99 protein-coding genes and 1 pseudogene (2 of these 100 running past the window's edge) are annotated in these 113,456 nt (G+C 72.8%); 51 read left to right on the forward strand and 49 right to left on the reverse strand.

Annotated features, from left to right (window positions below):
* From ACLJQF_RS03120 to ACLJQF_RS03130, 3 genes are all read left to right on the forward strand, one after another.
* On the forward strand, positions 1-535 hold the final stretch of the coding sequence (locus ACLJQF_RS03120; protein WP_410606663.1) for an HAD-IIIC family phosphatase. It extends 542 nt beyond the left edge of the window; only the last 535 of its 1,077 coding nucleotides appear in the window; the start codon falls outside the window, past its left edge; its stop codon occupies positions 533-535.
* Positions 532-1,278 (forward strand): thioesterase II family protein, encoded by a 747-nt coding sequence (locus ACLJQF_RS03125; protein ID WP_410606664.1) that lies wholly within the window; start codon positions 532-534, stop codon positions 1,276-1,278. Before ACLJQF_RS03120 ends, ACLJQF_RS03125 begins: the two co-directional genes overlap by 4 nt.
* Positions 1,279-1,489: 211 nt before the next feature.
* Positions 1,490-2,581 carry a hypothetical protein gene (locus ACLJQF_RS03130; protein WP_410606665.1) on the forward strand — a complete coding sequence of 364 codons (1,092 nt, stop codon included), beginning with the start codon at positions 1,490-1,492 and terminating at the stop codon, positions 2,579-2,581.
* Between the two features lie 7 nt (positions 2,582-2,588).
* Here the strand turns inward: ACLJQF_RS03130 and ACLJQF_RS03135 are convergent, their stop codons facing one another.
* The 5 genes from ACLJQF_RS03135 to ACLJQF_RS03155 form a co-directional block, all read right to left on the reverse strand.
* On the reverse strand, positions 2,589-5,591 hold the full coding sequence (locus ACLJQF_RS03135; RefSeq protein ID WP_410606666.1) for a beta-ketoacyl synthase N-terminal-like domain-containing protein: 3,003 nt from the start codon (positions 5,589-5,591) through the stop codon (positions 2,589-2,591).
* A 25-nt stretch (positions 5,592-5,616) separates the two neighbouring features.
* Positions 5,617-6,378 (reverse strand): ABC transporter permease, encoded by a 762-nt coding sequence (locus ACLJQF_RS03140; protein WP_285991033.1) that lies wholly within the window; start codon positions 6,376-6,378, stop codon positions 5,617-5,619.
* On the reverse strand, positions 6,362-7,201 hold the full coding sequence (locus tag ACLJQF_RS03145) for an ABC transporter ATP-binding protein (RefSeq protein ID WP_410606667.1): 840 nt from the start codon (positions 7,199-7,201) through the stop codon (positions 6,362-6,364). Before ACLJQF_RS03145 ends, ACLJQF_RS03140 begins: the two co-directional genes overlap by 17 nt.
* An 86-nt stretch (positions 7,202-7,287) precedes the next feature.
* The gene (locus ACLJQF_RS03150; protein ID WP_410606668.1) at positions 7,288-8,820 is read right to left on the reverse strand and encodes an acyl-CoA ligase (AMP-forming), exosortase A system-associated; all 1,533 of its coding nucleotides are present in this window, start codon (positions 8,818-8,820) and stop codon (positions 7,288-7,290) included.
* A complete protein-coding gene (locus ACLJQF_RS03155) occupies positions 8,813-9,082 on the reverse strand; it encodes a phosphopantetheine-binding protein (protein WP_410606669.1) in 270 nt (89 codons plus the stop codon). The genes ACLJQF_RS03150 and ACLJQF_RS03155 overlap by 8 nt, the downstream gene beginning before the upstream one ends.
* Positions 9,083-9,262: 180 nt before the next feature.
* Between ACLJQF_RS03155 and ACLJQF_RS03160 the strand changes: the two genes are divergently transcribed.
* Entirely contained in the window at positions 9,263-10,252 is a 990-nt protein-coding gene (locus ACLJQF_RS03160; RefSeq protein WP_410606670.1) for a hypothetical protein, read from the forward strand.
* Positions 10,253-10,381: 129 nt separating this feature from the next.
* On the opposite strand, the gene acpS is transcribed toward ACLJQF_RS03160, so the two are convergent.
* From acpS to ACLJQF_RS03215, 11 genes are all read right to left on the reverse strand, one after another.
* Complete coding sequence (acpS, locus tag ACLJQF_RS03165; RefSeq protein ID WP_410606671.1) at positions 10,382-11,041, reverse strand: holo-ACP synthase; 660 nt, start codon at positions 11,039-11,041, stop codon at positions 10,382-10,384.
* A complete protein-coding gene (locus ACLJQF_RS03170) occupies positions 11,038-11,799 on the reverse strand; it encodes a hypothetical protein (protein ID WP_410606672.1) in 762 nt (253 codons plus the stop codon). Before ACLJQF_RS03170 ends, acpS begins: the two co-directional genes overlap by 4 nt.
* On the reverse strand, positions 11,792-12,931 hold the full coding sequence (locus ACLJQF_RS03175) for an acyl-CoA dehydrogenase family protein (RefSeq protein ID WP_410606673.1): 1,140 nt from the start codon (positions 12,929-12,931) through the stop codon (positions 11,792-11,794). Before ACLJQF_RS03175 ends, ACLJQF_RS03170 begins: the two co-directional genes overlap by 8 nt.
* Positions 12,928-13,536, reverse strand: a complete 609-nt coding sequence (locus ACLJQF_RS03180) for an acyl-CoA dehydrogenase family protein (RefSeq protein ID WP_410606674.1) — start codon at positions 13,534-13,536, stop codon at positions 12,928-12,930. Before ACLJQF_RS03180 ends, ACLJQF_RS03175 begins: the two co-directional genes overlap by 4 nt.
* Positions 13,533-14,480 carry a 3-oxoacyl-[acyl-carrier-protein] synthase III C-terminal domain-containing protein gene (locus ACLJQF_RS03185; RefSeq protein ID WP_410606675.1) on the reverse strand — a complete coding sequence of 316 codons (948 nt, stop codon included), beginning with the start codon at positions 14,478-14,480 and terminating at the stop codon, positions 13,533-13,535. Before ACLJQF_RS03185 ends, ACLJQF_RS03180 begins: the two co-directional genes overlap by 4 nt.
* Positions 14,481-14,586: 106 nt before the next feature.
* Entirely contained in the window at positions 14,587-15,450 is an 864-nt protein-coding gene (locus ACLJQF_RS03190) for a hypothetical protein (RefSeq protein WP_410606676.1), read from the reverse strand.
* Positions 15,451-15,452: 2 nt separating this feature from the next.
* Complete coding sequence (locus ACLJQF_RS03195; RefSeq protein WP_086848245.1) at positions 15,453-15,719, reverse strand: acyl carrier protein; 267 nt, start codon at positions 15,717-15,719, stop codon at positions 15,453-15,455.
* On the reverse strand, positions 15,716-17,014 hold the full coding sequence (locus ACLJQF_RS03200; protein WP_410606677.1) for a type III PLP-dependent enzyme: 1,299 nt from the start codon (positions 17,012-17,014) through the stop codon (positions 15,716-15,718). Before ACLJQF_RS03200 ends, ACLJQF_RS03195 begins: the two co-directional genes overlap by 4 nt.
* Positions 17,011-18,354 carry an ATP-grasp domain-containing protein gene (locus ACLJQF_RS03205; RefSeq protein WP_410606678.1) on the reverse strand — a complete coding sequence of 448 codons (1,344 nt, stop codon included), beginning with the start codon at positions 18,352-18,354 and terminating at the stop codon, positions 17,011-17,013. Before ACLJQF_RS03205 ends, ACLJQF_RS03200 begins: the two co-directional genes overlap by 4 nt.
* Complete coding sequence (locus ACLJQF_RS03210; RefSeq protein ID WP_410606679.1) at positions 18,351-19,310, reverse strand: 3-oxoacyl-ACP synthase III family protein; 960 nt, start codon at positions 19,308-19,310, stop codon at positions 18,351-18,353. Before ACLJQF_RS03210 ends, ACLJQF_RS03205 begins: the two co-directional genes overlap by 4 nt.
* A gap of 23 nt (positions 19,311-19,333) precedes the next feature.
* On the reverse strand, positions 19,334-20,908 hold the full coding sequence (locus ACLJQF_RS03215; RefSeq protein WP_410606680.1) for a condensation domain-containing protein: 1,575 nt from the start codon (positions 20,906-20,908) through the stop codon (positions 19,334-19,336).
* A gap of 226 nt (positions 20,909-21,134) precedes the next feature.
* On the opposite strand from ACLJQF_RS03215, the gene ACLJQF_RS03220 reads away from it, so the two are divergent.
* The 13 genes and pseudogenes from ACLJQF_RS03220 (at position 21,135) to ACLJQF_RS03280 (ending at position 35,381) form a co-directional block, all read left to right on the forward strand.
* The gene (locus ACLJQF_RS03220; protein WP_310969766.1) at positions 21,135-21,260 is read left to right on the forward strand and encodes a hypothetical protein; all 126 of its coding nucleotides are present in this window, start codon (positions 21,135-21,137) and stop codon (positions 21,258-21,260) included.
* A 268-nt stretch (positions 21,261-21,528) separates the two neighbouring features.
* Complete coding sequence (locus ACLJQF_RS03225) at positions 21,529-22,062, forward strand: hypothetical protein (RefSeq protein ID WP_410606681.1); 534 nt, start codon at positions 21,529-21,531, stop codon at positions 22,060-22,062.
* Positions 22,059-22,514 carry a GNAT family N-acetyltransferase gene (locus ACLJQF_RS03230; protein WP_410606682.1) on the forward strand — a complete coding sequence of 152 codons (456 nt, stop codon included), beginning with the start codon at positions 22,059-22,061 and terminating at the stop codon, positions 22,512-22,514. Before ACLJQF_RS03225 ends, ACLJQF_RS03230 begins: the two co-directional genes overlap by 4 nt.
* Positions 22,507-22,944: a hypothetical protein gene (locus ACLJQF_RS03235; RefSeq protein WP_410606683.1), complete on the forward strand. Its 438-nt coding sequence runs from the start codon at positions 22,507-22,509 to the stop codon at positions 22,942-22,944. The genes ACLJQF_RS03230 and ACLJQF_RS03235 overlap by 8 nt, the downstream gene beginning before the upstream one ends.
* Entirely contained in the window at positions 22,932-23,513 is a 582-nt protein-coding gene (locus tag ACLJQF_RS03240; RefSeq protein ID WP_410606684.1) for a GNAT family N-acetyltransferase, read from the forward strand. Before ACLJQF_RS03235 ends, ACLJQF_RS03240 begins: the two co-directional genes overlap by 13 nt.
* The gene (locus ACLJQF_RS03245; RefSeq protein ID WP_410606685.1) at positions 23,510-26,677 is read left to right on the forward strand and encodes a S41 family peptidase; all 3,168 of its coding nucleotides are present in this window, start codon (positions 23,510-23,512) and stop codon (positions 26,675-26,677) included. The genes ACLJQF_RS03240 and ACLJQF_RS03245 overlap by 4 nt, the downstream gene beginning before the upstream one ends.
* Positions 26,674-27,429: a 4'-phosphopantetheinyl transferase family protein gene (locus ACLJQF_RS03250; RefSeq protein ID WP_410606686.1), complete on the forward strand. Its 756-nt coding sequence runs from the start codon at positions 26,674-26,676 to the stop codon at positions 27,427-27,429. The genes ACLJQF_RS03245 and ACLJQF_RS03250 overlap by 4 nt, the downstream gene beginning before the upstream one ends.
* A 262-nt stretch (positions 27,430-27,691) precedes the next feature.
* Positions 27,692-30,550, forward strand: a complete 2,859-nt coding sequence (locus tag ACLJQF_RS03255) for a type 2 lanthipeptide synthetase LanM family protein (RefSeq protein ID WP_410606687.1) — start codon at positions 27,692-27,694, stop codon at positions 30,548-30,550.
* 34 nt (positions 30,551-30,584) lie between these two features.
* The gene (locus tag ACLJQF_RS03260) at positions 30,585-30,791 is read left to right on the forward strand and encodes a hypothetical protein (RefSeq protein WP_410606688.1); all 207 of its coding nucleotides are present in this window, start codon (positions 30,585-30,587) and stop codon (positions 30,789-30,791) included.
* 111 nt (positions 30,792-30,902) lie between these two features.
* Positions 30,903-33,839: an ATP-binding protein gene (locus ACLJQF_RS03265; RefSeq protein ID WP_410606689.1), complete on the forward strand. Its 2,937-nt coding sequence runs from the start codon at positions 30,903-30,905 to the stop codon at positions 33,837-33,839.
* 211 nt (positions 33,840-34,050) lie between these two features.
* A pseudogene (locus ACLJQF_RS03270) lies at positions 34,051-34,161 on the forward strand (LacI family DNA-binding transcriptional regulator); the annotation flags it as partial.
* Positions 34,162-34,272: 111 nt separating this feature from the next.
* A complete protein-coding gene (locus tag ACLJQF_RS03275; protein ID WP_410606822.1) occupies positions 34,273-35,184 on the forward strand; it encodes a substrate-binding domain-containing protein in 912 nt (303 codons plus the stop codon).
* Between the two features lie 53 nt (positions 35,185-35,237).
* Positions 35,238-35,381: an alpha-L-rhamnosidase C-terminal domain-containing protein gene (locus ACLJQF_RS03280; protein ID WP_410606690.1), complete on the forward strand. Its 144-nt coding sequence runs from the start codon at positions 35,238-35,240 to the stop codon at positions 35,379-35,381.
* Positions 35,382-35,473: 92 nt separating this feature from the next.
* Here the strand turns inward: ACLJQF_RS03280 and ACLJQF_RS03285 are convergent, their stop codons facing one another.
* The 12 genes from ACLJQF_RS03285 to ACLJQF_RS03340 form a co-directional block, all read right to left on the reverse strand.
* Positions 35,474-37,300 (reverse strand): OmpL47-type beta-barrel domain-containing protein, encoded by a 1,827-nt coding sequence (locus ACLJQF_RS03285; protein ID WP_410606691.1) that lies wholly within the window; start codon positions 37,298-37,300, stop codon positions 35,474-35,476.
* Between the two features lie 87 nt (positions 37,301-37,387).
* On the reverse strand, positions 37,388-41,251 hold the full coding sequence (locus ACLJQF_RS03290; protein ID WP_410606823.1) for a ThuA domain-containing protein: 3,864 nt from the start codon (positions 41,249-41,251) through the stop codon (positions 37,388-37,390).
* Positions 41,252-41,325: 74 nt separating this feature from the next.
* On the reverse strand, positions 41,326-42,294 hold the full coding sequence (locus tag ACLJQF_RS03295) for a multicopper oxidase domain-containing protein (protein ID WP_410606692.1): 969 nt from the start codon (positions 42,292-42,294) through the stop codon (positions 41,326-41,328).
* A gap of 40 nt (positions 42,295-42,334) precedes the next feature.
* Positions 42,335-43,177 (reverse strand): sugar phosphate isomerase/epimerase family protein, encoded by an 843-nt coding sequence (locus ACLJQF_RS03300; RefSeq protein ID WP_410606693.1) that lies wholly within the window; start codon positions 43,175-43,177, stop codon positions 42,335-42,337.
* 9 nt (positions 43,178-43,186) lie between these two features.
* Complete coding sequence (locus ACLJQF_RS03305; protein ID WP_410606694.1) at positions 43,187-44,191, reverse strand: sugar phosphate isomerase/epimerase family protein; 1,005 nt, start codon at positions 44,189-44,191, stop codon at positions 43,187-43,189.
* On the reverse strand, positions 44,188-45,336 hold the full coding sequence (locus tag ACLJQF_RS03310) for a Gfo/Idh/MocA family protein (protein WP_410606695.1): 1,149 nt from the start codon (positions 45,334-45,336) through the stop codon (positions 44,188-44,190). Before ACLJQF_RS03310 ends, ACLJQF_RS03305 begins: the two co-directional genes overlap by 4 nt.
* Before the next feature lie 112 nt (positions 45,337-45,448).
* The gene (locus ACLJQF_RS03315) at positions 45,449-46,504 is read right to left on the reverse strand and encodes a substrate-binding domain-containing protein (protein WP_410606696.1); all 1,056 of its coding nucleotides are present in this window, start codon (positions 46,502-46,504) and stop codon (positions 45,449-45,451) included.
* Positions 46,505-46,525: 21 nt separating this feature from the next.
* Positions 46,526-47,524 carry an ABC transporter permease gene (locus tag ACLJQF_RS03320; protein WP_410606697.1) on the reverse strand — a complete coding sequence of 333 codons (999 nt, stop codon included), beginning with the start codon at positions 47,522-47,524 and terminating at the stop codon, positions 46,526-46,528.
* Positions 47,521-49,047, reverse strand: coding sequence for a sugar ABC transporter ATP-binding protein (locus tag ACLJQF_RS03325; RefSeq protein WP_410606698.1), 1,527 nt, complete (start codon positions 49,045-49,047; stop codon positions 47,521-47,523). Before ACLJQF_RS03325 ends, ACLJQF_RS03320 begins: the two co-directional genes overlap by 4 nt.
* Entirely contained in the window at positions 49,044-50,231 is a 1,188-nt protein-coding gene (locus ACLJQF_RS03330; protein ID WP_410606699.1) for an ROK family protein, read from the reverse strand. Before ACLJQF_RS03330 ends, ACLJQF_RS03325 begins: the two co-directional genes overlap by 4 nt.
* Positions 50,232-50,546: 315 nt before the next feature.
* Positions 50,547-51,719, reverse strand: coding sequence for an ROK family protein (locus ACLJQF_RS03335; RefSeq protein WP_410606824.1), 1,173 nt, complete (start codon positions 51,717-51,719; stop codon positions 50,547-50,549).
* Positions 51,720-51,857: 138 nt separating this feature from the next.
* Positions 51,858-53,057: an FAD-dependent monooxygenase gene (locus ACLJQF_RS03340; protein ID WP_410606700.1), complete on the reverse strand. Its 1,200-nt coding sequence runs from the start codon at positions 53,055-53,057 to the stop codon at positions 51,858-51,860.
* 109 nt (positions 53,058-53,166) lie between these two features.
* On the opposite strand from ACLJQF_RS03340, the gene ACLJQF_RS03345 reads away from it, so the two are divergent.
* Complete coding sequence (locus tag ACLJQF_RS03345) at positions 53,167-53,646, forward strand: MarR family winged helix-turn-helix transcriptional regulator (protein ID WP_410606701.1); 480 nt, start codon at positions 53,167-53,169, stop codon at positions 53,644-53,646.
* Positions 53,647-53,665: 19 nt separating this feature from the next.
* On the opposite strand, the gene ACLJQF_RS03350 is transcribed toward ACLJQF_RS03345, so the two are convergent.
* The 3 genes from ACLJQF_RS03350 to ACLJQF_RS03360 form a co-directional block, all read right to left on the reverse strand.
* On the reverse strand, positions 53,666-54,550 hold the full coding sequence (locus ACLJQF_RS03350) for an expansin EXLX1 family cellulose-binding protein (protein ID WP_410606702.1): 885 nt from the start codon (positions 54,548-54,550) through the stop codon (positions 53,666-53,668).
* Between the two features lie 61 nt (positions 54,551-54,611).
* Positions 54,612-55,634 carry a glycoside hydrolase family 43 protein gene (locus ACLJQF_RS03355; RefSeq protein ID WP_410606703.1) on the reverse strand — a complete coding sequence of 341 codons (1,023 nt, stop codon included), beginning with the start codon at positions 55,632-55,634 and terminating at the stop codon, positions 54,612-54,614.
* 75 nt (positions 55,635-55,709) lie between these two features.
* The gene (locus tag ACLJQF_RS03360) at positions 55,710-57,173 is read right to left on the reverse strand and encodes an RICIN domain-containing protein (protein WP_410606704.1); all 1,464 of its coding nucleotides are present in this window, start codon (positions 57,171-57,173) and stop codon (positions 55,710-55,712) included.
* A gap of 576 nt (positions 57,174-57,749) precedes the next feature.
* On the opposite strand from ACLJQF_RS03360, the gene ACLJQF_RS03365 reads away from it, so the two are divergent.
* From ACLJQF_RS03365 to ACLJQF_RS03420, 12 genes are all read left to right on the forward strand, one after another.
* Positions 57,750-59,075 carry an ATP-binding protein gene (locus tag ACLJQF_RS03365; RefSeq protein WP_410606705.1) on the forward strand — a complete coding sequence of 442 codons (1,326 nt, stop codon included), beginning with the start codon at positions 57,750-57,752 and terminating at the stop codon, positions 59,073-59,075.
* Positions 59,072-59,506 (forward strand): roadblock/LC7 domain-containing protein, encoded by a 435-nt coding sequence (locus ACLJQF_RS03370; RefSeq protein ID WP_410606706.1) that lies wholly within the window; start codon positions 59,072-59,074, stop codon positions 59,504-59,506. Before ACLJQF_RS03365 ends, ACLJQF_RS03370 begins: the two co-directional genes overlap by 4 nt.
* A 1-nt stretch (position 59,507) precedes the next feature.
* The gene (locus ACLJQF_RS03375) at positions 59,508-59,867 is read left to right on the forward strand and encodes a DUF742 domain-containing protein (RefSeq protein WP_410606707.1); all 360 of its coding nucleotides are present in this window, start codon (positions 59,508-59,510) and stop codon (positions 59,865-59,867) included.
* Positions 59,868-59,919: 52 nt separating this feature from the next.
* On the forward strand, positions 59,920-60,453 hold the full coding sequence (locus tag ACLJQF_RS03380) for a GTP-binding protein (RefSeq protein WP_410606825.1): 534 nt from the start codon (positions 59,920-59,922) through the stop codon (positions 60,451-60,453).
* The gene (locus tag ACLJQF_RS03385) at positions 60,450-61,658 is read left to right on the forward strand and encodes a cytochrome P450 (RefSeq protein ID WP_410606708.1); all 1,209 of its coding nucleotides are present in this window, start codon (positions 60,450-60,452) and stop codon (positions 61,656-61,658) included. The genes ACLJQF_RS03380 and ACLJQF_RS03385 overlap by 4 nt, the downstream gene beginning before the upstream one ends.
* A gap of 264 nt (positions 61,659-61,922) precedes the next feature.
* Positions 61,923-65,783, forward strand: coding sequence for a non-ribosomal peptide synthetase (locus ACLJQF_RS03390; RefSeq protein ID WP_410606709.1), 3,861 nt, complete (start codon positions 61,923-61,925; stop codon positions 65,781-65,783).
* Positions 65,780-74,212, forward strand: coding sequence for an AMP-binding protein (locus tag ACLJQF_RS03395; RefSeq protein ID WP_410606710.1), 8,433 nt, complete (start codon positions 65,780-65,782; stop codon positions 74,210-74,212). Before ACLJQF_RS03390 ends, ACLJQF_RS03395 begins: the two co-directional genes overlap by 4 nt.
* 23 nt (positions 74,213-74,235) lie before the next feature.
* Positions 74,236-75,108, forward strand: a complete 873-nt coding sequence (locus ACLJQF_RS03400) for a TauD/TfdA dioxygenase family protein (RefSeq protein ID WP_410606711.1) — start codon at positions 74,236-74,238, stop codon at positions 75,106-75,108.
* Positions 75,109-75,231: 123 nt separating this feature from the next.
* On the forward strand, positions 75,232-76,440 hold the full coding sequence (locus ACLJQF_RS03405) for a cytochrome P450 (protein ID WP_410606712.1): 1,209 nt from the start codon (positions 75,232-75,234) through the stop codon (positions 76,438-76,440).
* Positions 76,437-77,117: a hypothetical protein gene (locus tag ACLJQF_RS03410; RefSeq protein ID WP_410606713.1), complete on the forward strand. Its 681-nt coding sequence runs from the start codon at positions 76,437-76,439 to the stop codon at positions 77,115-77,117. The genes ACLJQF_RS03405 and ACLJQF_RS03410 overlap by 4 nt, the downstream gene beginning before the upstream one ends.
* A 2-nt stretch (positions 77,118-77,119) precedes the next feature.
* A complete protein-coding gene (locus ACLJQF_RS03415; protein ID WP_410606826.1) occupies positions 77,120-78,583 on the forward strand; it encodes a serine hydrolase domain-containing protein in 1,464 nt (487 codons plus the stop codon).
* A complete protein-coding gene (locus ACLJQF_RS03420) occupies positions 78,580-79,770 on the forward strand; it encodes a glycosyltransferase (protein WP_410606714.1) in 1,191 nt (396 codons plus the stop codon). The genes ACLJQF_RS03415 and ACLJQF_RS03420 overlap by 4 nt, the downstream gene beginning before the upstream one ends.
* An 82-nt stretch (positions 79,771-79,852) precedes the next feature.
* Here ACLJQF_RS03420 and ACLJQF_RS03425 read toward each other — a convergent pair whose 3' ends face one another.
* Together ACLJQF_RS03425 and ACLJQF_RS03430 are read right to left on the reverse strand one after the other, a co-directional pair.
* On the reverse strand, positions 79,853-80,206 hold the full coding sequence (locus ACLJQF_RS03425) for an L-rhamnose mutarotase (protein WP_410606715.1): 354 nt from the start codon (positions 80,204-80,206) through the stop codon (positions 79,853-79,855).
* Between the two features lie 26 nt (positions 80,207-80,232).
* On the reverse strand, positions 80,233-80,991 hold the full coding sequence (locus ACLJQF_RS03430) for a FadR/GntR family transcriptional regulator (RefSeq protein WP_410606716.1): 759 nt from the start codon (positions 80,989-80,991) through the stop codon (positions 80,233-80,235).
* Between the two features lie 152 nt (positions 80,992-81,143).
* On the opposite strand from ACLJQF_RS03430, the gene ACLJQF_RS03435 reads away from it, so the two are divergent.
* The 4 genes from ACLJQF_RS03435 to ACLJQF_RS03450 are packed head-to-tail and all read left to right on the forward strand — an operon-like array spanning position 81,144 to position 85,368.
* Complete coding sequence (locus tag ACLJQF_RS03435) at positions 81,144-82,412, forward strand: ABC transporter substrate-binding protein (RefSeq protein ID WP_410606717.1); 1,269 nt, start codon at positions 81,144-81,146, stop codon at positions 82,410-82,412.
* A 4-nt stretch (positions 82,413-82,416) separates the two neighbouring features.
* Positions 82,417-83,364, forward strand: coding sequence for a carbohydrate ABC transporter permease (locus ACLJQF_RS03440; protein ID WP_410606718.1), 948 nt, complete (start codon positions 82,417-82,419; stop codon positions 83,362-83,364).
* Complete coding sequence (locus ACLJQF_RS03445) at positions 83,364-84,191, forward strand: carbohydrate ABC transporter permease (protein ID WP_410606719.1); 828 nt, start codon at positions 83,364-83,366, stop codon at positions 84,189-84,191. The genes ACLJQF_RS03440 and ACLJQF_RS03445 overlap by 1 nt, the downstream gene beginning before the upstream one ends.
* A gap of 1 nt (position 84,192) precedes the next feature.
* The gene (locus ACLJQF_RS03450; protein WP_410606720.1) at positions 84,193-85,368 is read left to right on the forward strand and encodes a mandelate racemase/muconate lactonizing enzyme family protein; all 1,176 of its coding nucleotides are present in this window, start codon (positions 84,193-84,195) and stop codon (positions 85,366-85,368) included.
* Positions 85,369-85,515: 147 nt separating this feature from the next.
* Here the strand turns inward: ACLJQF_RS03450 and ACLJQF_RS03455 are convergent, their stop codons facing one another.
* Positions 85,516-86,424 carry an SDR family NAD(P)-dependent oxidoreductase gene (locus ACLJQF_RS03455; protein WP_410606721.1) on the reverse strand — a complete coding sequence of 303 codons (909 nt, stop codon included), beginning with the start codon at positions 86,422-86,424 and terminating at the stop codon, positions 85,516-85,518.
* 129 nt (positions 86,425-86,553) lie between these two features.
* On the opposite strand from ACLJQF_RS03455, the gene ACLJQF_RS03460 reads away from it, so the two are divergent.
* Complete coding sequence (locus ACLJQF_RS03460; RefSeq protein WP_410606722.1) at positions 86,554-87,222, forward strand: TetR/AcrR family transcriptional regulator; 669 nt, start codon at positions 86,554-86,556, stop codon at positions 87,220-87,222.
* Positions 87,223-87,226: 4 nt separating this feature from the next.
* Here ACLJQF_RS03460 and ACLJQF_RS03465 read toward each other — a convergent pair whose 3' ends face one another.
* Positions 87,227-88,129, reverse strand: a complete 903-nt coding sequence (locus ACLJQF_RS03465; RefSeq protein ID WP_410606723.1) for a LysR family transcriptional regulator — start codon at positions 88,127-88,129, stop codon at positions 87,227-87,229.
* 84 nt (positions 88,130-88,213) lie between these two features.
* Between ACLJQF_RS03465 and ACLJQF_RS03470 the strand changes: the two genes are divergently transcribed.
* Entirely contained in the window at positions 88,214-89,422 is a 1,209-nt protein-coding gene (locus ACLJQF_RS03470) for an MFS transporter (RefSeq protein WP_410606724.1), read from the forward strand.
* A gap of 28 nt (positions 89,423-89,450) precedes the next feature.
* Complete coding sequence (locus ACLJQF_RS03475) at positions 89,451-90,128, forward strand: alpha/beta fold hydrolase (protein WP_410606725.1); 678 nt, start codon at positions 89,451-89,453, stop codon at positions 90,126-90,128.
* A gap of 338 nt (positions 90,129-90,466) precedes the next feature.
* Here the strand turns inward: ACLJQF_RS03475 and ACLJQF_RS03480 are convergent, their stop codons facing one another.
* The gene (locus tag ACLJQF_RS03480) at positions 90,467-91,240 is read right to left on the reverse strand and encodes a maleylpyruvate isomerase family mycothiol-dependent enzyme (protein WP_410606726.1); all 774 of its coding nucleotides are present in this window, start codon (positions 91,238-91,240) and stop codon (positions 90,467-90,469) included.
* A gap of 65 nt (positions 91,241-91,305) precedes the next feature.
* Between ACLJQF_RS03480 and ACLJQF_RS03485 the strand changes: the two genes are divergently transcribed.
* Together ACLJQF_RS03485 and ACLJQF_RS03490 are read left to right on the forward strand one after the other, a co-directional pair.
* Positions 91,306-91,746 (forward strand): hypothetical protein, encoded by a 441-nt coding sequence (locus ACLJQF_RS03485; protein WP_410606727.1) that lies wholly within the window; start codon positions 91,306-91,308, stop codon positions 91,744-91,746.
* An 83-nt stretch (positions 91,747-91,829) separates the two neighbouring features.
* Positions 91,830-93,413, forward strand: a complete 1,584-nt coding sequence (locus ACLJQF_RS03490) for a long-chain-fatty-acid--CoA ligase (RefSeq protein WP_410606728.1) — start codon at positions 91,830-91,832, stop codon at positions 93,411-93,413.
* 13 nt (positions 93,414-93,426) lie between these two features.
* Here the strand turns inward: ACLJQF_RS03490 and ACLJQF_RS03495 are convergent, their stop codons facing one another.
* From ACLJQF_RS03495 to ACLJQF_RS03515, 5 genes are all read right to left on the reverse strand, one after another.
* Positions 93,427-93,858: a peptidase inhibitor family I36 protein gene (locus ACLJQF_RS03495; protein WP_410606729.1), complete on the reverse strand. Its 432-nt coding sequence runs from the start codon at positions 93,856-93,858 to the stop codon at positions 93,427-93,429.
* Between the two features lie 124 nt (positions 93,859-93,982).
* Positions 93,983-95,152, reverse strand: a complete 1,170-nt coding sequence (locus ACLJQF_RS03500; protein WP_410606730.1) for a PucR family transcriptional regulator — start codon at positions 95,150-95,152, stop codon at positions 93,983-93,985.
* A gap of 127 nt (positions 95,153-95,279) precedes the next feature.
* Complete coding sequence (locus tag ACLJQF_RS03505) at positions 95,280-96,527, reverse strand: cellulose binding domain-containing protein (RefSeq protein WP_410606731.1); 1,248 nt, start codon at positions 96,525-96,527, stop codon at positions 95,280-95,282.
* Between the two features lie 116 nt (positions 96,528-96,643).
* Entirely contained in the window at positions 96,644-97,414 is a 771-nt protein-coding gene (locus ACLJQF_RS03510) for an SDR family oxidoreductase (RefSeq protein ID WP_410606732.1), read from the reverse strand.
* Positions 97,411-98,163 carry an SDR family oxidoreductase gene (locus ACLJQF_RS03515; RefSeq protein WP_410606733.1) on the reverse strand — a complete coding sequence of 251 codons (753 nt, stop codon included), beginning with the start codon at positions 98,161-98,163 and terminating at the stop codon, positions 97,411-97,413. Before ACLJQF_RS03515 ends, ACLJQF_RS03510 begins: the two co-directional genes overlap by 4 nt.
* A gap of 169 nt (positions 98,164-98,332) precedes the next feature.
* Here ACLJQF_RS03515 and ACLJQF_RS03520 point away from each other — a divergent pair, with 169 nt between their 5' ends.
* Complete coding sequence (locus ACLJQF_RS03520) at positions 98,333-99,139, forward strand: hypothetical protein (RefSeq protein ID WP_410606734.1); 807 nt, start codon at positions 98,333-98,335, stop codon at positions 99,137-99,139.
* A gap of 6 nt (positions 99,140-99,145) precedes the next feature.
* Here ACLJQF_RS03520 and ACLJQF_RS03525 read toward each other — a convergent pair whose 3' ends face one another.
* Positions 99,146-100,108: a quinone oxidoreductase family protein gene (locus ACLJQF_RS03525; RefSeq protein ID WP_410606735.1), complete on the reverse strand. Its 963-nt coding sequence runs from the start codon at positions 100,106-100,108 to the stop codon at positions 99,146-99,148.
* A 70-nt stretch (positions 100,109-100,178) separates the two neighbouring features.
* Positions 100,179-100,982 carry an alpha/beta hydrolase gene (locus ACLJQF_RS03530; RefSeq protein ID WP_410606736.1) on the reverse strand — a complete coding sequence of 268 codons (804 nt, stop codon included), beginning with the start codon at positions 100,980-100,982 and terminating at the stop codon, positions 100,179-100,181.
* A 55-nt stretch (positions 100,983-101,037) separates the two neighbouring features.
* On the opposite strand from ACLJQF_RS03530, the gene ACLJQF_RS03535 reads away from it, so the two are divergent.
* The 3 genes from ACLJQF_RS03535 to ACLJQF_RS03545 all read left to right on the forward strand — a co-directional run bounded on the left by ACLJQF_RS03535 (position 101,038) and on the right by ACLJQF_RS03545 (position 102,204).
* Entirely contained in the window at positions 101,038-101,646 is a 609-nt protein-coding gene (locus ACLJQF_RS03535) for an SGNH/GDSL hydrolase family protein (protein ID WP_410606737.1), read from the forward strand.
* Between the two features lie 229 nt (positions 101,647-101,875).
* The gene (locus ACLJQF_RS03540; protein ID WP_410606738.1) at positions 101,876-102,091 is read left to right on the forward strand and encodes a hypothetical protein; all 216 of its coding nucleotides are present in this window, start codon (positions 101,876-101,878) and stop codon (positions 102,089-102,091) included.
* The gene (locus ACLJQF_RS03545; protein ID WP_410606739.1) at positions 102,070-102,204 is read left to right on the forward strand and encodes a hypothetical protein; all 135 of its coding nucleotides are present in this window, start codon (positions 102,070-102,072) and stop codon (positions 102,202-102,204) included. Before ACLJQF_RS03540 ends, ACLJQF_RS03545 begins: the two co-directional genes overlap by 22 nt.
* Positions 102,205-102,316: 112 nt before the next feature.
* On the opposite strand, the gene ACLJQF_RS03550 is transcribed toward ACLJQF_RS03545, so the two are convergent.
* The 3 genes from ACLJQF_RS03550 to ACLJQF_RS03560 are packed head-to-tail and all read right to left on the reverse strand — an operon-like array spanning position 102,317 to position 104,265.
* Positions 102,317-103,048, reverse strand: coding sequence for a metallophosphoesterase family protein (locus tag ACLJQF_RS03550; protein WP_410606740.1), 732 nt, complete (start codon positions 103,046-103,048; stop codon positions 102,317-102,319).
* Positions 103,045-103,854, reverse strand: a complete 810-nt coding sequence (locus ACLJQF_RS03555) for a nucleotidyltransferase (RefSeq protein WP_410606741.1) — start codon at positions 103,852-103,854, stop codon at positions 103,045-103,047. Before ACLJQF_RS03555 ends, ACLJQF_RS03550 begins: the two co-directional genes overlap by 4 nt.
* A gap of 30 nt (positions 103,855-103,884) precedes the next feature.
* Positions 103,885-104,265 (reverse strand): STAS domain-containing protein, encoded by a 381-nt coding sequence (locus tag ACLJQF_RS03560; RefSeq protein WP_410606742.1) that lies wholly within the window; start codon positions 104,263-104,265, stop codon positions 103,885-103,887.
* Positions 104,266-104,375: 110 nt separating this feature from the next.
* On the opposite strand from ACLJQF_RS03560, the gene ACLJQF_RS03565 reads away from it, so the two are divergent.
* The 8 genes from ACLJQF_RS03565 to ACLJQF_RS03600 all read left to right on the forward strand — a co-directional run bounded on the left by ACLJQF_RS03565 (position 104,376) and on the right by ACLJQF_RS03600 (position 110,360).
* Entirely contained in the window at positions 104,376-104,840 is a 465-nt protein-coding gene (locus ACLJQF_RS03565; RefSeq protein ID WP_410606743.1) for an SRPBCC family protein, read from the forward strand.
* Between the two features lie 6 nt (positions 104,841-104,846).
* Positions 104,847-105,650 carry a MerR family transcriptional regulator gene (locus ACLJQF_RS03570; protein ID WP_410606744.1) on the forward strand — a complete coding sequence of 268 codons (804 nt, stop codon included), beginning with the start codon at positions 104,847-104,849 and terminating at the stop codon, positions 105,648-105,650.
* Between the two features lie 77 nt (positions 105,651-105,727).
* A complete protein-coding gene (locus ACLJQF_RS03575) occupies positions 105,728-106,573 on the forward strand; it encodes a hypothetical protein (RefSeq protein ID WP_410606745.1) in 846 nt (281 codons plus the stop codon).
* Positions 106,573-106,995 (forward strand): phage holin family protein, encoded by a 423-nt coding sequence (locus ACLJQF_RS03580; protein ID WP_410606746.1) that lies wholly within the window; start codon positions 106,573-106,575, stop codon positions 106,993-106,995. Before ACLJQF_RS03575 ends, ACLJQF_RS03580 begins: the two co-directional genes overlap by 1 nt.
* On the forward strand, positions 106,992-107,603 hold the full coding sequence (locus ACLJQF_RS03585; RefSeq protein WP_410606747.1) for a DUF3618 domain-containing protein: 612 nt from the start codon (positions 106,992-106,994) through the stop codon (positions 107,601-107,603). The genes ACLJQF_RS03580 and ACLJQF_RS03585 overlap by 4 nt, the downstream gene beginning before the upstream one ends.
* 540 nt (positions 107,604-108,143) lie before the next feature.
* Positions 108,144-108,803: a lytic polysaccharide monooxygenase gene (locus ACLJQF_RS03590; RefSeq protein ID WP_410606748.1), complete on the forward strand. Its 660-nt coding sequence runs from the start codon at positions 108,144-108,146 to the stop codon at positions 108,801-108,803.
* 92 nt (positions 108,804-108,895) lie between these two features.
* Positions 108,896-109,486, forward strand: a complete 591-nt coding sequence (locus tag ACLJQF_RS03595) for an HD domain-containing protein (protein ID WP_410606749.1) — start codon at positions 108,896-108,898, stop codon at positions 109,484-109,486.
* Position 109,487: 1 nt separating this feature from the next.
* On the forward strand, positions 109,488-110,360 hold the full coding sequence (locus tag ACLJQF_RS03600; RefSeq protein ID WP_410606750.1) for an NADP-dependent oxidoreductase: 873 nt from the start codon (positions 109,488-109,490) through the stop codon (positions 110,358-110,360).
* On the opposite strand, the gene ACLJQF_RS03605 is transcribed toward ACLJQF_RS03600, so the two are convergent.
* From ACLJQF_RS03605 to ACLJQF_RS03615, 3 genes are all read right to left on the reverse strand, one after another.
* Positions 110,344-111,147, reverse strand: a complete 804-nt coding sequence (locus ACLJQF_RS03605; RefSeq protein ID WP_410606751.1) for a sugar phosphate isomerase/epimerase family protein — start codon at positions 111,145-111,147, stop codon at positions 110,344-110,346. The two genes, ACLJQF_RS03600 and ACLJQF_RS03605, sit on opposite strands and share 17 nt — an antisense overlap.
* 411 nt (positions 111,148-111,558) lie before the next feature.
* Positions 111,559-112,404, reverse strand: coding sequence for a hypothetical protein (locus tag ACLJQF_RS03610; RefSeq protein WP_410606752.1), 846 nt, complete (start codon positions 112,402-112,404; stop codon positions 111,559-111,561).
* A gap of 89 nt (positions 112,405-112,493) precedes the next feature.
* Positions 112,494-113,456: the 3' portion of a cytochrome P450 gene (locus ACLJQF_RS03615; RefSeq protein WP_410606753.1), read on the reverse strand. 237 nt of this gene lie beyond the right edge of the window; only the last 963 of its 1,200 coding nucleotides appear in the window; its start codon lies off the right edge, out of view; its stop codon occupies positions 112,494-112,496.

The raw sequence follows: 113,456 nt of genomic DNA on the forward strand, positions 1-113,456 counted from the left end.
CTCCGGTACCGGAGAGGACTTCCTGGCGAGCCTGGACCTGCGGTTCAGCATCGCGCCGGCGCGGCGGGAGGACCTGCAGCGGGCGGAGGAGCTGACGGTCCGCACCAACCAGCTCAACTCGACCGGGCGGACGTACTCCTACGACGAGCTGGACGCGTTGCGCTCGTCTCCGGACCACGTGCTGCTCGTCGCGTCGCTGACCGACAAGTTCGGCTCCTACGGCAAGATCGGCCTGGCGCTGCTGGAGAAGGGGTCGCCGGACTGGCGGCTGAACATGATGCTGATGTCGTGCCGGGTGATGTCGCGCGGGGTCGGCACGGTGCTGCTGGGGCACGTGATGGGCCTGGCGCGAGCGGCGGGTGCCGGGCTGCGCGCGGACTTCGTCGAGACCGGCCGCAACCGGATGATGCAGATCACGTACGCGTTCAGCGGGTTCCGCGAGATTTCGCGCGAGGGCTCGCACGTGGTGCTGGCGGCGGACCTCTCGGCGGTCCAGGAGCCGCCGGCGTACGTGACGCTCGAGGTGGAGTCGTGACGACGGCCGTGGCGAGCCGCTGGCTGCCGTTCCCCGCGACCGCGGGGAACGTGCGGCTGTACTGCCTGCCGCACGCGGGCGGCTCGGCGTCGGCGTTCCGCTCGTGGATCGGCCGGCTGCCCGGGGTGACGGTGTGCCCGGTCCAGCCACCCGGCCGCGAGACACGGCAGAAGGACACCCCGCACACGTCGATGTCCTCGTACGTCGCCGACCTGGCGGACTTTGTGCTGTCGGCCGACTCCCCTTACGCGGTCTACGGCCACAGTTTGGGTGCGCTGGTCGGGTTCGAGCTGGTGCGGGAGATCGCTCGCCGGGGCGGTGTCCTGCCGGTGCACCTGGTGGTGTCGGGCTGCCCGGCCCCGCAGTGGCTGACCCCGGACGACCCGATCGTGGCGGGCATGGGCGACGCGGAGATCGTGGCGCTGCTGCGCACTTTGGGCGGGACACCGGAGGTGTTCCTGAACGACCCCCGCGTCCTGCGGCTCATCCTGCCGCCGATCCGGGCGGACCTGACGGTGAAGAACACGTACGGCTACGTCGCCGGGCCCCCGCTGGCGCTCCCGGTGACGGCCCTGGCGAGCACCTCGGACGTGCGAGCCGGTGTCGAGTCGGTGCTGGCGTGGCGGGAGCAGACGGTCCGCCCGTTCCGCGGGCACGTCCTGGAGGGCGGGCACTTCGCGGTGCTGGAGCAGGAAGACGTCACCCTGGCCCACCTGGCCGCTGCGCTGCGCCCCTGGTCCTGAGCGCCCCAATGTGGCCTTGGGTGCGTCTGACGCACCCAAGGTGGCCTTCGGTGCGTCTGACGCACCGAAGGCCACATTGGGGCGCTTGAGACCGGCCCCCTGAACGTGGTGGGTCCGCCGCCAATACCCCTGGCGGCGGGCCCATCACCCATGCCGAAACCGCACCTTCGCGCGGCTGGAACGTGACCTTGCGCTGGCAAGGTGCCCGCTCATGAGGAAACTCGGGGGAATCCTGACGCTCTCGCTGGCCGCGCTCGTGGCCTGCGACCCGGCAGGTCTGCCGCCCGGCGATCCGGTCGGTGCGCTGGGTTTCGTCGTGCACCCCGGCGCGATCCAGGATCCGGGCCCGGAGGGCTCGGGTACCGGAGGGCTGATGACGCTGGTGCCGGCCGGCGACTGCGTGCTCGGCTTCGTCACCTCTTTCGAGCGCACCGACGGCCGCGTGCGGGCGACCTGGCTGGGGACGGACGGCTGCACACGGCTCCGGCTCGACCAGGTACCGGACGGCGTGCCGGAGCAGGCCGCCTTCACCGCCACCGCCGCCGTACCGGGACCGGACGGGTCCGTGATCGGGCTCGGCCAATGGTTCTCCCGGCGGGACCGCTCCGGTGCGGTCACCCCGCTCTTCCGGCTGGAGCCCGACCGGCGGGCGGCGGCGCTGGTGCGCGCGGGGCGGAATCTGGTCGGCGTCGGTGTCCGGGAGAATCCCGGCAGGACCGAACCGGTCGCGTGGGTGTCCGGGGACGAGGGTCGCACCGCGCACGAGGTCGAGTTGCCACGGGACCGGCCGGGCTACTGGCAGCCGAGGGCGATCGCGGCCGAAGGTGATCGGGTCCTCGTGGCCGGCTCCGTCGGCTCGGGCGTACGGGTGTGGGCTTCCGGGGACGCGGGTGAAACGTGGACGGTGTCGGACGTCCCGGTGCGGGCGAGTGACCTCTCCGTCACCACAGTGCTGCGTGCCGGCGGCAAGTGGCTGCTGGCCGGGGTGTCCACGGCCGGCCCGATGGTCCTGACCGGCGAACCCGGCGACTGGAAGCTCGAAGGTCCCGCAGCGCTGGGTGACGGCAGGATCAACGGTGGGACCCTCGACCAAGCGGGCAAGCCGGTGCTCGTCGGGGAACGCTCCGAGCAGGACCGGACCGGCTCGGGCCGGTCCTGCTCGGTCGTCTGGACGTTCGAGGCCGGTGGCTGGCAGCGGGGCGAACTCGGGTGCCCGGGCAGCCGGATCGGCGCCGCGGTGCGCCTCCCGGACGGCCGGGTACTGCTGGCGAGCAACCACGACCTCTGGATCCGCCCCTCCTGAAACCGGGTCAGGAACGCAGCTCGGCGATCCGGCCGGCGAGCAGCCGGACCGTGGGGAGCTCCACCACCGCGGTGGCCGGGAGGTTCCAGTACGCCGCGATGCGGACCGCGCCGGCGGAACGGCCGCCCAGCTCGAAGAAGTTGTCGTCCGCGCCGATCTCGTCGTAGCCCAGTGCATCGGCCCAGCGGTCGGCCACTTCCCGCTCGAGGCCGGGCTCCGGCTCGACGAACGGCGTGCCCAGCGCGGGCCGCGGCCGGTTCGAAGCCGCCCGCTGAACCGTTTCGCCGTCCTGGACCGGCCGGACGAGCGGCACCCCGGAGAGCACGACCTCGGTCAGGTGGTCGGCCGCGGCCACCGCGGCGAGGACCTCCGGCTCGGGGTCCGCCGTGGACACGACGGTGGTCCACCGGCCCCGGCCGGCGAGCCGGGCGACCCGCGCCCGGGCGGCGAGGACGCGGCCGGCGGGGTCGGGCCGGACGAGGAGGACGCCCCGCCGCCCGCCCAGGTCCGGGAGGTCGGGACCGCCGTGCACCACCGCCTCGGCCTGGCCGGTCGGCGAGTACGGCTCGTGGGCCGGCCGCCACGACTGGTCGCCCCGCACCGCGAGCGGGGTCTCCCGATGCAGCACCGCGGCGAGCACCTGGTCGGCAGCAGCGCCTTCGCCCACGTCGACGTGCCGTGCGGTCAGCGCGGTCAGCCCCGCCTGCGACGGGGTGGTCAGGTCGGGCCCGAGCACCCCCACCGCGCCGGAGGTCAAGGTCACCATGCCGGGCCACAGCTCGGCTGCCGCCTCGATCTCCCCCGGCGAGCCACCCAGGGCGAAGGCGTGGACGACCGTCCGCGGGACCACCACCAGCGAGCGCAGCAGCTCCGGCAGGTCGCCCGGGCCGACGACGAAGTCGCCGGTGTCGAGGAACCCGAACCCGCTGCCCGGCCGCACCGTGGTCACTTCACCACCTGCCAGGGTGATGCGTGCGGCCAGCGCCTCCCCGACCTCGCCGGCGGCGAACACCAGCCACGGCCCCGCCGCCCGCAGCCGGCCCTCCAGTCCGGCCAGGGGCTGCGGGTCCAGGCGCCACGAAGGCACGTGCGCGGCCGGCCGCGGCTCCTGGCTCTCGTCGACCCAGAACCGCTTGCGCCGGAACGGATACGCCGGCAGCTCCACCCGGCGGCCCTCGCCGCGGTGCAGGGCAGGCCAGTCGACCGCACAGCCCGCGATCCACAGCCGTCCCAAGGTGGCCAGCACCCACTCTTCGCCCGAACCGCCGTCGACGGGAAGCGTGTCGGGCGCGCTCTCGTCCAGCCGCACACCCAGCCGGATCAGACCGGCGGTCAACGCCGAGATCGCCCCGGCACGGGTGGCAGCCGGCGAGGGCACCTCGGCGCCGGCCAGCAGGCGGTGGGCGGCCGAAGCCGTCGCAGCCCAGTCCGCGCCGCTGCCCGCGACCAACCGGAACCGCGGGTCACGACGGCGAGTCTCGCCGTCGATCCAGCGCCCGGGGTCGGCCAACGCGGCCAAGGCATCGGGAAGATCCCGGACCACAACGGCCCGCCGCAGCGCGAAGTGGCCGCGCGAGACCTGCAGCGTGAAAGCGACGTCACCGAGGTCCAGGTCCGGGTGCGAGGCCAGGTGGGCACGCAGCCGCGAGGTCACCTCGTCGAGGGCACCGGCGTCACCGGCGGAGAAGGTCAGCAGGAACGGGCCACCGGAACGCCGGGGCTCCCGCACCGGCGGCTGTTCCAGCACCACGTGCGCGTTCGTCCCGCCGACCCCGAACGAGCTGACGCCCGCCCGGCGCGGCGAGCCGTCCGCGGGCCAGGGAACGTCCGCGGGCAGCACGGTGAACCGGTCGTCCATTGCCGGATTGGGCGTGCGGAACCCCGCGGTCCCGGGCAGGACGCCGTCCCGCAGGTTCAGCGCCGCCCGGATCAGGGACGTGACGCCGGATGCGCGGTCGAGGTGCCCGATGCTCGGCTTGACCGAGCTGAGCACGCACGGCGCCGCCCGCCCCGGCCCGAAGACCCGGTTCAGCGCGGCCAGCTCGATCGAGTCGCCCAGCGGCGTGCCGACGGCGTGACACTCGACGTATCCCACCGTCTCGGGCTTCACCCCGGCCACGGCCAGCGCGGTGTCGACCACCGCGGCCTGGCCGGCGACGCCGGGGGCGGGGTAGCCGGCCCGGTCGCGGCCGTCGTTGTTGACCGCCGAGCCGAGGATCACCGCGTGCACGACGTCGCCATCGGCGAGGGCGTCCTCCAGGCGCTTCAGGGCGACGACGGCGGCGCCGGAGCCCATCACCGTGCCGTTCGCGGCGGCGTCGAGGGCGCGCACCCGGCCGTCGGGCGAGAGGATGCTGCCCTCTTCCGCAACGTGCCCGGCGGTCTGCGGCAGCGGCAGGGCGGCGCCGCCGGCCAGGGCCAGGTCGCACTCGTAGGTCAGCAGGCTCTGGCACGCCAGGTGCACCGCGACCAGCGAGGTCGAGCAGTACGTCTGCACGGTGATCGCCGGGCCGCGCAGGCCCAGCTTGTACGACACGAGCGACGTCAGCGAGTCGCGCTCCACGCCCGCCGACAACAACGGCTTGCCGCCCGGTTCGGCGGCGAGGCCGGCGAGGTTGCGGGTCAGGTAGTCGGGGAACGCGCAGCCGGCGAACAGCCCGACGGGCAGGCCGGGGTCGGTCGGCCGGTACCCGGCCCGTTCCAGGGCCTCCCACGAGCATTCGAGCAGCAGCCGGTGGTGCGGCTCCAGGGTTTCCGCCTCGCGCGCGGAAAGCCCGAAGGCGGCGGCGTCGAACGTCTCGACGCCGCCGGCCACCGGCCCGCCGACGCGGACGTGGCCCGGGGTGTCCGGGTCCACGCCCGCGGCGGCGAGCTCGGCGTCGGTCAGGTCCCGCAGGCCGGGGATCCCGGCCGCGAGGTTGCGGCGCAGCTGCTCGACGTCGGTGGCGCCGGGGAACCGCCCCGCCATCCCGACGAGCGCCACGGCCGATTCGGGTGCCGGTTCGGTCACGGCAGGTCCTTTCTCCGGGAGAGGTTCAGAGCAGGTGGCTGCGGCCCCAGCCGTGGGCGAGCCGGTAGGTGGCGAACGCCCCGGTGGCGAGCCCGATGCCGAGCACGATCAACGCCGGGCGCAGCATGGCCTCGGCGTTGCCCGCCATGGCCGAGCGGATCAGCGACAATCCCCAGTACCCCGGGGAGAACGGCGCGATCGCCTGCGCCCACGACGGCATCAGCGACACCGGCAGCAGCGAGCCGCCGAGCGAGCTGATGGTGATCGCGCCGAGGTCGACGGCGACGATCAGGTCACCGCGGCTTCGGACCACAGTGGACAGTGCGGCACCCATGGCCAGCAGCATGAAACCCCACAAGCACATCGCCCCGAACACCAGGCCGGGCGACACCGGGAACGGCATCCCGACGACGAGCCAGCCGTAGATGATGAGCACGCCCTGCTGGATCAGCAGCACGACGAACACCGGGACCGCCTTGCCGATCAGCAGTTCCGCGCGGGCGGCCCGGCTGGCGCGCAGCCGGTCCCAGGTGCGCCATTCGCGTTCGACGAAGATCGCGTTGCCCACGATCGCCATGGCGAACACCGAGAACATCACCAGCTGCCCGGTCACGGCCTCGACCGCGCCGGTGCCCAGCGCCTTCACGTACAGCGGCTGGAACAGCACCATGAAGATCATCGGCGTGATCAGGTAGCTGATCAGCTGCGAGGGGTCGCGCAGGCGCAGGGTCGCGTTGTAGCGGACCAGGGCGCCGGCCCGGTAGAGGGAGTCAGTGCGCGTCGACATCGGTCACCGCCAGGGAGTGGTAGAGGTCGTCCAGGCTGGGGTTGCGCAGCTCGACGGACTCGACCGGCCGCGTCACCGTGGGCAGCAGCTCCAGCAGCGTGCCGGTCGGGTCGGTGGTCGAGACGGTCAGCTGCTCGTCGGCGGTGCGCACCCGGACCTCGCCGGGCAGGCCCGACAGCAGCTCGTCCGCGCCGCCGCGGGCGATCACCCGGCCGTCGGCGGCCACCGCGATCGTGGCCTGCAGGTCGGTCAGTTCGGTCAGGTAGTGCGTGGTGTAGACCACTGCGGCTCCCTCGCCTGCTCGTTGCTTGACCACGTCGAGCAGCGCCTGACGGGTCTCGGGGTCGGCACCGGCGGTCGGCTCGTCGAGCAGCAGCAGCGCCGGCCGGTGCACCAGCGCCGTCGCGGCCTGCGCCCGCCGCTGCTGGCCGCCCGAGAGCAGGCCGCAGGTGCGGTTCAGGAAGCTCTCCAGCCGCAGCGCGGCCGTGAGGTCGTCGATCGCCGAGCGCAGCGCGGCCCGGCGCAGGCCGGCGAGCCGGCCGTACAGCTCCAGGTGCTCGCGCACGGTCAGCGGGCGGTAGAGCGCGATGTGCTGCGGGGAGATGCCGATGCGGTCACGGGCGCGCGTCGGCGACTCGCCGTCGATGAGCACCGTGCCACTGTCCGGGCGCAGCAGCCCGGACACCATCTCGACGAAAGTCGTCTTGCCGGCGCCGTTGTGGCCGACCAGCCCGACGATCTCGCCGGCGGCGACCTCGAGGCTGAAGCCGTCGAGGGCCTGCACTTCGTCGTAGCGTTTCCGGAGGTCGATTGCTTGCAACATGGGTTGCTCCTTGCGGTTTACGGCTTCTGGACTGTCGCACGAGGACATCGGGAGCGGCGGGCTCCCGCGGTGGCAGGAAACTGCCGTCATTCGGTGCCGGCGGGCACCGCGGTCATCGACTCGCGCAGGGCAACGCGGTCGAACTTGCCGTTGACCGACCGCGGCAGCTTCGGCAGCACCTCGATCCGCCGCGGCAGCATGTACGCGGGCAGTTCCTTCGCCAGCGCCCGGGAAATCGCCTCCGCGTCACCCTCGGGCGCGACCGCCAGCACGATCCGGTGGCCGAGCACCGGGTCCGGCACGCCGAACGCGGCCGCCTCCCCCACCAGGCCGGTGGCGTAGGCGGCCTCTTCGACCTCGGCGGGGCTGACGCGGTACCCCGACGTCTTGATCATCTCGTCGGTCCGGCCGACGAAGTAGAGGAACCCGTCCTCGTCGCGGTACACCGTGTCGCCCGACCACACGGCGATCTCCGGCCGCACCAGGCCGTCCGGGCCCGGCACCGGGCGGAAGCGTTCCGCGGTGCGCGCGGGGTCGTTCCAGTAGCCGAGCGCCACGAGCGCGCCGCGGTGCACCAGCTCGCCGTGCTCGCCGGGCAGGCAGGGCGAGCCGTCGGGGCGCAGCACCAGGACTTCGGCGTTGGGGATCGCCTTCCCGATCGAGCCGGGACGGCGGTCCGCCTCCGCCGGGTCGAGGTAGGTGGAGCGGAACGCCTCGGTGAGGCCGTACATCAGGAACGGTTGCGCTGCCGGGAAGAGCTCGCGCAGGCTCGCCAGTGTCGCGCGCGGCATGCGGCCGCCGGTGTTGGCGAAGTAGCGCAGCCGTGCGGTCGCCTCGGCGGGCCAGTGCTGCGTCACCAGCTGCAGCCACAGCGGCGGCACGCAGGTGAGCGCGGTGACGCCGTGCCGGGCGCAGAGCCGGACGATCTCCTTGGGCAGCAGGTAGTTCACGAGCACGACGTGCGCGCCGGCGGCGAACGCGGTGGTGAGCTGGCTGAAACCGGCGTCGAAGCTCAGCGGCAGCGCGGCGAGCACGACGTCCTCGCGCGTGTGGCCGAGGTAGCCCGCGACGCTCTCGGCTCCGGCGAGCAGGTTGCGGTGGGACAGCACGACGCCCTTGGGGCCGCCGGTGCTGCCGGAGGTGTACATGATGGCGGCCGGGTCGTGGTCGATCACCGCGCAGGGCACCGCTTCCGGTTCGGACGCGGTCAGGGCGTCCCACTCGGGCGCGCCGAACACCACCACCGGGGTCGTCTCGGGCACCGCCTCGCGGACCGTGGCCACGCGCTCGGCGGTCGTGAGCACCACCTCCGGAGCGCAGTCGGCGGCGACGTGGGCGATGTGGCGGGCCTTGAACAGCGGGTTCAGCGGCACCAGGACCGCGCCGGCAGCCGCGGCGGCGAACAACGCGACGACGGTTTCCAAGCGCTTCTCGGCGTACACCGCCACCCGGTCGCCGCGGCGGACGCCGAGCCGGTGCAGGCCGTGGGCCACGCGCGTCACCTGGTCGGCGAGCTCGGCGTAGGTCAGGGTGCGGTCCTTGTAGGTCAGGGCCGGATCTCCGGGCGCGCCACGGGTGAGAAGCCGGTCGAGCCGCACCGGGGCGGCGGACTCAGACATCGGCGGGCTCCGGGGTGACGAACTCCGCGACGGCGGCCCACAGGCTGCCCGCGGTGGCGAAGGTGTCCTCGGTGAGCAGCTCGTCGGGCAGCTCGAAGCCGAAGGTCTCCTCCAGGTCGGTGACGAGCTGCACGACGCCCATCGAGTCGAGCCCGAGCGCGGCGAGGTCGTCGTCCTCGGCGATCCGGTCCCCGAGCGCGTAGGGCAGGTGCGCGATCAGGATCTCGAGGAACCCTGGCGGGATGGGGAGGTTGTCAGGCATTGCGTCACCCTGTTTCGCGTTCGGCGGTCAACCGTGTCCTCCCGAGCACACCACCGGCCGGAATCACCGGGCCATCACTGCGCTCTCATCCCGCCACTGCCGGGCGAGAGCGGCGTGAGAGCGCCCCGAGAAGACCGGCTGCGACGGTGGAAAAGCAGAAACCGAGTCCTTGGAGGCACGATGTCGACGGCCACACTCCCGCCGCTCGGGGCGTTCTCCGTGCCCGAGCCCGAGCCCGACCCGGAAGCCGAGCTGTACCGCTACGCGGCGCGCTGTGGCCGGATCTCGTCCGTGGCCACCGCCGCGGCGCACCTCGGCCTGCCCGCCGACACGGTGCAGACGGCCGCGGCCCGGCTCGTCGAGCTGCAGCTGCTGCGGGCGGTCGCGGACGGCTTCCTCCCGAGGGAGCCCTCGGCGGCCGCGGAGCTGGTCGTCACGCCGCTGGAGCGTGCCATGTACGAACGACGCGAGATGGCCGACCGCCTGCGCGAGCGCATCGACGGCATCACCCGCGCCCCGGCCGGCGCCGCGGGCACCCTCGACCGCCTGGAAGGCGTCGCCGAGATCCGCGGCCTGATCAAGCTGGCGGCCGAGGTCTGCCGCGACGAGCTGGTGGTCCTGCACCCGGGCGAGGCGGCCGACGACCTGGTCGACGAGCTGCTGGACGCGTGCTACTCGGTGCTGGGCGACGGCGTCGGCGTCCGGGTGGTGTGCCCGCACCGCAGCCGCGCGGGCTACGCGGACCGGGCCCGCCTGACGCAGCTCGCCGGCCGCGGGGCGCGGATCCGCACGCTCAGCCGGGTGCCGGAGGCGGCGGTGGTCTTCGACCGTTCGCTGGCGGTGACGCTGGACGTCGCCGACCTTTCGGCCCGCCGGGTGCGCGACCAGGGCATGGTGCGGTTCCTGCTGGGCCTGTTCGACCAGCTGTGGGACGGCGCGACGCCGTTCGCGGCCGAGGACCAGGGCTACAGCGGCGAAATCGCGCACGACATGCAGCAGACGATCGCCCAGCTGATGGCCCAGGGCTTCACCGACGAGGTGGTGGCGCGCCGCCTCGGCATGTCCGTACGCACGTGCCGCCGTCACATCGCCGCGATGCTGCAGAACCTCGACGCGGTCTCCCGCTTCCAGGCCGGCGTCCAAGCGGCCGCCCGCTTCACCCTCGCCTGACTTCGTGAAGGCCACCTTGAGGAACTTTAAGTTCCTCAAGGTGGCCTTCACGAAGTCCCGGCCATTGCCGATCGCAACCCGAGAAGGGGCCTTCCGCACCTCGCGGAAGGCCCCTTCTCTCTGCCCGCCTCACCAGCCGGCGGCCTCGGCGACGACGCCGTAGGTGCGCGGCAGGTCGGTCATCCGGTAGATGCCGGCCTCCGGGATGCGGATGCCGTACCGGTGCTCGATCCGGGCGAGCAGCTCGATCACCACCACCGACGTGACCCCCAGATCGCCCGCGAACGACGCCGCGGTGGCCACCTCGGTGGTGGGAACCGAGAACAGGTCGGCGGCCAACGCCGCCAGTTCGTCGAAGCGCGCCGGAACAACGGACGCAGCAGGCGTGGCCGCGCGGCGGAACGGGCGCGGCGGGCGGGCACACGCCGCCGCCGCGACCGCGACCACCAGATCGGCCTGGTGGCTCAACGTCACCACGATCTCCTCCAGGCCCGCTTCCTCCGCGATCTCCGCCGCGCCGCCGCCGAGGGTCACCAACGGCGCTCCCCAGTCGTCGTTGGTGACCTCGATGTCACGCCAGCGGAGGCCCTGGCCGAAGCCACGGCCCAGCATCTTGCACGTGGCCTCCTTGACGGAAAACCGCCCGGCCAGCCGTTCCAGGGACCGTTCGGCACCCATCCGGGCGGCCTGCTCGAGCTCCACCGGGGTGAAGACCAGCGTCCGGTACCGGGGGTGCGCCGCGACCTCCGCGAACCGCGGGATCGACATCAGGTCCACGCCGATTCTCATCCACTCCGCCCCCCGAGCAAACTCGCCGTCACGGGTGCCGCCGAAGCGGGGACCAGCCGCAGCGCGGCGACGTCCACCGCGAGCAGCGAAAGCCAGCCCTCGCGCAGCGGCCCGCGCGTGTGCAGCAGGACGCGCTCGCCGTCGGCGACCACGCCTTCGGCCAGCGCCGCGCAGAAGGCCAGCCACGCGTCGCACGGGCCGCGGCCGGTGAACCGGTGGGCGCCCGTCAGCGCGGGTTTTCCCTCCCCGCAGCCGGAAACCGTGAGCGCAGCAGCACCACGCCGCAGCCGGACGCCGACCGCGGCGAACCGCGGGTGGCCGCCCGCCGCGTCGGCGAACAGCGGCTCGTCGCAGATGACCGCCGTCGCTTCGGTCTCGACCGCCCACTCCAGCAGCCCGAAGACGGCCGTGCCGCCGAGCTCGTCGAGGTGCGTGAGGCCGACGTCTTCGCCCGCCCAGCCGCTGCGGTGCACCAGCCCGGCCAGCGCGGCCACGTTCGGGTCGCGCAACGGGCCCGACCGGACGAAGAACAGCGGCTGCGGCAGCGCGGGTGGCCCCAGTGCGGCGAGCACCTGCGCCGTGACGTCGACGTCGTCGTCCTCCGGGATCCGGACCATCAGACGGGACAACGGAATCCCAGCGGCGGCCAGCCGCTCCGGCGGGACCAGGTCGGCGGCGCCGGGCAACGCCGACAGCGGCACGTACTCCTCGCGCCGGGCGGCGGCGAACGCGATCGTGTCGATCCCGAGGTCAGGCATCGGCGTCTCCCGCCTGGTACCCGCGCGCCACGTGGAGGCGGTGGATGTTGCTCGTGCCCTCCATGAACTCGAACGCGTGCACGTCCCGCGTCCACTTCTCCAGCAGCGGGTGCTCGATGAGGCCGGCCGGGCCGAGCGCGGCCGACGCCCAGTGCGCCGTGCCCACCGCCAGGCCGATCGCGCCGAGCTTCGCGGCGCTGGAGAGGTAGCCGCGCTCGGGGTCGCGATCGATCCGCGCCGCCGCCTCGTACACCAGCTCACGGCCCGCTTCGGCGCGGGCGAGGGCGAGCTGACCGCCGGGGGCGTTCTTGCGGTGCTCCAGCACGTACTCGACCATCGCCAGCGCGGTGCCCACGGCGGACGCGGCGATCCGGACCCGCATGTGGTTGAACGTCGTGATGGCGGCGAAGATCCCCCGCCGCGTCACCGGCAGGTGGTCACCCAGCATCCGCCCGGCCGGGATGGCGACGTCCGAAAAGGACAGCCGGCTGATGTAGGCGCCGCGGAGGCCGATCATGTCGAGCTTCTCGCCGTGCCAGCCCGGCGCCGGGACCTCGACCAGCGCCGCGCGGATCGACAGCGCGCCGCGGCCGGTGCGGCCGAACACCACGCCGACGCTGCCGCGGGCGGCGTTGCCGACGTAGCACTTGCCGCCGTCGAGCCGCCAGCCCTCGCCGTCGCGCTCGAAGCGGGTCTCCATCGCCGTCGCGTCGTTGCCTCGGCCCTCTTCGGTCATCGCGAAGAACGACCAGCGGCGGCCGCCGTGCATCCCGGTGAAGAACCACTCCTGCTGCTCAGGGGTGCCGAGCAGCTCCACGAACACCCCGGCCAGGCCGGGTGACGGGCAGGCCAGGATCGCGCCGACGTCGCCGCGCGCCAGCTCGATCAGCCCGGCCACGTTCTCCAGGCACGAGCCGCGCTCCATCGCGCGCAGCAACGGCGTCGACGGCAGCGACTCGCGGTACTGCGGCGGCGTGTCGGCCTGCCGGACCATCTCGAACACCGGCGAGTTGTAGTGCTCGTCCATCGCGTCCGGGTCGAGGTCGATGGCCAGGGCCCGCGACCGCAGGTCGGCGGCCGCCTCCCGGCTCAGGTCGCGGACCGCGCGGACGCGTTCGCTCAGCTCGATCATGCCGGTTCTCCTTCCGGTTCCCGGTCCACCCAGGTGCCGGCCACCAGTGCCGAGACGTAGAGCGACCGCGCGGGTGAGGTGGCCAGGAAGCCGGCGGCGCCGAGGTGCTGGGCCACCCGCCAGCCCAGCTCGTCCAGTTCGCGGTGGACGTCGGCCACCGCGACCGGGTGCCGCTGCGAGCGCACCTGGGCGCGCAGCCGTTCCACCGCGGCCATCACGTCGCCGATCGCGCCGGCGATCAGCTGCTTGCGGATCAGCGGTTCGTCGCCGGAGGTGCGGTTCGACAGGTGCTCGACGACGTGGTCGAGCACCGAGCGCAGCACCCCGAGGCGCACGGCCGCCAGGTGCCGGCCGAAGTCCGCGAGCTCGTAGGCGTCACGCTCTTCGCGCGGCCGGCCCGGGCAGGCGAGGAAGACGATGTCCTCGCGGTCGGCCAGGCTGTGCGTGCGCACTTCGGCGCCTTCGGGCACGGCGGCGGCGGGCACGGCCGCGTACCGGCCGGGCGCCAGCCGGTCGGCCGGGATGGCGGGCAGGGCCCGCGCGAGACCGGCGGCGAGGCCGGCACTCCGTGCGGTCCGCTCGCATTCGAGCAGGCTGGTACTCACTTCTCCTCCACGACCTCGACGATCACCGACTGGAAGTAGGCGCCCTGGCCCACCGAGACCAGGGCGCAGCGCTCGCCGGGGCGCAGCCGTCCGGCCGCGTCGGCGTGCTGCAGGGCGAGCAGGGAGTCGACCCCGAAGTTGTGCCCGCGCTCGGCGACCAGGTCCAGGGGGATCCGGTCGAACGGGAAGCCGGAGAGCCCGCTGAAGGTGCGCCAGAACATGCGGTTGGACAGGTCCGGCAGCACCCAGTCCACATCGGACAGGGTGAGGCCGGCGTCCCGCGCCGCGGCGCCGACGACCGACACCGCCTGCTCGCAGCAGACCTTGCCGAAGAGCGTGAACTCCTCCTTGGTCATGCGCAGGCTGCGGTGGAACCGGGTGTCGCGGGCGCTCGCGCCGCCGAGGTAGCGGTAGCGCGCCGGGCCGCGGGACACCACGAGCGCCGCCGCGGTGTCGCCCGCGATGGTCGTGCCCGGGATGTAGCGGCCGCGGTCGCTGGCGCTGCCCTGGTCGCCGCCGAGCACGAGCACGCGGTCGTCCGGCGCCGCGCCGGGCCGGGCGAGGTAGCGCCGGGCCAGTTCGACCGAGCGCAGCACCGACGTGCAGTTCACGTGCGACACCCCGAAGAACGGGACGCCGGGCAGGCCGAGCGCGTCGCGCAGCCGGTCCGGGAACTCCCCGCACAGGTCGAGCTCGGCGATGAGCAGCGTGTGGCCGTAGAGCACCAGGCTCGCCGGCGCGCCGCCGAGCGCGGTCCGCCCGGCCTCGGCCAGGTGGTCCGCCATCCGCTCGCCCGGCGCGAGCACCGGGCTGTCGCGCAGGCCGTAGATGCGGCCGAACATGCGCCGCTCCAAGGGTTTGGCGCCCGACCGCACGAGCACGTCGTCGACGGCCTCGACGCGGCCGGGCAGCCGCACGGCGACCCGGGACAGCCCCGTGTCCATCAGCACTCCCTCCCCAGCCCACGCGTGTCGACCTCCTGATCACGCGTGTCGGCTGCCTGATCACGCGTGTCGACCCTTCGCTCACGGGCGGAAGCCGGCGCGCCCATCAGTGCTCCCTCCCCGGCACCAGCAGGCAGCTGCAGAACGTGCCGCCCACTGGCTCGAAATCGGCCAGCAGCACCGGCTCCTCCAGCGGCCAGAGGCGAGCGAGCCCCGCCCACACGCCCGTGCACCACAGGTCCGGCACCGCCTCGACACGCCCGGCGTACGGCGTGCCCGCAAGCCGCTTGGCGAGGCCCGCGCCCGCCAGGACCCGAACTCCCGGATGCCGGTACAGCACGTCCGCGAAGGCGAGGGTGGCGCTGCGCGGCCCGGTCCCGCCGAGCCGCACCTCCTCCAGCTCCGTCACCGCGACGTCGCCGGTCGCGCCGGCCTGCAGCAGCACCGCCGCGTCGGGCCGGTGGGTGGCCGGGTGGCCGCTGTCCCACAGCACGGCGTTCTGGTCGTACACCAGCAGCGCCGCCGAGGTCGCTTCGCCGAGCCGGCACATGCCGTCCAGCAGGCGCAGCGCGGTGAACGCCGCACCCGGTCCCGGTCCCGCGACCGAGCACGGTTCCGGGTTGCCGGGCAGGCGTCCGGCGAGGTAGCAGCCGGCGACTTCGGAGTGGTACAGGTCGGGCGAGTGGTAGGCGAGCACCACCGCGTCCAGGGGCGGCAGGGGGGTGCCCACGTCGGCCAGCAGTGCCTCGGTCATCTCGATGAAGCCGTTGCCGGTGCGGGCCAGGAAGTCCTCCTGGTCGGCGGCGGCGCCGAAGGTCTCGACCATGAGCCGGGCCAGTTCCGGGCGCATCCCGAACACCGGCTTGGCGCGGTCGGTGAACACCCGGTGCGTCACGCCGCTCAGGTGCACCCCGGCCGGGCGCGGGGGTGTCGCGGCCCGCCCCGGGGGCGCGAGCGTCTGCAGGGACATGATCAGACCGCCGCGGCGGACCGAGCGAAGGCCGACTCGATGTAGTCGGTCAGGCTGCCGACCGTGCGGAAGACCTCCGGGCCCAGCTCGTCCGGGTCGATCTCGAGGCCGATCGTGTCCTCGAGGCTCATCAGCAGCTCGATGACGCTGGTGGAGTCGAGCGCCAGGTCCTCGAACAGGCGCAGCTCCGGGGTGACGCCGCCGATCTCCTTGTTGAGCACGGCGGACAGGGCGATCTCCAGGTGGGCGACGATCTCGGTGCGGTTCATCTCGGCTCACTTCCCGTGCTGGTGGTGGGGGGCTGGTGCAGGTGCTGCTTGCGCAGCAGGTCCGCGGGCTCGTCGCGGTCGCGGACCAGGAAGGCCGCTCCCCCGCGCACGAGCACCTCGGCGGGGAACCCGTGGCTGAGGAACAGCCCGGGCGAGGCCGACGGCCCGTAGGCGCCGGAGTTCAGGACGCCGACCAGGTCGCCGGCGCGCAGGTCGGGCAGTTTCACCTGCTTGAGCAGGGTGTCGTTGGGCGTGCACAGCGGGCCGGTGACGGTCCACGGGCCGGGCTCGACGGTGTCGTCGGTGTCCTCGCCGGCGGCGCGCGGGGTGAGCAGCACGGCCGGGAAGTTGCGCTTGACGAACGACCCGATGCCGACGGCGGCCATGTGGTGGTGGGTGCCGCCGTCCGCGATCGCGAACCGCTCCCCCATGGACTCCTTGACGTACCGGATGCCGAGCACGTAGACCCCGGCGCGCCCGGCCAGGAACCGGCCGGACTCCATGATCAGCCGGGTGCCCGGGTGCGCCCGGTGGAACTCCTCGAGCATCGGGTTGATCACGGCGGCCACGTCGGCCGCTTCGAGGTCGTCCTCGCCCTCGAAGTAGGCCACGCCGAGGCCGCCGCCGATGTCGACGGCTTCCAGCCGGATCCCGGTCTCCGCGACCACCCGCTCGGCCAGGTCGAGGGCGTAGCGCGTGTTCTTGCCGATCACCTCGGCGTCGAGGATGCGCGTGCCCATGTAGACCTGGATGCCGGCGACGTCGGCGTGGCGGTACTCCGCCAGCCGCGGCCCGGCGGCGAGGACCTGGGCCTCGTCGATGCCGAACTGGCGGGGCTTGCCGCCCATGGTCAGCCGGGACCCGCTGATCGCGCAGGTCGGGTTGATCCGCAGCAGCACCCGCTGCTGCTTGCCGAGCTCGGCGCCGAGCCGCTCGATGTCGTCCAGTTCGGCGAATGACTCGCAAACGATGGCGTAGACGCCGGTGCCCAGGCACGCCCGCAGTTCCTGCTCGCTCTTGCCGGGGCCGAGGAAGATGATGTCGTCCGGCCGCGCCCCGGCCTTCAGAACGGTCTGCAGCTCCACAATGGACGAAACCTCGGCCCGCGCCCCGCCGCCGTGCAGGGCGGCGAAGACACTGATGTTCGGGTTCGCCTTGAGGGAGTAGAAGACCTCGATCGCCGGGTGCAGCACCGCGCGCAGGCCGGTGATGGTGGCGTGCAGGACGTCGCCGTCGTAGACGTAGAGCGGCGTGCCGAAGCGCGCGGCCAGGTCCTGGTAGTCGATGTCGGTCATGCTTCGGTTCCTGCCATTTCCGCGAGGCGGCGCTCGGCCTCGGTCCGGACGGCGAGGGCCTCCTCGGGCGAGTCCCCGACGCAGATCGCGTAGAGACGGCCGTGGAAGGAGCCCTCGCCGGTGGCCGCGGCGTTGAGCGTCGCGAAGTTGTTGACCAGGACGCCGGTGTCGCCGGCGCCGGTGAAGAACAGGTCGCCGAGTGCGCTCTCGACCTCGGCGAAGGTGTGTTCGCGCTGCAGCTTCAGCGAGAAGGTCGCCGCGATGGCGTGCCGGCCCTCGGGGATGAACTTCTCGGCGATCCGGCTCTGGTAGGTCGACATGTTGAACCGGGCGTTGATCTCCAGGCACGGGTAGAGCGTGCCGTCGGCGGCGAGCATCGCGTCGACGCCGACCATCCCGAAGAACCCCTCGTCGTGCAGCGCCCGCCCGATCTTCTCCACGGCCTCGGCCAGCTCGCGCGCCGCCACGGGCGGCAGCTCCACCGGGAACCGGTGGCCCTGGTGCACGCCGTTCTTGAGCACGGCGGCCTTGACCGTCTCGAACCGGACACCGCCGGTGCGGGAGACGACGAACTGGTAGTTGAGGTCCTGGGCGTGCTCGATCCAGGACTCGACGACGAGGTTCGCGGGCGCGTCGGCACCGCGGCGCTCGATCAGGCGCAGGAGGCGGTTCGCGCCGCGCTCGTCCTCGACGACGACCATGCCGCGCCCGGAGACGCCGAGCGACTCCTTCACCACGACCCGGCCGCCCAGGGCCAGCTGCGCGGTGAGCGCCTCGCGCAGCTCGCCGACCGTGTGCACCACCCGGCCGGGCACCTGGCGCAGGCCGAGCGCGTCGACCAGGCCGCGGCTGAACACCTTGCCGTTGACCGCTTTGCAGATCTGCGCGGTCGAACCGGCCAGCGGCAAGCCACTTTCCTTGGCCAGGGCCTCTTCCGAGGCCGAAATACCCAGGGGCATCAGGTAGGTGTTGCCGTCGGCCAGCTCCCGCAGCCTGCCCAGCAGCTCCGGCGAGCCGAGCGCATCCTCGGTCACCATCGCGTCCGGGTCGTTGTGCTCGGCGATCAGCGTCGAGCCGTCGGCCGCGCCGATCCGGGCGAGGTAGGCGGCGAACGCGGGGTCCATGGGTGCCTTCAGCACCACCAGGTCGCCCTCGCCGGCGAGCAGCGCGCCCATCTCCTCCATGCGGTTGACGGTGGCCCCCGCGAACGAGATGCCGGCGCCGGGCAGTTTCGGCTCACCGACCGCCCAGCTGCGTTCCACCTCGAAGTTGTTGACGAAGACGAACCTTGCCCCGGCGTCGCCGGTGAGGTCCTTCTTCAGCCGTGCCACGAAATTCATCCCTGGTTCCCTTCTCCGATCTCGACGACGGCCGCCGCGAAGGTCGCCCCGAGGCCGGCCGAAGCCAGCAGCACGAGGTCCCCCGGATCGACCCGCCCGTCCGCGCGCGCCGCCGCCAGGTTGATGAACGGGTCGGAGCTGTAGCAGTGGGCGTACTTCCCGACGTTGTCGAGGAACACGCGGTCCCGCGGCACGCCGAGCGTGCCGGTGATGCGTTTCCACGACAGTTTGTTGACGTTGTGCGGCAGGATGGCGGCGATGTCCGCGGGGGCGACCCGGGCGTCGTCGAGGGCGTCCTGCATGACCTGCGCGAGCGCGTCCGGGTAGACGTGCTTGTACTGCAGCTGCAGGGCCTCGTCGCAGTCGATGCCCCGGTAGAACTCGCCCAGCACGGTCAGCGCGCGTCCGAGGACGCGGTCGCCGCGCGGGTCCGGGCCGAGCAGCACCGCGGCGGCGCCGTCACCCTGGATCGTGGTGTCGCGGATCAGCCGGGCCTCGTGCATCAGCACCTTGTCGCCGGTCAGCACGAGCACGCGGTCGCCCGGCGCCGCGGTGGCCAGCAGGGACCGCGCCACGTGCAGGGCGTGGATGCCGACGACGCAGTTGAGGTGCGACAGGCTGAACGCGGTCGCGCGGTGCAGCCGCAGCCGCGTCCGCACGTCCTCGAGGAGACCGGGCGTGGCGACGGCGACGTGCTGCATGGTGTGCGCGTGGACCAGGAACCGGACCGAGTCGCGGTCGACCCCGGCCAGTACGCGCTCCCCCGCGCCCGCCAGCAGGTCGGCCAGGTCGAGGCCGTCGGCGACGGCGACGCGGTCGAGGCCGAGGAAGCGGGTGAAGAAGCGCAGCTGCGTCGCGTCGAGGCCGAGCGGGCCGGCCAGCTCGGCGACCGGCAGGCTCGTCTCCGGCACGAACGACGCCACCCGTTCCAGGCGGGGTGCTTCGAGCAGAGTCATGGTTTTCCTCCTCTTCTTCCGGCTCAGCCGCGGGCCGGCACGAGGTCGTGCGCGAGCGCGGACAGGGGGCGGGCGGTGGTGAACGGGACGAGCCCGGCGCGCCAGCCGCGCTCGTGCAGGGCTTCGACCACGCGGGGCAGGCGCAGCACGCGCCCGCCCGCGCCGGTGTAGCTGCGCGCCGGGTCGACGTCGCCGAGGCCGTTGACCTCGGCCACGACCTCGGTGAGGACGCGTTCGGCGGGCGCGGCTCCGGTCCGCTCTTCGGTGGGTGCGGCGGTGGTTCGCGGCGTCGGCGGGGTGAAGCCGATGAGCGCGGCGGCCTCGCTGACGCGCAGGTCGGTGCCGGGTTCGCGGTGGGCCTCGACGAGCCGGGCGTAGCCGCGCAGGAACTCCTCGACGGCGTCGGCGTCCATCACCGCGTCGAGGGCCTGCAGGGCGAGGGTGATGCCGTCGGCCCATTCGTAGACGCGCAGGTAGCTGTCCGAACCGGCGTGCGCCCAGTCGGCGGGGGCCGCGTTGACCGCGTACCGGTCCCGCTTGGCCCGGCACGAGCGCGGCGCGTTGTCGAGGAAGTTCAGCTCCGCGACCACCCGCACGTTCTCCTCGGCGACCAGCTCGTACACGCGGTCGTAGGGCACGTGCGCGTTCGCCATCGCCTGGCTCACGCGGGTCGCGGACGCCTTGACCACCGCCGAGAAGCGCGGATCGCCGCCGAGGTCGGCGAGCACCGGCGTCGGGTAGGACAGGCAGGTGACGGCGCCGCCGAAGCCGCTGGCGTCGCGCTGGCTGGTGTACATCCGGTGCGCGACCAGCGTTTCCCCGGTGTAGGCGGCGAGCGTGACGGCATAGGCGGCCAGGTGCACGGCCGAGGGCCACACGTGCTCGCGCGCCGCGATCGCCCGGGCGGCGGACAGCAGCCCCGGGACGGTGAGGGAGGCGCTGTGCGCGGCCTCCGATGCCTTGCGACGCTTTGAGAAGACGTCTGCGGGGAGCTTCTTGACGATGTCACGCCAGTGGCTCAGCGCGGGTTCGATGTCGGCGTCGGTGCGGCTCTCCTCGAAGCGCGCGAGGTCGACGGGCTGGTGTTCGACCGGATCCAGCACGGCGGGGCGGCCCTCGGTGCGCGCGGCGAGGAGTTCGTCGAGCTCGGCGGCCAGCCGGTCGAGGGCGACGTCGTCGAAGGCCAGGTGGTTGAAGACCAGGTGCAGCCGGACCAGGCGGCCGCCGGTGGTGACCACGCAGGCCCGCAGGGGCCACTCGCGGGCCAGGTCGAACGGGGTGCGGGTGAGGCGCGCAATGACGTCCACGGCGTCCTCGGTGGTCGCCTCGACCACCGGCTGCGGCGCCGGTGGCTGCACGACCTGGCGCGGCCAAGCGCGCCCGTCGGCCGCGGTGCCGGTCAGGTCGTAGACGGTGCGCAGGACTTCGTGCCGGCGGACCAGGTGGGTCAGCGCGGTGCGGACGGCCGCGACCGTGCAGCCCGCGGGCAGCGGGTAGCTGGTGCCGATGTGCGCCTCGTGCCGGGACGGCGCCGGCACCCGCAGGTACCGCAGCAGGTGGTGGTGCTGTCCCCAGCAGAGGTTCGCGCTTTTCACCACGGGGGCCTCCAACCGAATCGTCGTACGCCGATGGTGGGCGGTTCCGGTGGAAATGGTTAGCCCCTGGCGGTGGCACCTTCTCCGTGGCACGAAGATGACACCGGCCGGGTCGGAGTTTTCCTTGACCGGCAACGGTTCGTCGGTGAATCTGGGTTGGCCCCACCGGACCGCAGGAATTGCGGACCGGATCTGCGGGGAAATCCCAACAACGGAATGAGGAGCACCCATGTCGAAGGAAGCCTCGAAGGTCGCCAGCAAGGTCGCGTCGAAGGTCGCGTCGAAGGTCGCCAGCAAGGAGGCCTCCAAGGAGGCGTCCAAGGAGGCCTCGAAGGTCGCTTCCAAGGAGGCCTGACCTCCCGGCGGGACGGCGGCGCACCCGCGCCGCCGTCCCGCCGAACCCGGCACTTTCACGTGAAAGTGCCGGTCTTGTGGCCACCGCGGGAGCGGCACTTTCACGTGAAAGTGCCCCTCCCGCGGCTCCCTCCGCCCACCCCGGACGTCTTGAATGACTCATTCAGGACCTCCCACGTCCTGAATGAGTCATTCAGGACGCCGCGGCGCGGCCTCGCGAGCCCGGCCGCACCGAACCCCGCCAGCCAGCCACCAGCCCGGGAGGGGCCATGACCTCGATCGCGCCCGCCGCGCCGCCCGCCGCAGCACCGGCGGACCGGGTGCTGCCGCGCTGGTCGGCCCGCGCTTGTGCGGACGCCGACCGGGCGGAAGTGCTCGCCCTGTTCACCGACCCCGGTTTCTTCTTCCGCACCGATCGGCCCGACACGCGGCCGGAGTGGGACATCGACCGGCTCCTCGGCGACGACACGCGCGTGCTCCACGCCGACGGCGAGCCCATCGGCCTCTACGCGCTGGAGAACGAAGGCAGCGAACACGGCTGCCACTACGTCCTGCACCTGCGCCTGCGCTCCGGCACCCCGGCCCACTGGTGGTGCGACGCGTACCGCGAGATCGTGCGGGCGCTGCGATGGCGCCACGAGCTGGTGCGGCTGTCGGTCCGGTTCCCCGAGTTCGACCCCACCGGCCTCGCCTTCGCCCGCGAAGCCGGGCTCACCGAAGAGGGCACGCTCGCCGGCGTGACCACCCACGAAGGCCGTCGCCGCGGCACGGTCTTCTTCTCCCAGGTCTGGGCGGAGTCATGAAACTGCGCGGATACCGCGGCACCGACCGCGAGCTGCTGAGCGGGCCGTGGCTCGCCGGCGAACTGCTCGGGCTGCCCCTCGACGACTGGCCCGCGCTCGCCGGCCCGACCGAGGTGCCCCCGCCCACCGGGGACGACGAGGAGCTGTGCGTCACCGACGGCGCCTTCGTCCGCTACACGGCCATCGACTGGGTGCACCGGCGGGCCCGCGTCGAGCTCGGCGTCCACACCGGACAGTCTAATGTGGACGAATTGCTGACCGCCGCCGTCGAGCACGGGTTCACCGGCCTGAACCTGCGGCGCCTGCACGGCTGGGTCACCCCGGCCGCCCGGCCCGGCTCGGCGGCGCTGGCCGCGGCCGGGTTCCGGCGCGAGGCGGTCGTCCCGGCCGCCACCTGGTTCGACGGCGCACCCGCCGCACGGGAGATCTGGGGGACGATCCGCCATGACTGACCTGAGGCCGCTTTCACCCGCCGAGGCCGTGCGGGGGCTGCGCCGCGCAGGTGACGCCGCGCGCGGGTTCCTCGGCACCGACCCGGTGACCCAGAACGACGCCCTGCTCGTGCGTGAGCTCACCCGCCGCGAAGCCCAGGTGTACGCCGCGGGCGGCGCGCTGGTCGGCTGCGTGCCGAACCGGGCGCAGCCGCGCCAGGCCTACGTCTCGAGCACGTCCGCCGGCCCGGAGCCGGTGCGCGCGCTGCTCGGCCACCTCACCACCTACCAGCGGCGGACGTCGTTCGTCGCGCTGGTCCCCGAGAACGGGGCCGCCGCGTTCCTCGGGGCCGGGTTCGCCCACAGCGGCGTGCTGCCCGGCCACCACTACGCCGGCCACGCGTTCCACGACGTGCTGGTCCTGGTGAAGGAGGAGCCATGCCGATCGTGACCGTCCGGCACTTCACCGAAGAGGACGTCCCGCTGCGCACGGAACTGCTGCGCGAGGCGCATTTCACCGCCAACCTCACCGACTTCGCCGTCGGCGCGGGAGACGACGGCCTGACGGCCCGCCAGCACCGCACCATCACCGAAGAGCAGCGCACCAAGCGGATCTTCACCGTGTGCGGCCCGAACGACCGCGTGCTCGGGTTCGCGTGGATCACCTCGATCGACTGGCGCGCACAGCGCTGCGAGCTGTCCTTCGGCGTGCTGCCGCGCGACCGCGGACTCGGCGCGTTCGCCGTCTACGCGGTGCACAAGCACCTGCGCGACGAGCTCAACATGCGCGTGATCGTCAACCAGGTCCTCACGCACAACACCATGTTCCTCTCCGCCGAAGCCCTCGAAGCCCAGCACCAGGTCCGCTGCGAGCGCGATTCCTACACCGTCGGGCAGTGGCGGACGGCGTGCTACTGGACCCTGTCCGACGAGGACATCCGGAAGCACCAGGAGTCCGCCGGCGAACGCCGCCGGGAGCTGGCCGAGCGGATCCGCGAGCGCATCGAGGCCCGGTCGTGACCGGGCGGGCCGGGTACCTGCGCACCCCCGCGGTCTCCGGCGGCACCCTCTACTTCGCGTGCGAGGACGACCTGTGGTCCGTCCCCGCCGAGGGCGGCCGGGCACACCGCCTGACCGCGGGCCCCGGCGAGGCCCGGCGGCCGCGGATCTCCCCGGACGGCACGGAAATCGCGTTCGTCGGCACCTACGACGGCCCGGCCGAGGTGTACGTCATGCCGGCCGAAGGCGGCCGGCCCCGGCGGCTGACCCACCAGGCCGGCCGCTGCCTCACCGTCGGCTGGCACCCGCACACCGGCGAAGTGCTCTACGCGACCGATGCCGAGCAGCCGTCCGGCTTCGGGGCCCGGCTGTTCTCGGTGGCCTCGTCCGGTGGTCCGGCGCGGCCGCTGCGGCTCGGCCCGGCCGACACGATCGCCTTCGGCGACGGTGGGGTCGTGGTCGGCCGCAACACCGCGGATCCCGCGCGGTGGAAGCGTTACCGCGGCGGCGGCACCGGTGAGCTGTGGTACGCCGAGGACGAGGCCGGGCCGTTCACGCGGCTCGTCGCGCTGCCCGGGAACGTCGCCGACCCCTGCTGGGCCGGCGGCCGCGTGCACTTCATCAGCGACCACGAGGGCATCGGCAACGTCTACTCGTGCCGGCCCGACGGCACCGACCTGCGCTGCCACACCGACCACCACGACCACTACGCGCGCGGGCTCACCACCGACGGCACCCGCCTGGTCTACACCGCGGGCGCCCGGCTGTACCTGCTCGACGTCCAGGGCACCCGGCCGGTGGAGGTGGACCTGGGCGGCGCGGCACCGCAGCGCGGCCGCCGGTTCGCCCCCGCCGGCGAGTACCTCGACGGCGCGCGCCTGTCCCCCGACGGCACCCGGCTCGCGGTGACCGCCCGCGGCAAGGCGTTCACCTTCGAGCACTGGTCGGGGCCGGTCCGCGGCCACGGCAGCGCCGACGGCGTGCGCTACCGGCTGCTGCGCTGGCTGGCCGGCGGACGGCAGCTGGTCGCCGTGGCCGCCGACGAGAGCCCGGACGAGCGGATCGTGCTGATGGACGCCGAGGGCGGCGAGGACGCCCCGGTGCTCGTCGCCGGCGGCGTCGGGCACATCACCGAGCTGACCGCCTCCCCCGCGTCCGGGCTCGTCGCCTTCGCGACCAGCCGCCAGCGCGTGTGGATCGTGGACACCGCCGACGTGCTGCCCCGCCCCCGGCTGCTCGACGCGAGCCGGCACGAGCGCATCGAGGACCTCGCGTGGTCACCGGACGGCCGGTGGCTGGCCTACACGTTCCCGGAGTCGCCGCGCACGTCGTCGATCAAGCTCGCCGACACCGCGTCCGGGCGCACCCACCGGGTCACCGAGCCGGTGGTGCGGGACGCGCGCCCGGCGTTCGACCCGTCCGGGCGGTACCTGTACTTCCTCGGCCAGCGCGACCTCACCCCCGAGCTGGACCAGGTGCAGTTCGAAGTCGGGTTCCCGTTCGGCTCGCGGCCGTACCTGATCACGCTGCGGGCGGGCGACCCCTCGCCGTTCGAGACCCGGGCCGCGGTGCCCGGGCAGGCGCGGCCCACCCCGCGCGGCGACGGCCGGGTGACGGTCGACCTCGACGGGATTTCCCGGCGGGTGGCGGCGTTCCCGGTGCCCGAAGGCCGCTACAGCGACATCGCGGCGCTGCCCGGCCGGGTGCTGCTGCTGTCGGTGCCGCTCGCCGCACCCGACCCGGCGCACCCGGACTCCGGCGGCGACGGCACGGTCTCGCTGGTGGAGCTCGGCACCGGCCGCGTCACCGCCGGCTGCCTCGGCGCGGTCGACGAGCTGGACGTCCGGGGTGACGTGGTGCTGCACCGCACCGACAGCCGGTTGCGGGTGCTGCGCGCCGACGCCGCCGGCGACCCGCCCGACGGCGAGGAGCCGGGCCCGGCCACCGGCTGGGTCGACCTCGGGCGCGTCAAGGTCCCGTTCGACCCGTCGGCGGAGTGGCGGCAGATGTTCCGCGAGGCGTGGCGGCTGCAGCGCGAAGGTTATTGGGACGCGCGGATGTCCGGCCTCGACTGGGACGCGGTGTACGACCGGTACGCGCCGCTCGCGGAGCTGGTGTCGTGCCGCGCGGAGCTGTCGGACCTGATCTGGGAGCTGCACGGCGAGCTCGGCACGTCGCACGCCTTCGAGCGCGGCGGCGAGTACCGCGCCGGACCGGACGAAGCGCAGGGCTTCCTCGGCGTCGACTGGGACACCACACCCGACGGCTCGCAGTGGCGGATCGCGCGCATCCTGCGCGGCGACGCGTGGAACCCGAAGGCCGGTTCGCCGTGCGCCCGGCTCGGCGCGGACATCCGCGCCGGCGACGCCGTGGTCGCGGTCAACGGCCGCCGGGTCGGCCCGCCGGGTCCCGGCGAGCTCCTGGTCGGGCAAGCCGACCGCGAGGTCGAGCTGACCGTGCGCCGGGGCGGCGCCGAGCACCGCGTGGTCGTCCGGGCGTGCGCCGGCGAAGCGCGGGCGCGGTACCTGGACTGGACCGAGGGCAACCGCGCGTACGTGCGGACGGTGTCGGGCGAGCGGCTGGGGTACCTGCACGTGCCCGACATGACGCGCGCCGGGTACGCCGACTTCGTCCGCGGGTTCCTGACCGAGCTCGACCGCGACGGCCTGATCGTGGACGTCCGGTTCAACACGGGCGGCCACGTGTCGCCGCTGCTGCTCGACCGGCTCGCCCGCCGCCGCACCGGCACCGAGCACGGGCGGTGGAGCGGCATGGCGCCGTACCCGACGGAGTCGCCGCGCGGCCCGATGGCGACGCTGCTCAACGAGCACACCGGGTCCGACGGCGAGATCTTCGCCCACGTCTTCCGCGCGCTCGGGCTGGGCCCGCTGATCGGCAGGCGCAGCTGGGGCGGGGTGATCGCGACCTGGCCGCGGCACCGGCTGGTGGACGGCACCGTCACCACGCAGCCGGAGTTCCGCTACCGGTTCGGCGACGCGGGCGGTTCGCTGGAGAACCACGGCGTGGAGCCCGACCTGGCGGTGGTCCCGGCCCCCGACCGGCTGCTGCCGGGCGAGGACGACCAGCTCGCCGCGGCGGTCGCGCACCTGCTGACGGAGCTGGGCTCACCATCGGACGAGCTGCCCGCACCGCGGGCGGCCCTGCTGCTGCCGCAAGCGCCATGACCGGCGCGCGCGGCCCGGCGGCCGGGCTCGCCTGGGACGTGCCCTCCGGTCCGGGGCACGTCGACGTCTGGCTGGTGCCGGTCCGTCCCCGGCCGGAGTGGCTGCCCCTGCTCGACGACGCCGAGCGCGCTCGGTGGGCCCGGCTGGCCGCGACCCCGGCGGGGGACGTGTTCGTGACTTCCCGTGCGCTGCAACGCCTTTGGGGCGCTTCCGCGGTCGGTGTCCCGCCTGCGGACGTGGTGATCGATCGGTCGTGCACGCATTGCGGCGATGCCGGCCACGGCCGTCCCCGGCTGGCCGGGGCACCCGAGTTTTCGGTGTCCCACACTTCGCGCCGGCTGCTGCTGGCGGTCGCGGAGGCGGGCCTGATCGGGGCGGACATCGAGGACCTGGCCTCGGCGGCCGACCCCGCCGGGTTGGCCGGCGTGGTCTTGTCGGCCGCGGAGCATCGGGAGTTTTCGGCGGCGGACCCGGCGGAGCGGGCCGGCCGGCTGTTGACGGCGTGGACGCGCAAGGAGGCGGCGATGAAGCTGACGGGGCTGGGGCTGGCCGCGGCCCCGGCCCGGGTGGACGTGCGGGGGCGGTTGGCGTGTTCGGAGGTAGCGGGCTGGCCGCGGGAGCCGGTGCATTTGCGATCGCTGCCGGTGCTGGGCGGCCACGTGGCGGCGCTGGCGACGACGGTGCCGGTGAGGACGGTGCGCCGGCGTGCGCTGTCCGAGCTCGACACGCCGGTGACGGCGGGGCCGCCGTGACCACGAGCGGCGGGCCGGGAACTTCGCACCTCAGCCCCCGGCCGGCCGGCAAACGTCTTGAATGACTCATTCAGGACCTGGGAGGTCCTGAATGAGTCATTCAAGACGCCGGTCCGGCAGGTGCACCGGCGTGACCTGCGCGAACTCGGTGCGCCGATGACCGCAGGGAGGCGGTAGCCCTTCCGCCACCCGGAGCAGGGGACCCAATCTGGGTAGCGAGTACCCATGTACGCGCATCTCCCTGAGTGCGAATCTCTTCGGCGTGAGCCAGACAGTAGAGCGCCCCGAGCAGGCCCCCCACGAGGCACCGGCCTGGTGGACCGCCGCTCGCCTTCCCGGCGAGGGCGGCAGCGACCGGCCCGCCTGGGCGCTGCTCGCCGACGAGGTGCTCGCTTCGCTGCCCGCCGAGGGCGACTGGCCCGCTCCCGTCGATGCCGAGGGCGACCGGGTCTTCCGGCACGCCGTCCTTCCGTTCGTGACCGCCGCCCGGGACCTGCTGATCGAGCGTGCGCCCGCCGCGGACCGCGTGTGGTCCGGTGTCGAAACCTGGCTCTGCGGGCAGCTCACCGCCCTGGCGGCCCGCACCTTCGTGCTCGAGCTGCACTCCGCGAAGAAGGCCGGCCTGCTGCGCGGCGCCACCGGACGGGACCGCTTCGTCGACTTCCTCCGCCTGCTCGGCAGCCGCGGTCACCTCACCGAGGTGCTGGGCCGCCACCCCGTGCTGGCCCGGCTGCTCGCCCAGACCTGCCTGCGCACCGTCGACGCCGTCGCCGAACTGCTCGCCCGGTTCGCCGCCGACCGGGCCGCCCTGCGCGCCGGGCTGCTCGCGGGGAGCGCCGCCGAGCTGAGCGAGCTGACGCTGGGTGCGGGCGACGTGCACTCCGGCGGGCGGGCGGTGGCCGTGCTCGACTTCGCCGACGGGCGGCAGCTCGTCTACAAGCCGCGGCCGCTCGGGCTGCTCGCCCGGTGGAGTGCGCTGCTGGGGTGGTTCGCCGAGGAACGGCCCGGGCTCGCGCCGCGCCCGGTGGGCGTGCTGGCCCGCGACGGCTACGGCTGGGCCGAGTACGTGCCCGCCCGGCCGTGCGCCGACCAGGCCGGCGTCGAACTGTTCTACCGCCGCCAAGGCGCCCTGCTGGCCCTGCTCTACGCGCTCGACGCCACCGACATGCACTGCGAGAACCTGATCGCCTGCGGCGACCAGCCGATGCTCGTGGACGTCGAGACGCTGTTCCACCCCGCCTTCACCGCGCTGACCCGCAACGGGCCCGACCCGGCCGCCGCCGCGCTGCACCGCTCGGTGGCGCGCACCGCGCTGCTGCCCACGCTGATGCTCGGCGAGCACGGCGCGCTCGACGTGTCGGCCTTCGGCGGCGGCAACGGCGAGCAGACCCCCGGGGAGGTGCCGCACTGGACCGGCGCCGGGACCGACGACATGCGCCTGGCCCGCGGGCCGCTCCCCTACGCCGGCGGCGCGAACCGCCCGGTGCTCGCCGGGGCCGAGGTCGACGCCGGGATGTACCGCCAGAGCCTGCTGAGCGGCTTCCGCGCCGCCTACGAGTCCCTGGTCGACCGGCGTGCCGAACTGCTCGCGCCCGGCGGTGTGCTGGCGGCGTTCGCCGGCGAGGAGATCCGCCTGGTGATGCGGCCGACACAGGTCTACGTCACGCTGCTGACCGACTCGACGCACCCGGCGCACCTCGCCGCGGGCACCGCCCGGCCCGAGGCGTTCGCCTCGCTCGGCGAGGACCACGGCAAGGCCCACCTGCCCGCGCTCGTGCCGCACGAGATCACCGAGCTGTGCGACGGCGACGTGCCCGTGTTCACCGCCGCGGCCGGGTCGGTCGACGTCACCACCGGCACCGGCGTGGTGCTCCCCGGCCTGCTGGCCGCGAGTGGTCTCGACCAGGCCCGCGCGAAGATCGCGCAGCTGAGCGCGGAGGACCTGGGCGAGCAGGAGTGGTTCGTGGAAGCCACGCTCGCCACCCGCCGCCCGGAGGTCCGCCACGGCGCGGGCGCACCGCTGCCCGGTGCGGTCGCCGCCGTCGTGCCCGACAGCCAGCACCTGCTCGCGCTGGCCTCCGCGATCGGCGACGACCTCGTCGCCCGCGCCGCCCACGACGACGTGCGAGCCAACTGGGTCGGCCTCGAACTCCTGGACGGACGCCACTGGCTGGTGCTGCCGATGGGCGCCGGCCTCGCCGAGGGCTACTGCGGCACCGCCCTGTTCCTCGCCCAGCTGGGCGTGCTGACCGGCACCTCCCGGTACTCCGAGCTCGCCGCGAAGGCCGTGCGCACGCTGCCGGTGCTCGTCGAGGTCCTCGCCGACCACCCCGAGCTGGCGCGCGAAGTCGGGTCCGGCGGCTTCTTCGGCCTCGGCGGGATCTGCTACGCCCTGGCCCGCCTGGCCTCCCTCCTCGGCGACCGCACGCTCGCCGCGTGCCTGCCCGCCGCGATCTCCGCGACCGCCGCCGCCGACGCGGCCGCGCCCGTGGGTGTCGGCGAAGGCACCGCGGGCGCCCTCGCGGCGATGCAAGCCGTGCACGCGGAAAGCGGGCTGCCCGAAGCGGCCGCGCTGGCCGCCACGCTCTCCCGGCGGCTCGCCGGCGCCCCGCGTCCCGCCGCTTCCGGCTTCCTCTGGGGCTCGGCGGGCGTCGACTGGGCACTCGGCCGGGCCGGCCGGATCGCGGCGGAACCGGTGACCGGCGACCTGGGCTGGTGCTCGGGCCTGGCCGGCCGGGTGCTCGCCACGGCCGCCGCCGGACCCGCCGGGCCGCGGCCCGGCACCGCCGCGCGGGTGGCGGACGCGTTCTCGGCCGCGGTGGCCGCCCGGCCGCCGTCGACCGACCAATCGCTCTGCCACGGCGAGCTCGGCACCCTGGAAGCACTCGTGGTGCTGGCCGGACAGGGCCACGAACCGTCGGTCTCCGCGTTGCGGAGGGCGACCTCGCGCCTCGTGGGCGCAGTGGAAGGGCACGGGCTCCAGTGCGGTACTCCGCACGGAGTAGCAAGTCCCGGTCTGCTGACCGGAACCGGGGGTATCGGTTTCGGGTTGTTGCGGGTCGGTTTTGCCGAACAGGTTCCGTCGGTTCTCCTCTTGGAGCCTTCGAACCGCCCTCAGTAATTTCCGCGAAACACACCTCATCACAGGAGTGAAGATGCGCAACGACACCAACGCCGCCGAATTCGACACGACCCCCGCCGGCTCCGAGGCGGACAGCCCGCTCGGTGACGCCACCCCGGGTACCAGAACGAAGATCGGTGTCCGGGCGGGGATTCTCGCCGGGCTGACCCTCGGTGTGGCCAGTGTCGCGGTCGTCACGATGGACATCAGCACCGTGGTGAGCAACCACACGCACGCGTGACGTGCTCACAACGGCACAAAGCGTGACAACAACCCCAATCTTGCCGTCCGAACAGTGGAATCTCCACCGGAATACCACCGAATCCGTGAGTCCGGTCTCTAAGGTTGGCGCATGCGCACCCGTGCCCCCGCTCTCGTCGGCCGAGGAACGGAGATCGAAGAGATCGGGCGGGTGTTGCACGACGCTCGCCGCTCTTCGGGATCGGCCGTTTTCGTCACGGGGGAACCCGGTATCGGCAAGACCCGGCTCGCCGCCGAAGCGGTCGGCCACGCCCTGGACGCGGGATTGGTGGTGCTGCGGGGACGCGGCAGCACCACCGGGCCCGCCGTGCCGTTCCGGGCCCTCACCGAAGCACTGCTGTCCCTTGCCCGCACCGGCGGCCGCGAACTGGTCGAACAGCTCGGGCCGTACCGGTCGGTGCTGGGCAGGCTGATCCCGGACTGGGCCGCCGGCACCGACGCCGCCGGCGACTCCTCGCTGGTGGTGCTCGCCGAGGCGACGCTGCGGCTCACCGGGCTGGCCGGGGCGGGCCGCGGCTGTCTGTTCGTCGTCGACGACCTCCAGGACGCCGACGTGGAAACCCTCGCCGTGGTGGAGTACCTGGCCGCCAACGTCCGCACGCAGCCGGTGGTCGTGCTGGCCACCCTGCGCGCCGAACCCTCGCCCGCGCTGGAGGCGGCCCACGCCGTCGCCCGGCGCGGCGAGGGTTTCCTCATGCCGCTGGACAGCCTCGGGCCCGCCGAAGTGCGGGACGTCGTGGCGTCGTCGCTCGGCGCCGAGCCGGGCCAGGTGTCCGCCGACGTGGCCGAGCGCCTGTTCGCCGACAGCGCGGGCAACCCACTGGTCGTCGAGGAACTGCTGCACAGCATGGTGGCGGCGGGCGAGCTGGTGAACGGCGCGGCGGGCTGGCGGTTCACCGGCCACGGCCGCAGCGCCGTGCCCTCGACGCTCGTCACGATCATCACCCGCCGCGCCGACCGCCTCGGCGAACGCGGCAAGCAGCTGCTGGCCATCGCCGCGGTGCTCGGCCGCCGGTTCCCGCTGTCGGTGGTGCAGCGGGTGAGCGAGCTGGACGACCACAGCCTGTTCGGCCACCTGCAGTCCGCCGTCGCCGCCCAGCTGCTGATCGCCGACGAGCGCGGCGAAGACTGGTACGCCTTCCGGCACCCGCTCACCGCCGAAGCGCTGCTCACCCTGCTCAACCCGGCCGAACGGGTGGCGCTGTCGGCCAAGGCGGCCGACGCCGTGGTGGAGCTGCACCCCGATCTGCCGGGCGAGCTGTGCAGCCTCGCCGCGTCGCTGCGGCTGGGCGCCGGGGATCGCTGGGCCGCCGCCGACCTCTACCGCGAGGCCGCCCAGCGCGCGCTGGGCGAGGGCGCGCCGGGGTCGGCGATCGCCGTGCTGGAGCACGCGGTGAACCTGCTCGGCGACGACGCCGATCGCGGTGGCGAACAGGCCGGCCGCTACCGGGACCTGCTGGAGCTGCTGCTGTTCGCGCTGGCGGAAGCGGGGCAGTTCGACCGGGCGGTGAAGGTGGCGCGCACGCTGCGGCCCGCCGACGGCCGCGATCACCCGCGCCAGATCCGCGTGCACGTCCGCCTGGCGTGGGCGGCCCAGGTCGCCGGCCGCTGGGCGGAGGGCTTCGAGCAGGTCGCCGCCGCCCGGGCGCTGCTGCCCGGGTCGGGACTCGACGAGGAGTCCGTGGCGGTCGACGCCGTGGACGCGTACCTGTCGATGTCCGGCCCGGCCCTCGACCGGGTGCGCCGCAGCGAGGAGCTCGGCCGCCGCGCGGTCGCCGGGGCCGAACGGATCGGCTCGCCGTCGACGGCGTGCCAGGCGCTCTACGCGGTCGGGTTCGTGGTGCGCGAGCGGGACATGGCCGAATCCGACGAGTGCTTCCGGCGGATGCTCGACAGCGCCGCCGAACACCGCCTGACGAACTGGCGCAACTACGCGCTGGTCGGCCTCGGCGGCAACGCCTGGCTGGCCGAGGCGGACCCCTCGGGACTGGAGACCGCACGCGCCGAGTCCCTGCGCACCGGCGGGATCAGCCTGGCCTACAACGCGGACGCCGTGCTGGGCCTGCATTCCGTGCTGTGCGGCCGGTTCGCCGAGGCCGGGCAGCGGCTCGACGCGTGCTACGCGGAGGCGTCGCGGATCAAGCTGTACGCGGTCAGCCGGTACGTCCAGATGGCGCAGGCGGTGCTGGCGGGCCACCGCGGCGACCGCCGGGCGATGGAAACCGCGCTCGGCGACTTCCGGCGCGGCGGCGGCGACGCCGGCCCCGAGGCGCCGCTCGCGCGCGGCCTGGCGCAGGTCTTCTGCTCGCTGCTGGAGGAGGACCGCGAGACCGCACGCGCCGAGCTGGACACCCTCGCCGCCGACCAGGCGCGGCAGCAGAGCACGTTCCACCTCGCCGGCACCCACGGCCTGAAGCTGCTGCTCGACGTCATCGCCGGCGACGCGGCCTGGGACGACCACCGGCGCGTCGCCGCCGGCGCCACCGGCGGAATGCGCTGGAACCGGCAGTTCGTGCTGCTGGCCGAGGCGGTGCTGCACGGCCGCGACCACGCGCACGAGGCCGCCGCCACGGCGATGAGGCGCGCGGCGCAGGCGGCCGCCCCGTTCGGCGTCGCCCGCCCACTGGGCCTGCGCCTGACCGCCGAGCCCGCCGTCGACGACGGCTGGGGCGAGCCCGCGGAATGGCTCCGCGAAGCCGAAAGCCACTTCCACGCCGCGGACGTGATCCCGGTGGCCAGCGCGTGCCGCGCACTGCTGCGCCGGGCCGGAGCATCGGTGCAGCAGCGCCGCACGGGCACCGAGCGGGTGCCCGAAAGCCTGCGCGCGATCGGCGTCACCCTGCGCGAGTACGAGGTCTTCGAGCTGCTGGCGTTCCGGCTCAGCAACAAGGCGCTGGCGGCTCGGCTGCACATCTCGCCGCGCACGGTGGAGAAGCACGTGGCGGCCCTGCTGATGAAGACCTCGGTCCGCGACCGCGCCGAACTGGCCCGGTTCGCGGCCGAGCACTCGTCGGCCTCGGAGGTCTGACGACAGCACGATCGGGGTGTACCGTCCTGTGTGGACGATTCGGCGGTCGTCCCGGGTCGACGTTACGCCGGCCCCGCCTTCGCATTGCGGAAAACCGTAAAGTCCGGCTGCGCGCACTGACACGTGCCAGTTAGATCGAGGGCGACGCACAGAGCAGGAGGACAGGTGGCGCGGACCGACAAGCGGGGTCACGAGCGCCGACGTCGCGCGCACGGCCGGGGTTTCCCGTTCCACGGTCAGCTACGTCCTGAACGACACCCCGAACCAGTCCATTCCGGACAGCACCCGCCGCCGGGTGCTGGATGCGGCCGCGTCGCTCGGGTACGCGCCGTCGGCCGCCGCTCGGGCGCTGCGCAGCGGGCGGTCCGAAGTCGTGCTCGCCCTGCTGCCCGACTGGCCGCTCGGGCACGCCGTCGGGCGACTGATCCAGGCCATGACCACGGCCTTCGCCCGGCACAAGCTCACCTTCGTGGTGCACCCGGCCGCTCCGGCGACCCAGCCGCTGAGCGAGGTGTGGAAGGCCATCACCCCCGCCGCCGTCCTGGCGCTCGACGAGTTCTCCGACGCCGATGCCGCGGCGATGCAGGCCGCCGGGGTCCGGGTGATCGTCGCGATGCACGCCTCGGCGCGCAAGCGGTGGCGGGAGATCACCACGCCGGAGCACCCCCTCGGTGCCGCGCAGGCCCGGCACCTCGCGCGGACCCACGAGCGGCTGGGCTACGCCTACCCCGACGACGAGCGGGTGGGTGTCTTCGCCGACCCCCGGCTGGAGGGCGTCCGCGAGGTGTGCGCCGAGCTGGGTCTGCCCGCGCCGGACGTCCGGACCGTGCCGCTCGACCCGGCCGCGGCCGCCGAAGCCGTGCAGGGCTGGCTGGCCGCCGACCCGCCGGTGACCGGGATCTGCGCGTTCAACGACGAAATCGCGATGGCCGTGCTGGCCGGGGCGGCGCGGCTGGGCCGGAACTGCCCGCGGGACCTGGCGGTCGTCGGAGTCGACGACGTGCCCGGCGCGGCCGTGGCGCAGCCACCGCTCACGACGGTGGTCCGCGACTTCGACGTCGACGCCGAACACTACGCGCGCAACATCATGGCCGCCTTGAAGGGGGAACGGCTTCCAGCCGGCGCCGTCGATGACGGCGTCCGGCTGAAAATCCGCCTGAACCTCAGGCCAGCTCACGCCGAAAGAAGTCCAATGTGGACTGGTGCAGCCGGGTGCGGTGCGGCACGGTCGCCCACGCGTGATCCGCGCCCGGCACCACCTCCAGCTCCGCGTTGCCGTCGTAGTGCTCGAGGTACCGGCGGGCGTACTCGAGCGGCGCGACGTCGTCCTTGTCGCCGTGGATGATCCGGACCGGGCCGCGGTAGGCCGCCGAACGCCCGTAGACGTCGAGGCGGGCGATGTCCTCGGCCAGCGCCGGGCTTGACGGGGAGGAACTGCGCCTGCGCGTGACGGTACCGCCAGGAACCAGCGCGACGGTCGTGCTGCCGAGCGGGCGGCAGGAGACGGCCCGGCCCGGCACCCACGAGTTCACGGACGGCTGATCACGGCGGCGAGTCCGTCAGCGGACCACGGCCGACGCCGCGCACAGGGCCGCCCGGCCGGCCGCGAACGCCGCCACCTCCGGTCACTTCTTTCAGTCGCGGGCCGGGGACTTCTGCTTTCCCCCGTCCGCCGGTGCCGAACCACCGCCGACCCCGGACTCGATCGCGGCCGTCACGATGCGGTTGCGGTCGCCCGGGGACAGCACGCCGTTGGCCACGAGCTCCTGGGTCACCGCCTTCACGTGCTTCACGAACCGGTCGTGGGACGGGTACTCCGAGGTCTCGTCGATGACGTCGTTGATCGTGCAGCCGTTGCCGGTGTCGATGTTCTCGACCTGGCTGTCGATCCCGCCGATCACCACCGTCTCCCGGGTGTCCGAGGCCGGGCAGGCGTCCGGCGGCGGTGGGGCCGCGACCACCGTGAACGACCCCGCCACCTCGGCCGAGACGTTCCCGGCGACGTCCGTGGCCCTTGCCCGCACGGTGTGCGTCCCCAGCGCGGACACCACCACCGGCGCCGCGTACCGGGCCCAGGCCGCAGCGTCCACTTTGTACTCGACGAAGCCCACGCCGGACTCCGCGTCGGTGGCGGTCACCGTCACGGTCGCCGAGCCCACGTAGTTCCAGCCGCCGTCCTGCTTCCCGGTGACCTGGAGCGCGGCCGAAGGTGCCGTCGTGTCCCCGCCGGGGACCACGGTGAACGACACCGAACCCTCCGCGGACGCATTCCCGGCGACGTCGCGAGCGCGGTAGCCCACCGTGTGCGCGCCGGCCGCGGACACCGGAACCGGGGCCGAGTAGGCAGTCCACGCTCCACCATCCACTTTGTACTCCACCGTGGCGACCCCGGACCCCGCGTCCAACGCCGTCACCGTGACCGTCGCCTTGCCGACGTAGCTGCCGTCGCCGTCCTGCGTGCCGGCCACCGAAGCCGACACGGTCGGGGCCGTCGTGTCGCTCCTGACCACCGTGAAGTGGGCCATGCCCTCCGGTGACACGTTCCCCGCGACATCGGTGGCCCGGTAGTGCAGCATGTGCGCGCCCGCCGCGGTCACCACCACCGGCGCCGTGTAGGCGGTCCACGCCCCGCCGTCCAGCTGGGACTCCACCGAAGCCACGCCGGAATCCGCGTCCGCGGCCGTGATCCGCGCCGTCGCGACGTCGAGGTAGTTGCCCGACGCGTCCTGCGTGCCGGTGATCGCCGCGCTCACCGCGGGCGCGGTCGTGTCCCCCGGCCGCGCGACGACCGTGAAGTGCGCCATCCCTTCCGCGGACTCGTTGCCGGCGACGTCGCGAGCCCGGTAGTGCAGCATGTGCATGCCCGCCGCGGACACCACGACCGGCGCCGCATAAGCGGTCCAGGTGCCGCCGTCGAGCTGGTATTCGACCGCGGCCACACCGGACCCCGTATCGGTCGCGGTCAGCGAAACCGTCGCGGACCCGACATAGCTGCCCGACGGATCGCGGTCCCCCGTCACGGAAGCGGTCACGACCGGCGGGGTCGTGTCGCCGGTGCCGTCGGAGACGACAAACTCCCCCGTCATCGCCGTGTGCCCGGGAATGGTGCAGTAGTACCGGTACTTGCCGGGTGTCAGCGTCACGACGGCCTCGTGGCGGCCGTCCTGCGGGTCGAACGGGTTGGCCAGGAGTTCCAGCGAGACGTCGTGGTTGTAGCCCGGCGTCGTCGTGTCGAACGTCAGGGTGTGCGACATCCCGGTCGTGTTGCCGGTGGCTTCGCTGTTCTCGAAGACGATGGTGGTCTCGCCGGGCCGCGCCCCGGTCGGCGCGGAGGCATACTCGGTGGTGCTGTTGTTCCCGGTCCAGGTCAGCGTCTGGACCGGGGCCGCCGCCGCGGGCGTCGCCAGCCCGAGCACGGCCAGGAAAGCCGTCAGCAGCAGGCCGATCAGTCGTGGGGACATCGCGGGGAACCCTTCCTGAAGTGGGGCCTCGTGAGTGGTAATTCGGGTTAGAACCCGAATTACCACTCACGAGCGGCCGCGGCAGACCTACAGCTGCCGCACCCGGATGTTGCGGAACTCGATCAGGTCGTTGTCGCTGTGGTTCTGCAGCCCGATGAACCCGCTGACGAACTGCCGCAGGTCGGTCGGCGGGTCACCCGCGCGCGAGGACTGCAGGCCCGGCGTGTTGTCGAACTCGTTGATCACCACGCCGTTGCGGATCATCGTGTAGTGCTGCCCGACGACCTTGATCTCGTACTCGTTCCACGTGCCCTTCGGCCGCGCCCCCGCCTGGTCGAGCGGGCGCGGGTCGAAGTTGTAGACCGACCCGGTCTTCTGCGGCTCGCCGGTGTCGCCGTCGTAGATCTGGATCTCGTGGCCGCAGTAGATCGCGACCCAGGCCTGCGACGTCCGCGCCGACCCGACCGTCCCGCAGCTGCCCGGCGGCCGCTGGTCCAGGGGTGTCCGCGGGTCCGGGAACCGGACGAAGACGCCGCTGTTGGCGCGCCCGGGATCCGGGGCGATGTCCTTGAACTGGACCTTCACCGAGAAGTCGCCGAACTGCCGCTGGGCGTACCACAGCATGCCCAGCCCGCCGGACGCCCGGATGGACCCGTCGGGTTGCAGCGTGAACTGTCCCGAAGGGGCCTGCTCCCAGGCGCGCAGCGACGCGGCTGTGCCGTCGAACAACGCCTCGTAGCCCGTCGTGCCCGGCTTCCCGATCGGCGACGCCGCCGCGGCCGCGTTCAGCTCCGCCACCTCGGCGTCGTTCAGGACCCCGAGGTCCGACAGCGTTTCGGTGGCCTGTTCGACGTGGTTGACGAAGGCGGCGTGCGTGCTCCACGTGCTTTCGTCGTCGAGGAAGTCGTCGACCGTGCAGCCACCGCCGGCGTTGCGGTTGACCACCTTCGTGAGCGTGTCGCCCAAGGTCACCACCGGGCTCGGGTCGGCCACCGCGCAGCCGACGTTGATCGCGGTCCGGGTCGTCACCGCTTCGCCGTTCGCGTAGGTCACGGTCAGCTTGGCGGTGAAGATGCCGGTGCGCGGGTAGGTGTGCCGCGGATCGGCCTGGGTGGACACCGAGCCGTCGCCGAACTCCCACCGGTAGGACACGCCACCGGACTTCGACCCGGTGAACGCCGCCGTCAGCGCCTTGTTCTGCACCATCGTCGACGACGCCGCCGGAGCGGGCGTCGGCGCGCCGCCGGTGTAGCTGATCTTCAGCAGCTTCTGGTTGGCGTCCAGGGAGAAGAAGCCGTTGCCGTAGTCGAGCACGTACAGTGCGCCGTCCGGCCCGAACTTGGCGTCCATCCAGCTCTGCACCCGGGTGTCACCGGACCCGCCCGGGATGATCTGCCGGAACGTCTCGGCGAACACCGGCGGCTGGTGCGTGGGCACGCCCGCCGGGTCGACGGTCACCGCGACCCGGTTCTGCGAGTTGGCCTCGTCGCCGATGAACCACTTGTTGTCCCAGTACTCCGGCCACGCGACGCCGCTGCCGGTGTTGACCAGCGAGCGGTGGTACGTCGGCCCGGACATGATCGCCTGGCCGCCACCGCGCAGGTACGGCTGGGTGTAGGTGGCGTCCGCCGCGTTGTACGTCGGAATGGAGCTGCCCGGCCGCTTCGGGAAGACCGGCCCGCCGCCGTCCGGCGAGTACCAGATCATGTTGTCCTTGATCGGCGGCAGGTTCACCAGGCCGGTGTTGCGCGGCGAGGTGTTGACCGGGTTGTCGCAGTCGTACCAGCCCGTCAGCTCCGCGGCGTTCGTGCTGCTGCGGTCGCGGTAGGGCTGCCGGTTGCCCATGCAGTACGGCCAGCCGTGGTTGCCCGCCTCGGTGATGATCGTGGCCGTCTCGTACTTCGCCGGCCCGAGCTCGGGGCTCGGCGACGGCGCGTCCGGGCCGACCCAGCCCGCGGTCATCCAGTTGTGCACCGGGTCGATCTGCAGCCGTGAAATGTTGCGGACGCCCATCACGTAGATCTCCGGGCGCGTCTTGTCCGCCGGTCCGTTCGGGAACAGGTTGCCCGGCGGGATGGTGTACGTCCCGTTGGCCTCCGGGTGGATCCGCAGGATCTTGCCGCCGAAATCGTTCGTGTTGCCCGCGGTGCGGCGCGCGTCCTGGAACGAAAGGCCCTTGTACTCGAGGGTCCAGTTGTTGCCCGAGTAGCCGTTCGAGCCGCCCGAGGAGTTGTTGTCCCCGGATCCGACGTAGAGGTTGCCGTCCTTGTCGAACGCCATGCCGCCGCCGGCGTGGCAGCAGCTGTGGATCTGCACGTCCCAGGACAGCAGGTCCTTGCGGGTGGCCTGGTCGATCGTCTGCGCGGTCGCGTTGTAGGTGAACCGCGAGATCGTGCGCTTGCCGATCCGCTTGTCGCGGTCGATCGACTCGTGCGGCATCCAGTAGGCGTAGAACCAGCCGTTCTCGGTGAATTTGGGGTCCAGCACCAGCCCGAGCAGGCCCTCTTCGTTCTTGACGAGCTCGTCGCCGCTGCCGCGGTTGCCCATCACCCGCAGGGTGGTGAGCAGCTTGACCTTCTTGGTGGCGGGGTCCCACTGGTGGATCGTGCCGCAGCCGAGGCCGACGTTCGGGTCGTCCCAGCTGACCACCGGCCCGGTCGGGCAGGCCGCCTTGCCGATGTAGAACACCTTGCCGTCCGGGGCGATGGTCAGCCCGTGCGGCTCGCCGATCTGGTCGAGCTGCCCGGCCGCGTTCTTCCCGGTCAGCCGCTCGATCTTGTAGTTCGCGGCGATCCCGGCCTGGCAGTCACCGCGCACCATGCCGGTGGTCCAGCGCAGGGCGCCGAGCAGGTGGTCACGGAACTGCCCTTCGCCGTAGGAGCCCTCGGTGCGGCCCATGCCGGTGTAGAAGGAGCGGCCGCCGTCGTAGTCGCGGCACCACGAGATGGGGTGGAACGCGCCGTTCGCGCCGACGCCCGGCTGGTAACCCTTCTCCTCGACCTGCGCGACGGTGTGCACGGTGCCGACCGGGTTGGTCTCCCAGTTGAGCCAGCGGTCGGTGCGCGTCCAGTTCTGCGGCAGCCCGGCGGTCGCCGGGTGCTTCGCGTCGAGGACGTCGACGACGGCCTGCTGCGGCGCCGGCTCGGGCGGCGGCGGGGTCGTCGAGGTGTCCTTGAACAGCTTGAGGTCCGCGAGCTGGATGATCGGCTCACCGGCGTTCGCGGTGATGTTCAGCCGGTAGTTCGGGTAGACCGTGGTGTTGGCGAAGGTGAACGTCCGGGTCTGGAACGGATCGGTGAACGTCTCGTTCGCCCGCGTGTCCAGGTCGGTCCAGGTGCTGCCGTCCGCGGAACCCTGCAGGGTCCAGTTCTTCGGGTTCCGGCCCGGGAAGTCGTTCGCCGACACCAGCGCATAGCTGCTGACCGCGACCGGGGTCGCCATCTTGTAGGCCGCCCAGCCGGTCGTCGCGAACGTCAGCCACTTGGTGTTCTCGTTGTTGTCGGCCAGCTTCTCCTTGGTTTCGTTCGGCGGGTTCTCGCCGCTCGCGGTCACCACCGCGACCGCTTCGGGGGTGGGCCGGGCCCCGACCGGGCGAGCGCCGATCAGCCCGGTGAACCACTGGGACGAGTCCTGCGCGCGGGCGGCGTCGGAGATGCCCAGGAACCCGCCGCCGGCCTTCATGTACGCCTGCAGCGCGCCTTCCTGGTCCCGGCTGAGCGTGATGCCCTGCGCGGAAAGGAACACGACACCGCGGTAGCGCGCCAGGTTCGCGGTGCTGAACACCGCGGGATCCGACGACGCCGTGACGGTGATGCCGTTGTCCCCGCCCAGCCGCGCGATCGCGTCCGCCGCGCGGAGCACCGGGTCCTTCTGGCCGGCCGCCGCGCCGTGGAAGAGGAGCACGTTCACGTTCACCGCGGCCGGTGCGGCCTGGGCCACCGGCATCGCCATCAGCGGAGCACCGGCCGCGAGGACCGATCCGATGGCGAGCACGACCGCAGCGCGTTTTCCGAACCATCGTCGTTTCATAGCTCCCCTCCTGCGTGCGTACGGGAATCGGGGTTCATGTCGTGCCCGGTGTGGCCGTGCTCCTTGAACCGGTCGATCGCGTCCTGCGCGCCGTCGGGCAGGCTGCCGTCGGGGTTGCGGACCAGGAAGAGGCCCACCATGCCGCCGTCGGAGTGGGTCTGGACGTGGCAGTGGTACATCCACGCGCCCGGCCCGGCGCCTTCGCCGGCGAGCACCTGGAACCCGAACGAGCTGCCGGGGTCGAGGTTCTTGTTGTCGAGGATGACAGCGTTGTCAGCGGCGCTGCCGAGCATCCCGGTGCGGGTATCGGCCCAGCGGTGCCCGTGCAGGTGGAACGTGTGCGGCAGGCTGCCGTACCCGATGCAGACCCACTCGACGCGCTCGCCGAGGCGCGCCTCGAACATCGGCGTGTCGGGCGCCATCGCGTGGTTGATCATCATCTCGTTGAACACGACGGTGTACTGCTTGCTGGGCAGCAGGTCGCCGCGCTTGCGGACGATCAGCCCGCCGTAGAGCCCGCGCGCGAGGCCGGCGGTGCCGTGGTCGGTGCCCATGGCATGGTCGTGGTAGTGCCAGTAACCGGCGCTGCCCGGCATCCAGAACCCGCCGCCGGCGTCGTACCGGGTCCGGGTTCGCCAGGTGTAGGTGCGTGTCTCGCCCGGCTTGTTGAAGGACGCGTTGAGCGGGGCGCCGTCCGAGGCGGTGTCGTAGGTGACGCCGTGCGGGTGGATCGACAGCCGTTTGTCGGTCCGGTTGACCAATTCGATCTCGAGGGTGTCGCCCTCGTAGATCTCCAGTAGCGGTCCCGGGATCGTGGCCTTGCCCGGCTCGAGGCCGTAGCCGTAGAGGCCGCCGGGCAGGGCTTCGGCGTAGATGGTGATCTGGCGGGTCAGGCCTGCGGCCGACGCTGTTCCGGCCACCCCGACCGCGGGCGCGAGCACGCCCGCGGCGGTTCCGGCCAGCATCGACCGACGTGATACTCGCATTCCGGTTCCCCCGGGGCTCTCAGAACCGCACGGTGCGGAGGTAGTCGAACCCGACCTTCGCCGTGTTCAGCGGGTCGGCCGGCTGGTCGTGCTCGACGATGTACTCGGCGACGGTGTGGCAGGACGCGGCGAAGATGCGCGGGAAGCCGATCACGCCGGTGCCCGGGTCGGTCATCTGCCCGTCCGCGGTCATGTCCTTGACGTGGTACTGCTGCACCCGCGGGAAGTGCTGCCGGAACAGCTGCACCGGATCCGCGCCACCGGTCACCGCCCAGAACAGGTCGACCTCCAGGTGGACGGTCCGCTTGTCCGTCTTCGCGGTGAGGACGTCGTAGGGCCGCACGCCGCCGATCGGGGCGAACTCGTGGGCGTGGTTGTGGTAGCCGAGCGGGATACCGGCCTTCTTGAAAGCGGCCGCGGCGGTGTTGACCCGCCCGGCGAAGGCTTCCCACTCCGCGATGGTGGCGAAATTCGCGTACGGCACGTTGGCGCGGGTGTTGCCGAGGATCTTCGCGTCGGCGATGGTCTGGTTCAGGTCGCCGTCGATGCCGACGTGCGTCGAGGACGCCTTGAGGTGGCAGCGGTCGAGGATGGCGCGGAACTCGGTCGCGCTGCGGCCGTACGTCCCGGCCAGCTCGACCTTCCGGTAGCCGATGTCGGCCAGCGCGGAGAGCGTGCCTTCCGGGTCGTTCTGCAGCAGCGACCGCAGGGAGTAGAGCTGGATGCTGATCTTGTCGAGCGGGATCCGGCGCCGGGCCGTGGCGGCGTCCGCGACGCTGGGGAGGGCGACCGTGGCGAGCGCCGCCGTGGCAACGCCCAACACGGTCCGCCGGGAGAGAGATTGAGCTTCGTCACCGCACATGGAACGTCCTCATCTCTGGTTGCTGAAAGCCGCGTCGAAAGCCGCCGACGGCTTGTCGAACAGGTGCTCGCGTACGTACTTCACCGCCTCCGCCGCGCCGCGGAGCCGGTCCATCCCGGCGTCCTCCCACTCCACCGAGATCGGGCCGGTGTAGCCGATCGAGTTCAGCGCCCGGAAGCAGTCCTCCCACGGGACGTCGCCGTGGCCGACGGACACGAAGTCCCAGCCCCGCCGCGGGTCGGCCCAGGCCAGGTGGGAGCCGAGCCGGCCGTTGCGGCCGTCGAAGCGCTTGCGGGTGTCCTTGCAGTCGACGTGGTAGATCCGGTCGGCGAAGTCGAGGATGAACCCGACCGGGTCGAGGTCCTGCCACACGAAGTGCGACGGGTCCCAGTTGAGCCCGAACGCCGGCCGGTGGTCGACGGCTTCCAGCGCGCGCTTGGTCGTCCAGTAGTCATAGGCGATCTCGGACGGGTGGACTTCGTGCGCGAACCGGACGCCGACCTCGTCGAAGACGTCGAGGATCGGGTTCCACCGGCGGGCGAAGTCCGCGTAGCCGTCATCGATGTCATCGCGCGAGACCGGCGGGAACATCGCCACGTACTTCCAGGTCTTGGAGCCGGTGAAGCCGATGACGGTGTCCACGCCGAGCTTCGCCGCCGCCCGTGCGGTGTCGGCCATCTCGGCCGCCGCGCGCTGCCGGACGCCCTCGGGTTCGCCGTCGCCCCAGATGCGGGACGGCAGGATCGCCTGGTGCCGGTGGTCGATCGGGTCGTCGCAGACGGCCTGCCCGACGAGGTGGTTGGAGATCGCCCAGACCTTGAGCCCGTGCTCGGCGAGCAGTCGCAGCCGCCCCGGCACGTAGTCCTCTTCGGACAGTGCCCGGTCGACCTCGAAGTGGTCACCCGAGCAGGCGATCTCCAGCCCGTCGTAGCCCCACTCCCCGGCGAGCTTGCAGACTTCGGTGAACGGCAGATCGGCCCACTGGCCGGTGAACAATGTGACGGGACGGCTCATTTCGGCTCCTCCACCGATGTCCAGTTCGCTTCTGCGGCAGCGCTCTTTTCGACGGCGTCGAGCACGCGCTGAACGCGCAAGCCGTCGTCGAAGCTCGGCGCGGGGTCCGTGCCCGCGCCGATGGCATCCAGGAAGTCGGCGACTTCGTGGGTGAACGTGTGCTCGTAGCCGAGCAGGTGCCCCGGCGGCCACCACGCGCCGACGTAGGGGTGCTGCGGCTCGGTGACGAGGATCCGGCGGAACCCCGCTTCGGTCCCGGTGCCCTCGTACCACTGGAGTTCGTTCATCGCCTCGAAGTCGAACGCCAGGCTCGCCTTCGACCCGTTGACCTCCAGCCGCATCGCGTTCTTGCGGCCCAGCGCGAACCGGGTCGCTTCGAAGGTCGCCACCGCGCCTCCGGACAACCGTGCCAGGAACAACGCGGTGTCGTCGACCGTGACGTCGTCGGTCCCGCCGGTCTCGGCCGGCCGCTGGGTGACGAAAGTGTTCGTCAGCGCCGAGACGCCGGTGATCACGTCGCCGGTGACGAACTGGGCCGCGTCGACGATGTGCGCGCCCAGGTCGCCCAGCGCCCCCGATCCGGCGGACTCCTTGCGGAGCCGCCAGGTCATCGGCGCCTGCGGGTCGGACAGCCAGTCCTGCAGGTACACCGACCGCACGTGCCGGATCTCGCCGAGTGCCCCGCCCGCCACGAGTTTCCGGGCGTGGGCGAGCGCGGGCACCCGGCGGTAGTTGAACGCGACCATGGCCCGTACCCCACGTTCACGGGCCCGCCGCGCCGCCTCGGCCATCGCTGCGGCCTCGGCGACCGAATTGGCGAGGGGTTTCTCGCACAGCACGTGCTTCCCGGCCTCCAGCGCGGCGATCGCGATCTCCGCGTGGCTGTCGCCCGGCGTGCAGACGTCGACCAGCCCGACGTCGTCCCGGGCGACCAGCTTCCGCCAGTCGGTCTCGACGTCCTCCCAGCCGAACTTGTCCGCGGCTGCCCTGGCCCGGCTCTCGTCGCGGCCGCCGAGGACGGCGAGCCGCGGCACCAGCGGTGGGTCGAAGAACCGGTGGACACTGCGCCAGGCGTGCGAATGCACCGCACCCATGAACGCGTGGCCCACCATGCCGATCCCGATCGTTTCCCGTGCCGGGCTCATACCCCTCCTCCGAAGTCATGGAACGGCTTTCGTGGTCTCCCGCGGCTTCTCGTGAGTGGTAATTAGGGTTAGAACCCTAATTACCACTCACGAGAGCTGCGGAAGACTTGGGTCAGGAGTCGAAGCCGACATCGAGGTACTGATCGACGTTCTCCTTGGTCACGACCGCCGAATACGTGGTGATCTCGGCCGGGATGTCGTGCTCGGCCAGGTCGCCGATCCCCTTGCCCTGCCCGAGCAGCCGGGCGAGCGCGACCGCCGTCGAGGCCATCGACGGGCTGTAGAGCACGGTCGCCTTGATCGGCGATGAGTCGGCCTTGATCAGGTTCATCATGTTCTTCGACCCCGCGCCGCCGACCATGATGAACTCCTTGCGGCCCGCGGTGTCGATCGCGGCGTTCACGCCGATGCCCTGGTCGTCGTCGTGGTTCCACAGGGCGTCCAGCTTGGGCGCGCCCTGGAGCAGGTTCGCGGTCTGCTGCTCGCCCGACTCCGACGTGAACTGCGCCGAGACGCGCGGGCCGACCTTGAACCCGGCCCGGCCCAGTGCGTCCTTGAAGCCCTTGCTGCGTTCCTGGGTCAGCGGCAGCGAGTCGATCCCGGCAACCTCGCCGATGACCGGGTTCGCGACGTTCTTCTTCTTGAGCTCCGCGGCGATGTAGTTGCCGGCGTTGACACCCATCCGGTAGTTGTCCCCGCCGATCCACGTTCTATACGCGAGCGGCGTGTCGAAGATGCGATCGAGGTTGATCACCGGGATGCCGGCGTCCATCGCCTGCTGGCCGACCGCGGTGAGCGCCTTGCCGTCGAAGGGCAGGATCACCAGGACGTTGACCTTCGCGTTGATCAGCGTCTCCACCTGGGAGATCTGCTGGTTGACGTCGTTGGTGCCCTCGGTCGCGTTGAACTTCACCTCGCTGAACTTCTGCGCCTGGGCCTTGGCGTTCTTGGTGATCGCCGCGATCCAGCCGTGGTCGGCGGCCGGTGCGGAGAAGCCGATGGTGATCGGCTTGCCCGGCTGGGCGTTGTTGCCCGCGTTGGCGACCGGCGCGTTCGACTCGGAGTTCGCGGGCGTGTTCCCCGTGCACCCGGCCAACAGGGCGCCGGCGCCGACGGCGGCCCCGCCCAGCAGGAATCCCCGGCGGCCGAGGAAGGGTTGTTCGGTCATGGCGGCCTCCATCGGTGGTGACTAACTACCGGTCCTGGCTTTCCTGGCCCGGAACTGCAAGAGCACGGCGAGCACGATGATCACGCCCTTGGCGATGTTCTGGATGTCGGTGTCCAGGTTGTTCAGCGTGAAGATGTTCGACAGCACCGTGAAGATCAGCACGCCGACGAGGGTGCCGATGAGCGAGCCGCGGCCGCCGGTCAGCAGCGTGCCGCCGATGACCACCGCCGCGATCGCGTCGAGCTCGTAGAACATGCCGTTGGTCGACGCGCCCGCCGTCGTCCGCGCGACGACCATGAGCGCGGCGATCCCGCAGCACAGCCCGGCCACGCCGTAGACGAGCGCGAGGTGCCGCTTGACGTTGATCCCGGCCAGCCGCGACGCCTCGGCGTTGCCGCCCACCGCGTACGTCCGGCGGCCGAACGTGGTGCGGTTGAGCACCACCCAGCCGACCGCGAAGACCAGCGCGAACAGCCAGATCAGCGTCGGGATGCCGAGGAAGCTGCCGCGGAAGAAGGCCAGGAAGTCCTGGTCGGCCACGACCTGGGTGCGGCGGCCGCTGATCCGTTCGGCGAGCCCGCGGGCCGAGACGTACATCGCCAGCGTCGCGATGAACGGCACGACCTTGCCGTAGGCGATGAGCACGCCGTTGACCAGCCCGCAGCCGAGGCCGACCGCCAGTCCACAAAGGACCATCACCCACGGCCCGTACGACTGGGTCGCCAGCGTCGTGAGCCAGACGCCGGCCAGGCCGACCATCGAGCCGACCGACAGGTCGATGCCGCCGCTGATGATCACGAACGTCATCCCGACGCTGACCACGCCGATCGCCGCGGCCAGCCGCAGGATCGTCGAGATGTTGCTTTCGGTGAAGAACAGCTCAGGCCGGGTGAATTGGCCGACCAGGCAGAGCACGACGAGCACGGCCACCAGGCCGAGCAGCCGCGGGTCGGCGGTGAAGGTGAACCGCTTCCGTTCCGCGGGCAGCGCTTCCTGGGGCGGTGCTTGGGTTTCGGTCATGCCGCGCTCCCCTCGAGAATCACGTCGAGCACCTCGGCCTCGGTCAGCCCGGTGGAGCGCCGGTCGGCGAGGACACGGCCCTCGCGCAGCACCAGCACCCGGTCGGACAGCCCGAGCACCTCGGGGATTTCGCTGGACACCAGCACGATCGCCACGCCGGTCGCGGCCAGCTCGTCGATCAGCCGGTACAACTCGGCCCGGGCGCCGACGTCGACCCCGCGCGTCGGCTCGTCGAGCAGCAGCACCCGGCACCCGCGGACCAGCCACCGCGCGAGCACGGCCTTTTGCTGGTTGCCGCCGGACAGCGTGCGGACGATCCGCCGTGGGTCGGCGGGCCGCAGGTCGAGGCGGCGCAGGCTCGCGCCGGCGTCGTCCAGTTCCTTGGCGCGCTCGGTGAACCCGAGTTTCGCGTACCGGCCGAGGCTGGCCAGCGTCACGTTGTGCACCACCGGCAGGTCCAGCAGCAGGCCCTGGCTCTTGCGCTCCTCCGGGGCGAGGCCGATGCCCGCCTTGACGGCCGCCCGGACGCCGGCGCCGAGCGGCTTGCCCTGCACCGTCACGGTTCCACGGTCGGCCTTGCGCGCGCCGAAGATCGTTTCCAGCAGCTCGCTTCGCCCGGAGCCGACCAGCCCGGCGATGCCGACGACCTCGCCGGCGTGGACGGTGAAGCTCACGTCCTCGAACTCGCCGTCCCGGGAGAGGTTCTCGACGGCGAGGGCGATCTCCGGCCGGGCGTGGCCGTCGTGGCGCGGCCCGAAGACCGTCTCCACCTTGCGCCCGGCCATCAGCGCGACCAGGTCGGCCGTTGGCGTGGTGCGGGCGTCGAGGCCGGTGCCGACGGTCCGGCCGTCCTTGAGCACGGTCACCCGGTGCCCGATCCGGCGCAGCTCCTCGAGCCGGTGCGAGATGTAGACGACCGCGACACCGTCGGCGGTCAGCTCGCCGACGATCCGGAAGAGGTTGTCGACCTCCTCGCCGGCCAGCGCGGCGGTGGGTTCGTCCATCACAAGCAGCCGGGCGTCGTGGGCGAGCGCGCGGGCCATCGAGACCAGCTGCTGCCCGGCGGCCGACAGCTTGCCGACCTCGGTCGACGGCCGGATATCCGGGTGCCCGAGGCGGGCCATCAGGCGGGCGGCCTCGTCGCGGGCCTGGGAGATCCGCGTGAAGCCGAAGCTGGCGCGTTCGTGGCCGAGGAAGATGTTGTCCGCCACCGAAAGCCCGGGCACCAGGTCGAGCTCCTGGTACATGGTGGCGATGCCCAGGCGCAGGGCGTCGACCGGCGAGCCGAGTTCGACGCGCTCGCCGGCCCAGGTGAGCTCGCCGGAGTCCGGTCGGTGCGCGCCGGACAGGACCTTGATCAGCGTCGACTTCCCGGCGCCGTTCTGGCCGAGCAGGCAGTGCACCTCGCCGGGTTCGACGTCGAGGTCGACGCCGTCGAGGGCGCGGACCCCGGGGAACGTCTTCACGATCCCGCGGACGGAGAGCAGCGCAGTGGTGAATGATTCACTCGCAAGCTCGCTCATACCGTGGCCTCCTCGGCGAGCGTCGGGTTCGCGAACAGCCGCTCGGCCGCCAGGTGCGCGGCGCCCCACAACGGAGCCCGCAGGCCGAGCCCGGAGGCCACGACCCGCGCCTGCCCGAGCGGCCGGGCGGCGAGCTCGACGCGGACCGGTTCGACCAGCCACTCGCCCAGTTCCGCGAAATAGCCGCCGAGCACGACGACGTCCGGGTCGAGCACGTCGACCACAGTGGACAGTGCGACGCCGAGCGCGACGCCGAGTTCGTGGACCGCCGTCACCGCGCGCTGGTCGCCGCGCCGGATGCGGTCGGCGAGCAGGGCGACGCGGCCTCCGACGCCGGGGGCGGGATCGTGCAGCGGGTCGCCCGGGGCCGCGGCCGCGCGCAGGACGGCGGCCAGGTTCGCCTTCGTCTCCAGGCAGCCCGTCCGGCCGCAGGAGCAGCGCTCGCCGGACGGGTCGACGGCGATGTGCCCGACCTCGCCCGCGAAGCCGCGGGCACCGCGCAGGATCGTGCCGCCGGAGACGAACCCGCCGCCGACGGCGGTGCCGCCGCCGAGGTAGAAGACCTCCGTCCCGGTGCCCGCGACCGATTCGGCGAAGGCCCCGAGGTTGGCGTCGTTGTCCACGGCGATGGCGTCGATCGGGACGGCCAGCCGGGCCGCCATCAGATCGGCGATTTCGGCGTCCCGCCAGCGCAGCGCCGGGGCGAACCGCAGCACGGCGGCGGCCGAGTCGACCAGCCCGGGCACCGAGATCGCGACCCCGACCGGTGGGCCGGGCAGTACCGCCTGCGCCAGGCGGGCGAGTTCGTCCAGCCCGGCGGGGAGCCCGAGCGCGGCGACGTCGACGGCCTCGGTTCGCTCGGCCAGTACCCGCCCGGACAGATCGGTGACCAGGGCCGACAGCCGGTCGGCCTCGATGCCCAGAGCCAGCGCGTACGCGTCTTCGCCGTGCAGCTCGACCAGCCGGCTCGGCCGCCCGTTGCCGGGGCGGACCCCGGCGGGCCGGACCAGGCCGCGCTCGGCGAGTTCGGTGAGCAGGCCGGGCACCGCGGACTTCGCGATCCCGCAGCGGGCCGCCAGCTGCGTGCGCGAGAGCGGGCCGGTGCGCAGGGCCCGCAGGACCGCGGCCAGGTTCGCCGTACGCGGGCTCGCCGAGCCGGCTCGCCTCGTCCCGGTGACGGCCACGGTGCCCCCATCTTGCGCTGACTAGTGAACACACTTTGTCACTCAGGCAGCGAAAGTAGGGTGACTCGCATCACTCGTCAAGGTGATACTGGGGCATCAAGTCGGGTTTTCACCCGGATAGACGTGCGAAACCGGACATACTTTCGATCTCGACGTGCAAAAGTCTGCTTAGTTTCAGCGTTACACTATGGCCGCGCTCACCAACCGCACGTAAGTCTCCGCCCGCTCCGAAAGTTCGTGAAGGCCACCTTCAGGAACTTAAACTTCCTCAAGGTGGCCTTCACGAACTTGGGTCGGCAGCCGGGCGCCCGGGGGTCAGCTGCTGAGGGTGAAGGCCCGGTCGGTGGCCGACCACGCGGCCCCGATCACGCCCGCCGTCTCGCCCAGCTCGGACAGCACGATCGGCAGGTTTCCGGTGGCCAGCGGCAGCGAGCGCCGGTACACCGCGCTGCGCACCTCGGCGAGCAGCTGGTGCCCGAGCTGGGCCACCCCGCCGCCGATCACCACCATGCCGGGGTTGATGAAGCAGACCAGCGAGGCGATGACCTGGCCGAGCCGCCGTCCGCCGTCGCGGATGAGGTTGACCGCGCCGGCGTCGCCCGCCGCGGCGGCCCGGCCGACGTCGCGAGCGGTGACCGCCCCGCGTTCGGCGGCCGCCTCGGCCAGGTGCGCCGACCGGCCGCTGCGGGCCAGAGCCAGCCCGTCGCGGGCCAGCGAGGCCCCGCCGAAGTAGGCCTCCAGGCAGCCGACCTCGCCGCACGCGCAGGTCGGGCCGAAGTCGTCGAGCCGGATGTGGCCGATGTCGCCTGCCGTGCCCGCGACCCCGCGGTAGACCTTGCCGCCGAGCACGATCCCGCAGCCGATCCCGGTGCCGATCTTGACGAACATCAGGTCGTCGGTCGAGCGCGCGACCCCGGCGTGCCGCTCGCCCAGCGCCATCGCGTTGACGTCGTTGTCCACCGCGACCGGGCAGCCCCAGAGCCCGCCGAGGTGGTCGCGCACGTTGAACCGGTCCCAGCCGGGCATGATCGGCGGCGCGACGGCCATCCCCTCGGCGAAGCTGACCGGCCCCGGCAGCCCGATGCCGGCCGCGACCAGCCGGCCGGGCGCCTCGTCCCGGACCTTGGCCGCGAGCTCGGCCACCCGCCGCAGCACCGGGTGCGGCCCCTGCCGTACATTGCAGTCCTCGACGGCGTGCGCGAGCACCTCGCACGAAGCGTCGGTGACGGCGACGCCGACCGACGTCGCGCCGACGTCCACCGCGAGCACCCGCAGCTCCCCGGCGAGCCGGACCAGCGTCGACCGCCGCCCGCCCCGGCTGGCCGAGGGCCCCGCGGCCTCGACGAGCCCGACCTCGGCGAGCCGCGCCACCTCGGCGCCCACCCGGGCGCGCGGCAGTTCCAGCCGCTCCCCCAGCTCGACCCGCGACATCGGGCCGTCGTCGCGCAGCAGGGTCAGCAACCGGGTCTGGTGCCGGGTTTCGACCATCGACTGCTCCGGGGTGGATACCGTGCTCATTCGCTTCAGCCTACGGTGCTTCACCGGCCGGCTGTGTGCCCGGCGCAGCGGTGCCGCGGGGTGTCTTGAATGACTCATTCCGGACGTCGGAGGTCCTGAATGAGTCATTCAAGACGTCGCGACACGGTGCTCCTGTCGCCGGAAGTCCGGCAGCGTCAGGGCCGAGTGCTCGGGCCGGGGTGTGCTCGGCGGGGCCGTGGTGAGCTGCCGGAGTGCGGTGTTGCGGCGTTCGAGGGCTTCCGCCGTCGCCGGGAACAACGTCGCCTGGCCTTCGGTCACCAGAGCCTGGTTGGCTTCGACGAAGCCCCGCAAGCGGTGCTCGTAGGCGGCGAAGGCCGCCGTGTGGTCCGGGATGGTGGCCAGTGCGTGGCCGAGCACGTACGCGCCGACGAGGGCAAGGCTGGTGCCCTGGCCGGTGAGGAACGACGGCGCGTGGGCGGCGTCGCCGGCGAGCGCGACGCGGCCGGATGACCAGCCCGGCATGCGGATCTGGCTGATCACGTCGAAGAACAGGTCGTCGGCCTCGCGCATCGCCGCAACCATGCGCGGGATTTCCCAGCCGTCGCCGTCGAAGGTGCGGGCGATGAGGTCGCGCTGGGCCGCGGGGTCGCGGAACGCCTCCATCGGCGGCTCCGGCCGGGCGGAGATCAGGAAGCCGTGCACTTCTTCGCTGTCGAGGACCGCGTACAGCGCCGCACCCTTGCCGGGCGTGCTCCACGCGAGCCCCTCGCGGAAGAGGCCGAAGTCGTTGGGCATGGTGAACCCGGCGAAGGTGTAGCCGAGGTAGTGGTGGAACGGTGCCTCGTCGCCGAAGACGAGCTCGCGGGTCCGGGAGTGCAGCCCGTCGGCGCCGAGCACCAGGTCGTAGGTGCCCCGGCGGCCGCTGCGGAAGGTGACGTCGACTCCGCCGGCGTGCTCGGTGAGGGTTTCGACGGTGTCGCCGAACCGGACCTCGACGTCGTCGCGCACCAGGTCGTACAGCGTCCGGATCAGGTCGCCCCGGCGGATCTCGAGGTCCTCGCCGTCGGCACCGCCGATGATCGCGTCGGGGGCCAGTGCCGCGATTTCGCCGCCGTCGGCATCGAGGAAGGTCAACCGCCGCGTCGAGATGTGCAGGTCCCGCAGGCTGGGCAGGATCCCCATCCGGTCGACGGCGGTCAGCGCCGTGCCGCGGACGTCGATGGGATAGCCGCCGACCCGGAGCCCGGGTGCCTTTTCCACGATGGTGACCGCGAACCCGGCCTGCCGCAGCCAGAAGGCCAGGGCCGGCCCGGCGATGCTGGCGCCCGAAATCAGCACGCTCTTCATGAGATCTCCCATAGCTAAGTTAGGTATCCATATTCGAGGTGCGACAATGCCCGTGATCGACCCCCGACTCGACCGACTATATACCTAAGTTAGCTATCTAAGAGGTGTGATGGGCGACACAGACGCGTCCGACCTGCGTGCCGTGCTGCCCCGGATCATGCAGCTGGGCACCCTGATGAACCGCAGCGGTCTCGGCGAGCGGGCGATGAAGCGGATCGGGGCCGACCTCGACCGGCCCGGGCTGTCGATCCTCCTCGCCCTGCACATGACCGGGAAGGCGATGCGCGTCGGCGAGATCGCCGACCGGATGCAGGTCGCCGGGCCGCACGTCACCCGGCACCTGCACGTGCTCGAACGACGGCGGCTCGTGCACGGCCTGGCCGACCCCGACGACCGGCGCGCCCGGCTGGTCGAGCTGACCCCCGACGGCGCCGAGATCGCCGACCGGTACGTCACCACGCTGCTCGGCTGGTTCGGCGACGCGTTGTCCGGCTGGGCGCCGGAGGACCGCCGGACCTTCTACGACCTGCTCCTGCGGTTCACCGACGACTTCGCGGCCTTCCTGTCGGCGACCGCCGAAGAGCCGTGACGCGGGCCGGTGGCCATGGTCAGTGCCGGGCGAACTGCCGGTTCGCCGGCTGACTGACGCCGGGTTTGACCGGCAGCGGGTCGACGACCAGCCGCTCGCCGTGGATGTCGGTGATCGCGACGGCGCCGCCGCACCCGGCGCCGTTCTCCGACAGGAAGTAGTTGTAGTCGGTGCGCTGCAGCCGTTTCCAGCTGCCGCCTGCCCGGACTTCCAGGCGGGCCACCGGATTGCGGTGGTCGATCACCTGGATCCCGCACCAGTACTGGGACGAGCCGTCCTTGTAGCGCAGGGAGATGTCCGGCACCGACGGCGGGCTGACCAGCTTCCAGGTGACCGGGATTTCGCCGAGGTTGCGCGCCCCGAGGCGGTCGAACGCCTTCGGGTTGAGGTCGACCTGCCCCACGCGGCACGGCGCCGGGCACAGGTTCGTGATCCGCACCGTCACACTCGCGCCGTTGGCCGCCTGCACCTGGACGTAGGCGCCACAGGCCTGGGAACCCTCGAAGTCGGCGACGTTCATGGCCGCGTTCAACGGATCCGTGCTCGCGTCGTACCCGCACGCGCCGGTGCCGTCGGTGTCGTAGAAGGTGGCCACGCCGGAGTGGGTCACGCCCGGCTTGATCCGGCCGGCGAGCGGCGCGTCCCCGGAAACGGCCGCGGACGTCGGCTTCGCGGTGCCGGCGGACGCGGAAGTCGAGGTCGTGGTCGTGGTCGTGGGCGAAACCGGCGGCGTGCTCACGGGTGGGGTGGTGGTAGCGGCGGCTCCGATCGCGGGGGCGGCGTCCGACCGGTTCGCCGCCGCGGCGGGGGCCGTGCCGTCCGTCCGGGTCGCCACCAGGACGACGACCGTCGCGGCCACCACGAGCACCGCCACGATCGCCCCGATCACCGCACGTCTGCGCACCGCAACTCCTGGCTCACGACTCCGTTTGATGGTCCACAGTAGACAGCACGCGGGGTGCGGGTCAACGAGCGAGCCGGTGGTACTCGGCCCGCGTCACCGGCAGGACCGTGCCGTGCCGGGGCTTGCCGGGCAACTGTGCGCCCGGCACCGGGCGCCAGTCGCCGGAGTCCAGGTCCGTGGTCTCGAACGGCCGGTATCCGGCGCCGCCGTACTCGTCGACGAACAGGTACCGCCGCTTCTCGGTGTTCGACCGGAACACCAGCGGGCCCTCGCCGCCGACGATCGCGTCCTTGCCGATGCACTCCTTCACCAGGTCGTAGCTGCGGCTCAGGAGGACCTTCGACTTCTCCTCGGTGACGTACCGGCCGCACGGGGTCGAGCCACCGCCGCCGGGGCCGCGGTCGTCCTGGGAGAACCGGTAGTACTCGCCGTCGTGGCGGATCACCGTGGAGTCGATCACCGAGTGTCCCGGGTCGAACCACGTCTTCGCCTCGCTGAACGTGCGGAAGTCCCGGGTGGTCGCGTACATGATCCGGTTGTAGGAGGTCGTGACGTGGCCGGGGTCGTCGGCCGGGTAGAGGGTGGACGCCCAGAACACCACGTACGCACCGCGCGCCGGGTCGTAGAACGCCTCCGGCGCCCAGACGTTGCCCGCGGTCTCCGGCGCGACCGGCACCAGCCGGGGCGCGCTCCACCGCACCAGGTCCGCCGACTCCCACACCACGATCGAGCGGCTGCCGTGCCGCCACGACTGCTCCCAGTCGTCGCGGCCGTACATCCGCAGGTCCGTCGCGATCAGGTAGAACCGGTCCCCGCGCGGCGACCGGATGACGAACGGGTCGCGAACACCCTTGGTCCCGACATCCGACCGCAACGCCGGACCGGCGCCGGGTTGCTGCCACCGCAACGGGTCGTTGCCCTGGCTCAACGCGAAGTAGACCTGCTCGCCGTCCGCCGTGCCTTCGCCGGTGAAGTAGGCGAACAGGTACCCGGCATATCCCGGGTGAGCAAGCGCCGGTCCCATCGGCACCAGCAACCCGGCGGCGATCAGCAGCACCGAGGCCAGGATCCGGAACCCGCGCACGCTCGTGTCTCCTTCGATCCGCTGCCGTCGTATGTTAACGCTCACATCCGGTCAGCGGAAGAGGAAGAGGTCATCTCAGGAGATCGTCCACACCTGGTTCGCCGCGCCCGTCCCGCCGAGCTGGGCGACCGGCGCCCCATTCGCGGTCGACGACCCGGACACCCCGATCGCGAGCCCGCTGTTGATGTTCTGCAGGAAGTACTGGCTGCCGGTGAGGCTGCCCACCAGGTCCGCGGCCCACTGCTGACCGGCGGCGCCGGTGCAGGTCCACTGCTGCAGCTGGATTCCGCTCGCCGTGGACCCGTCCGGCACGTCGAGGCACAGGCCGCTGTTGACGTTGACCACCGTGAAGACGTTGTCGGCGAGCTTCGTCAGCCGCCACTGCTGGTTGGCACCGCCGTGCGCGGGCCACTGGATGATCTTGCCGCCGGCCGCGGTGGAGGCGCCCGAAGCGTCGAGCACCTGCGAACTGCCGGCGTTTTTCAGCACGTGGGTCGTGGCGCTCGGCAGCCCCGAATTCGCCGACCACGTGCCCGCGTCGGCGTCGAGGTTCCAGCTCGGGTACTGGCCGAGGCTGACCGTCGTGCCGCGGATCGTGAGCGGCAGCCAGATCAGCGGCGAATTGCCCATGGCGTTGCCCGTCCAGCGGTCGCCCGCGTAGACGTAGGTGGTCGCCGAGCTACCCTGGACCGTGATGATGTTCGCGGTCTGGCTGTTGTAGGTGTTCGTACCCGGCGCCGCGAAGTTGCGGAACGGCGACCAGGGACCGGCGAGCGACGTCGCGGTCGCGTACACGTTGTCGTTGGTGGCCCACCCGGTCAGGTGCGAGGCCAGCAGGTAGTACGTCCCCTCGACCTTGATCACAGCCGGGGACTCGAGGTTCGGCAAGGTCGCCACCGCACTCGCCACCGACAGGTAGTCCGCGGACAGCCGGTAGATGCGAAGGCTGCGGCCGGCGTTCTCGCTCATCAGGTAGGCGGACCCGTCGGCGTCCTGGAACAGGCCGATGTCGCGGCTCTGGTTGCCCAGCGGCTGGAAGCTCCCCCGGTAGCTGTACGGCCCGCAGGGCGTCGGGCTGGTCGCCACCCCGACCCGCTGGTCGGAGTAGCTCGTGTTGTCGATGTGCAGGTACATCACGTACATCCGGGTGGTGGCGTTGTAGATGACCTTGGGCCGTTCGACGATGCGGTTCGGCCCGAGGTCGCCACTGGCCTGTTTCGCCAGCGCGATCCCCTGGTAGGTCCAGTTCGCCAGATCGGTGGAGGTGTAGCAGGGGATGTCCTGGAACGCGGTGTTCGCCGTGGTCTGGCCGGTCTTGTCTTCGCCGAAGCCGTACCAGGTGGTCCCGACGCGGACGATGCCCAGGCCGTGCAGCTGCAGCGCGCGGCCGGCGGTGTCGGTGCGCGTGACGCCGAGGGTGAACGAGTTCGCCGCCGCGTGCGCGCGTTCCGCGGGCGCCAGAACGCCCGCCAGCACGGCGATCAGGACGACGAGCAGAGCGAGCGGCCGGTTCGCGACCTGGTGCGGTGAGCTGGACATCGGTGTCCTCTCCATGGGGAGCGGGAAGGCGGCCTTCGGCGTCGAACCGGTTCGCTAACTCGGTTCGCCAGGATAGTACGAACCCGGCCGTCGGCAGGTCAACGACGTCGTGCGCCCGCCGGTCGCGCCGACCGCCCCCCGATCCACGGCCGACCCGAGCGAACATCATGCAGAGCTTGCCACACAAGGGAATCTGCGAACTTCGCCAAGCCCATCCGGTCTCCGGCACGCGGCGACGCGATCGCGCGGGACGTGAAAGTTACGCCGCCATCGTGTGCGTCGTCGAACCGGTTCCGGGTGCTGAACCGGGGTTGCGGTGGTCCCCCCATTCCCCGGCCATTTTCCGATAGGCACTCCCGATCCGTGGGGAATTGACTTGAAACATCGGCTGCCCGCGAAGTTGTGCCAGTGCAGATTGACTCTTACGGACGGGAAAGATCGGCGCTAGGGTCGTCCTCGCCCTGGCGACGCTCCCGCGTGCCCTTTCCCCGAATCCCGCTGAAACCCCGGCGCAGCCCGATATCCGGGTGCCGCGCGCCGTTGTCCTGTTTCCGACCGCCCGCGAGGACCTGATCGATGTCAGTGCACTTACCCGCCCGCTACGTTCTGCCGGCCGCCGCAGTCGTCACCGGCGGGCTGTGGTGGTGGATGACGGCCGGGGTGCCCGGGGCGGACCGGATGGTCGTGGCCTGGTACGGCGGAGTGGCGGCGGTGCTGGTGTGTGCGGCGGTCACCGTCGCCGCGTACTGCGCGCAGGCCGCGCGCCGACACCGAAACCGGATCACGGCGCTGGACGCACAGGTCGCTCGGCTTGCCGGCGAGACGCTGCCCGCGGTGGTCCGGCGGGTGCGCGACGGAGCGTCGGTGGACACCGCACTCGCCGAAGTGCCGGACTCGGTCGACGGTGCCCACCGGCAGCTGCTGGCGACGGTCGCGCAGGAGATCGGCCGGAGCGAACGGATGCGCGCGGCCACGATGGCGGCCTGCGCCAACGCCGCCGGCCGCGTCCAGGCGCTGGCCACCAGCATGCTGGCCGACCTGCGGGAAATGGAAGGCCGCTACGACGAGAACGTCCTCGGCGACCTGCTCGAACTGGACCACAGCACCGCGCAGGCGGGCCGCCTGGCGGACAGCATCGCGGTCCTGACCGGCGCGCGGTCCGGCCGGCGCTGGACCAAGCCGATCGTGATGGAAAGCATCCTGCGCGGGGCGATGGGGCGCATCAGCGCCTACCAGCGGGTGCGGACGCACTCGACCAGCACCGTCGCGGTCGCCGGGTACGCCGCGGAAGGCGTCATGCACGCACTGGCCGAACTGATGGACAACGCCACCAGCTTCTCCCCTCCGTCGGAGGACGTGCACGTGTACGTGGAGGAGGTGCAGGCGGGGGTGGTGGTCACGATCGAGGACAGCGGCCTCGTCATGGGCCCCGCGGCACTGGAGCGGGCCCTGCGGGCGGTTTCCGCCGAGCCGCTGGACCTCACCACGCTGTCCGGGACCCGGCTGGGCCTGGCGGTGGTCGGGTGCCTGGCGCGCAAGCACGGCCTGAGCGTGCACTTCAGGCCGTCCGCGCGGGGCGGCACCGGAGTGGTGGTGATGATCCCCCGGACCTTGATCACCCAGTCCGAGCCGGAGGCTCCGCCGGTCACGCCGAGCCCGGCGGCGGTGCGCACCCAGCCCGCCGAAGCGGCACCCGCCGCACCTGCGTCCACAGTGGAGGGTGAGCTGTCCGGGCTGCCGCAGCGGCGCCGCGGGCAGACATTGGCGGCCGCGCCCAAGGCAGCGCCACCGCCGGCGGCGAAGCCCGCACCGGCCCGTGCCGACGCCGGCGCGCGGTTCAGCGCGTTCCACGCGGCCGGCCGGGGAACCCGCCCTTCTGCTGCCTCGGAGGACAGCCGATGAACACCACGGATCACGATCTCGACTGGCTGCTGGAGAACCTCCGGAGCAAGACGCCGGGCACGCGGCACGCCCTGGTGCTGTCCAAGGACGGCCTCAAGCTCTGCCACACCCGCGGGCTCACGATCGACCAGGCCGACCAGCTGGCCGCCATCGCCTCCGGCATCCAGAGCCTGGCGTACGGCACGTCCATCGAGTTCGGCGACGGCACCGGCGGCGTGCGCCAGTCGATGACGGAGTTCCACGGCGGGATGCTGTTCATCGTGGAAGCCGGCGAAGGCGCCCACCTCGCCGTGATCGCCGCCGACGACGCGGACGTGGGCCTGATCGGCCACAACATGAACGAGCTCGTCGAGCAGATCGGCGAGTACCTGACCGCCCCGGCCCGCCCTCAGCCGCGGCACGATCAGCCGCAGCCCACCGCGGCCGGATGACATGACCCGGGAACACCTCCACCGCGAAGACCCGGACCGGTTGTACACCGTCACCGGTGGGCGCAGCCGCGCGAACGAGAGCGCACTGGACCTGGTGACGCTGATCGTGAGCGAAGGCGATCCGGTCCCGGGCATGCAGTCCGAGCACGTCAAGATCCTTCGCCTGTGCCGGCACCCGACGGCGCTGGTGGAGGTCTCCTCGGAGCTGGGCCTTCCGGTGAGCGTCGTGAAGATCCTGTTGTGCGACCTGCTCGACACCGGCCGGATCACTGCCCGCCACCCGTCCTCGGCTCCCGTGGACACCGATCTGCCCGATCTCGAAACCCTGAAGCAGGTACTCGTTGGACTGCAGAAACTCTGACCAGGACGTCCGTACTCCGCTGCCGAGCACCGCCAGGGACGGGCTGAAGATCGTGATCGTCGGCGGGTTCGGCGTCGGCAAGACGACCATGGTCCGTTCGGTCAGCGAAATCCGCCCCCTGAGCACCGAGGAAACCATGACGCAGGCGGGCGTCGGGATCGACGACGGCGCCTCGCCCGGGAAGACCACCACCACGGTCGCGTTCGACTTCGGGCGGATCAGCCTGAACGAGCAGATGGTGTTGTACCTGTTCGGCGCACCGGGCCAGGAACGGTTCTGGTTCCTCTGGGATCGGCTGTTCGCCGGGACGCTGGGCGCCGTCGTGCTGGTGGACACCCACCGGCTGGCCGACTCCTGGTACTCCATCGACCGCCTCGAACACCACGGGACGCCGTTCATCGTCGCGCGCAACAACTTCGGCGAGCCGCAGCACTCCCTGGACCAGGTGCGCCAGGCTCTGGACCTGTCCGCCGACGTGCCGCTGATCGACTGCGACGCCCGCCGGCGCGATTCCAGCAAGACCGTCCTGCTCTCCCTCGTCCACCACCTCTTCGCCTTGTCCGCCGCCCGGGAGACCACGTCATGAGCACCCCTCAGCCCGCACTCGCCACGCCGTTGTCCGGGCCGCGGTTCCAGCAGACGTCCGCCGATCTCTACGCGGAGCTGCGGCGCACGCACGGGCCGGTGGCCCCGGTCCTGCTCGACGGCGACGTGCCGGCGTGGCTGGTACTGGGCTACCGCGAGGTGCAGTACGTCGTGAGCAATCCGGAGGTCTTCGGGCGCGACTCCCGGCGCTGGAACGCCTGGGACCGCGTCCCGCCCGACTGGCCCCTGCTCCCGCTGCTGGCCCACCAGCCCACGATGATGTTCGCCGAGGGCGCCGAGCACCGGCGGCGGGCCGGGGCGCTCGACGAGGCACTCGGCGCCGTCGACCAGTTCGACCTGGGTGCGCGGGCCCAGCAGGTGGCCGACCAGCTCATCGACGCCTTCGCCGGGAGCGGCGAGGCCGACCTGATCACCCAGTACGCCGACGGGATCCCGCTGCCCGTCGTCGCCCGGATGATCGGCGTGCCGGAGGCGGAGACCGCCGACCTGGTCCGCGACGTCTACCAGACGCACGCCGCCGGCGAGGGCGCGAACGAGGCCTACGCGCGCGTCCGGGACAAGGTGCGGAGCATGGTCGAGGCCAAACGACGCGAGCCCGGGCCGGACGTCACGTCGCGGCTGCTGGCCCACCCCGCCGCGCTCGCCGACGAAGAGATCACCGAGGACCTGCTCCACCTGATGAACGCGGGCCAGCTGCCCACCGCGTACTGGATCGGCAACACCCTGCGGCTGATGCTCACCGACGACCGCTTCGCGATGACCCTGTCCGGCGGCCGCCGGAGCGTCGGCCAGGCGTTGAACGAGGTGCTCTGGGAGGACACGCCGACCCAGAACTTCCCGGGCCGGTTCGCCGTCCACGACCTCCGGCTGGGCGGCAGCCAGATCCGCAAGGGCGACCTGCTGATCCTCGGGCTCGCCGCGGCCAACCAGGACCCGCTCGTCCGGCCGGTCCCGCAGGCCTCGACCGGCAACCAGGCGTACCTGTCGTTCAGCCACGGCGAACACCGGTGCCCGTACGCCGCCCAGGAGATCGCCAAGGTCATCGCCGAGGCGGCGATCGAGGTCCTGCTCGACCGGCTCCCGGACGTCGGGCTGGCGGTGCCGGCCGACGCACTGGCCTGGCGGCCGTCGCCGCTGTTCCGCGGACTGGCGGCGCTGCCGGTGAAGTTCACGCCGGCCTGGTGACTCCCCCGGCTCGCGGGTTCGAAACGTCTTGAATGAGTCATTCAGGACGTCCGAGGTCCTGAATGACTCATTCAAGACGTTCGCGACCGCCCCCACGCCCCTCGGCCATCCGCGAAGGGACTTCCGGGCAGACTTTTGTCACCCCTCGTCTTCACCCGATGGTGTGGTGTTAACTGGCGCGACAGACAGAGAGCGTTTCCCCGACTCGGCTGCGACGGCACAAAGCGGTACCGGTGCGCCCGCCCCCGCCTGGAAAGGCTGTCCATGCGCGTGTCCGCCCCGCTGTCGTCCGGCCAGCAGCGTCTTTGGACCGTTTCCCAGCTGGACGGCGCGGGACCGGCCTACAACGAGACCATGGCCTTCGCCCTGCGGGGACCGGTGGACCGCGAGGCGCTGCACCGGGCCTTCGACGCCCTCGCCGACCGGCACGAAGCCCTGCGGACCCGGATCGTCGTCGAGGACGGCCGGCCGGTGCAGGTCGTCGAACCCGCCGGTCACGGGTTTCCGTGCGTGGTCACCGAAGTCGCCGGGCGGCCCGGCGACGCGGCCGAGCTGCGGCGGGCGGAGGCGTTCGAGCCGTTCGACCTGACGCGGGCGCCGCTGGCCCGGGCTCGGCTGGTGGTCGAGGCTGGGGCGCCGCCCCCCGGTTTCCACGCTACCGGGGAGCACCGACAGTTCCGGGACGCCGACGAGCACCACGTCCTGCTGATCACCGTGCACCACGTCGTCTTCGACGGCTGGTCCCGCACGCTGCTGCTGCGCGAACTCGGCCTCCTCTACGCCGCTCAGCTGAGCGGCGAGACAGCTGAGCTGCCGCCCGCACGGCCGTACCGAGAACACTCCCTGGCGCAGCGGGAGTGGCTGGCCGGCGACGGCCCGGCAACGCACGAAACCTACTGGCGGGAGCGGCTCGACGGCGTCCCGCCGGTACTGGAACTGCCCGCCGACCGGCCGCGCCCGGCCCGGCAGGACTTCCGGGGCGCGCGGGTGCCCGTCTCCCTCGGGCCGGACCTCACCGCGCGGCTCAAGGCGGTGGCGCGCGAGCACGGGGTCACGCTCTACTCCACCATCCTGACCTGCTGGTCTCTCCTGCTATCCCGGCTTTCCGCGCAAACTGACATCGTTGTCGGCGTCCCCACCGCGAACCGCGGGACCGCCGGCGAGTACCCCGGCACGCTCGGGTTCTTCGTCAACACCCTGGCCGTGCGCGCCGACCTGGCCGGCTCCCGGACCGGTGCCGTCCTGCTCAAGGAGGTCCGCGCGGCCCTGCGGGGCGCGATCGAGCACGCCGAGCTGCCGTTCGAACGGGTCGTCGAGCTGGTGAACCCGCCGCGCAGCCCGGCGCACACCCCGCTGTTCCAGACGATGTTCGCCTGGGTGCCGACCCAGCACGACCTCCTCGAGCTGCCGGGTGTGACCGTCGAGCCCCTCGACGTCGAGCACGCGCCCGCGAAGTTCGACCTCGCGCTCGGCCTCGCCGACGAAGCCGGCGACGGCGGCGACGTTCTTGGACACCTCGACTACGCCGTCGCCCTGTTCGACCACCCGACCGCCGAGCGGTACGCCCACTACCTCGTCCGGCTGCTGGACCAGCTGGCCGCACGGCCCGACGCGGCCATCGCGAGTTACGAGCTGCTCGACGACGCCGAACGTCGCGAGATCCTCACTTCCTGGAGCACCGGTCCGCGGCCGAACCGGCGTCCCGGCGGGCTCGTCGACCGGTTCACCGCCCACGCCGACGCCACCCCGGACGCCCCCGCGCTGGTCTGCGACGGCCGGACGCGCACCTACGGCGAACTCGACCGGCGCAGCACGAAGCTGGCGAACGCCCTGCGGGCACGCGGAGCCGGCCGCGGGCAGGTGGTGGGCGTCCTCAGTGGACGGTCGGCGGAGCTGGTCACCGCCATGCTGGCCGTGCTGAAGACCGGGGCCGCCTACCTCCCGCTCGATCCGGCCCAGCCGGCCGCCCGGCGGGCGGCGATGGTCGAGGACGCACGCCCGGTGCTGGTCCTCGGCGACGACATCGGCGACATCGGCGACATCGGCGAACTCGAGGCCGCAGGCGACGAGACCCGGAGACCGGTCCCGGCCGAGCCCGGCGAGACCGCCTACGTGATCTACACATCGGGGTCGACCGGACGCCCGAAGGGAGTCGCCGTCACCCACCACAGCGTCCTCGCCCTCTTCGACCAGTGGCTCGACCGCTTCGGCGCGACGCCCGGCGAAGCGACGTCGGCGTGGTCGAGCATCGGCTTCGACGCCTCGGTGCACGAACTACTGCTGCCCCTGACCACCGGCGCCGTGCTGCACGTCGTACCCGAGGACGTCCGGCCCGATCCGGCGGCGCTGATGGCGTGGCTGCGCGAGCACCAAGTGGTCCAGGCCTTCCTGCCACCCGCCTACGTCCGGTGGATCGACGAAGACCCCGCGCGCGTCCACGGGCTCGCCCTGCGGCAAGTGCTGACCGGCGTCGAACCGCTGACCGACGCCGCCCTCGCCCGGTTCGCCGCCGCCTTGCCGGGCCTGCGGATCTGTTTCGGCTACGGGCCGACCGAAGCGACGCTCTACGCCACCGCGCACGTCGACCCGCAGCCACGGGACCGCCCGGCCCCGATCGGACGGCCGCTCCCCGGCTCGCGGCTGTACCTGCTGGACGAGCGGCTGCGCCCGGTCCCACCGGGTGTCGTGGGCGAAGTGTTCCTCGCCGGCGACTGCCTGGCCCGCGGCTACCTGAACCGGCCCGGGCTGACCGCCGAGCGGTTCGTGGCGGACCCGTTCACGCCCGGCGAGCGCATGTACCGCACCGGGGACCTGGCCCGGTGGCTGCCCGGCGGCGAAGCCGAGTACGCCGGCCGTCGCGACGACCAGATCAAGCTGCGCGGCTTCCGCATCGAACCCGGCGAGGTGACCACCGCCCTGCTGGCCGTCCCCGGCGTCCGGGAGGCCGCCGTGCTGGTGGACCGCGAAGGCGAGCCGCGCCTCGTCGCCGGCGTCGCGGGCGGCGGTGGCCGGACCCCGCACGAGTGGCGGGCCGCGCTGGCCGGCCGGCTGCCGGACTACATGATCCCGTCGGTGTTCGCCGAGTTCGACCGGCTCCCCTTGAGCCGCAGCGGCAAGCTCGACCGCGCCGCCGTGCTGGCGCACGCCCGGGCGAGCGCACCCGCAGCGGTCAACACCGCCGCCCCGCGCGACCACGTCGAGCTGGCGTTGCTGCGGATCTGGCGAGACCTGCTGCTGCACCCCGCGATCGGCGTCTCGGACGGCTTCTTCGACGTCGGCGGCACCTCGATCTCGGCGATCAAGCTGGCCCACGCGATCGGCGCGGAGTTCGGCCGCGAGCTGCCGATCCGGGACGTCATCCTGCACCCGACCATCGAGGCGCAGGCCGCGCTGCTGCGTGCCGATCGCCCACCGGAGACCGGCAGCCTGATCGAATTCCGCCGCGGCGACGGCGAGGCCCGGGTCGTCTGCGTGCACCCGGCGGGCGGGACGGCGTTCTGCTACCTGCCGCTCAGCGCCGCCTTGCCCGCGGAGGCCGGAGTTCTCGGCATCCAGTCCCCCGGGCTCAACGCCGGAGAGGAGCCGCTGCCCAGCGTCGAGGCGATGGCCGAGACGTACTTGCGGCTCGTCGGCCCGCGACCGGACGAGACCATGGTCCTTTGTGGACTCTCCTACGGCGGTTTGGTCGCCTACGAGATGGGCCGCCGGCTCGCGGAGCACCATCCGCGCGTCAGCGTCGTCCTGCTCGACACCACCGCCACCGACGACCCGGCCGCGAAAGCGGCGATCGAACCGGTGCCGGCGGCCGAGTTCCGCGAGAAACTGGTCCGCTTCAACGGGATGTACCCCGGAATCGAGGATGCGCAGATCGAGCGTTACCACCGCACGTACAACCACAACCGGCTGACCGCACGCGAGCACGACCCCGGCGAGACGGCGGCGCGAGTAGTCTTCGTGCAGGCCGTCGGCGAGGACACCGTCCCCGGCAGCGCCGAGTTCTGGCGCCGCCGCGCCCGCGGCGAGTTCGAGGTCGTGCCCGCGGACTGCGGCCACTGGGACATGCTCGAAAGCGACGCGCTGCCGCTGGTGGCCAAGCTCATCACCGCCGAACTGGCGGCCCGATGACGTCGATCGCCCGCCGCATCCACGACCGGGCGCTGCGGCACCCGGACGCCCTCGCCGTGTCCGACGGCGACCGCCACCTCACCTACGCCGAGCTGAACGCGGGTGCCGCCGCCGTCGCGGAAGCCCTGACGCAGCGCGGGATCCGCCCGGGTGACGCGGTCGCCGTCGGCTTGCCGCGCTCGCTGGAGCTGGTGCAGGCCATGCTGGGCGTGCTGCGCCTCGGCGGCCAGGTCGTGCCGCTGGACCGGCAGAGCCCACCCGCGCGCCGCGACGTCATCCTCGCCGACGCGGGTGCGGTCGCGGTGATCGAAGCCGAGCTGCCGGCTTCGACGCCGGCCGACGCCGGGATCCCCGCGGAGCCCGCACCGGCGTCGTTCCTCTTCGCCACCTCCGGCACGACCGGGCGACCCAAGGGTGTCGAGGTCCGTGACGCCGGGATCCTGCGCCTGGCCGAACCCGGCTGGCTCGACATCGGCACCCGGTTCGCCTGCCTGGCCAACCCCGCGTTCGACGCGATCAGCTTCGAGGTGTGGGTGCCGCTGCTGACCGGCGGCACCTGCGTGATCCTCGACGACGACACCGTGCGTGACCCGCAGGCGTTCGCCGACGCGCTGGTCCGCGAGCGCGTCGACACGATGTTCGTCACCGCGACGCTGTTCAACGCGGTCGCCGAGACCGTGCCGGGCAGCTTCGCCACCGTGCGCCGGGTCGTCATCGGCGGCGAGCAGCTCAACGCCCCGCTGATCCGCCGCTGGTACCGCGCCAACCCGGACGCGCCGACACGGCTGCAGAACGGCTACGGCCCGACCGAGACGACGACGTTCGCGCTCAGTTACGCCATCCCGCGCGGCTTCGACGGCGACGTCGTGCCGATCGGCCGTCCGCTGCCGGGTACCGGCGCGGTCGCGGTGACGGCGGACGAGCGCGTGGCCGCCGAAGGCGAGGTCGCCGAGCTGTACCTCTCCGGGGCCGGCGTCGCGCTCGGCTACCGCGGCCTGCCCGCGGAGACCGGGCAGCGGTTCGTCCGGCTGCCGTGGCTGGACGAGGGCCGTGCGCGGTTCTACCGCACCGGCGACCTGGTGCGCGTGCTCCCGGGCGGGCGGTACGCCTACGTCGGACGCACCGACCGGCAGGTCAAGGTCCGCGGGTTCCGGATCGAACCGGGCGAGCTGGAGCAGCGGCTCCTGGGCCACCCGGAGGTCCGGCAGGTCCACGTGGCCGTGCGCCGCGCGGCCACGGCCGAGTTGCTCGCCTTCGTCGTGGCGGGAGACCTTTCCTACGACGCGTTCGAAGCGCACCTGGCCGCGACCGTGCCGGCCTACATGCGGCCGCACCACGTGTTCCGCGTCGGTGAGCTGCCCCGGAACGCGAACGGGAAGGTCGACGAAGCCGCGTTGCTGGCCGCCGGTCTCCCGCCGTGGCGACCGGAGACCGGCGGCCGGGCGACCGCGTGGGAGCGCGAAGTCCTGGACGTCGTGTCCGAGACGCTCGACCTCCCGGACCTTCGTCCCGGCGACACGTGGCTGCGGTCCGGGGGCGACTCGCTGAAGGCGCTGCGGCTGCGCTTCGCGATCCGGGAACGCTGGGGCGCGGACCTCGCGCCTTCGGTCGTGCAACGCGGGACGTTCGCCGAGCTCGCCGCGGCCGTCTCCGCGGCCGGGCGGGCGGCCTACCTGGAGCCGGGCCCGCCGACGACCGCGGCGGCGGCCCCGGCCACCAGCGAGCAGCAACGGCTTTGGCTGCTGCAGCACCGGAATCCTGCTTCCACGGCCTACCACGTGCCGCTCGCGTTCCAGGTCACCGGCGCTCCCGACGTCGACGCGCTGCGCCGGGACGTGCGTGCCCTGGTCGCGCGGCACCCGGCGCTGCGCACCGCGTTCGAGGCCACGCCCGGCGGCTTGCGGCAGGTCGCGAAGGCGCCCTACGACCCGTGGACCGAGCCGGCCGGCGACTTCTTCACCGCGCCGTTCGACCTGGCCTCCGGCCGGCTGCTGCGCGCCGCGTGGCGACCCGATGGCACGTTCCTGCTGTGCCTGCACCACATCGCGGTCGACGGCTGGTCGCTCAACATCCTGTTCCGGGAACTGTCCGGCGCCGAACCGCGGCCCGGCGCGCACACGCCGCTCGACTTCGCCGCGTGGCAGTCCCGGTGGTTCGCCTCCCCCGGCTACCGAGCCCAGTTGACCGACCGCTTCGACGACGCCGAGCCCCTCGGCGAAGCGTCCCTGGCCGGGCGCCTGCACACGACTCGCATCGGACGCGAGCGCGTCGACGAGTGGGCCGGTGAGCTGGGCCTGACCCGGTTCCAGCTCCTGCTCGGCGTGTTCGCGTGGAGCCTGTACGCGGTGACCGGGCGGGCCCGGCCCCGGATCGCCGCGCCGGTGGCGAACCGGCCGGTGCGGGCGTTCGAAGACAGTGTCGGGATGTTCGCCAACACCGTGCGGCTGCCGCTGGCGATCGACCCGGGTGAAGACCTGGACAGCCAGCTTCGCCGGCTCGGCGAGGCGGCGGGTGCGGCGCTGGACCAGCAGGACGTCGCGTTCGCCGATCTCGACCCGGGCCACGCGGCCTTCGACTACCTGTTCGTGCTGGAGAACACCGACTTCGCGGCGCTGCGGCGGCCCGGCTGCTCGATCAGTCCACAGTGGATCGAGGCGGCCGAGGCGAAGTGCGCGCTCACGTTGTCGGTGGTGGAACGCACCGACGGCTTCGACTGCCTGTGGGAGTACGGCGAAGGCCACTTCACCGAAGCCGAGGCGACCGCCCTCGGCGAAGTCTTCGACCGTGCGTTGCACGGGGACGCCCGGACTCCGGACCACCGCGACCACGGCCGGGGTGCCACCACGGAACCGACGTGGGAAACCGTCGCGGACGGCTTCGCGCGTCAGGTCGCGCGGACGCCTGACGCGCCGGCGCTGACCGGCGACACGACGCTGACCTACGCCGAACTGGACGCGCACGCGGCCCGGCTCGCCGCCACCCTGCCCGCGGACGCCACGGACATCGCGCTGTACTTCCGGCCGTCGGCCGAGCACGTCGTCGCGCTCCTCGCCCTGGCCCGGCTGAACATCACCGCCGTCCCCCTGGATCCCGCGTACCCGCCGGAACTGCTGCACGCCATGCTCGATCGCGTCCGGCCGCGGTTGCTCCTGCTCGCGCCGGGGGAAACGTTCGGCACGGACGTCGAACGGCGGTCCGTCACGCTCACCGGCGGGCCGGTGCCGGACGTCCCGGCCCGGCACGCCGGACGGCCGCTGTACACGCTGTTCACCTCGGGCTCGACCGGTGTGCCGAAGGGCGTGCGCGTCCCGGACCGCACACTGGCCAACCTGCTGCAGTGGCAGGACGCGCCGCCCGCGGCGACGCAGCAGTTCTCGATGCTGTCGTTCGACGTGTCCTTCCAGGAGATCTTCACGACGCTGTGCGGCGGCGGGCGGCTGCACCTGATCCGCCCGGAATGGCGCCACGACGTGCCGGCGCTGCTGGACCAGCTGGACACCGCCGGGATCGAGCGGATCTTCCTGCCCTACGTCGCCCTGCAGCTGCTCGCCGAGCACGGCGTCCGGCTCGGGCGGTACCCGGCGCGGCTGCGGGACGTGCTCACCGCGGGCGAGCAGCTGGTGTGCACGCCGGCGATCCGCCGGTGGTTCGCCGGGCTGCCCGGCGCGCGCCTGCACAACCACTACGGGCCGACCGAGACCCACGTCGTCAGCGCACTGACCCTCGACGGCGATCCGGCGCGGTGGCCCGATCGTCCGGCCATCGGCCGTCCGGTGGCGAACGCGGTCCTGCGGGTCGCCGACGCGGCGGGCGCGCCCCTGCCGCCGGGGCAGGTCGGCGAGCTGCTCATCGGCGGTCTTCCGTCGAACCGGTGCTACCTCGGCGAAGCGGCTCCGGAGAAGTTCGCCGAACTGCCGGAGCTGTACTACCGCACCGGCGACCTCGCGCACTTCGACCGCGCCGGGCTGCTGCACTTCGACGGCCGGGCCGACCGCCAGGTCAAGCTCAGCGGCCACCGCCTCGAACTCGGGCAGGTCGAGGCGGCGCTGCTGCGGCACCCGGACGTCGTCAACGCGGTCGTCGTGATCGAAAACGGCCGGCTGAGCGCGTTCCTGGAGTGCCGCCGGACGCCGTCCGCCGCGGAACTGGCGGACTTCCTGGTGCCGCTGCTGCCGCCGCACGCGCGGGTGGACCGCTTCCGCGTCGTCGACGCCCTGCCGCGCACGCCGAGCGGGAAACTGGACCGGGACGCCACGGCCCGGGTGGCCGGGACGGATCTCCACCGGACGGCCGACCGCCCGCCGAGCGAGCTGGCGGCGCTGTTCGAGGAGGTGACCGGGGCACCGATCGGTCCGGACGAGACGTTCTTCGCCGCCGGCGCCGGCTCGCTGGCGCTGATGCGGTTCCACCTGCGCTGCGCGGAAGCCGGCTACCGGTTCACCGTGGCGGACCTGTTCGAGCACGTCACGCTCCGGGCCCTGACGCGGCACCTGGAAAGCGCCACGGCTCCGGCGCGGGTCGCCGCCCGGGGTGCCGCCGACGAGCCGGTCGCGGTCGTCGGCATGGCGGTGCGGCTGCCCGGCGCACGGGACTTGGCGGCGTTCTGGGACCTGGTCGTCTCGGGCCGCCGGGGGATCGAGGAGTTCCCGGCGGCGGACGGCCTGGTCGGTGCGCGCAGCCTGCTGGCCGATCCCTTGGCGTTCGACCCGGAGCACTTCGGGATCAGCCACCGCGACGCGGCGCTGATGGACCCGCAGCAGCGGCAGTTGCTGATGGCGTGTGTGGAGGCGTTGGCGCACGCCGGGATCACGTCGGGGGCCGGCGTCGGGCTGATCGCGGGCTGCGGCGAGAACACGTACTTCCAGCAGCTGCTGCGCGAGGCCGACCCGGCGGCCCTGCCGGACGGCTTCCAGCTGGCCCTGCATCACGAGAAGGACTTCCTGGCGACGAAGGTCGCCTACCACCTCGACCTGACGGGTCCCGCGCTGACGACCCAGACGGCGTGCTCGAGTTCGCTGGTCGCGGTCCACCAGGCGGCGGCGATGCTGCGCGCCGGCGAGGCGGAGGTGATGCTGGCGGGCGGCGTGCTCGTCGACGTCACCCTCGCGGCGGGCTACCGCTACCGGCCGCAGCACATCTTTTCGCCGGACGGGCACTGCCGCCCGTTCAGCGACGACGCGGACGGCACGGTGGGTGGGAGCGGCGTCGGCGTGGTGGTGCTGAAGCCGCTCTCGGCGGCCCGTCGTGACGGCGACACGGTGTATTCGGTGCTCACCGGTTCGGCCCTGACCAACGACGGCGCGGTGAAGCAGGGGTACACCGCACCGTCCCCGGCCGGGCAGCGCTCGGCCATTCAGGCCGCGCTCCGGCGGGCCGGCCGCTCGGGCGCGGACGTGGGGTACGTGGAAACGCACGGAACGGGAACCCGCCTGGGCGACCCGATCGAGGTGGCGGCCCTGCGCGAGGCCATGCCCGACGTTTCGGCGTGCGCGCTTTCCTCGGTGAAGAGCCAGCTCGGCCACCTGGGCGCGGCGGCCGGGGTGGTGGGCTTGATCCGCGCGACGCTGGCGGTGCACCACGGGGTCGTGCCGCCGACGGTGGATTTCCGGGCGCCCAACCCGGCGCTGGAGCTCGGGCCGTTCCGGGTGCCGACGCAGGCGGAGCCGTGGCCGCCGGGGCCGCGGGTGGCGGGTGTGAGCAGCTTCGGCATCGGCGGGACGAACGCCCACGTGGTGCTGGAGTCGGTGCGCCCGGTGCCGCCGTCACGCCCGGAGCCGGTGCGGTGCCTGGTGCTCTCGGCCCGCAGCCCGGCCGCGCTGCGTTTGGAGGCGGCCCGGGTGGCCGAGTACCTGTCGGCGCACCCATCGTCCTATGTGGACGTACTCCGGCACCTGCAGTCGGGCCGCCCGGCCGCCCGCTGGCGCCTGGCGGCCCCCTGCGCAGACGCGGCCACGGCCGTCGAGTACCTGCGCACGGCAGAACCCCGCGAAGTGCCCGCCCCCGCTGTCGTGAGTGGTAATTCGGGTTCTAACCCTCATTACCACTCACGACCGGCCGCGGAAGACTGGCTGGCCGGGGGCTTTGTCGACTGGGGACGGTCCGCCGCGCCCGCGCCGTGGGATTTTCCGCCGCCTGCCTTCGACGCGCGGGACTTCGACTTCCCCCGGAAAGCCGCGGTCGCGCGACGGCCCGAAAGCGAGTGGCTACACCAGCCCACTTGGGTACGTCTTCGCCGGGCGGCGGCCACGGCGGCGGCGGCCGATCGCATCCTCGTCATCTCCGGCGAAGGCCCGCTGACCGCTCCGGCCCTCGACGCCGCCTACCCGCGCGTCGTGCGGGTTCACGCGGCGGACCGCTTCGCCCGCCGCGGCACCGACACCTTCGAGGCCGACCCCGCCGACAGCGCGCACCTGCGGGAAGTGCTGGCCGCCCTGCCGGAAACCGGAATCGACTGGCTCCACACCCTGCCGCTCGGCATCAGCGGACCCGTCGGCGAAAAGTCACTGGAGCAGGCGAAATGGGCCTGCCTCGACACCCCGGCCGCGCTCCTGCGCGCCGCCCACGACCGTCCACTCAGGACGTGGTGGGTCTCCGCCGGCGCCGCGCCCGCGAACAGCGCCGTCACGCGTCCCGAAGCCGGGCTGCTCGCCGGGATCACCGCCGTGGGCCCGCAGGAAAGCGGCCTCCCCGGGCACTGGATCGACCTGGACCTCCCGGACTTCGACCGGACCGCCGACCTCCTCACCGGGCCGCCCCCACCCGAGCGGGTCGCCCTCCGGAACGGGTTCTGGTGGGTCCAGGACAGCACTCCGGTCACCGCCGGCGAGTCCCTCGGGCACGACGGGACCCACCTCGTCCTCGGCGGGACCGGCGGCATCGGCGCCACAGTCGCCGAAGAGCTGCTGGCCCGCACCACCGGCCGCGTCATCCTGCTCGCGCGCCACCCGCACCTGCCCGAGGCGCTCAAACCGTGGGCCGACCGCGTCGACCTCCTCGCCGCCGACCTCACGAAGGTGACCGCCGACGAGATCCCCGGTCCGCTCACCGGGATCGTCCACGCCGCCGGGTCACCGGCCGGCGCCCTGATCGCCACCCGCGGCGACGGCACCCAGGACGTCAAACTCGCCGGTGCCCTGCTCGTGGAAGAGCTCATCGAACGCCACCGGCCGCGGTTCGCCGTCTACTGCTCGTCGCTGTCCGCGCAGTTCGGCGGGACCGGCCAGCTCGACTACGCCGCCGCCAACGGGTTCCTCGACGCGCTCGCCCACCGCGACGGCCCGACCGCCCGGCTCGCCATCGCCTGGGACGTCTGGCGGGACAGCGGCATGGCCGTCACGGCCCTGGAAACCGACGCCCGGCACCAGGCCCACCTGGCCGTCGGCCTGAGCGACGACGAAGGCCGGCGCACCTTCGCCCGCGCGCTGGGGTCCGGCCTCCCGCAGCTCCTGGTCGCGACGACCGGCCTCGACGCCGCCCGCGCCTTCCACGAACGCGAACGGGACACCACGCCGGCGGCGGAACCGGCCGAAGCGGACCTGACCGAGGAAGTCCGCGCCCTCCTGGGCGTCGCCGAACTCGACCCGGACGTCCCGCTCTACGACCTCGGCGCCGACTCCCTGACCCTGCTGGACGTCGTCGAGTCGGTGAAACGCCTGTACGGCGTCGACCTCGATCTCGCCTGGCTCGGCCCGGAGGTGACGATGTCGGCGTTGCTGGCCAAGCTCGACAACGCCGCCGACACCGGTGAAGTGGTGGTGCAGGTCTGGCGGGAAGGGACGACGCCGGAAGCCGTCTGCCTCGTGCACCCGGTCGGCGGGGACGTCCACGCCTACCGCCCGCTCGTCGAGGCCCTGCCGCCCGAACTCGGCGTCTGCGTGATCGCCGACCCGGCGCTGAGCCGCCCGGAGCCGCCCGGGTGGTCCATTGTGGACCGCGCCCGCCGCTACCACGCGGCGCTGCGGGCCCAGGTGCCCGGCCGCACCTGGCAGCTGGCCGGGTGGTCGTTCGGGGCCTGGGTCGCGACCGGTATGGCCGCCGAGGCCGAGGCGGCCGGGCAGCCGGTGCGGGCGCTGCACCTCATCGACCCGCCGCCGCCCGGCGCGAGCGCGGCCGACTACGACGACACGCAGCTGGAAACGGTGTTCGAGCGCGAGCTCGGCGGCTCCGCGAGCGAGCACGCGCACCAGCTCGCCCGTGCGTGCCGGGCCAACCTGCGCAGCATGGCCGGGCACGAACTGCCCCGCCTGACCGCGACCCCCAGCCACATCTGGCTGGCCACCGAAGCCGACCCCGGCTTGCCCGTGGCCGATCGCGACGGCTGGCGAACCCTGCTGCCCGAGCCGAGCCACTGGCACGACCTGCCCGCCACCCACTACGGCATCGTGCGTGCCCCGCACGTCACCGAAGTGGCCTCGGCCATCGGACTGTGAGACCCGCAGGAGGAAAGGAAACCATGGAGCAGTACGAACTCGACGCCGTCAAGCGGATCACGACGCGGCCGCCGCGCGACCACCGCACCCTGGCGGTGCGGGGCCTGACCCCGGTGATCGGCGCCGAGGTCACCGGCCTGGACCTGACGCGGGAACTGACCGAAGAACAGCTCACCGAGCTGAAAACGGCGTTCCTGGACCACCACGTGCTGGTGTTCCGCGACCAGGACATCACGCCGGAGGACCACCAGCGCCTGGCCGCGAGCTTCGGCGAGTTGCGCCCGGTGAACCCGCCGCCCGAGCACGGCAACCCGTACATCCTCGAGGTCGCCACCGCCCCGGAGTCGGTGAACGTCTTCGGCAACGGCTGGCACGCCGACGGCACCGCCGACGCGGAGCCGTCCCTGGGTTCGATGCTGCACATCACGCGCATGCCGGAGCCGGGCAGCGGCGGCGACACGCTGTTCGCGAACATGCACCTCGCCTACGACATGCTGTCGCCGAAGCTGAAGGAGCTGCTGGCCGGGCTCACCGCGATCCACGACGGCGCACACGCCTTCCGCGGCCACCAGATCCCCGAGGGCTACGAGCCCCCGGTCAGCGAGCACCCGGTCGTCGTGCGGCACCCGGAAACCGACCGGCCGCTGCTGTACGTCAACCCGGCCTACACCTCGCGCATCCCGCAGCTGTCGGCCGACGAAAGCCAGGCGGTGCTCGACCTGCTGTTCTCGGTCGTGCCGAACCGGCCGATGCTCGCGTGCCGGGTGCGATGGGAGCCGAACACGCTGGTGTTCTGGGACAACCGCTGCGTCCAGCACCACGCGACCTACGACTACTACCCGCACACCCGCTTCGGCCACCGCGTCGCGATCAACGGCGGCCCGCTCAAAGGCTGACACCGTCTTTTACTAATCCGACCAAAAGTAGGCCGACCCCCGCGCGGCACGTAACTGTTGCTACGAAAGTCATTCGGCCGTGACTGTGGTCGGATTAGTAACGATCGACACAGTAGGAGTCCCATGTCGTCCGAACCCGTGGTGGACGTCCGCGATCCGGCCGTCCTCGACGATCCGATGTGCGGTTACGACCGCATCCTCGCCGCGTCGCCGGTCTGCCGGGCCCGCCTGCCGAACGGCGAGGAGGGCTGGCTGGTGACCGGCAGCGCCGAGGTCCGTGCGGTGCTGGCGGACCCGGCCGTGCGCAACGACCCGGCGGGCCTGCCGGGCCAGGGCGCGCAGACGCAGGAGGAGACGTTCCTCGCGCTGGGCACGCCCCGCGAACACCTGCCCTACCTGCGCGCGAGCCTGCTCAGCCTCGACGGCGCCGAGCACGCGCGGCTGCGGCGCAGCATCGGCCACGCGTTCGGCGCGGCGCGGGTCGCCACCTTGCGCCCGCGGGTGCAGCAGATCGTCGACGGGCTGCTCGACGGGCTGGCCGGAACGGCGAACCTGCTCGACGAGTACGCGTACCCGCTGGCCATGGCGGTGGTGTGCGAACAGGTCGGGGTGCCCGAGGCGAACTGGGCGGACTGGTGGCGCTGGGGCAAGGCGCTGGTCGACGGCGACCCGGCGCGGATCACGCCGACGCTGGGCGAGATGTTCGCCTACTGCCACGCCTTGGTGGACCGGCGCCGCGCCGACCCGCGGGACGACCTGCTCAGCGAGGTCGTCGCCCAGGACGACCTGACCGACGTCGACGCCGTGGCGCTCGTGGTGTTCCTGGTGCTCGCCGGCCACGAAACGATGGCGAACATGCTGGCCAACGCGGCGCTGGCGCTGATGCGCGACCCCGGCCAGCGGGAGCTGCTGCGACGCGAGCCCGAGCTGTGGCCGGCGGCGGTCCGCGAGCTGGTCCGCACGGACGGCCCGGTCCAGCTGGCCCGCCTGCGTTACGCGGCAACGGACCTGGTGGTCGGTGGCGTGCGGATCAAGGCGGGCGACGCGGTGCAGGCGGTCCTCGGCGCGGCCAACCGCGATCCGGCGCAGTTCGCCCACCCGCACACGGCGGACGTGCGGTGGCAGGCCGAGCACGGCGGCCGGGAAGGAAACGTCGGATTCGGCTGGGGGCCGCACTTCTGCCTCGGGGTCGCGTTGGCGAAGCTGGAGGCGGAGGTCGCGCTGCGGAGCCTGTTCGAGCGCTTCCCCGAGGTGGAGCCGGTGGACGAGGCGGCGTGGGTGCCGCTGCCGCGGGCCCGGCACCGGGTCGCCTTGGAGGTGCGGCTGCGGTGAACGCCCCCGATGTTTCGGTCATCCTGCCCTGCGCCGGGTTCGGGACGCGGTTCGGAGCGCCCTACGCGAAAGAACTGCACTGCCTCGCGCCCGGGACCACCGTGCTGGACCGCAGCCTCGAGGCCGTGGTGGAGCTGGTGAAGAGCGGGCTCAGCGTGCGCGTGGTCGTCGTGTTCGGCCCGCACAAGCTGGACACGGTGAAGTACCTGGCGCGCTACGCCGGGACCTTCCAGCTGGTCTTCGTCTACCAGGACGACGTCGCCGAACCGGGGCTCGACGGGGCGATCCGGTGCGCGCTGCCGCTGACGCAGGGGCCCGTGGCGCTGGTCCTGCCCGACATCGTCGTCAGCGACGTGGACAGCCTGCTCTCCGCGCTGCGGGAAGCCGATGTCGCGGGCTGGAGCGTGGTGGCCGCCGAAGAGCGGGATCCCGTCGTGCTGCGGCAGATGGGCGCGCTGACGGTGACCGGCGGGGACGGCGTCGTGACCGTCGAGGCCGCCGCCGAAAAGCCGGCCGACCCCGCGGGCTTCAACGCGCTCTGGGGCATGGTGGCGGTCACCGAGGCACAGGCCCACCGGCTGCCGGACGTGGCGCGGCGGGACGCGGACAGCCCCCTCTCCGGCGCCCGCGCCCGGATGGTGGCGCGGATCGTCAACTACAACACCACCGAGGGATGAGCATGCTCGACGACGTGATGGCGGCGCTGGACACCGTCCTGCCCCGGCTGGCCGCGGTCACCGGCACCCCCGGCGTGGCCGTCGCGGTGGCGACGAGCGACGACTTGCGCACGGCCGCGACCGGGTTCGCCGACCTGGCCGCGCGCACGCCGATGACCGCCGACACCGTCGCGCCGGCGGGCTCGCTCACCAAACCCGTCACCGGCCTGGCGTTCCTGCAACTCGTCGAGGCGGGGATGGCCGGACTGGACACCCCGATCGACCAGGTGCTGCCCGCGGGCTTGCGCGGTCCCGATGCGGCGCCCGCCACCACCGCCATGCTGGCCGCCCACCAGGGCGGCTACACCGGCGACATCGTCACCGCGGTCGCGCCGGCGGCACCGGCCGAGCCGATCCTCGACTACGTCCGGCGCCGGCACGAGACCGGCCGCGCCGTCGAGTACGGCGGAGTGCGGCCGCTGGCGACGGCTCCGGGCTCCTATTCGTACTCCAGCTTCGGGGTCGGGGTGCTCGGCGGCGTGGTCGAGCACCTGGCCGGCGAGCCGTACCGGGCCCGCGTCCACCGGGACGTCTTCGCCGCCGCCGGGATGCGGGACACGCACATCGACGACGGCACCGAGAACACCGGGGGCGCCACCGGTTACGCCGCGTTCGGCGACTGGTGCCTGCCGAGCCCGCCGCTGCGTACCGCGGCCTACCCGGGCGTCGGGATGCACACCAGCGCCGCGGATTTCGCGCGGCTGCTGCAATCCCTGCTGCGCACCGACCGGGGCGAGCGCGGGCTGGTCGGGCCGGATTCGCTCGCGGCCATGACGACCCCGCGGGTCGAGCGCCCGAGCCCGCACGGCGTCCGCTCGTTTTCCGGCCTGACCCTCGAACTCGCCGATCCGGAGCTGGGCGAGGACTGGTGGTGGGGGCACACCGCGGCGTTCCCGTGGGGCTTCTGGTGGGAGGCGCGAGTCTGGCCGCGCCGCGATCTGGCCGCGGTCGCGGTGGGCAACCGGTGGGACATGGCCCGGTTCCACAACCCGGCGACCCGCAGCGCACCCGGGCTGGCCGTGGAGTGGGCGGGCCGCTGGGCGGTGTCCGACTCGCCGGCGAAGCTCCCGGACATGGACGGGCGGCCCCGGTGGACCGGTCCCCGGCCCACCCCGGAAAGCTCACACTGGATGGGCGTCCTGGTGGGCGAGCGGACCCACGGCCTGCTCGACGTGCCCGGCCCGCTGCCGGTCACGGCGATGACCGGCGGCGCGCGGTCCCTCGGCGGCGGCGACGCGCACGGCTGGGACCCGGTCGCGTTCGGGCGCGGCGTGGACCAGGCGCGCGCGGTGGCGCCGGACCCGGCCGCGCTCGGAGTGCTGGGCCGGGAGCTGGGCCCGGCCGCGGCGCTGTGGATGCTGGAGTGCGGGGCGGCGGGCGCCGACGTCACGATGCCGGTCGGCTTCTACGCCGGGGCATCGCGGTGACGCGAGTACTGCTGTCGACGTACGGGACGCGGGGCGACGTCGAACCGCTGGTGGCCCTGGCGGTCGAGCTCCGGTCGCTCGGCGCGGACGTGCGGATGTGCACCCCGCCGGACGAGGAGTTCACCGACCGGCTGGCCGGTCTCGGGATCGAGCCGGTGCCGGCCGGGCCGCCGGTGCGGGCGCTGATGAGCGCGACGGCTCCCCCGACGGCGGCGGAACTCGCCCGGTACCGCGCGGAGCTGCTGGAGACACAGTTCGACGTCCTCCCCGCGGCGGCCGAAGGATGCGACGCGCTGGTCGCGGCCGGCCTGGCGCAGGTCGCCGCCCGGTCGGTGGCCGAAGCCGCGGGCATCCGCTACGTCTACGCGACGTATGCGGCGGTCAACCTGCCGTCACCGCACCACCCGCCACCACCGCGGCCGGGCTGGCCGGAGCCGTCGGAGGCGGACAACGCGGCCCGGTGGGAGCTCGACGCCCAGCGGGTGAACGCGCAGTTCCGCGAGCCGCTCAACGCCCGCCGCGCCGCGCTCGGCCTGCCGCCGGTGGCAGGCGTCCGCGACCACGTCCACTCGGACCGGCCGTGGCTGGCGGCGGACCCGGTGCTGGGACCGGCTGCCCCGGGGCTCGAAGTGGTCCAGACCGGTGCGTGGACCCTGCCGGACGAGCGGCCGCTGCCGGCCGAGCTGACGGCGTTCCTGGAAGCGGGCCCGCCGCCGGTCTACGTGGGCTTCGGCAGCATCAGCCCGGCACCCGACATCGCCCGCTGGTCGGTGGCGGTGTGCCGCGCCCGCGGGTACCGGGTCCTCGTTTCCCGCGGCTGGGCCGAGCTGGCCGTGGACGACTGCTTCGCCATCGGCGACGTCAACCACCAGCGCCTGTTCGGCAAGCTGGCCGCGGTGGTCCACCACGGCGGCGCGGGCACGACGCAGACGGCCGCCCGGGCGGGCGTCCCGCAGGTGGTGGTCCCGATCCGGCTGGCGGACAACCCGTACTGGGCGGGCCGGGTGGCGGCGCACCAGGTCGGCGCGGCCCTCGACGGCCCGACGGCGACCTTCGAGTCCTTGACCGCGGCGTTCGACACCGCGGTGGCCCCGGAAACCCGGGCGCGGGCGGAGGCGCTGGGCGCGAAGATCCGCACCGACGGGGCGAAGACAGCCGCGCGGCTGCTGCTCGACGGCCTCGGGTAAGGGAGCCGGCGCGGTCGGTGCGCAGCGAGCCACGGCGTCTTGAATGACTCATTCAAGACCTCCGACGCCAGGAATGAGTCATTCAAGACACGGCAGCAGCTCCGGACTCCGGACCGAGGTGCCAGACCTCCGCCATGGGCGTCCACCAGGCGCCCCCTTCGCGTGCGGAAAGGGATTCCTGACAGGGGTCGGTCAACGCCCACCAGCGCTGCGTTTCGGGGTCCGCGGCGATCCGCGCCTGATCGGCGTCGTGGTCGTCGCCGATGTACTCGTAGTACCCGAAGAGCAGGTCGTCGTGTAGGAAGATGGAGAAATTGCGGATGTTGGCTTCCCGCAGCGTCCGTTCGACCGCGGGCCAGACCGCGGCGTGCAGCCTCAGGTACTCCTCGCGCTTCTCGGGGCGCAGGCGGATCAGCATGCCGTAGCGCTGGGCCATGGAACTCCTTCCGGACGGGACGGTGATCAGCGTTCGAGGCGGCCGGGGTCGCCGGAGTCGGGACGGCGCGCGAGCCACGCCTCGGTGATGTGGTCGAACATCGCCTTCGCGGCGCCGTCGGCGTCCCCGGCCGCGATCCGCTCGTAGACGCGGCGGTGCCCCTTGTTCGAGGCCACGCACAGGGCACGCCCGCTCGGCCCCACGTAGCGGGCGGTGTTGACGACCTGGCTCTCCAGCGCGCGCACCACGCCCCGGGCGAGGCGGTTGCCCGAGACCTGCATGATCGTGTCGTGGAAGGCGAGGTCCTGCTCGCGGTAGGCGACGGGATCGTCGACGAGCTTGTCCATCAGATCCACCAGCTCGCCCAGCCGGTCGACGACGTCCGGGCCGGCGGTGCGGGCGGCGACGTGGGCCATGTCCGCTTCGAGCAGCCGGCGTGTCACCACCAGGTCGTCCAGGACGGCCGAGGTCTCGTCCTCCGCGATCACCGCGGCCAGCACGAGTTCGTCGAGCATGTTCCACATCGACGCCGGGTTGACCACCGTGCCCGCGCCCTGCCGGACCTGGACCAGCCCCTTCGCCTGCAGCAGCTTCACCGCCTCGCGGACCACGGTCCGGCTCACCGCGAAGCTCTCGCACAGCACCGGTTCGGCGGGCAGCGACGTCCCGGGCGGGTGGACCCCGCGCACCACGCGTCCCACGAGTTCGGCGGTGACGGCGCTCGCCAGGTTCGCTGGGCGGCGCACCCAGCCGGGGGCGGCGGGTTGCCGGTCTGATGCCGTCATCGTTCCTCCGGTCGTACCGCGCCGACCTTCAGTCGAACGCACGTGAAGCTTACACAGCGCGAGCGTTGACGTCATACGTCATACGAGTTACGTTTCTGCGCACTGTGCCGGGCCACTCCCCGTCCGGCCACCGTCTGGAGAAGTGAGCAGCGATGAAGCAGCGCACACTAATCTCGGCCGCCCTGGCCGCGGCGTTGGCGTTGACCGCCGGGTGCGGAAGCGCCGCCGGGCCGGCCGCCCCGTCCGGCGACGCGAGCGGCAAGCTCGTGGTCTGGGACTGGAAGTCCGGTGACGCCAAGGCCGCGGGTTACGTGGCGAAGGCCAAGGCCGACTTCGCCAAGCAGCACCCCGGCGTCACCGTCGAGTTCGTGGCCCAGCCCTACGACCAGTACTACACACTGCTGGGCGCGGCGGTCCAGGCCGGCCGGGGGCCGGACGTCATGCTCTTCAACGGCGGCGGCCAGATCCGCGACCGGGTCGCCGATCTCGTCCCGCTGGACCCCTACGTCGCCGACGACCGGACGCGGATCAGCGGCTGGGACGCGTTCACCAAGGACGGCAAGGTCTACGCCGAGCCGGTCACCCTGCAGGGCCACCCCGTCTACTACGACAAGGGGCTCTACCAGAGGGCCGGGCTGAACCCGGATGCCCCGCCCCGGACCTGGGAGGAGTTCGTCCGCGACTGCGGCACCATCTCGGCCAAGACCGGCGCGAAGTGCCTCGCGCTGGGCAACAAGGAAGGCGCCGGGATCCAGTTCTGGCTGTCGGCCATGGGCACGGCGAGCCTGACGCCCCAGGAGTACACCGACTGGATCGCCGGAAAGCGCAACTGGACCTCGCCGGACGTCAAGCGGATCTTCGAGCTCTGGAAGCAGGCCGGGGACACCGGCCTGAACTCCGACGGCCCCAACTCCACCGCCATGTTCAACGACGCGTTCGCGCTCTTCCAGTCCGGCAAGGCCGCGAACGTCATCGGCCTGATGTCCGACGTCGGGCACTGGAAGGACTTCGCCGAGTTCCTGGGCGCGGACAAGGTCGGCGTGATGACCGCGCCGCAGGTCAACCCGGCCGCCACCCCGAGCCTCCCGTACGACGGCGGGATCGGCTACGCGGTCGCGAAGGGGACGAAGGACCCCAAGCTGGCCGCGGACCTGGTCCGGTCGCTCAGCTCGACCGAGGCCTTGAAGTCGTTCTACGCCGACAGCGGCGCGATCGCCGCGGACACCTCGATCGACGTCTCGGCGGGCGGACCGGCCGTGGCGGCGATCGTGTCGGAGGTCAAGAACGGCAAGCCGGCCCTGCACGTCGCCCTCTCCTCGAAGACGCTCGACCTCATGGGCCGGCTCTCGCAGCAGCTGCTCAGCGGGTCGGTCGGCGTCGACGACGTCCTGCGGCAGCTGGCCGCGTCGGACAAGGGCTGACGGCGTGACCGGGTACTCCCCCGCTGCGGTGGACCGGGCCCCGGCCCGGTCCACCGCAGGACCCCCGCCGGCCCGGCGGGCCCCGCGCGGAACGCGGCTCGAGCGGTTCGCGCCGCTCGTCCTCGTCGCCCCGGCCGTGCTGGTCGTCCTGCTGCTCCGGCTGTGGCCGCTGCTGCTCGGCGTCAACTTCTCCTTCACCGGGGACGGCGCCCGCAACGGCGAGTCCGTCGGGTTCGACAACTACGTGACGCTGTTCGGCGATCCGCTGTTCCGCACCGCCCTGCGCAACGTCGGCCTGCTCGTGCTCCTGCTCCCGGTCGCCGTCGCCATCCCCGGCCTGCTCGCCACCTTCATCCACCTGAAGGTGCCGGGCCACCGGGCCTACCGCGGCGTCTACTTCTTCCCGGCCGTGCTGTCCCCGGTGATCGTCGGGGCGATCTTCAACCTGCTGCTGGCCTTCGACGGACCGGTCAACGCCCTGCTCGGGCTGGCCGGTCTCGGCCCGGTGGACTGGCTCGGGAATCCGGGGGTGGCGATCTTCGCCGTCGTCGGGGTGCACGTCTGGGCGACGTTCGGCATGGCGCTGGTCGTCTTCCTCGCCGGTTTCTCCACTTTGGACGCTTCACTGCTCGATGCGGCCAAAGTGGACGGTGCGTCGCTGCTGCAGACCATCCGGCACGTGATCGTCCCCGGCCTGTCCCGCACCATCCAGTTCGTCTTCGTCACCACCATGATCGGGATGCTGACCTCGATGTTCGGCCTGCTGTACGTGATGACCAGCGGCGGCCCGGCCGGCTCCACCTACCTGCCCGAGTACTACGTCTGGATCCAGCAGGGGCAGCTGAACCAGCCCGCGCTCGCCTCGGCGGCGTCCACCGTGCTGTTCCTGATCATGCTCGTGGTCGGCCTCGCCCAGATCGCCGTCCTGCGCCGCACGGGAAAGGAGGACTGATGACGGGTTCCCGGCTCACGAAGTGGCTCGCCGCCATCCCCATGGCCGCACTGGCCCTGGCGACGATCTACCCCCTGGTGTTCACGGCGAACGTCGCCATGAAGGACCGCCGCGAATACACCCTCGACCGGTTCGCCCCCGCCGGGGCGCTGCGCTGGGACAACATCGCCCGGGCGTGGACGAGCGTGGGGATGTCGCGGTACTTCCTGAACTCGGTCGTGGTCGTGGTGTGCTCGGTCGCGGTGCTGCTGCTGCTCGGGTCGATGGCCGGCTTCGCGCTCGGGCGCCTGCGCTTCCGCGGGTCGTCCGTGGTCTTCCTGGGCATCCTGGCCGCGTTGTTCGTGCCGTTCCAGGTGATCATGGTCCCGCTCGCGCGGATCATGGCGGGCACCGGGCTCATCGACACCTACCCCGGGCTGGTGCTGGCCTACGTGGCCCAATTCCTCCCGTTCACGGTGTTCCTGATGACCAGCTTCTACTCGTCCGTGCCGCCGGAGATCGTCGACGCCGCCCGCGTCGACGGCAGCACCGTCTACGGCGTCTACTGGCGGATCATGCTTCCCCTGGGTGCCCCGGCGCTGCTGTCGGTCGGCGTGCTCAACGCGCTCTTCTGCTGGAACGACGTGCTGATCTCGCTGCTGCTGATGCCGTCCGCGGAGCACCGGACGCTCATGGTCGGGGTGACCGCGCTGCGCGGGCAGTACTCGGCCGACATCCCCACGTTCGCCGCCGGGGTGCTGATCGCCGCGGTGCCGGTGCTGCTCGTCTACCTGTTCCTGCAACGCCAGATCGCCGACGGGGTCACCGCCGGGTCCACGAAGGGATGAAATGCGCATCACTGGTTTCCGGGCCCTCACGACCGTCCAGGACTGGGGCCGCCCGATCGGCGACGCCAACGGCGTCCACGCCGGCGGTCTCGTCCGGATGCCGCTCGTCGTCGTCGAAACCGACGAAGGCGTCACCGGCGTCGGGCTCGGGTCACACGTGCAGGCGGAGACCGTCTTCGCCGCGATCGAGGGCGAAGACCCGCGGGGCGTGATCGCCCTCTACGACCGGATGCTGCGGCGGACGTTCAAGGCGGGGCACGCCGGCGCGGTGTTCGGCACCATCGGCGCCTTCGACACGGCGTTGTGGGACATCAAGGCGCAGCTGGCGGGCGAACCGCTCTGGCGGCTGCTCGGCGGGCGGGACCGCCGCGTGCCGGCCTACGCCTCGGGTCTCGACATCGCCCTGGACGACGACGAGCTGGCCGGGCTGTACCGGACCTACGCCGGCCACGGGCTGCGCGCGGCGAAGCTCAAGGGCGGCCTGGACATCGACCGCGACCGGCGCCGCCTCGGCCTGATCCGCGACGTCCTCACCGAGGCCGGCGGCGGCCCCCGCCCGGGCCTGATGCTGGACGTCAACGAGAACTGGACGCGCAAGCAGGCCGTCCGGCACGTCGCCGAGCTCGAACGGACCTTCGACCTGACCTGGATCGAGGAGCCGGTGCGCCGCTGGGACGTGGAGGGCCACGCGGCCGTCGGCCGCGGCGTCCGCGCCTCGGTCGCCACCGGCGAGAACCTCACCGGGCTGGAGCAGCACCGGCCGCTGATCGCGGCCGGCGCGGTCGACGTCGTCCAGACGGCGGCGGGCTGGGGCATCACCCACTTCCTGCGGGTCGCCGCCCTGGCGCACGCCCACGACCTCCCGATCAGCCCGATCGGGACGACCCCGGTCGGGCTGGTGCACGCCGCGACCGCGGTGCCCAACCACCTGGTCACCGAGCTGCAGGACCTCCACCCCCCGGTCGGCGTCACCTTGGACCACGAGATCGGCGACGGCGCGTTCATCCTCGGCGACGGTCCCGGCCTCGGCGTCCACTTGGACGAAGCAGCCATCGCGGCGGCCGGGCACCGGCTGCCCGACCCGGCGTCCGCCGGTTCCCACATCCGGCCCGACCGCGCCGGCTTCCACCTGCTCCCGGCGTCCGGCAACGGTGATCGCGCGGCCGTGGAGGCCTGAGGCCCGTGATCGGAAGGTCGACACGCGTGTTTGAAAGGTCGACACGCGTGATTGGCGAGTCGACACGGGGTCGGCCGCCGTGTCGACCCTCGGATCACGCGTGTCGGCTCCGGAATCACGCGCGTCGGCTCCCGGATCACGCGCGGCTCAGGCGACCGGGAACTTGACGGCGGTGAGTTCTTCCGAGACGGCCCACAGCCGCCGCTGGACGGACGCGTCGTAGGACTGCGGGCTCGACGTGACCACCTCCGGGCGCCCCCGGTACCCGCCAAGACCGGCCGGACCGTAGTACTGGCCGCCGAGGGCTGCGGGGTCGGTCGCCGCGCGCAGGGTCGGGAGGGCGCCGCGCTCGGAGTTCTGGGTGAACAGCGGGGCCACCACCGGGAAGAGCGCGCGCAGCACCGACGGGGAGTTGCGCATCAGCTCCGTGCGGGCCACGCCCGGGTGCGCCGCGATCGAGGTCGTCGTGCCGTGCGGGGCGAGGCGGCGCTGCAGCTCGTAGGCGAACATCAGGTTGGCGAGCTTGGCCTGGCCGTATGCCGCGACGCGGTCGTAGGAGTTCTCCCACTGCAGGTCGTCGAAGTGGATTCCGGCGCGGATGCGGTGGGCGATGCTGGCGACCGTCACCACGCGGGAGCCCTCGACCGGCAGCAGCAGGTCCAGCAGCTGACCGGTCAGCGCGAAGTGCCCGAGGTGGTTCGTGCCGAACTGCAGCTCGAAGCCGTCGCGGGTGGTCTGGCGCGGCGGGTACATGACGCCGGCGTTGTTGATCAGCAGGTCGATCTTCGGCAGCGTGGCGTGCAGGTCCGCCGCGGCCGCCCGGACGGACTCCAGCGACGACAGGTCCAGTTCCTGCACGGTGACGTCGGCGTCCGCGCCGAGCCGCGCGGCCGCCTGCTTGCCCTTTTCGACGTCGCGGACGGCGAGCACCACCGTCGCGCCGCGCTCGGCCAGCACCTTCGCCGTGTCGAACCCGAGGCCCGTGTTGGCGCCGGTGATCACGGCCACGCGGCCGCGCTGGCTCGGGACGTCGCGCTCGGTCCAGTTGTCGCTCATGGCGGTCCTCCTGCGTCGCGGCCCCTTCGGACCGTCGGTCTGTTATGGCTCCGACGCTAAGGAACCGTCGGTCTGTTGTCAAGAGACTGCCGGTCTTCAATATCGCCGTGCGGGCGTTAGGCTGGTCGCATGACGTTCCAGCGGGCGCGCAGCGCGGAGCAGCGGGAGGAGCGGCGCCGCACGATCCTCGACACGGCGCTGAAGATGCTCGACGAGATGCCGGTGGCCGAGGTGAGCCTCAACGAGCTCAGCCGCCGGGTCGGCCTGGCCAAGTCGAACGTCCTGCGCTACTTCGAATCCCGCGAGGCCGTGCTGCTCGAACTGCTGGACCGCGCGCTGCGCGAGTGGCTGGCCGAGGTGACCGGCGAAGTGGCCGCGGGCGTCGACCCGGACCGCCCGGCGCCGGAGCGGGCCGGGGCGTTCGCGGCGGTGGTCGCCCGGTCGCTGGCCCGCCGCACGGTGCTGTGCGACCTCATCGGCGCACAGGCGGGCGTGCTGGAGCACAACGTGTCCACCGACGTGGTGGTGCGGTTCAAGCGGTCCGCCCTCGGCGGGCTGGACACGATGGCGGAACTCCTCCGCGGCGCCGTGCCCGAGGTCGGCGGCGAAGCGGCACCGGTGTGCCTGCTGGCCATGATCCTGGCCGGCGGGCTGTGGACCCACTGCCGCCCGTCGGCGAGCGCCCGCGCGGCGTACGAGGCCGACCCGGCGTTGGCCGCGCTGCACCTGGACTTGGCGCCGGCGTTGGAGCACGGGCTGACCCTGCTGATCACCGGAGCCATGGCACGCAACGGCTGAGGAGTCACATCCGTTCGGCGAGCTCCCGCGCGGCCTCGACGGCGATCTCCCGCGTCCGGACGGCGAGCGGCGACTCCGTGCGCCCGGCCGGCCAGTGCAGGGACAGCTCGCGATCCGGTGACGGCGTCAGCCGGTGGATGCTCAGCCGGTCGTCGGACCAGGCGTCCTGGCCGTGCAGGGCCAGCCACGGCAGCACCGCCCAGCCGATGCCCGCCCGCACCATCGACAGGATCGTTTCGTGGCCCGTCGTGCGGAACACGAACCGCGGCTGGGCGCCGGCGCGGGCGAGGGTCCGCTCCAGCCAGCGCTGGTGGTGGGTGGGCGGCCAGGCGACCATCGGGACGTCGTCGAGGCGCTTCACCCGCACCGGGCCGGCTGGCACCGCGCCCGCGCCCGTCACCAGGAGGTAGGGCTCGTCGAACAGCTTGACGTGCTCGACGTGTTCACCACTGCCGTCCACCGGGCCGTCGTGGAACAGCAGGTCGAGCTCGCCGATCCGCGGGTCTTCCGGCGTCACGTCGGACAGCCGGATGTCGCAGCCGGGGTGCTCGTCCAGCAGCCGGCGGATGACCGACGGCAGGATCAGGTTCGACACGCTCTGGAAGGTGCCGATGTCGATCCGGCCGTGGCCGGCCCGGAACCGGTCGACGGCGTCGGTCAGCGCCTCCGCCTTCGCGAGCAGCTCGCGGCCGTGCGCCAGGACCACCTCGCCGAGCCGCGTGATCCGCACCGGCCTCGGCCCGCCGGGCCGGTCGAAGACCGGGCCGGCGACGGCCTTCTCCAGCGCGGCGATCTGCTGGCTCACCGAGGACTGGGTGTAGCCGAGGCGCACGGCCGCCTGCCCGAACGTGCCTTCCTCGGCGATGGCGGCCATGGTCCGCAGGTGACGCAGTTCGAAGTCGGCCATAGCGAGTAAACATAGCCGATGGCGATCGATTTGATCGTAAATCATCGCTTTTCGCGATGTCTTTGCGGACCTAGCGTGGTTCCCATGACGACCACGAGCACGATCGCACCGGCACCCACGGCGGCCCGCCCGGGACTGCCCAAACTGGTCTGGGCCCTGGCGGCCACGCACTTCGTCGGCCGGGCCGGCGGTGTGGTGCGGTCGTTCCTGGTGCTGTACCTGACGCAGGCGCAGCACCTGACCCCGGCGACCGCGGGCTCGGTGGTCGCGGCGGTCGGCCTGGGCGACATCGGCTCCCAGCTGCTCGGCGGCTGGCTCGGGGACCGGATCGGCCGGCGCAACACCATGCTCGCCGGTTTCCTGGGGGCGGCCGTGGCGCTCGCCGCGCTCGGCTCGGCGGATTCGCTGCCCGGGATCTGGGTGGCCGCTGTCGGCGTCGGGCTGACGATCGAGCTGTTCCGCCCGGCCGGGTCGGCCGCGGTGGCCGATCTGCCCGCAGAGCAGCGGATCCGCGCTTTCGGGGTGCTCTACTGGGCGGCCAACCTCGGCTTCTCGGTTGCCACGGTCACGGCCGGTCTCCTCGCCAAGCACGGGTACGGGCTCCTGTTCTGGATCAACGTGCTGGCCTCGCTGGCCGCGGCCCTGATCGTCTGGCGCCAGGTGCCGGAAACCCGTCCGGCGGGGTCGCCGCGAACGCGGCGGGCGCTGCTGCCCGTGGTGCTGCGCGACCGGTTGATGCTCGCGATGCTGGCGCTGCACGCCGGGTACTTCACGCTGTTCCTGCAGACGTTCACGACGTTGCCGCTGCTGATGGCGGCCGGCGGTCTCGGCCCGGCGGCCTACGGCGGAGTGCTGGCGCTGAACGGGATCGCCGTCGTGGCCCTCCAGCCGCCGGCGGTCCGGCTGCTCGCCGGCCGCAACGCCCACGCGGTGTCCGCCGTCTCGATGCTGCTGGCCGGGCTGGGCGCCGGGCTCGGCGCGCTGAGCCACAGCACCGCCGCCTTCGCCGCCTCGGTCCTGGTCTGGACGCTCGGCCAGATCGGGATCGCCGTCCGGTTCGGCGACACCTTCGCCGGCCTCGCCCCGGCCGAGCTGCGCGGCGGGTACCTGGGCCTCGCCTCGACCACCTGGAGCGTCGGCGCGGTGCTCGGCCCGCTGGCCGGGACCGCGCTGCTCGAACTAGCCGGCGCGCCCGCGCTCGGGGCGGCCTGCGCGATCGGCGGGATCGCGCTGTTCGCCGCCCAGCGGGCACTCGGACCGGCCCTGCGCCGCCGGGCCGCCGCCCACCACTGAACCCTGACAACGACGGAAAGGAAGTGCTATGAGCACGTATGTTCTGATCCACGGCGGCGGCGACGTCGGCTGGTCCTGGCACCTGGTCGCCGCCGAGCTGCAGGCCCGCGGACACGAAGTGGTGGCACCGGATCTGCCCGGCGACGACGACGCGGCCACCCTTACGGACTACGCCGACGCGGTGGTCGGCGTGGTCGGCGACCGGGAGGACGTGGTCGTCGTCGGGCACTCGTTCGGCGGGTTCACCGCACCCCTGGTCGCCGACCGGCTCGCGGCCGGCCTACTGGTCCTGGTCGCCGGCATGATCCCCGCACCCGGCGAATCGCCGGCCGACTGGGGTCGCAACACCGGCTGCGGCGAAGCCGTGCAGGCGCAGGCGGCGCGGGACGGCGGCCGCACCGGCCACGCCGACCCGCACGTCAGCTTCTACCACGACGTCCCGCGCGCGCTCGCCGACGAAGCGCTGAGCAAGGAGCGGGCCCACCCCTCCCCCACCGCGATGTCGGAGCCGTGGCCCCTGGACGCGTGGCCGGACGTGCCCACCCGGTTCGTGCTGTGCCGCGAGGACCGCTGCTTCCCGCCGGACTTCTTCCGCCGGCTGGCGGCCGAGCGGCTCGGCATCGTCCCGGACGAGATCACCGCCGGACACTGCGTCGCGCTCAGCCGTCCCGCCGCCCTGGCGGACCTCCTGGAGAGCTACCGGTGACTCAGAAGCCGGTCCCGCCGGTCTTCCGCAGCCGGTCGTGAGTGGTAATTCGGGTTAGAACCCTAATTGCCACTCACGACCGGGAGGGGGCTCTGTCTGCGCCGGCCGGGAACGCACCCAGGCAGCCCCCGGCGGCCAACTCACCAACCGGAACGACCAACTCACCCGCGGGAACGGCCAACTCACCCACACCGCCGGCGAGTTGGCCGTTCCGGTGCGTGAATTGGCCGTTCCGGGCGGCGAGTTGGCCCTACTGACAACGTAGGTCGGCAAAGACCGTTCGCCAGAACCTGACTTACCACTCACGAGAGTCGCGGCAGGGAGTGGCTACCGGTGACTCAGAAGCCGGGGAACACGCGGCGCAGCTCGTCCAGCGCGACGCTGCCCTCGACGGTGACGCCGTGGTCGTACGGTGCCTTGAGCCGGCCACTGACCAGGCGGATGAACGCCTCGGCCGGCCCGGTGAACGTCGCGGACGGCGCCTCGAGGTGGTCCACCACGGTGACCGCGTCGTCGATCACCAGCCCGGCGCCGGGCACCGCGACGGACACCGGGTCCGCGAGTTCGGCCGGCTTCGCGAGGAAGCTCAGCATGAATCCCACGGGCCCGGTCAGGAGGTCGATCAGGACGTCGGCCGAGCCGGCGTCCACCCCGGCGTTCTCGTCGAAGGCGACGCGCACGTCCCACGAGTGATTGGCCACCTCGCTGAGCCGCATGCCCAGGGCGGTCACCAGCGGGACCGGCTCCGGCAGGAAGCCGAGGTCGACGGTCAGCGACGAACGCTGCTCGGGCGTGAGCGCCTCGACCGTTTCGAGCCAGCGGGCGTTGTGCTCCAGGAAGCCCTCGGCCTGCGCGCGCGGCGCGGAGGCGTCCCAGCGGGCCCAGATCGTCGGGTTGTCTTCGGCCGCCACGGTCTCGCCGGCGGCCCGCGCGATCGGCGCCCGGCCGATCTCGGCACCGCTGCCGAGGTGGGACAGGGCCTGGGCGACGGTCCATTCCGCGGCGCCGCTGGGCGCGGCCAGCTGGTCGTCGGTGAGGTCGCGGACGAGGCCGGCGAGCGTGTCGTGCTCGGAACGGAGGGCGGTGATCGTGCGGTCCACGAGAGAGCTCATGCCACGCACAACTCCCCCGGGGGCGCCGGTGTTCCGCCGATCACCGTGCTTGCTAGGTTGCCCCGGTGAGTCTCCTCGATGACGTGGCCGAACGCGACGGCTGGCGGTGCTGGGTGTGCGACGAACCGGTCGACCCGCACATGTCGGTGAACGACCCGCGCGGGCCGAGCGTCGACAGCCGGACCGCCGACCGGAAGGCCAAGATCGCCGAGCGGCTCGCGCACCGCGGCTGCAACACCCGCAAGGGCGCGGTCAAGGTGGTCATCGCCTGGCCGGACCGCCTGCACGTGGCCGACCCCGCGCCGCTGATCACCGTGGCCGGCCGGCTGGAGCGCAAGGGCGGCCGCGAGCTGGTCGCCCGGTGCCCGACCGAACAGGACGCCCGGGATGCGGCGGACTGGCTGGTGGACCGGTTTTCCCGGCTGGTGCCGGGGCTGCCGGTCACCGCCGACGTCCAGGCAGGCGGCGGCCAGTTCCTTGTCGCGCTGGCCACCGGACGCCGCTGAGCGACGCGGTGGACCCGCGACCGGCGCCGTGGTAGAAGTAGAACGTGTTTCACTTCTGAACGCCATGGCCTGGAGGTGCGCGGATGAGCGTCCCGACGGTGACCGAGCTGCTGCAGGCCCGCGCCGGCGACGAGCGTCCGGGCCTGCGGTTCGAGGACGAAACGTGGTCGTGGGCCGAGCACGTCCGGGCTTCCGCGCGCTGGGCGGGCGGCCTCCGCGCGGCGTTGCGCCCGGACGAACCGCCCCACGTCGGCATCCTGGCCGACAACGTCCCGGCGTTCTCCGTCCTCCTGGGCGCCTGCGCGTTCGCCGGGGCGGTACTGGTCGGCCTCAATCCCACCCGGCGCGGCGAGGCGCTCGCGCGCGACATCCGGCTCGCCGACTGTCAGTTCGTGCTCGCCGAGCGGAAGTACCGGCCCCTGCTGGCCGAGCTGGACCTCGGCGGGATCGCCGTGCGGGACCTGGAATCCCAGGCCCCGGCGCACGACCCGATCGAGCCGGTCCCCGCGGCCGCGGACGACCTGCTGATGCTGATCTTCACCTCCGGCACCAGCGGCGACCCGAAGGCCGTGCGCTGCACCCACGGCAAGATCGCGTTCCCCGGCGCCATGCTCGCCGAGCGGTTCCGGCTGTCCACATCGGACACCGTCTACGTCACGATGCCGATGTTCCACTCCAACGCCGTCATGGCCGGCTGGGCCGTCGGGCTCGCCGCCGGTGCGACCATCGCCCTGCGCCGCCGGTTTTCCGCCTCCGGTTTCCTGCCCGACGTGCGGAAGTTCGGCGCGACCTACGCCAACTACGTCGGCAAGCCACTGTCCTATGTGGTCGCGACGCCACCGCGCCCGGACGACGCGGACAACCCGCTGCGCCTCGTCTACGGGAACGAAGGAGCGAGCGCCGACCTGGTCGCGTTCGAGAACCGCTTCGGCTGCAAGGTCGTCGACGCGTTCGGCTCCACCGAGGGCGGCGTGGGGTTCGCCCGCACCGACGACACCCCGCCCGGCTCACTGGGCCGCCCGGCCGGCGACGTGGCCATCCTGCACCCGGACACCGGCCGCCCGTGTCCCCCGGCCGAGTTCGACGCCGCCGGCCGCCTGGTCAACGCGGCCGACGCCGTCGGCGAACTGGTCAACACCACGGGCGCCGGCTGGTTCGCCGGGTACTACCGCGACGCGCAAGCCGACGCCGAGCGGCTGCGCGACGGCCGGTTCCACACCGGCGACCTCGCCTACGCCGACGCCGCCGGCTTCTGCTACTTCGCCGGCCGGCTCGGCGACTGGCTCCGCGTCGACGGGGAAAACCTCGGTACGGCACCGATCGAGCGCATCCTGCTGCGACACCCCGCGATCACCGACGCCGCCGTCTACGCGGTGCCCGACCCGGTGACCGGCGACCAGGTGATGGCCGCCATCGTCACCGACGGCACCGGCCCGGACCCCGCGGAGTTCGGCCGGTTCCTCGCCGGCCAGGCCGATCTGGGGCCCAAACAGGTGCCCCGGTACGTGCGCACGGTCCGGGAGCTCCCGCGGACGTCGACGTTCAAGGTGCTCAAGCGGCAGCTGTCCGCCGAGGGCCTCGAGTGCGCCGACCCGCTCTGGGAACGCACCGGGAAGGACGTCGCCTACACCGAAGCGGGGTCACGCCTTCGCGCCACGAAGACGTGACCCCGGCGGCGGCTCAGCAGGGGCCGATGGAGGACGCCTGGTCGTTCGGGTCCTTGCCGACGTAGCCGAGGGCGGTGCCGGCGCTCATGAGCGTGGCGTCGCGGCCGACGTAGCCCTCGTGCCAGTACCAGCAGTACACCTGGCCGGTGTTGTTGACCCACGCGCTCAGCTGATCGGACCAGGTACCGTTGTTGTTGTTGTGTTTGGAGCTGCGACATCCCGGGCAGGCGAAGGCGCGCAGGTCCGGGTAGGCGTCGCCGGCCGGGATGACCAGCATGGTCCCCCCGAAGTCCTTGTGTTCGTAGAGGCAGACCGAACCGGCGGGGCAGGACGCGAGCGCGGCGGCGGGCAACGCGGGCGCAGCCGTGGCGATCCCCGTGATCGTCAGGAAAAAGGCGGCACCGATGCCCGCGAGCGCGGCAAAACGGGATCGAAATCTCGACATCTGCTCTGACTCCCTTTCCGTGGGCGGCAACGCAGGCGAGCGTAGCGAGCACACCCGGAAAATTCGTTGTCACACCGCGCAAACCCGTGCCCGCCGTCGACGGCCGGGTTGACACGAAGCGCAATCAGGCCCACGCGCCGGCCAGCAGCCGGGCGACGGCCGCGGTGAGGATGCGGATTCCCTTCGTGGTAACCGGATCCACCCCGGTCACCTCCCGCACCCGCCGGAGGCGGTAGTCGAGGGTCCGGGGGTGGATGTGCAGCGCGACCGCGGCGCGAAGACGGTTCATGTCGTTGCGGTAGTAGACGTCGAGGGTCGTCACCAGGTCCGGGCCGTTCGCCAGCCGCCGTGCGACGTCGCGGAGCCACTCGTCCACCTCGGGCACCCGGACGACGCCGAGTTCGACGAAGACGTCCCCGATTCCGGGCAGCACCTGCGGAATCCGCTGGACCGGCGCGACCTCGGCCACCCGGCACGCCACGGACACCGTCTCCGCCAGCTTGCCCGCCGGGCCGGTCGCGACGCCGACGCGGCAGGCCGCCTGCACCGCCTCCGCGATGTCGCGCACCACGGGCAGCGCGTCGTCCGCCGGCGCTTCCCGCGCGGGACACGCGGGCAGCAGCGCGAGCAGCTCGTCCGGCCGCCGCCAGGCGAGCGGCACGGCGTGCAGCTTGAACACCGACTCGACGAGGTCGTCGGAGTCGCCGCCCGGGCCCGGCGGACGGCCGGGGAACCGCAGCACCACCGCGACGTAGTGGTCGTGCAGGCAGACACCGAGGTCACGCGCGAGGCCGGGCGCCGACGGATCGCCGGCCAGCAGCAGGTCGACGAGGTCGTGCAGCCGCTTGCGCACCGAAAGCCGGAGCCGTTGCGCGGCCAGGTACCCGTCGAGGTAGCGGCCGCTGCCCCGGGCCCCCTGCTCGCCGAACCAGGCCGTGAGGTGCAGCAGCTCCGCCAGGTCCTCCCCCTCGGCGACTTCGTTGATCTCGCGCAGCATCAGGGTCGCGTGCAAGGCGAGGACGCGTTGCGCCGCGCCGGTGGAAAACCCGTCCTCGGCCCGTTTCCGCCCGATGTCACCGATGAAGGAAAGATCTTCCTCGGACAGCCGGCGGCTTTCCGAGACCAGCTCGACCGTGTGGCGGCGGAACCACACCGCATAATCCAGCGTTTCGGCCCGGGACCGCGGATCGCCGGCCCGGATCCGGTATTCCGGGAGCTCGCGTTCGTAGGCGTCCAGTTCGGCGCGCGCGTTGGCGTCGGCCCGTTTCCTCAGTTCGTCCAGCAGGCCACTCATCTCGATCCGTCCTCCCCGGCAGAGCGATCGGAGCGGTTGGATCCGGCTGCTTCCCCCGGCTCCCCCGCCCGTCAGTCGACGGGGGACGCCGTTCCGTTACCCGGCCTGCCTGCGTCGCGGTGCCCGGTCAGGCGGCCGTGCAGGGTGCGCCGTTGAGGGTGAACGACGTCGCGGCCGCGGTGTTGCCGGTGTGGTTGGCCTGGAAGCCGATGGTGGTCGACGCACCGGCCGCGATCTCGGCGTTGTAGGCGACGTTGCTCGCCGTCACCTGCCCGGAGGACGGCGAGTAGCCGGCGCTCCAGCCGGAGGTGATGGTCTGGCCGCCGGGCAGGGTGAACACCAGCGACCAGCCGTTGACCGCGGCCGAGCCGGTGTTCGTGATGGTGATGTTCTCGGTCAGACCGGTGTTCCACGCGCTGACCACGGTGCCGACTCGGCAGGCCCCGGTTCCCGGCGGCGGGTCGTCGGGCGGTGGGGTGGTGGAGCCGAACTGCGAGAAGAACTGCCACACCAGCGCCGGCACCCAGGTCCGCGACCCGCTGTCGCCGGTCGCCCCGTCCTGCGGGGCGGCGATGTGCCCCTCGTCGAACGCGGCCCACTGCACCGGGTACCCGGCCCGGCAGCCCGCGTAGCTCGTCACCCGGTGCGTCAGGCTGCCCTGCGCCGGCTCGGGCGGGTTCTGGGCGGTACAGCCGTTGTTGCCCACGAACCGGTCCCGCAGCGACCGGCCGCCCGCAATGCTCAGCACGTTGTCCCGCAAGCCGTGCACGCCGAGGTAGGCGATGGGCTGCGTGCCGCCGCTGCACCCGCTGAGCACCCCACCGGACTGCACGGCCACCGCGCGGAACACCGTCGCCCGCGAACACGCGAGCGAGTAGCTCATGGCGGCGCCGTAGCTGAAGCCCACGGAGAACAGCTGGGTCGTGTCGACGCAGAGGTCACCCTCGACCTGCCGGATGATGTCGTCGGTGAAGGTCACGTCCTCGCCGCCGGAGTTCGCCCAGCCGTTGTTGAACCCTTGCGGTGCCACGAAAATGGCACTGTTGTTCGTGAGCCGCTGCAGGCCGTAATAGGCCCAGGTGCCGGTTTGCACGGTCCGGCCCGTGTCGACGTCGGTGGAGGTGCCGCCCAGCCAGTGGAAGCCGAAGATCAGCCGGTAGGGGTGGTTCCGGTCGTAGCCGTCGGGGATCCGCAGGATGTAGTTGCGGTTCTTCCCGCTGGTCTGGATCGTCCGGGTGCCACTGGTGAGCGTCGGTGCCTTGCCACAGCCCGCCGTCGCGACGGCCGGCTGCTGCGCCGGTTCGCTCGCGGCCACCCCGCCCGAACCCAGCACGAGCACCGCGGCGGCCACGGCCACCAGAACCTTCCTCATCATCACGCGACTCCTTCCGGCGGTCAGCAGGCCCGATGCTGGAACCGCCGCGAAGGAGCTGTCAACAGGCCGGGGAACCTTGCTGGGAAAAGGAATCCCGGTCGCGTGAAACTTTCAGTTCACAGCTCTCCGACCGCCTCCTCGACCTTGCGCTGCAGCTTGTTCATCCCGCCGAGCCACCGGTCGGTCTCGGTGGCGCGCGCCGCGTAGTAGCCCGCGACCTCCGGGTGCGGCAGCACCAGGAACCGCTTGTCCGCCATCGCCGCGAACAGCGCGTCGGCCACCTGCTCCGGCTCGATCGCCGACGCGCCCATCAGCAGCTGCCCCGCCGTGCCGGTGCTCTCCAGCATCGCCGTGCGCACGCCCTGCGGGCAGATCGCCTGCACCGTGATGCCGCGGTGGCGGTAGGTCGCCGACAGCCATTCCGCGAAGGCCAGCGCGCCGTGCTTGGTCACCGAGTACGGCGCCGAACCGAGGCTGGTCAGCAGGCCGGCGGCGGACACCGTCGCGACGAAGTGGCCCTGACCGCGTTCGAGCCACGCCGGCAGCAGCAGGTTCGCCGCGCGGACGTGCGACATGACGTTGACGTCCCAGGTGCGCGCCCACACCTCCTCGCCGCTCTCCGCGCCGCCGAAGGGGGCGATGCCCGCGTTCGCGCAGAAGACGTCGATCTCGCCGAGTGCCGAGCGGGCGCTGTCGATCAGCGTCGTGACGCCGTCCAGGCTCGCGACGTCGCCGGCGAACGCCGTCCCGCCGACTTCGGCGGCCACCTCCGCGGCCTTGTCGCCGTCGAGGTCGGCCACCACGACCCGGGCTCCATCGGCGGCGAAGCGGCGGGCCAGCGCGGCGCCGATACCGCCGCCGCCCCCGGTGACGACGACGCCGGTCACAGGCCACCGCCCAGGGTCACGCCGCCGTCGAGGACCACCGTCTGCCCGGTGATCCAGCCCGCGTCGTCGGACAGCAGGAACGCCACCGCCCCCGCGATGTCGGACGGCACGCCGAGCCGCTTCATCGGGTACGCCGAGGCGACCTCCTCTTCGCGACCCTCGTACAGGGCGGTCGCGAACTGCGTCTTGACCACGGCCGGCGCGACGGCGTTGACCCGGATCTTCGGCCCCAGCTCGGCGCCGAGCTCGACGGTCAGCCGGATCAGCGCGGCCTTGCTGACGCCGTACATGCCGATGCCCGGCGAAGCACGGATCCCGGCGACGGAGGAGACGTTGACGACGGCGCCGCCGTGCTCCCCCATCCACGCGTCGCGGGCGCGCTTGGTCCAGCCCAGCGGCGCGAGCACGTTGACGCCGAAGATCTTCGCCGCGGCGGCCGGGTCGATGTCCAGGGTGGGCCCGTAGGCGGGGTTGATGCCGGTGTTGTTGACCAGGTAGTCGAGCCGGCCGAAGGTCTCGATCGTCTTGGCGACCGTCTCGTCCTGGTGGCCGGGGTCGTCGGCCTTGCCGGCCACGAACATGGCGACGTCCGGGCCGCCGAGGGAGTTGACGGCCTCTTCGAGCGCCTCCGGCTTGCGCGCGGTGAGGCAGACCTTGGCGCCGCGCTCGACGAGCGTCTTCGCGATCCCGAGGCCGATGCCCCGGCTGGCCCCGGTGACGATCGCGACGCGATCCTTGAACGAGTTCACGGCAGTGTGTCTCCTTCGGGTGTGGTGCCCGGCACATACCAAGCAGTCGGTCAGTGGTCATTATGCGCGATGCGGCCGAGGTCTCAAGGCGGACACACGTCACACCCGAAGGCCCCGAATGTGACCTTTACCCGATAGCTTCCCCCGATCACGACATCGAGGGGGCACCGTGCGGAAGACCGGCCTGGCCATCGCCGCGGCGACACTGGTCCTGACCGCCTGCGACCCCGGCCCCGGCGGCGTGCCGCCGACGGCTCCCGCGACACTCACCGCCCCGGTCACCGACATCGCCCAGCTCGTGGCGGCCGCGCGCGCCGGGATCGCCGAGGCGCCGTCCGCCGCCTTCACCTCGACTTTCGTGCTCGGCGCCGCCACCTCGAACGTCCGCGGTTCCCTCAGCTTCGACGGCAGCGGCAGCCGCCTCACGATGGTGGTCGACGGCAGCGAGGTCCGCGTGATCGGCAAGAAGACCTTCACCCACTCGCCGTCGAGCGTGCTCGGCAAGGAGTGGGTCGGTACCGATCCGGACAGCGCCGACCCGATCGCGCAGGCGGCCGGTGCAGGGGTTCCGACAATCGTGAAGGTGCCCGATCTCGGCCGGGCGCTGGTGGCGATCGAGCGGACCGGCCGGCTCGTGTCGGCCGGGCAGACCCGGCTCGGCGACCTGCCGGTCAACCACTACCGCCTCGAGCTCGACACCGCGAAGGCGCCGGAGCTGTTCCCCGAGTTCGCGGTACCGCCCCTGGACGGCAAGCCGGCCAAGGCGGCCACCGCCAAGCTCCCCGCCGAGCTGTGGCTCGACGCGGCGCGGCGGCCCGCGCGGTTGACCATCGACATGTCCACCGGGTTCCCGGAGGGAGGCCCGGCCACGGGCGCGACCGACTACCGCGACTGGGGCACGCCGGTGGACATCCAGCCGCCGCCCGCCGACCAGGTCGTCGACCTGTCCGAGCTGATCAAGACGATGGGCCGCTGACGCCGTTCACCGCACCCGGAGCACGAGCTTGCCGGTCGTCGCCCCGGATTCGATGCGGCGGTGCGCGGTCACCGCGTCCGCCAGCGGCAGGCTTTCGACGTCGACGCGCAGGGTGCCGTCCGCGACGGCCGTGACGGCGCGGCGCAGCGCCCGGCCCACGGTGTCCGGCGCCACGGCGGAAAACGCGGCGAGGTTGAAGCCCGACACCGTCTTGGTGGTGAACCACAGCTCGTTCGCCGAGATGCCGACGTCCTCGGCGCCCGAGGCGTTGCCCATCACCACCAGGCGGCCCATCGGGGCCAGCCGGTCCAGGCTCGCGCGGCGCGCCGGCCCGCCGACCATGTCCACCACGACGTCGAACTCGCCGGTGCCCTCGACCTCGTCGCGCAGGACGACCTCGTCGTAGCCGAACGCCTTCGCGGCGGCGATCTTCGCTTCGCTCCCGACCGTGCCGACCACCCGGCCGGCCCCGAGCAGGCGGGCCACCTGGCCCAGCTGGCTGCCGACCCCGCCGGCGGCGGCGTGCACCAGGATGCGCTCGCCGGGTGCGAGCCGCGCCACCCGCTCCAGCACGAGGAACGCGGTGGTGCTGTTGGACGGCACCGCGGCCGCCACGTCGAGGCCGGTCCCGGACAGCGGCGCGACGAGGTCGGCGGCGGTGGTGACGACCTCGGCGTAGCCCCCGCTCGCCACGATCGTCAACGCGGCGACCGGCTGCCCCACCGACAGGCCCTCGACGCCTTCGCCGAGCGCGCGGATCCGGCCGGAGACCTCGATGCCGGGTACGAAAGGCAGCGGGACGTCCACCACACCCTGCCGGTAGAGGACCTCGGCGAAGTTGGCGCCGGCGTAGGCGACGTCGATCGAGACCTCGCCCGGTCCGGGCTCCGCAACCGGCACGGCGTCGAGCCGCAGGACCTCGGCCGGGCCGAACTCGGGGATGGTGACCGCCTTCATGCTGTTCGTCATGGCTTCGATCCTGCGGCGGCCGGGCGCACCGGACCAGGCCCGGCCCCGCCTGGGTCTGCCAGGACCAGGTTCAGCGCGGTACCAGCGACAGCACCGCCTCGACCAGCTCCGGACCGTCGAGCAGCACCGGGTCGTTGTGGTCGACGCCCGGGATCTCGACCAGCCGGGCCGATGCCGCGGCCGCCACCTCGCGGCTCTGGGACGGCGGGACGAGCGAATCCCGACCGCCCACGACCACCACCGCCGGAACGCGCAGCCGCGCGGCCTGCTCCTTGACCGGGAAGCGATCGCGCAGGAGCAGCCGCACCGGCAGGTAGGGGTAGACCTCCGCGCCGACGGCCGCCAGGTCGGTGAACGGCGACCGCAGCAGCAGGCCCGCCGGCGGGTGGTCGAGGGCCAGCTCCGTCACGACGGCGGAGCCGAGGCTCTCGCCGAAGTAGATCAGGCGCCCGGGCGGCACCCGCCGGTCCTCGGTCAGGAACCGGTGGGCCGCGCGGACGTCGAGGGCCAGGCCGTCCTCGCTCGGGTCGCCCGGATTGCCGCCGTACCCGCGGTAGTCGAGCAGCAGCACGGCGAGCCCGGCCGCCACGAGCTTCGCGGCCAGCGGGGCCCGGCCCGCCCGGTTGCCGCCGTTGCCGCCCGCGACCAGCACCGTCGCGGCCGGGTCCCGCCCGGCCGGGCGCAGGTACCAGGCGCCCAGCTCCAGGCCGTCGGCGGTGCGGAGGCGGACGTCTTCGGCACCGGGGAGCACGCTCGCGGCGGCGGGCACCGGCCCGGGGTCCGGGAGGTAGATCAGCCGCCGCTGGACCGCCCAGAAGGCGGCCGGCAGCAGCACCAAGGCCACGACGACGACCACCAGCACCCTTTTGATCACCGCGGCCTCCAGCCCGCCGGGAAACAACGGCGGCCCGGCCACGTTGTACCCGGTGATGACCTCACCACTCAGATTCTGCGTCCTCGCCGACTCGCTCGCGGCCGGTGTCGGCAGCACCCGGGAGGACGACACCCTCGGCCGGCGGCTCACCCGGCGGTTGCGCGACGCGGGCCACACCGTCCACCTGCGGAACTCCGGCGTGCCCGGCGCCCGCTCGGCCGACCTCGAACGCCAGGTCGGCGTCGTTCTCGGCGAGGGCGTGGACCTGGCCCTGATCGTGATCGGCGCGAACGACCTCGCCGGGTTCGTCTCCCCCGCCGTCGGCGCGCGGCAGCTGCACGACGCCGTGGCGCGGCTGGTCCGCGCCGGCGCCCGCGTGATCGTGGTGCCGGCGCCCGACCTCGGGATCGTGGCCCGGGTGCCCGGGCCCTACCGGCAGCTGATCTCGGCGGCCAGCGGCCACTACGCGCAGGCCCAGGCCGAAGCCGCCATCCGGGCCGGGGGTGCGGTGGCCACGGCCGGCCCCGAACTGGCCGCCCGGTTCGCCGCCGAGCCCGCGCTGTTCTCCGCCGACCGGTTCCACCCCTCTTCGGCCGGCTACGCCGTGATCGCCGAGGGCCTGGCCCCGCACGTGCTCGCCGCGGCCAGGCAGCTCGCCGCCTGAGCCGGCACTCCCGTCAACCGATGTCGCGGCTGGTCCCAGCGTCCCAATGTGGCCTTGGTTGCGTCAGACGCACCGAAGGCCGCCTTGGGTGCGTCTGACGCACCGAAGGCCGCCTTGGGGCGCTTGGGAACACCCTGACACGATCGGAAAGGCCGACCAGGCCGCGGCAGGCTGCTGCCCGAGCCGGTTTTGCCCGGCTTTAACCGGCGGCCTGATCAACCTGGGTGCTGTGCTCACCGAGGCACTGGAAGCGTTGCGAGAGCTGGGTTCCCGCGACGACGAGGCGGACGCGCTGGTCCGGCTCGCCGCGGTGCACCGGGTGACCGGCGATCTCGAGGCAGCGTGGCCCGCGGCCCGGCTGGCGGTGACGGTGGCGCGCGAGGCGGGCAACCAGCGGTTCGGGGGCAGGCGTACGCTTTCGTGGTGCTCGGCCGGGCGCGCCTGACCCTAACCGGCCCCGACGCGGCCCGGGAGTGCCGGCACACGGCCGAGGAGATCTTGGCCGCGGCCGGCGAACGCCCGGTGCTGACGAGAGTCCGGGCCCTGCTGGCCGGGTGACCTCCCTGTCCCTATGTTGATCTGTCACATCAGCGTGGCACTTAAATGCCTCACCAAGGTGACAGTTAACGCTAGGGTGGGAAAGTGAGAGCCGACCCCGCACGCAATCTCGTCAGCGGCGCGTCGGCAACTCCGCCGCATGCAGTTCGTAGAGCGCGTACGCCTTGCGGATCACCGGCTGCGCCACGTTCCGCACCCGCACCCCGCCGGGGGTCACGCCCTGTTCGCATCCGAAGTGCGCGTGACCGTGCAACGCAAGATCCGCGCCCACCTCGTCGATCGGCTCGCACAGCAGGTACGAGCCGAGGAACGGGTGGATCTCGGGCGGCTCGCCGTGCAGCGTCCCGGGGATCGGCGCGTAGTGCGTCAGCGCGACGACGACGTCCGTGTCGAGGGTTTGCAACGCTTTGCGCAACGAATCGGCCGACAGCATCGTGTGCTCGACGAAGTCCTTCATCTCCCGCTCGCCGAACCGGCTGGCGCACTTGCCGGCGAATCCGCCGCCGAAGCCCTTGACGCCGGCGACGCCCAGGGAGCCGTCCGGCAGGTCGAACCGGACCGCGTCGCCCTCGAGGACCTCGACGCCGGTCTCGCGGAGCAGGTTCGAGATCATTTCGCCGAGGTCGCTGTGGTGGTCGTGGTTGCCGAGGACCGCGGCGATCGGCACGCCGAGCCCGGCGAGCTCGTCGGCCACCACGCGGGCTTCCTCGACGGTGCCGTGCCGGGTGAGGTCCCCGGCCAGCAGCAGGACGTCGGCGGTGCCCGCCAGGTGTTCCAGGGCCGGCCGGAGCAGGCCGCGGGAGTCCTCGCCCAGGTGCACGTCCCCGACCGCGGCGATCCTCATCGGCCGATCTCCTCCGCGCTCGCCGGTTCGCGGACGTCGGCGACCCGGATGTCGTTGTGCACCAGCTCCCCGGTCAGGTACTCGCCGACGACGGTGTCCACCTCCACCTTCCGCGCGGGACAGGTGACTTCCCCGGTCAGGTGGACGTGCTCGCCCCGCACGGTCACGTGCACGCCGAGCTCGGCGGTGCGGGGGTCTTCGGCCAGGGCCCGGCTGAGCCGGGCGACGAGGTACTGCGGCGGTTCGGGCACGAGTGCCTCCTTCGGGTCGATCACGGCCAGGTCGCCGAGCAGCGTCAGGAACGCCCGGGCGTAGGGGGACGCCGACACCTGCACGGCGACGTCGGTCCAGTCGACCTGCTCGCGCAGGTCGCGGGCGATCCGCAGCAGCGGCGCGAAGTCGCACCGGTGCGCGCTCAGCACGAGCAGCTTGTCCACCAGCAGGTCGGTGCCGGAGACGACCGGCGCCGCGGTGGACCCGATCCGCATCAGCGCGGCGCGGTCGAGCAGCTCGTCGGTCACCGGCCGGTGGTTGGGGCCGTGGATGAGGTCGACGAGGATGTCGCCGTCGTAGACCTTCGTCAGCCAGTCCTCCGGCGGGTGCACGCGGCGCAGCCCGGCCGCGGTGAGCACCTCCGCCGCCCGGTCCGCGTCGCCGGGCTTGAGGAACAGGTCGACGTCGTGGTCCGACGGCGGCCCGCCGCGGGCGTACACGGCCAGCCCGCCGGCGACGGCGAACCGGATGCCGGTGCCCTCGAGCGTGGTCACGACGCGGGTCAGGCTCTGCAGCAGCGCCTCCGCTTCCATGGCAGGGGACTACCCGCGACCGGGCCGGCCCTAACCGCCGTTCACGGGCCGCTGCCGGAGCCACGCGCAGGCGCCGTCGACCGTCGGGTGCAGCGCGAGCGTGGTGTCCATTCGGGTGACCTGCAGCGCGCGCAGCACCTGGCGCCGGCCGGTGACGACCGCAAACGGCACCTCCACGTCCGCCGTCGCGGCGACCAGTTCGGCGATGACCTGCAGCCCCGCCGAGCCGCAGAAGGTGATCGCACCCAGGTCCACGATGAGCGCCCCCGGCCGGCCGTCCAGCGCGGAGCGCGCCCGGGCGCGCAGCACCGGCGCGGTGCCGAGGTCCAGGTCGCCGGCCGCCGCGACGACGACGGCTTCGGGCACGGCGCGGACCCGCACCGTCAGCGCGGGCGTCCCGTCGTAGGTCACGGGTGCTCCTTCCGTCGCTGCCGACCCTAGAGCGCTTGCATCGTTTTGTCATCGATTTGCCGGGTAACCGAAGGACGGACGATCCCGACCCGAAGAAAGGAACGGCAGCGATGAGCACCGTCACCGAATCCGTCGACGTCGAGACCGACGTCACGACCGCCTACAACCAGTGGACGCAGTTCGAGTCCTTCCCGCACTTCATGGAGGGCGTCGACGAGATCCGGCAGCTCGACGACACCCACACCCACTGGAAGATCAGTGTCGGCGGGCAGACCCGCGAGTTCGACGCGACGATCACCGAGCAGCACCCGGACGAGCGCGTCGCCTGGAAGGCCGACTCCGGCCCGACGCACGCGGGCGTCGTGACGTTCCACCGCCTCGACGACCGGCACACCCGGGTCACCGCCCAGCTCGACATCGACCCGGACGGCTTCATCGAGAACGTCGCCGACAAGCTCGGCATCCTCGACCGCCGCGTCAAGGGCGACCTCGGCCGGTTCAAGACCTTCATCGAGGAACGCGGTAGCCGCGAAACCGGCGCCTGGCGCGGCGACGTGGCCCGCCCCGGTAGCTGACTGCCGGTGCACCCGCCCGCGACCGCCCCCGCCGTCACCTGGACGGCGGGGGCGGTCGCGCGGATGCTCGGCCTGCCCCCGTCCACGCTGCGCGCGTGGCACCGGCGGTACGACCTCCCGCTGTCCGCGCCCCAGCCGGGCAGCCATCGCCGCTACGGGCAGGCGGACATCGAGGCACTGCTCCGGATGAAGCACCTGATCGGGCAGGGTCTCGGCGCGGAAAGCGCGGCCGCACAGGCGTTCCACCCGAACGCGACCGACGTGGGCACGCTGCTGGCCGCCGTCCGGGAACTGAAGCTCGACACCGCGGCCGCGCTCCTCGACGCGCACCTGGCCGGCCGCGGCGTCCTGGCCACCTGGGACGAGCTTTGCCGGCCGGCGCTCAACGCCCTCTGCGGCCCCGACGCCGACCGCTGCGTCGACCTCGTGCACGGGCTGTCCTGGGCCGTCGCCGCCGCCCTGCACCGGATTCCCACGCCGGCCGGTGCCGCGCCCGCGGTGCTGCTGGCCTGTGTGGACGGTGAGCGGCACACGCTGCCGCTGGAAGCCCTCCGCGCGGCGCTGGCCGAGCACGGCCGCGAGGCGCTGTTCCTCGGCGCGTCGGTGCCGGAAACCGCGCTGCGCCAGGCGATCGACCGCGTCCGGCCCGCCGCGGTCGTGCTGTGGAGCAGCCGCCCGGTGACTCCCCCGGGCGGGCTCCCGCGGCTCGTCCTGGCCGGGCCCGGCCGGCCGCCGGGCACCCTCCGCGACGCGGTGTCGGTGCTGACCGGCGGCGACGCCGTCCGGTTTATCCCCCGGCCACCCGGGTAGCCAGCCGCCTTACCAGGCCGATGGACACCATCGGCACCCACGAAGGCGCGGAAGTGCCTCTCCCGCAGGAGGTCGAGATGACGCAGGGACCCGGCGGTCAGTCACCGCCGCAGCAACCGGGCAACGGCTCGCCGTCGATGCCGGACACGGCCAAGGACGAGGCCCGCGAGGTGGCCACCACCGCCGCCGACCGCGGTGGCGAAGTCGCGCAAACGGCCGCGGACCAAGCGAAACACGTGGCCGCGCACGCCCAGCAAGAAGCGCGCGATCTGCTCCGCGAAGGCCGGGAACAGCTCGAGTCGCAGGCCAAGAACGGCCAGCAGAAGGCGGCCGAAAGCCTCCACCAGCTGGCCGGTCAGCTGGAGCGGATGGCGGAGCAGACCGACTCCCCCGGCCTCGCCGGCGACGTCGCGCGCCAGGTTTCGGACCGGACGCGGTCGGTCGCCGACTGGCTCGAGCACCGCGAGCCGGGCGACCTCCTGGGCGAGGTGCGGCGCTTCGCCCGCCGCCGTCCCGGTACGTTCCTGGTCGGCGCGGCCGTCGCCGGCGCCCTCGTCGGGCGGCTCACCCGGGGCGTCGTCGCGCAGCAGAAGGAAGAAAGCTCGCCGAACGGCCAGGCGGGCGCGCCGCGGCCGCACGCCGGCCCCGCCGCGACACCGCCGGTGCCTCAGCAGGGTGACCAGCCGGGCCTGCCGCGGCCGGGCCATGCGGCCCCGGGCGGCTACGCCGCGCCTCAGCCCATCGAAGGCAGCCCCCAGCCCGGATCTGCGGCTCCCGGCGGCTACACCGGGCCGCAGCCCACGGAAGGCCTGCCCCAGCCGAGCCGACCGGGCGCGGCTCCCGGCGGGTACGGCGCGCCGCAGCCGCCGGAAGGTCTCCCTCAGCCGAGCCCCCGCTACTCCGCGCCGGGACAGGTGCCGTGATGACCCAGGCACCCGGGCCCCGCGCCGGTGAACCCGTCGACGTCGCCGACACCTCGGTCGGCGAGCTGATGTCCAACGTCCTGAAGGACGTCTCCACTCTGGTGCGGCAGGAGGTGGAGCTGGCGAAGGCCGAGGTGAAGGCCGAGGCGGGCAAGGCCGCGAAGGGTGCGGGCATGCTCGGCGGGGCCGGGTTCGCCGGCTACATGGTCGTGCTGTTCCTCTCCATCGCCCTGTGGCAGGGCCTGGCGAACGTGCTGGACGCAGGCTGGGCGGCCCTGATCGTGGCCGTCGTGTGGGTGATCGCCGGCGCCGTGCTCTACGCGACGGGACGGCGTGAAGTCCGCCGCGTCAACCCGAAACCCGAACGCACCGTCGAGACCCTGCAGCAGGTCCCGGACGCACTGAAAGGCGAACGAGCATGACCGAACCGGAGCGGCTCCGCCGTGAAATCGAAAGCACGCAACGCAATCTCAGCACCGACGTGAACGCCCTCACCGAAAAGGTGACTCCGGGCCGGATCGTCGAACGGCGCATCGGCCGGATGCGCTCGGCGGTGGGCAGCGCGCGCGACCGCGTCATGGGCACCGCGTCCGATCAGGCGTCGACGGCGGGCGACAAGGTCGGCTCGGTCGCTTCGGCGGCCGGGGACAAGGTGAGTTCCGCCGCCGACGCCGTCGGCGAGGCCCCGGAGTCGATCCGGCGTGGTACGCAGGGCAACCCGCTGGCCGCCGGCCTGATCGCGTTCGGTGCCGGCTGGCTCGTGTCGTCCCTGCTGCCCGCGAGCGAGCCGGAGCGCCGCCTCGCCGGTCAGGCCACCGACCTCGCCCGCGAGCACGTGGCCCCGGTGGCCCAGCACGCGGCCGAGGAGCTGAAGGAGAACCTGCGCGAGCCCGCGCAGCAGGCGGCCGAGTCGGTGAAGTCCGAAGCGGCCGAAGCGGCGTCCACGGTCAAGGACGAAGCGCGCTCGGCGACCGGTGACGTCACCGATCGCGCGCAGGAGGCCCGGGAGAACGTGCGGTCCCAGAGCTGAGCCGCGGGTTCGGGGCGCGGCCCGGCCGCGCCCCGGCCCTCGGCGGCACCCGCGCCTTCGGCGTGCTGGTCACCCTCGACCACGCGGCGGGGCCGACCTGCTGAACCTGCTGGAGCCGCGGCGCGCGGTCCCGGCGCACTTCGACGATTGCGGCCTATTCCGCCGGCCGGTGTCCGGCTTCCTGGAGGAGGTCCGGCGCCGCCGCCCGCCGACGCGGGCGCAGCTGCTGCAGGCGGCGAGTTCCTCTCGTTGTGATGCCGTGGCCGCCCTCCGGTGAGAATTTTTCCGGATACACCCGTGCGGAGCAGCCGGGCCGCGCCGCGTTCACCGGGCGTTCCCGGCCCGGGCCCGATCGGGCGGCCCGGAGTTCGCCGTCTTCCGCCGTTCAGTGACCGTTCAGTTCACCTCCGTGCCGGAAAGCGCTGTCTCGCAACGGTTTCCGGAGGCCAGGTGGTGGCCAGGCGCGGACGCGGCCACGTATGGTCGTCCGGCACGACCTTGGGAGCGCTCCCAAAACCGGCCTCGACGAAGGAGGACAGCGTGGTTCCCCGACGCAAAACCTTGCTCTCCCTGCTGGTGACGGCCGTGACCGCCGTGCTGCTGGGCGGTGTGCTCACCGGCGTCGCCGACGCGCACGGGTCCGCCACCGACCCGCCGTCGCGCAACTACGGCTGCTGGAACCGCTGGGGCAGCGACTTCCAGAACCCCACGATGGCGACGAAGGACCCGATGTGCTGGCAGGCCTGGCAGGCCGACCCGAACGCGATGTGGAACTGGAACGGGCTCTACCGCGAAGGCGTCAAGGGCAACCACCAGGGCGCGATCCCCGACGGGACGCTGTGCAGCGGCGGCCGCACGCAGGCGCCCCGGTACAACGCCCTCGACACGGTCGGCGCGTGGCAGATGGCGAACAAGGACAACCGGTTCACCCTCACCATCACCGACCAGGCCCGCCACGGCGCGGACTACCTGCTGGTGTACATCACCAAGCAGGGCTTCGACCCGGCGACCCAGCGGCTGGGCTGGGGCAACCTCGAACTGGTCGCCCAGACGGGCCGCTACGCGCAGGCGGGGCAGTACCAGGTTGCGGTGAACGCGGGCACCCGGACGGGACGGCACATCGTCTACACCATCTGGCAGGCGAGCCACCTCGACCAGTCGTACTACTTCTGCAGTGACGTGAACTTCTCCGGACGCTGAGCACCCCGGGCCGCGGGGATCTCCCCGCGGCCCGCTTCCGGCGTCAGTTACGTTACAGATCCTGGTCGTAATGAAAGGCGTACGCTGCGGGTATGGAACTCATCCTGCCCGGCGGCCCGGCCTGCGGGCACGCCACCGAGGTCGCGGCGGCGTACTCGACGCCGACCCTGTTCAACCATTCGATGCGGGTGTACGCCTGGGCGGTCGCGCTCGGCGACGTCCACCACGTCGGCTTCGATCCCGAGCTGCTGTTCGTCGCGGCCATGCTCCACGATGTCGGGCTCGCGGCGGAATTCGACAGCCACACCAAGCCGTTCGAGGTGGCCGGCGGGCACGTGGCATGGGTGTTCGCCGCCGGCGCCGGCTGGCCGCCCGAGCGGCGGGCGCGGCTGGCGGAGGTGATCGTCCGGCACATGCAGGCGGAGGTCGACCCGGCCGAGGATCCCGAGGGTTTCCTGCTGTCGCGGGCCGCGGCGGCCGACATCGCCGGGCGCGACGTCGCGGACCTGCCCGCGGACTTCCGCGCGGAGGTGCTCGAACGGCACCCGCGGCTGGACCTGGTGGCGGAGTTCCTCCGCTGCTTCGGCGACCAAGCGGCCCGCAAGCCGGAGAGTACGGCCGCGGCCGCGATGCGCAACGACCTCGCCGCCCGCATGGCCCGCAACCCGCTCGAAGGGAACTGACGTGCAAGCCATCACCGTCTCCGGCCGGGCCGCCGAACCGGCCCTCACCGAGCTGCCGTACCCGCACGCCGCCGAAAACGACGTCGTGGTGCGGGTGCACGCGGCCGGGTTCACCCCCGGCGAGCTGACCTGGCCGGGTACCTGGACCGACCGCGCGGGCCGGGACCGGACGCCGAGCGTCCCCGGCCACGAGCTGTCGGGCGTCGTCGCGGAACTGGGCTACGGGACGACCGGCCTGACCGTCGGCCAGCGGGTCTTCGGCCTGGCCGACTGGGCCCGCAACGGCTCGCTGGCCGAGTACACGGCGGTGGAAGCGCGCAACCTCGCACCGCTGCCCGCCGACGTCGACCACGTCACGGCCGCGGCCCTGCCGATCTCCGGGCTGACGGCGTGGCAGGCCCTGTTCGACCACGGGCGGCTCACCGCGGGCCGGACCGTCCTGGTCCACGGGGCGGCCGGCAGCGTCGGCACGCTCGCGGTGCAGCTGGCCCGGGAGGCGGGCGCCCGGGTGCTCGGCACCGGGCGGGCAGCCGACCGGGAGACTGTGCTCGGCCTCGGCGCGGAAGCGTTCTTCGACCCGCTCTCCCCGGACATCGGTCCGGTGGACGTGGTGCTCGACGTCCTCGGCGGCGAGGTCCTCGACCGCTCCGCGGCGCTGGTGCGCGACGGCGGCACGCTCGTCACGATCGCCGAGCCGCCCCGCATCCGCCCCGGGATCTTCTTCGTGGTCGAGCCGGACCGGGCCCGCCTCGCGGACCTGGCCCAACGGGTCCGGGACGGCCGCCTCCGCCCGCGGATCGACACGGTGCGCCCGCTCGCCGAAGCCCCGGCGGCGTTCGGCACGCGCGGCCGGACGATCATCCGGACGGCGTGAGGTACCGCGCGAACCACGCCGCGGCGGCCCGCAGCGGCACGTCGACCGGCGCGAGGTCGGGGTACCAGGCTTTTTCCCACTCGAGCGACACCCAGCCGGACCACGAACGCAGCAGGTCCCCGCACTCGCCGAGCGGAACGGCGCCCTCTCCCGGCGGCACCGGCGTCGGCGTCTCGCGGCTCAGTACGTCCTTGACCTGGAAATAGCCGAGGTAAGGGCCGAGCACCTCGTGCGTGACGGCCGGTGCCTCCCCGGCCCGCCACGGGTGGACGGCGTCCCACAGCACGGCGGCGAGATCCGGTGCGCCGAACCCGTCGACCAGGCTCCGGGCGGCGGCCCCGGTGGGGTGCGAGTCGTGCGTTTCGACGAGCAGCCGCACCCCGGCGGCCCGCAGGTCGTCGAGGACGGCGGCGATGCGGGGGTGGGCGTCGCCGGTTTCGCCGCCACCGTCGCTGTCGCCGTCGCCGCCGGGGAAGACGCGGATCGCCGGAGCGCCGATGCGGTGCGCCAGGGCGATCAGGGCTTTGAGCTCGTCGATGACGGGCCGGTCGGCGCCGGGAGCGGCGGCTTTGGCGTAGCCGGCCAGGCAGGAGATGGCGAGGCCTTCGCCGTCCAGCAGGGCCCGGACGGCGTCGGTGGCGGGTCCGGAGAGTCCCAAGTGGACTTCTTCGTCGGGGTGGACGCGCAGTTCGAGGCCGGTGCAGTGGTGGGTTTGCGCGATGCGGGCCGCTTCGCGGACCGGGATGCCGGGCATGCCCAGCGTGCTCACCGCAAACTTCCGGCCCATCCACGACCTCCCCGCTCGTCGGGCCGAGTGTAAGCGCTTTCAGCCGCCGGGCAGACGGGCCGGGCATCGTGTCGCCCCTTCAATCACGCGAGATGCCCCTTCAATCACGCGAGATACCCGCGGCGAACGAACCATACGTGCCGGGAAGGGCGAAGCGGGCACGCAAGTGCGGCTTGTGTTGAGCCGGGCCCGGCTACGGTTCGCGCCGTCGGCCGCGGCAGCCTTGCACCGCCCTCGGCGGCGGCAGCCTCGCACCCCCCTTGGCGCGGCAGGCTTGCACCACCCTCGGCCGCGGCAGCCTTGCACTTCGCTCGGCCGCGGCTGCGGCCGCCTTGCTCTACCCCTCGGCTGCTGCGGGCATGCCGATGCCCGCGCCCGTGATCACCTCGGGCGCGGGCGTCGGAAGCCCGCTTAGTGGGCCTTGTTCTGGCCGCGGCCCGCGGACGCGCGGCCGTTCGCGCCGTCGGCGGCATTGGCCGCCTGCTGGGCCGGCGTCGGCTTGGCCGCTGCCGGGGCCGGCTTGTCCGTCGGCTGCGAAGCCGGAGTCGGCGTCGCCGAAGCCGGAGTCGGCGTCGGCGTCGGCGAGGCCGGGGTCGCCGGGGTAGCGGCCGGAGTCGCCGAGGCCGGCTTGGCTGCTGCCTCCGGCTTCTCTGCCGTGGTCGCTGCCGGCTGGGTCGTCGGCTGGGTCGTCGGCTTCTCCCCCGGCTGTGCCGAAGCGTTCTTCTCCACCTCGGCCAGCGGGTTCGGCCGCCGGACCTGGACCACCGCCACGATCGCCGCCGCCACCGCGCCCAGCGCGATCAGCCACGGCCAGCGTGAGCGCTTGGTCCGCTCGCCGCGGGCCACGCTCTTGGCCTCCTGGAGCGCCACCGCCAAGTCACGCTTCGCCGTGGCCACGGCCTTCCGGCGCTTCCGGCCGGACTCGCCCGTCGAGCTCATCACCGTCGCCACCGCCAAGGCCGCCTTGCGGCCCGGGTCGCGCATCTTCGCCGCGCGGGCCAGGACCTCGTCGCGGGCCGCGCCCGAATTCGCCAGCACGTCACGGCGTGACGACCGGGTGCTCTTGTCGAGGTCCTTGGTGGCCGCCCGGCCGACCTTCGCGAGTTCGTCCTTGCCTTCGGCCAGCTTCCGGTCGGTGATTTCGACCGCCCGCGCGGCCGCGGCCGCTCCGACCCGCGCGGCCTCCGCGGCGAGATCCCGTACGCCGGCCGCCGCCGTCTTCACCGATCGCCCGACCGGGGCGTCGCCCTGGCTCATGTGATCACCTCTCACTCGTCGCAGCAGGCACCACCTGCTCACACCTGGGGGCTACCCAGTGAAGGCGCATCCGGAACCTCGAACCCCCATCAGGCCCGCTCCACGTCCAGCGGCAGATGCCTGACACTCACGATCACCGACGGGTTCTGGAACTCCACCGGCGCGTCCGTGGCGACCGCCATGTCCCGGAACCGCTCGAACAGCACCTCGAACGCGAGCCGCCCCTCCAGCCGCGCCAGCGGTGCCCCGAAACAGAAGTGAATGCCGTGGCCGAACGTCAGGTGCGGGTTGGGGTTGCGCGCCGGGTCGAACGAGTCCGGCCGGTCGAAGAACGCCGGGTCGCGGTTGGCCGCCGCGAGGTCCGCCATCAGGATCGAGTTCTCCGGGATGCGATGGCCGCCCAGCTCGATCTCGCGGGTCGTGCGGCGGCCCAGCTCGGGGAACGGCGGCAGCATCCGGAGCACTTCCTCCAGCGCCGCCGGCAGGCCGCCCGGTGCGGACCGCACCGCGGCCGCCGCGGACGGGTTCCGGTCGAACGTCACCACCGCGTTGCCCAGCAACGCCGTCGTCGTGATGTGGCCCGCGATCAGCAGCAGCGCGACGAACCCGACGATCTCCTGGTCTTCGAGGCGCTCGCCGTCGCACTCCGCCTCCACCAGCCTGCTCGTCAGGCCCGGGCCGGGGTGGGCGCGGTGGTGGCGGATGTGGTCGAGGATGTAGGCGTTCATCTCGCGGATCGTCGGGGCGATCGCGTCCAGCGCGCGCTGGATGTCTTCCATGTCGGCCGACTCGCCGAGCTGGTCGCCGCTGAAGAGGACCTGGGCCCAGCGGGTGAACAGCGGGCGGTCCGCCACCGGGACGCCGAGGAGCTCCGCGATCACGATGATCGGCAGCGGGTAGGCCAGCGCGTCGACGACGTCGAAGCGGGACGCTCCGGCGACCTCGTCGAGCAGTTCACCCGCGATGGCCCGGATCCGCGGCTCGAGGCCCGCCACCACGCGCGGGGTGAACGCCTGGCTGACCAGGGTGCGCAGCTTGCGGTGATCCGGCGG

Origin of the sequence: Amycolatopsis sp. lyj-109 (assembly GCF_046548995.1) — a bacterium.
Lineage (GTDB): Bacteria > Actinomycetota > Actinomycetes > Mycobacteriales > Pseudonocardiaceae > Amycolatopsis.

What these genes read in the sequence shown, in the direction of transcription:
- ACLJQF_RS03130 (WP_410606665.1), top strand. Translation starts at nt 1,490, where the DNA reads ATGAGGAAACTCGGGGGAATCCTGACGCTCTCGCTGGCCGCGCTCGTG.
- ACLJQF_RS03140 (WP_285991033.1), bottom strand. Translation starts at nt 6,378, where the DNA reads ATGTCGACGCGCACTGACTCCCTCTACCGGGCCGGCGCCCTGGTCCGC.
- ACLJQF_RS03145 (WP_410606667.1), bottom strand. Translation starts at nt 7,201, where the DNA reads ATGTTGCAAGCAATCGACCTCCGGAAACGCTACGACGAAGTGCAGGCC.
- ACLJQF_RS03150 (WP_410606668.1), bottom strand. Translation starts at nt 8,820, where the DNA reads ATGTCTGAGTCCGCCGCCCCGGTGCGGCTCGACCGGCTTCTCACCCGT.
- ACLJQF_RS03155 (WP_410606669.1), bottom strand. Translation starts at nt 9,082, where the DNA reads ATGCCTGACAACCTCCCCATCCCGCCAGGGTTCCTCGAGATCCTGATC.
- ACLJQF_RS03160 (WP_410606670.1), top strand. Translation starts at nt 9,263, where the DNA reads ATGTCGACGGCCACACTCCCGCCGCTCGGGGCGTTCTCCGTGCCCGAG.
- acpS (WP_410606671.1), bottom strand. Translation starts at nt 11,041, where the DNA reads ATGAGAATCGGCGTGGACCTGATGTCGATCCCGCGGTTCGCGGAGGTC.
- ACLJQF_RS03170 (WP_410606672.1), bottom strand. Translation starts at nt 11,799, where the DNA reads ATGCCTGACCTCGGGATCGACACGATCGCGTTCGCCGCCGCCCGGCGC.
- ACLJQF_RS03175 (WP_410606673.1), bottom strand. Translation starts at nt 12,931, where the DNA reads ATGATCGAGCTGAGCGAACGCGTCCGCGCGGTCCGCGACCTGAGCCGG.
- ACLJQF_RS03185 (WP_410606675.1), bottom strand. Translation starts at nt 14,480, where the DNA reads ATGGACACGGGGCTGTCCCGGGTCGCCGTGCGGCTGCCCGGCCGCGTC.
- ACLJQF_RS03190 (WP_410606676.1), bottom strand. Translation starts at nt 15,450, where the DNA reads ATGTCCCTGCAGACGCTCGCGCCCCCGGGGCGGGCCGCGACACCCCCG.
- ACLJQF_RS03195 (WP_086848245.1), bottom strand. Translation starts at nt 15,719, where the DNA reads ATGAACCGCACCGAGATCGTCGCCCACCTGGAGATCGCCCTGTCCGCC.
- ACLJQF_RS03200 (WP_410606677.1), bottom strand. Translation starts at nt 17,014, where the DNA reads ATGACCGACATCGACTACCAGGACCTGGCCGCGCGCTTCGGCACGCCG.
- ACLJQF_RS03205 (WP_410606678.1), bottom strand. Translation starts at nt 18,354, where the DNA reads ATGAATTTCGTGGCACGGCTGAAGAAGGACCTCACCGGCGACGCCGGG.
- ACLJQF_RS03210 (WP_410606679.1), bottom strand. Translation starts at nt 19,310, where the DNA reads ATGACTCTGCTCGAAGCACCCCGCCTGGAACGGGTGGCGTCGTTCGTG.
- ACLJQF_RS03220 (WP_310969766.1), top strand. Translation starts at nt 21,135, where the DNA reads ATGTCGAAGGAAGCCTCGAAGGTCGCCAGCAAGGTCGCGTCGAAGGTC.
- ACLJQF_RS03225 (WP_410606681.1), top strand. Translation starts at nt 21,529, where the DNA reads ATGACCTCGATCGCGCCCGCCGCGCCGCCCGCCGCAGCACCGGCGGAC.
- ACLJQF_RS03230 (WP_410606682.1), top strand. Translation starts at nt 22,059, where the DNA reads ATGAAACTGCGCGGATACCGCGGCACCGACCGCGAGCTGCTGAGCGGG.
- ACLJQF_RS03235 (WP_410606683.1), top strand. Translation starts at nt 22,507, where the DNA reads ATGACTGACCTGAGGCCGCTTTCACCCGCCGAGGCCGTGCGGGGGCTG.
- ACLJQF_RS03240 (WP_410606684.1), top strand. Translation starts at nt 22,932, where the DNA reads ATGCCGATCGTGACCGTCCGGCACTTCACCGAAGAGGACGTCCCGCTG.
- ACLJQF_RS03250 (WP_410606686.1), top strand. Translation starts at nt 26,674, where the DNA reads ATGACCGGCGCGCGCGGCCCGGCGGCCGGGCTCGCCTGGGACGTGCCC.
- ACLJQF_RS03260 (WP_410606688.1), top strand. Translation starts at nt 30,585, where the DNA reads ATGCGCAACGACACCAACGCCGCCGAATTCGACACGACCCCCGCCGGC.
- ACLJQF_RS03265 (WP_410606689.1), top strand. Translation starts at nt 30,903, where the DNA reads ATGCGCACCCGTGCCCCCGCTCTCGTCGGCCGAGGAACGGAGATCGAA.
- ACLJQF_RS03275 (WP_410606822.1), top strand. Translation starts at nt 34,273, where the DNA reads ATGACCACGGCCTTCGCCCGGCACAAGCTCACCTTCGTGGTGCACCCG.
- ACLJQF_RS03280 (WP_410606690.1), top strand. Translation starts at nt 35,238, where the DNA reads ATGTCCTCGGCCAGCGCCGGGCTTGACGGGGAGGAACTGCGCCTGCGC.
- ACLJQF_RS03285 (WP_410606691.1), bottom strand. Translation starts at nt 37,300, where the DNA reads ATGTCCCCACGACTGATCGGCCTGCTGCTGACGGCTTTCCTGGCCGTG.
- ACLJQF_RS03290 (WP_410606823.1), bottom strand. Translation starts at nt 41,251, where the DNA reads ATGGCGATGCCGGTGGCCCAGGCCGCACCGGCCGCGGTGAACGTGAAC.
- ACLJQF_RS03295 (WP_410606692.1), bottom strand. Translation starts at nt 42,294, where the DNA reads ATGCTGGCCGGAACCGCCGCGGGCGTGCTCGCGCCCGCGGTCGGGGTG.
- ACLJQF_RS03300 (WP_410606693.1), bottom strand. Translation starts at nt 43,177, where the DNA reads ATGTGCGGTGACGAAGCTCAATCTCTCTCCCGGCGGACCGTGTTGGGC.
- ACLJQF_RS03305 (WP_410606694.1), bottom strand. Translation starts at nt 44,191, where the DNA reads ATGAGCCGTCCCGTCACATTGTTCACCGGCCAGTGGGCCGATCTGCCG.
- ACLJQF_RS03310 (WP_410606695.1), bottom strand. Translation starts at nt 45,336, where the DNA reads ATGAGCCCGGCACGGGAAACGATCGGGATCGGCATGGTGGGCCACGCG.
- ACLJQF_RS03315 (WP_410606696.1), bottom strand. Translation starts at nt 46,504, where the DNA reads ATGACCGAACAACCCTTCCTCGGCCGCCGGGGATTCCTGCTGGGCGGG.
- ACLJQF_RS03320 (WP_410606697.1), bottom strand. Translation starts at nt 47,524, where the DNA reads ATGACCGAAACCCAAGCACCGCCCCAGGAAGCGCTGCCCGCGGAACGG.
- ACLJQF_RS03325 (WP_410606698.1), bottom strand. Translation starts at nt 49,047, where the DNA reads ATGAGCGAGCTTGCGAGTGAATCATTCACCACTGCGCTGCTCTCCGTC.
- ACLJQF_RS03335 (WP_410606824.1), bottom strand. Translation starts at nt 51,719, where the DNA reads ATGGTCGAAACCCGGCACCAGACCCGGTTGCTGACCCTGCTGCGCGAC.
- ACLJQF_RS03340 (WP_410606700.1), bottom strand. Translation starts at nt 53,057, where the DNA reads ATGAAGAGCGTGCTGATTTCGGGCGCCAGCATCGCCGGGCCGGCCCTG.
- ACLJQF_RS03345 (WP_410606701.1), top strand. Translation starts at nt 53,167, where the DNA reads ATGGGCGACACAGACGCGTCCGACCTGCGTGCCGTGCTGCCCCGGATC.
- ACLJQF_RS03360 (WP_410606704.1), bottom strand. Translation starts at nt 57,173, where the DNA reads ATGTCCAGCTCACCGCACCAGGTCGCGAACCGGCCGCTCGCTCTGCTC.
- ACLJQF_RS03365 (WP_410606705.1), top strand. Translation starts at nt 57,750, where the DNA reads ATGTCAGTGCACTTACCCGCCCGCTACGTTCTGCCGGCCGCCGCAGTC.
- ACLJQF_RS03370 (WP_410606706.1), top strand. Translation starts at nt 59,072, where the DNA reads ATGAACACCACGGATCACGATCTCGACTGGCTGCTGGAGAACCTCCGG.
- ACLJQF_RS03375 (WP_410606707.1), top strand. Translation starts at nt 59,508, where the DNA reads ATGACCCGGGAACACCTCCACCGCGAAGACCCGGACCGGTTGTACACC.
- ACLJQF_RS03385 (WP_410606708.1), top strand. Translation starts at nt 60,450, where the DNA reads ATGAGCACCCCTCAGCCCGCACTCGCCACGCCGTTGTCCGGGCCGCGG.
- ACLJQF_RS03390 (WP_410606709.1), top strand. Translation starts at nt 61,923, where the DNA reads ATGCGCGTGTCCGCCCCGCTGTCGTCCGGCCAGCAGCGTCTTTGGACC.
- ACLJQF_RS03395 (WP_410606710.1), top strand. Translation starts at nt 65,780, where the DNA reads ATGACGTCGATCGCCCGCCGCATCCACGACCGGGCGCTGCGGCACCCG.
- ACLJQF_RS03400 (WP_410606711.1), top strand. Translation starts at nt 74,236, where the DNA reads ATGGAGCAGTACGAACTCGACGCCGTCAAGCGGATCACGACGCGGCCG.
- ACLJQF_RS03405 (WP_410606712.1), top strand. Translation starts at nt 75,232, where the DNA reads ATGTCGTCCGAACCCGTGGTGGACGTCCGCGATCCGGCCGTCCTCGAC.
- ACLJQF_RS03415 (WP_410606826.1), top strand. Translation starts at nt 77,120, where the DNA reads ATGCTCGACGACGTGATGGCGGCGCTGGACACCGTCCTGCCCCGGCTG.
- ACLJQF_RS03425 (WP_410606715.1), bottom strand. Translation starts at nt 80,206, where the DNA reads ATGGCCCAGCGCTACGGCATGCTGATCCGCCTGCGCCCCGAGAAGCGC.
- ACLJQF_RS03430 (WP_410606716.1), bottom strand. Translation starts at nt 80,991, where the DNA reads ATGACGGCATCAGACCGGCAACCCGCCGCCCCCGGCTGGGTGCGCCGC.
- ACLJQF_RS03435 (WP_410606717.1), top strand. Translation starts at nt 81,144, where the DNA reads ATGAAGCAGCGCACACTAATCTCGGCCGCCCTGGCCGCGGCGTTGGCG.
- ACLJQF_RS03445 (WP_410606719.1), top strand. Translation starts at nt 83,364, where the DNA reads ATGACGGGTTCCCGGCTCACGAAGTGGCTCGCCGCCATCCCCATGGCC.
- ACLJQF_RS03450 (WP_410606720.1), top strand. Translation starts at nt 84,193, where the DNA reads ATGCGCATCACTGGTTTCCGGGCCCTCACGACCGTCCAGGACTGGGGC.
- ACLJQF_RS03455 (WP_410606721.1), bottom strand. Translation starts at nt 86,424, where the DNA reads ATGAGCGACAACTGGACCGAGCGCGACGTCCCGAGCCAGCGCGGCCGC.
- ACLJQF_RS03460 (WP_410606722.1), top strand. Translation starts at nt 86,554, where the DNA reads ATGACGTTCCAGCGGGCGCGCAGCGCGGAGCAGCGGGAGGAGCGGCGC.
- ACLJQF_RS03465 (WP_410606723.1), bottom strand. Translation starts at nt 88,129, where the DNA reads ATGGCCGACTTCGAACTGCGTCACCTGCGGACCATGGCCGCCATCGCC.
- ACLJQF_RS03470 (WP_410606724.1), top strand. Translation starts at nt 88,214, where the DNA reads ATGACGACCACGAGCACGATCGCACCGGCACCCACGGCGGCCCGCCCG.
- ACLJQF_RS03475 (WP_410606725.1), top strand. Translation starts at nt 89,451, where the DNA reads ATGAGCACGTATGTTCTGATCCACGGCGGCGGCGACGTCGGCTGGTCC.
- ACLJQF_RS03480 (WP_410606726.1), bottom strand. Translation starts at nt 91,240, where the DNA reads ATGAGCTCTCTCGTGGACCGCACGATCACCGCCCTCCGTTCCGAGCAC.
- ACLJQF_RS03490 (WP_410606728.1), top strand. Translation starts at nt 91,830, where the DNA reads ATGAGCGTCCCGACGGTGACCGAGCTGCTGCAGGCCCGCGCCGGCGAC.
- ACLJQF_RS03495 (WP_410606729.1), bottom strand. Translation starts at nt 93,858, where the DNA reads ATGTCGAGATTTCGATCCCGTTTTGCCGCGCTCGCGGGCATCGGTGCC.
- ACLJQF_RS03500 (WP_410606730.1), bottom strand. Translation starts at nt 95,152, where the DNA reads ATGAGTGGCCTGCTGGACGAACTGAGGAAACGGGCCGACGCCAACGCG.
- ACLJQF_RS03505 (WP_410606731.1), bottom strand. Translation starts at nt 96,527, where the DNA reads ATGATGAGGAAGGTTCTGGTGGCCGTGGCCGCCGCGGTGCTCGTGCTG.
- ACLJQF_RS03525 (WP_410606735.1), bottom strand. Translation starts at nt 100,108, where the DNA reads ATGACGAACAGCATGAAGGCGGTCACCATCCCCGAGTTCGGCCCGGCC.
- ACLJQF_RS03535 (WP_410606737.1), top strand. Translation starts at nt 101,038, where the DNA reads ATGACCTCACCACTCAGATTCTGCGTCCTCGCCGACTCGCTCGCGGCC.
- ACLJQF_RS03550 (WP_410606740.1), bottom strand. Translation starts at nt 103,048, where the DNA reads ATGAGGATCGCCGCGGTCGGGGACGTGCACCTGGGCGAGGACTCCCGC.
- ACLJQF_RS03555 (WP_410606741.1), bottom strand. Translation starts at nt 103,854, where the DNA reads ATGGAAGCGGAGGCGCTGCTGCAGAGCCTGACCCGCGTCGTGACCACG.
- ACLJQF_RS03565 (WP_410606743.1), top strand. Translation starts at nt 104,376, where the DNA reads ATGAGCACCGTCACCGAATCCGTCGACGTCGAGACCGACGTCACGACC.
- ACLJQF_RS03575 (WP_410606745.1), top strand. Translation starts at nt 105,728, where the DNA reads ATGACGCAGGGACCCGGCGGTCAGTCACCGCCGCAGCAACCGGGCAAC.
- ACLJQF_RS03580 (WP_410606746.1), top strand. Translation starts at nt 106,573, where the DNA reads ATGACCCAGGCACCCGGGCCCCGCGCCGGTGAACCCGTCGACGTCGCC.
- ACLJQF_RS03585 (WP_410606747.1), top strand. Translation starts at nt 106,992, where the DNA reads ATGACCGAACCGGAGCGGCTCCGCCGTGAAATCGAAAGCACGCAACGC.
- ACLJQF_RS03595 (WP_410606749.1), top strand. Translation starts at nt 108,896, where the DNA reads ATGGAACTCATCCTGCCCGGCGGCCCGGCCTGCGGGCACGCCACCGAG.
- ACLJQF_RS03605 (WP_410606751.1), bottom strand. Translation starts at nt 111,147, where the DNA reads ATGGGCCGGAAGTTTGCGGTGAGCACGCTGGGCATGCCCGGCATCCCG.
- ACLJQF_RS03610 (WP_410606752.1), bottom strand. Translation starts at nt 112,404, where the DNA reads ATGAGCCAGGGCGACGCCCCGGTCGGGCGATCGGTGAAGACGGCGGCG.